Annotated in this window: 117 protein-coding genes, 3 pseudogenes, 1 riboswitch and 1 other annotated feature (2 of these 122 cut by a window edge); of the genes and pseudogenes, 90 read left to right on the forward strand and 30 right to left on the reverse strand. The window is 29.5% G+C overall.

Annotated features, from left to right (window positions below; translation table 11 throughout):
* The 5 genes from murA to VLK81_RS03630 all read left to right on the forward strand — a co-directional run.
* A protein-coding gene (gene murA, locus VLK81_RS03610; RefSeq protein ID WP_378143064.1) for a UDP-N-acetylglucosamine 1-carboxyvinyltransferase crosses the window boundary here: on the forward strand, positions 1–426 show its final stretch. The gene continues 846 nt to the left of window position 1, outside the view; only the last 426 of its 1272 coding nucleotides appear in the window; its start codon lies beyond the left edge, outside the window; it ends in the stop codon at positions 424–426.
* Positions 423–2633, forward strand: coding sequence for an SF1B family DNA helicase RecD2 (recD2, locus tag VLK81_RS03615; protein WP_324619278.1), 2211 nt, complete (start codon positions 423–425; stop codon positions 2631–2633). The genes murA and recD2 overlap by 4 nt, the downstream gene beginning before the upstream one ends.
* Positions 2626–3288, forward strand: coding sequence for a ComF family protein (locus VLK81_RS03620; RefSeq protein ID WP_324619280.1), 663 nt, complete (start codon positions 2626–2628; stop codon positions 3286–3288). The genes recD2 and VLK81_RS03620 overlap by 8 nt, the downstream gene beginning before the upstream one ends.
* Positions 3289–3366: 78 nt before the next feature.
* Positions 3367–3915 (forward strand): helix-turn-helix domain-containing protein, encoded by a 549-nt coding sequence (locus VLK81_RS03625; RefSeq protein WP_324619282.1) that lies wholly within the window; start codon positions 3367–3369, stop codon positions 3913–3915.
* Positions 3903–4748 carry an IS3 family transposase gene (locus VLK81_RS03630; protein ID WP_324620447.1) on the forward strand — a complete coding sequence of 282 codons (846 nt, stop codon included), beginning with the start codon at positions 3903–3905 and terminating at the stop codon, positions 4746–4748. The genes VLK81_RS03625 and VLK81_RS03630 overlap by 13 nt, the downstream gene beginning before the upstream one ends.
* A gap of 47 nt (positions 4749–4795) precedes the next feature.
* On the opposite strand, the gene VLK81_RS03635 is transcribed toward VLK81_RS03630, so the two are convergent.
* Positions 4796–5698 (reverse strand): YihY/virulence factor BrkB family protein, encoded by a 903-nt coding sequence (locus VLK81_RS03635; RefSeq protein ID WP_324619283.1) that lies wholly within the window; start codon positions 5696–5698, stop codon positions 4796–4798.
* Between the two features lie 173 nt (positions 5699–5871).
* On the opposite strand from VLK81_RS03635, the gene arcC reads away from it, so the two are divergent.
* Complete coding sequence (arcC, locus tag VLK81_RS03640; RefSeq protein ID WP_324619284.1) at positions 5872–6804, forward strand: carbamate kinase; 933 nt, start codon at positions 5872–5874, stop codon at positions 6802–6804.
* A 33-nt stretch (positions 6805–6837) separates the two neighbouring features.
* The gene (locus VLK81_RS03645) at positions 6838–8136 is read left to right on the forward strand and encodes an NCS2 family permease (RefSeq protein ID WP_324619286.1); all 1299 of its coding nucleotides are present in this window, start codon (positions 6838–6840) and stop codon (positions 8134–8136) included.
* 115 nt (positions 8137–8251) lie between these two features.
* On the opposite strand, the gene VLK81_RS03650 is transcribed toward VLK81_RS03645, so the two are convergent.
* Positions 8252–9673 (reverse strand): IS3 family transposase, encoded by a 1422-nt coding sequence (locus VLK81_RS03650; RefSeq protein WP_324618672.1) that lies wholly within the window; start codon positions 9671–9673, stop codon positions 8252–8254.
* Between the two features lie 700 nt (positions 9674–10373).
* On the opposite strand from VLK81_RS03650, the gene hpf reads away from it, so the two are divergent.
* The 10 genes from hpf to VLK81_RS03700 all read left to right on the forward strand — a co-directional run bounded on the left by hpf (position 10374) and on the right by VLK81_RS03700 (position 20764).
* Positions 10374–10916: a ribosome hibernation-promoting factor, HPF/YfiA family gene (gene hpf / locus VLK81_RS03655; protein WP_324619288.1), complete on the forward strand. Its 543-nt coding sequence runs from the start codon at positions 10374–10376 to the stop codon at positions 10914–10916.
* Positions 10917–10976: 60 nt separating this feature from the next.
* Positions 10977–11771, forward strand: coding sequence for a hypothetical protein (locus tag VLK81_RS03660; protein ID WP_324619290.1), 795 nt, complete (start codon positions 10977–10979; stop codon positions 11769–11771).
* Between the two features lie 120 nt (positions 11772–11891).
* The gene (gene secA, locus VLK81_RS03665; RefSeq protein ID WP_324619292.1) at positions 11892–14633 is read left to right on the forward strand and encodes a preprotein translocase subunit SecA; all 2742 of its coding nucleotides are present in this window, start codon (positions 11892–11894) and stop codon (positions 14631–14633) included.
* A gap of 6 nt (positions 14634–14639) precedes the next feature.
* Positions 14640–15738, forward strand: a protein-coding gene (gene prfB, locus VLK81_RS03670; RefSeq protein WP_324619294.1) for a peptide chain release factor 2 whose coding sequence is annotated in 2 segments (ribosomal slippage) — positions 14640–14714 and positions 14716–15738 — 1098 coding nt in all. Because the reading frame shifts where the segments join, the coding sequence is not laid out codon by codon here.
* 64 nt (positions 15739–15802) lie between these two features.
* Positions 15803–16027 carry a Tex-like N-terminal domain-containing protein gene (locus tag VLK81_RS03675; RefSeq protein ID WP_324619295.1) on the forward strand — a complete coding sequence of 75 codons (225 nt, stop codon included), beginning with the start codon at positions 15803–15805 and terminating at the stop codon, positions 16025–16027.
* On the forward strand, positions 16002–17879 hold the full coding sequence (locus VLK81_RS03680; protein ID WP_324619297.1) for a helix-hairpin-helix domain-containing protein: 1878 nt from the start codon (positions 16002–16004) through the stop codon (positions 17877–17879). Before VLK81_RS03675 ends, VLK81_RS03680 begins: the two co-directional genes overlap by 26 nt.
* Positions 17880–17927: 48 nt before the next feature.
* Positions 17928–18371: a PTS sugar transporter subunit IIA gene (locus tag VLK81_RS03685; protein ID WP_324620448.1), complete on the forward strand. Its 444-nt coding sequence runs from the start codon at positions 17928–17930 to the stop codon at positions 18369–18371.
* 3 nt (positions 18372–18374) lie between these two features.
* Complete coding sequence (locus VLK81_RS03690; RefSeq protein ID WP_324619299.1) at positions 18375–18608, forward strand: hypothetical protein; 234 nt, start codon at positions 18375–18377, stop codon at positions 18606–18608.
* 26 nt (positions 18609–18634) lie between these two features.
* Positions 18635–19537, forward strand: coding sequence for a DUF3048 domain-containing protein (locus VLK81_RS03695; RefSeq protein ID WP_324620450.1), 903 nt, complete (start codon positions 18635–18637; stop codon positions 19535–19537).
* Between the two features lie 195 nt (positions 19538–19732).
* Positions 19733–19873: riboswitch (adenosylcobalamin (AdoCbl) riboswitch) on the forward strand.
* A gap of 48 nt (positions 19874–19921) precedes the next feature.
* The gene (locus VLK81_RS03700; protein ID WP_324619301.1) at positions 19922–20764 is read left to right on the forward strand and encodes a YitT family protein; all 843 of its coding nucleotides are present in this window, start codon (positions 19922–19924) and stop codon (positions 20762–20764) included.
* Between the two features lie 109 nt (positions 20765–20873).
* On the opposite strand, the gene VLK81_RS03705 is transcribed toward VLK81_RS03700, so the two are convergent.
* The gene (locus VLK81_RS03705; RefSeq protein ID WP_324619303.1) at positions 20874–21206 is read right to left on the reverse strand and encodes a cupin domain-containing protein; all 333 of its coding nucleotides are present in this window, start codon (positions 21204–21206) and stop codon (positions 20874–20876) included.
* Between the two features lie 233 nt (positions 21207–21439).
* Here VLK81_RS03705 and VLK81_RS03710 point away from each other — a divergent pair, with 233 nt between their 5' ends.
* From VLK81_RS03710 to VLK81_RS03805, 20 genes are all read left to right on the forward strand, one after another.
* On the forward strand, positions 21440–22666 hold the full coding sequence (locus VLK81_RS03710) for a glycosyltransferase family 4 protein (protein WP_324619305.1): 1227 nt from the start codon (positions 21440–21442) through the stop codon (positions 22664–22666).
* A 219-nt stretch (positions 22667–22885) separates the two neighbouring features.
* Positions 22886–23905: a cell wall-binding repeat-containing protein gene (locus tag VLK81_RS03715; protein WP_324619307.1), complete on the forward strand. Its 1020-nt coding sequence runs from the start codon at positions 22886–22888 to the stop codon at positions 23903–23905.
* Between the two features lie 84 nt (positions 23906–23989).
* A complete protein-coding gene (locus VLK81_RS03720) occupies positions 23990–24475 on the forward strand; it encodes an LURP-one-related/scramblase family protein (RefSeq protein ID WP_324619309.1) in 486 nt (161 codons plus the stop codon).
* 580 nt (positions 24476–25055) lie between these two features.
* Positions 25056–26468 (forward strand): alanine/glycine:cation symporter family protein, encoded by a 1413-nt coding sequence (locus VLK81_RS03725; RefSeq protein ID WP_324619311.1) that lies wholly within the window; start codon positions 25056–25058, stop codon positions 26466–26468.
* Positions 26469–26688: 220 nt separating this feature from the next.
* Positions 26689–26928 carry a glutaredoxin family protein gene (locus tag VLK81_RS03730; protein ID WP_324619313.1) on the forward strand — a complete coding sequence of 80 codons (240 nt, stop codon included), beginning with the start codon at positions 26689–26691 and terminating at the stop codon, positions 26926–26928.
* Between the two features lies 1 nt (position 26929).
* The gene (locus tag VLK81_RS03735; protein ID WP_324619315.1) at positions 26930–27241 is read left to right on the forward strand and encodes an iron-sulfur cluster biosynthesis family protein; all 312 of its coding nucleotides are present in this window, start codon (positions 26930–26932) and stop codon (positions 27239–27241) included.
* An 18-nt stretch (positions 27242–27259) separates the two neighbouring features.
* Entirely contained in the window at positions 27260–27454 is a 195-nt protein-coding gene (locus VLK81_RS03740; protein ID WP_324619317.1) for a DUF1858 domain-containing protein, read from the forward strand.
* 360 nt (positions 27455–27814) lie between these two features.
* Positions 27815–28402: a DUF4417 domain-containing protein gene (locus VLK81_RS03745; protein WP_324619319.1), complete on the forward strand. Its 588-nt coding sequence runs from the start codon at positions 27815–27817 to the stop codon at positions 28400–28402.
* A complete protein-coding gene (locus tag VLK81_RS03750) occupies positions 28402–28803 on the forward strand; it encodes a hypothetical protein (protein ID WP_324619321.1) in 402 nt (133 codons plus the stop codon). The genes VLK81_RS03745 and VLK81_RS03750 overlap by 1 nt, the downstream gene beginning before the upstream one ends.
* Positions 28804–28811: 8 nt before the next feature.
* Positions 28812–29144 carry an RNA helicase gene (locus tag VLK81_RS03755; protein ID WP_324619323.1) on the forward strand — a complete coding sequence of 111 codons (333 nt, stop codon included), beginning with the start codon at positions 28812–28814 and terminating at the stop codon, positions 29142–29144.
* Between the two features lie 69 nt (positions 29145–29213).
* The gene (locus tag VLK81_RS03760; protein WP_324620451.1) at positions 29214–29330 is read left to right on the forward strand and encodes a hypothetical protein; all 117 of its coding nucleotides are present in this window, start codon (positions 29214–29216) and stop codon (positions 29328–29330) included.
* Positions 29331–29786: 456 nt separating this feature from the next.
* The gene (gene metG / locus VLK81_RS03765) at positions 29787–31760 is read left to right on the forward strand and encodes a methionine--tRNA ligase (protein WP_324620453.1); all 1974 of its coding nucleotides are present in this window, start codon (positions 29787–29789) and stop codon (positions 31758–31760) included.
* Entirely contained in the window at positions 31760–32527 is a 768-nt protein-coding gene (locus VLK81_RS03770) for a TatD family hydrolase (RefSeq protein ID WP_324619325.1), read from the forward strand. Before metG ends, VLK81_RS03770 begins: the two co-directional genes overlap by 1 nt.
* Positions 32524–33066 carry a ribonuclease M5 gene (gene rnmV / locus VLK81_RS03775; RefSeq protein ID WP_324619327.1) on the forward strand — a complete coding sequence of 181 codons (543 nt, stop codon included), beginning with the start codon at positions 32524–32526 and terminating at the stop codon, positions 33064–33066. The genes VLK81_RS03770 and rnmV overlap by 4 nt, the downstream gene beginning before the upstream one ends.
* The gene (gene rsmA, locus VLK81_RS03780) at positions 33059–33904 is read left to right on the forward strand and encodes a 16S rRNA (adenine(1518)-N(6)/adenine(1519)-N(6))-dimethyltransferase RsmA (RefSeq protein WP_324619329.1); all 846 of its coding nucleotides are present in this window, start codon (positions 33059–33061) and stop codon (positions 33902–33904) included. The genes rnmV and rsmA overlap by 8 nt, the downstream gene beginning before the upstream one ends.
* Before the next feature lie 75 nt (positions 33905–33979).
* Complete coding sequence (gene rsgA, locus VLK81_RS03785) at positions 33980–34687, forward strand: GTPase RsgA (protein WP_324619331.1); 708 nt, start codon at positions 33980–33982, stop codon at positions 34685–34687.
* Positions 34684–34830, forward strand: coding sequence for a hypothetical protein (locus VLK81_RS03790; protein WP_324619333.1), 147 nt, complete (start codon positions 34684–34686; stop codon positions 34828–34830). Before rsgA ends, VLK81_RS03790 begins: the two co-directional genes overlap by 4 nt.
* A gap of 22 nt (positions 34831–34852) precedes the next feature.
* A complete protein-coding gene (gene nagB, locus VLK81_RS03795; protein ID WP_324619335.1) occupies positions 34853–35566 on the forward strand; it encodes a glucosamine-6-phosphate deaminase in 714 nt (237 codons plus the stop codon).
* A gap of 130 nt (positions 35567–35696) precedes the next feature.
* Positions 35697–37076, forward strand: coding sequence for an aminopeptidase (locus tag VLK81_RS03800; RefSeq protein WP_324619337.1), 1380 nt, complete (start codon positions 35697–35699; stop codon positions 37074–37076).
* Between the two features lie 48 nt (positions 37077–37124).
* Complete coding sequence (locus tag VLK81_RS03805; protein ID WP_324619339.1) at positions 37125–38249, forward strand: glycosyltransferase family 4 protein; 1125 nt, start codon at positions 37125–37127, stop codon at positions 38247–38249.
* Positions 38250–38439: 190 nt separating this feature from the next.
* On the opposite strand, the gene ppk1 is transcribed toward VLK81_RS03805, so the two are convergent.
* The 3 genes from ppk1 to VLK81_RS03820 are packed head-to-tail and all read right to left on the reverse strand — an operon-like array spanning position 38440 to position 41473.
* Positions 38440–39675 carry a polyphosphate kinase 1 gene (gene ppk1, locus VLK81_RS03810; RefSeq protein ID WP_324619341.1) on the reverse strand — a complete coding sequence of 412 codons (1236 nt, stop codon included), beginning with the start codon at positions 39673–39675 and terminating at the stop codon, positions 38440–38442.
* On the reverse strand, positions 39620–40576 hold the full coding sequence (locus tag VLK81_RS03815; protein ID WP_324619343.1) for a polyphosphate kinase: 957 nt from the start codon (positions 40574–40576) through the stop codon (positions 39620–39622). Before VLK81_RS03815 ends, ppk1 begins: the two co-directional genes overlap by 56 nt.
* A 9-nt stretch (positions 40577–40585) precedes the next feature.
* Positions 40586–41473: a Ppx/GppA phosphatase family protein gene (locus VLK81_RS03820; protein ID WP_324619345.1), complete on the reverse strand. Its 888-nt coding sequence runs from the start codon at positions 41471–41473 to the stop codon at positions 40586–40588.
* 229 nt (positions 41474–41702) lie between these two features.
* On the opposite strand from VLK81_RS03820, the gene VLK81_RS03825 reads away from it, so the two are divergent.
* Together VLK81_RS03825 and VLK81_RS03830 are read left to right on the forward strand one after the other, a co-directional pair.
* Positions 41703–42203 (forward strand): MogA/MoaB family molybdenum cofactor biosynthesis protein, encoded by a 501-nt coding sequence (locus VLK81_RS03825; protein ID WP_324619347.1) that lies wholly within the window; start codon positions 41703–41705, stop codon positions 42201–42203.
* Positions 42203–43276: a D-alanyl-D-alanine carboxypeptidase family protein gene (locus VLK81_RS03830; RefSeq protein ID WP_324619349.1), complete on the forward strand. Its 1074-nt coding sequence runs from the start codon at positions 42203–42205 to the stop codon at positions 43274–43276. The genes VLK81_RS03825 and VLK81_RS03830 overlap by 1 nt, the downstream gene beginning before the upstream one ends.
* Here VLK81_RS03830 and VLK81_RS03835 read toward each other — a convergent pair.
* From VLK81_RS03835 to VLK81_RS03845, 3 genes are all read right to left on the reverse strand, one after another.
* The gene (locus VLK81_RS03835) at positions 43265–43402 is read right to left on the reverse strand and encodes a hypothetical protein (RefSeq protein WP_324619351.1); all 138 of its coding nucleotides are present in this window, start codon (positions 43400–43402) and stop codon (positions 43265–43267) included. The two genes, VLK81_RS03830 and VLK81_RS03835, sit on opposite strands and share 12 nt — an antisense overlap.
* Positions 43402–44112, reverse strand: coding sequence for a hypothetical protein (locus tag VLK81_RS03840; protein ID WP_324619353.1), 711 nt, complete (start codon positions 44110–44112; stop codon positions 43402–43404). Before VLK81_RS03840 ends, VLK81_RS03835 begins: the two co-directional genes overlap by 1 nt.
* Before the next feature lie 89 nt (positions 44113–44201).
* Entirely contained in the window at positions 44202–44444 is a 243-nt protein-coding gene (locus VLK81_RS03845; RefSeq protein ID WP_324619354.1) for a hypothetical protein, read from the reverse strand.
* Positions 44445–44934: 490 nt separating this feature from the next.
* On the opposite strand from VLK81_RS03845, the gene VLK81_RS03850 reads away from it, so the two are divergent.
* A complete protein-coding gene (locus VLK81_RS03850; RefSeq protein ID WP_324619356.1) occupies positions 44935–46062 on the forward strand; it encodes a cell wall-binding repeat-containing protein in 1128 nt (375 codons plus the stop codon).
* A gap of 139 nt (positions 46063–46201) precedes the next feature.
* Positions 46202–47443, forward strand: a complete 1242-nt coding sequence (locus tag VLK81_RS03855; RefSeq protein WP_324619357.1) for a uracil-xanthine permease family protein — start codon at positions 46202–46204, stop codon at positions 47441–47443.
* Positions 47444–47503: 60 nt separating this feature from the next.
* On the opposite strand, the gene brnQ is transcribed toward VLK81_RS03855, so the two are convergent.
* The gene (gene brnQ, locus VLK81_RS03860) at positions 47504–48847 is read right to left on the reverse strand and encodes a branched-chain amino acid transport system II carrier protein (protein WP_324619359.1); all 1344 of its coding nucleotides are present in this window, start codon (positions 48845–48847) and stop codon (positions 47504–47506) included.
* A 173-nt stretch (positions 48848–49020) separates the two neighbouring features.
* Between brnQ and VLK81_RS03865 the strand changes: the two genes are divergently transcribed.
* The 3 genes from VLK81_RS03865 to VLK81_RS03875 are packed head-to-tail and all read left to right on the forward strand — an operon-like array spanning position 49021 to position 53577.
* Positions 49021–50940, forward strand: a complete 1920-nt coding sequence (locus tag VLK81_RS03865; protein ID WP_324619360.1) for a putative glycoside hydrolase — start codon at positions 49021–49023, stop codon at positions 50938–50940.
* A 57-nt stretch (positions 50941–50997) separates the two neighbouring features.
* On the forward strand, positions 50998–52095 hold the full coding sequence (locus tag VLK81_RS03870) for a glycosyltransferase (RefSeq protein ID WP_324619362.1): 1098 nt from the start codon (positions 50998–51000) through the stop codon (positions 52093–52095).
* Positions 52096–52155: 60 nt separating this feature from the next.
* Positions 52156–53577, forward strand: coding sequence for an IS3 family transposase (locus tag VLK81_RS03875; RefSeq protein WP_324618579.1), 1422 nt, complete (start codon positions 52156–52158; stop codon positions 53575–53577).
* Between the two features lie 117 nt (positions 53578–53694).
* On the opposite strand, the gene VLK81_RS03880 is transcribed toward VLK81_RS03875, so the two are convergent.
* Genes VLK81_RS03880 through VLK81_RS03905 form a run of 6 tightly spaced genes read right to left on the reverse strand, consistent with a single transcriptional unit; the run spans position 53695 to position 56802 of the window.
* Positions 53695–54000, reverse strand: coding sequence for a cysteine-rich small domain-containing protein (locus VLK81_RS03880; RefSeq protein ID WP_324619363.1), 306 nt, complete (start codon positions 53998–54000; stop codon positions 53695–53697).
* A complete protein-coding gene (locus tag VLK81_RS03885; RefSeq protein WP_324620454.1) occupies positions 53990–54529 on the reverse strand; it encodes an aminotransferase class I/II-fold pyridoxal phosphate-dependent enzyme in 540 nt (179 codons plus the stop codon). Before VLK81_RS03885 ends, VLK81_RS03880 begins: the two co-directional genes overlap by 11 nt.
* Before the next feature lie 10 nt (positions 54530–54539).
* Positions 54540–55022 (reverse strand): aminotransferase class I/II-fold pyridoxal phosphate-dependent enzyme, encoded by a 483-nt coding sequence (locus tag VLK81_RS03890; RefSeq protein WP_324619365.1) that lies wholly within the window; start codon positions 55020–55022, stop codon positions 54540–54542.
* Positions 55022–55957, reverse strand: a complete 936-nt coding sequence (gene cbiB, locus VLK81_RS03895) for an adenosylcobinamide-phosphate synthase CbiB (protein WP_324619366.1) — start codon at positions 55955–55957, stop codon at positions 55022–55024. The genes VLK81_RS03890 and cbiB overlap by 1 nt, the downstream gene beginning before the upstream one ends.
* 1 nt (position 55958) lies before the next feature.
* Complete coding sequence (locus VLK81_RS03900) at positions 55959–56258, reverse strand: nucleotide-binding protein (RefSeq protein ID WP_324619367.1); 300 nt, start codon at positions 56256–56258, stop codon at positions 55959–55961.
* On the reverse strand, positions 56233–56802 hold the full coding sequence (locus VLK81_RS03905) for an AAA family ATPase (protein ID WP_324619368.1): 570 nt from the start codon (positions 56800–56802) through the stop codon (positions 56233–56235). Before VLK81_RS03905 ends, VLK81_RS03900 begins: the two co-directional genes overlap by 26 nt.
* Before the next feature lie 150 nt (positions 56803–56952).
* On the opposite strand from VLK81_RS03905, the gene VLK81_RS03910 reads away from it, so the two are divergent.
* A complete protein-coding gene (locus tag VLK81_RS03910) occupies positions 56953–58173 on the forward strand; it encodes a glycosyltransferase family 4 protein (protein WP_324619370.1) in 1221 nt (406 codons plus the stop codon).
* Positions 58174–58213: 40 nt separating this feature from the next.
* Here the strand turns inward: VLK81_RS03910 and VLK81_RS03915 are convergent, their stop codons facing one another.
* Complete coding sequence (locus VLK81_RS03915) at positions 58214–59596, reverse strand: O-antigen polymerase (protein ID WP_324619372.1); 1383 nt, start codon at positions 59594–59596, stop codon at positions 58214–58216.
* A gap of 86 nt (positions 59597–59682) precedes the next feature.
* On the opposite strand from VLK81_RS03915, the gene VLK81_RS03920 reads away from it, so the two are divergent.
* The 8 genes from VLK81_RS03920 to folP are packed head-to-tail and all read left to right on the forward strand — an operon-like array spanning position 59683 to position 69116.
* Positions 59683–61419 (forward strand): ABC transporter substrate-binding protein, encoded by a 1737-nt coding sequence (locus VLK81_RS03920; protein WP_324619373.1) that lies wholly within the window; start codon positions 59683–59685, stop codon positions 61417–61419.
* Positions 61420–61429: 10 nt separating this feature from the next.
* The gene (wecB, locus tag VLK81_RS03925; protein ID WP_324619374.1) at positions 61430–62515 is read left to right on the forward strand and encodes a non-hydrolyzing UDP-N-acetylglucosamine 2-epimerase; all 1086 of its coding nucleotides are present in this window, start codon (positions 61430–61432) and stop codon (positions 62513–62515) included.
* Complete coding sequence (locus VLK81_RS03930; RefSeq protein WP_324619375.1) at positions 62487–63566, forward strand: glycosyltransferase family protein; 1080 nt, start codon at positions 62487–62489, stop codon at positions 63564–63566. The genes wecB and VLK81_RS03930 overlap by 29 nt, the downstream gene beginning before the upstream one ends.
* A 1-nt stretch (position 63567) precedes the next feature.
* Positions 63568–63831, forward strand: a complete 264-nt coding sequence (locus VLK81_RS03935) for a hypothetical protein (RefSeq protein ID WP_324619376.1) — start codon at positions 63568–63570, stop codon at positions 63829–63831.
* A gap of 34 nt (positions 63832–63865) precedes the next feature.
* On the forward strand, positions 63866–64702 hold the full coding sequence (locus tag VLK81_RS03940; protein ID WP_324619377.1) for a glycosyltransferase: 837 nt from the start codon (positions 63866–63868) through the stop codon (positions 64700–64702).
* Positions 64695–65789, forward strand: coding sequence for a metallophosphoesterase family protein (locus tag VLK81_RS03945; RefSeq protein WP_324619378.1), 1095 nt, complete (start codon positions 64695–64697; stop codon positions 65787–65789). Before VLK81_RS03940 ends, VLK81_RS03945 begins: the two co-directional genes overlap by 8 nt.
* Entirely contained in the window at positions 65786–68167 is a 2382-nt protein-coding gene (locus tag VLK81_RS03950; protein ID WP_324619380.1) for an AAA family ATPase, read from the forward strand. Before VLK81_RS03945 ends, VLK81_RS03950 begins: the two co-directional genes overlap by 4 nt.
* Entirely contained in the window at positions 68154–69116 is a 963-nt protein-coding gene (gene folP, locus VLK81_RS03955; protein WP_324619381.1) for a dihydropteroate synthase, read from the forward strand. Before VLK81_RS03950 ends, folP begins: the two co-directional genes overlap by 14 nt.
* 22 nt (positions 69117–69138) lie before the next feature.
* Here the strand turns inward: folP and VLK81_RS03960 are convergent, their stop codons facing one another.
* The 11 genes and pseudogenes from VLK81_RS03960 to VLK81_RS04010 all read right to left on the reverse strand — a co-directional run bounded on the left by VLK81_RS03960 (position 69139) and on the right by VLK81_RS04010 (position 77888).
* Entirely contained in the window at positions 69139–70059 is a 921-nt protein-coding gene (locus VLK81_RS03960; RefSeq protein ID WP_324619382.1) for a hypothetical protein, read from the reverse strand.
* 66 nt (positions 70060–70125) lie between these two features.
* Entirely contained in the window at positions 70126–70674 is a 549-nt protein-coding gene (locus tag VLK81_RS03965; protein WP_324619383.1) for a hypothetical protein, read from the reverse strand.
* 280 nt (positions 70675–70954) lie between these two features.
* The gene (gene citF, locus VLK81_RS03970) at positions 70955–72457 is read right to left on the reverse strand and encodes a citrate lyase subunit alpha (protein ID WP_324619385.1); all 1503 of its coding nucleotides are present in this window, start codon (positions 72455–72457) and stop codon (positions 70955–70957) included.
* Positions 72450–73319: an HpcH/HpaI aldolase/citrate lyase family protein gene (locus VLK81_RS03975; protein ID WP_324619386.1), complete on the reverse strand. Its 870-nt coding sequence runs from the start codon at positions 73317–73319 to the stop codon at positions 72450–72452. The genes citF and VLK81_RS03975 overlap by 8 nt, the downstream gene beginning before the upstream one ends.
* Positions 73312–73572, reverse strand: a complete 261-nt coding sequence (gene citD, locus VLK81_RS03980; protein ID WP_324619388.1) for a citrate lyase acyl carrier protein — start codon at positions 73570–73572, stop codon at positions 73312–73314. The genes VLK81_RS03975 and citD overlap by 8 nt, the downstream gene beginning before the upstream one ends.
* Positions 73569–74330, reverse strand: coding sequence for a triphosphoribosyl-dephospho-CoA synthase (locus VLK81_RS03985; RefSeq protein WP_324620455.1), 762 nt, complete (start codon positions 74328–74330; stop codon positions 73569–73571). The genes citD and VLK81_RS03985 overlap by 4 nt, the downstream gene beginning before the upstream one ends.
* Positions 74331–74393: 63 nt before the next feature.
* Positions 74394–74492: pseudogene (locus VLK81_RS03990) on the reverse strand (citrate lyase holo-[acyl-carrier protein] synthase); the annotation flags it as partial.
* A gap of 40 nt (positions 74493–74532) precedes the next feature.
* Positions 74533–74790 (reverse strand): hypothetical protein, encoded by a 258-nt coding sequence (locus VLK81_RS03995; RefSeq protein WP_324619389.1) that lies wholly within the window; start codon positions 74788–74790, stop codon positions 74533–74535.
* Positions 74771–75757: a hypothetical protein gene (locus VLK81_RS04000; protein WP_324619391.1), complete on the reverse strand. Its 987-nt coding sequence runs from the start codon at positions 75755–75757 to the stop codon at positions 74771–74773. Before VLK81_RS04000 ends, VLK81_RS03995 begins: the two co-directional genes overlap by 20 nt.
* A gap of 76 nt (positions 75758–75833) precedes the next feature.
* Positions 75834–76073 (reverse strand): glutaredoxin family protein, encoded by a 240-nt coding sequence (locus tag VLK81_RS04005; RefSeq protein WP_324619393.1) that lies wholly within the window; start codon positions 76071–76073, stop codon positions 75834–75836.
* A gap of 279 nt (positions 76074–76352) precedes the next feature.
* Positions 76353–77888 (reverse strand): Mur ligase family protein, encoded by a 1536-nt coding sequence (locus tag VLK81_RS04010; RefSeq protein ID WP_324619395.1) that lies wholly within the window; start codon positions 77886–77888, stop codon positions 76353–76355.
* A 169-nt stretch (positions 77889–78057) separates the two neighbouring features.
* Here VLK81_RS04010 and VLK81_RS04015 point away from each other — a divergent pair, with 169 nt between their 5' ends.
* The 7 genes from VLK81_RS04015 to VLK81_RS04045 all read left to right on the forward strand — a co-directional run bounded on the left by VLK81_RS04015 (position 78058) and on the right by VLK81_RS04045 (position 86671).
* Positions 78058–79272: a BaiN/RdsA family NAD(P)/FAD-dependent oxidoreductase gene (locus VLK81_RS04015; RefSeq protein WP_324619396.1), complete on the forward strand. Its 1215-nt coding sequence runs from the start codon at positions 78058–78060 to the stop codon at positions 79270–79272.
* Between the two features lie 5 nt (positions 79273–79277).
* Complete coding sequence (locus tag VLK81_RS04020) at positions 79278–80570, forward strand: NAD(P)H-dependent oxidoreductase (RefSeq protein ID WP_324619397.1); 1293 nt, start codon at positions 79278–79280, stop codon at positions 80568–80570.
* Between the two features lie 34 nt (positions 80571–80604).
* Positions 80605–80809 (forward strand) — a binding site (T-box leader).
* Positions 80810–80851: 42 nt separating this feature from the next.
* Positions 80852–83947, forward strand: coding sequence for an isoleucine--tRNA ligase (gene ileS, locus VLK81_RS04025; RefSeq protein WP_324619398.1), 3096 nt, complete (start codon positions 80852–80854; stop codon positions 83945–83947).
* Between the two features lie 82 nt (positions 83948–84029).
* Positions 84030–84962: an HD domain-containing protein gene (locus VLK81_RS04030; RefSeq protein WP_324619400.1), complete on the forward strand. Its 933-nt coding sequence runs from the start codon at positions 84030–84032 to the stop codon at positions 84960–84962.
* A 19-nt stretch (positions 84963–84981) separates the two neighbouring features.
* Positions 84982–85521 (forward strand): GNAT family N-acetyltransferase, encoded by a 540-nt coding sequence (locus tag VLK81_RS04035; protein WP_324619402.1) that lies wholly within the window; start codon positions 84982–84984, stop codon positions 85519–85521.
* Positions 85503–86240, forward strand: coding sequence for an NAD-dependent protein deacylase (locus VLK81_RS04040; protein ID WP_324619403.1), 738 nt, complete (start codon positions 85503–85505; stop codon positions 86238–86240). The genes VLK81_RS04035 and VLK81_RS04040 overlap by 19 nt, the downstream gene beginning before the upstream one ends.
* Positions 86240–86671, forward strand: a complete 432-nt coding sequence (locus VLK81_RS04045; protein ID WP_324619405.1) for a zinc ribbon domain-containing protein — start codon at positions 86240–86242, stop codon at positions 86669–86671. The genes VLK81_RS04040 and VLK81_RS04045 overlap by 1 nt, the downstream gene beginning before the upstream one ends.
* Positions 86672–86916: 245 nt before the next feature.
* Here VLK81_RS04045 and VLK81_RS04050 read toward each other — a convergent pair whose 3' ends face one another.
* Positions 86917–87927: a M42 family metallopeptidase gene (locus VLK81_RS04050; RefSeq protein WP_324619407.1), complete on the reverse strand. Its 1011-nt coding sequence runs from the start codon at positions 87925–87927 to the stop codon at positions 86917–86919.
* Between the two features lie 114 nt (positions 87928–88041).
* Between VLK81_RS04050 and VLK81_RS04055 the strand changes: the two genes are divergently transcribed.
* The 9 genes from VLK81_RS04055 (at position 88042) to VLK81_RS04095 (ending at position 94406) form a co-directional block, all read left to right on the forward strand.
* Positions 88042–88458 carry an NUDIX hydrolase gene (locus tag VLK81_RS04055; protein ID WP_324619409.1) on the forward strand — a complete coding sequence of 139 codons (417 nt, stop codon included), beginning with the start codon at positions 88042–88044 and terminating at the stop codon, positions 88456–88458.
* The gene (whiA, locus tag VLK81_RS04060) at positions 88455–89387 is read left to right on the forward strand and encodes a DNA-binding protein WhiA (RefSeq protein ID WP_324619411.1); all 933 of its coding nucleotides are present in this window, start codon (positions 88455–88457) and stop codon (positions 89385–89387) included. Before VLK81_RS04055 ends, whiA begins: the two co-directional genes overlap by 4 nt.
* A gap of 26 nt (positions 89388–89413) precedes the next feature.
* Positions 89414–89683 carry a hypothetical protein gene (locus VLK81_RS04065; RefSeq protein WP_324619413.1) on the forward strand — a complete coding sequence of 90 codons (270 nt, stop codon included), beginning with the start codon at positions 89414–89416 and terminating at the stop codon, positions 89681–89683.
* Complete coding sequence (locus VLK81_RS04070; RefSeq protein WP_324619415.1) at positions 89643–90836, forward strand: aminoglycoside phosphotransferase family protein; 1194 nt, start codon at positions 89643–89645, stop codon at positions 90834–90836. Before VLK81_RS04065 ends, VLK81_RS04070 begins: the two co-directional genes overlap by 41 nt.
* A 4-nt stretch (positions 90837–90840) precedes the next feature.
* Positions 90841–91542 carry a TVP38/TMEM64 family protein gene (locus VLK81_RS04075; RefSeq protein WP_324619416.1) on the forward strand — a complete coding sequence of 234 codons (702 nt, stop codon included), beginning with the start codon at positions 90841–90843 and terminating at the stop codon, positions 91540–91542.
* Positions 91511–92182 (forward strand): TVP38/TMEM64 family protein, encoded by a 672-nt coding sequence (locus tag VLK81_RS04080; protein WP_324619417.1) that lies wholly within the window; start codon positions 91511–91513, stop codon positions 92180–92182. The genes VLK81_RS04075 and VLK81_RS04080 overlap by 32 nt, the downstream gene beginning before the upstream one ends.
* Before the next feature lie 221 nt (positions 92183–92403).
* On the forward strand, positions 92404–92823 hold the full coding sequence (locus tag VLK81_RS04085) for a C-GCAxxG-C-C family protein (protein ID WP_324619418.1): 420 nt from the start codon (positions 92404–92406) through the stop codon (positions 92821–92823).
* Complete coding sequence (locus VLK81_RS04090) at positions 92814–93629, forward strand: nucleoside hydrolase (RefSeq protein WP_324619420.1); 816 nt, start codon at positions 92814–92816, stop codon at positions 93627–93629. The genes VLK81_RS04085 and VLK81_RS04090 overlap by 10 nt, the downstream gene beginning before the upstream one ends.
* 57 nt (positions 93630–93686) lie before the next feature.
* Complete coding sequence (locus tag VLK81_RS04095; protein WP_324619422.1) at positions 93687–94406, forward strand: rhodanese-like domain-containing protein; 720 nt, start codon at positions 93687–93689, stop codon at positions 94404–94406.
* A gap of 69 nt (positions 94407–94475) precedes the next feature.
* Here VLK81_RS04095 and VLK81_RS04100 read toward each other — a convergent pair whose 3' ends face one another.
* Positions 94476–94871, reverse strand: coding sequence for a GrdX family protein (locus tag VLK81_RS04100; RefSeq protein WP_324619423.1), 396 nt, complete (start codon positions 94869–94871; stop codon positions 94476–94478).
* A 105-nt stretch (positions 94872–94976) separates the two neighbouring features.
* Between VLK81_RS04100 and VLK81_RS04105 the strand changes: the two genes are divergently transcribed.
* The 21 genes and pseudogenes from VLK81_RS04105 to VLK81_RS04205 form a co-directional block, all read left to right on the forward strand.
* Complete coding sequence (locus tag VLK81_RS04105) at positions 94977–98399, forward strand: DNA polymerase III subunit alpha (RefSeq protein ID WP_324619424.1); 3423 nt, start codon at positions 94977–94979, stop codon at positions 98397–98399.
* A gap of 12 nt (positions 98400–98411) precedes the next feature.
* The gene (gene pfkA / locus VLK81_RS04110; protein ID WP_324619425.1) at positions 98412–99371 is read left to right on the forward strand and encodes a 6-phosphofructokinase; all 960 of its coding nucleotides are present in this window, start codon (positions 98412–98414) and stop codon (positions 99369–99371) included.
* A gap of 13 nt (positions 99372–99384) precedes the next feature.
* Positions 99385–101151 (forward strand): pyruvate kinase, encoded by a 1767-nt coding sequence (gene pyk / locus VLK81_RS04115; protein ID WP_324619427.1) that lies wholly within the window; start codon positions 99385–99387, stop codon positions 101149–101151.
* Between the two features lie 71 nt (positions 101152–101222).
* Positions 101223–102446 (forward strand): arginine deiminase, encoded by a 1224-nt coding sequence (locus tag VLK81_RS04120; protein ID WP_324619429.1) that lies wholly within the window; start codon positions 101223–101225, stop codon positions 102444–102446.
* Between the two features lie 54 nt (positions 102447–102500).
* Positions 102501–104060, forward strand: coding sequence for a 23S rRNA (uracil(1939)-C(5))-methyltransferase RlmD (gene rlmD, locus VLK81_RS04125; RefSeq protein WP_324619431.1), 1560 nt, complete (start codon positions 102501–102503; stop codon positions 104058–104060).
* 209 nt (positions 104061–104269) lie between these two features.
* Positions 104270–104524, forward strand: a complete 255-nt coding sequence (locus tag VLK81_RS09835) for a hypothetical protein (RefSeq protein WP_456151808.1) — start codon at positions 104270–104272, stop codon at positions 104522–104524.
* A gap of 117 nt (positions 104525–104641) precedes the next feature.
* Positions 104642–105172 carry a GNAT family N-acetyltransferase gene (locus tag VLK81_RS04135; protein ID WP_324619432.1) on the forward strand — a complete coding sequence of 177 codons (531 nt, stop codon included), beginning with the start codon at positions 104642–104644 and terminating at the stop codon, positions 105170–105172.
* Between the two features lie 130 nt (positions 105173–105302).
* A complete protein-coding gene (locus VLK81_RS04140; protein ID WP_456151807.1) occupies positions 105303–105401 on the forward strand; it encodes a helix-turn-helix domain-containing protein in 99 nt (32 codons plus the stop codon).
* Positions 105402–105764: 363 nt separating this feature from the next.
* Entirely contained in the window at positions 105765–106292 is a 528-nt protein-coding gene (locus VLK81_RS04145; RefSeq protein ID WP_324619434.1) for an RNA polymerase sigma factor, read from the forward strand.
* Positions 106289–107077 carry a hypothetical protein gene (locus VLK81_RS04150; protein ID WP_324619435.1) on the forward strand — a complete coding sequence of 263 codons (789 nt, stop codon included), beginning with the start codon at positions 106289–106291 and terminating at the stop codon, positions 107075–107077. The genes VLK81_RS04145 and VLK81_RS04150 overlap by 4 nt, the downstream gene beginning before the upstream one ends.
* The gene (locus VLK81_RS04155; RefSeq protein ID WP_324619436.1) at positions 107058–107945 is read left to right on the forward strand and encodes an ABC transporter ATP-binding protein; all 888 of its coding nucleotides are present in this window, start codon (positions 107058–107060) and stop codon (positions 107943–107945) included. The genes VLK81_RS04150 and VLK81_RS04155 overlap by 20 nt, the downstream gene beginning before the upstream one ends.
* A complete protein-coding gene (locus tag VLK81_RS04160; RefSeq protein WP_324619437.1) occupies positions 107938–109131 on the forward strand; it encodes an ABC transporter in 1194 nt (397 codons plus the stop codon). The genes VLK81_RS04155 and VLK81_RS04160 overlap by 8 nt, the downstream gene beginning before the upstream one ends.
* Positions 109132–109285: 154 nt before the next feature.
* Positions 109286–109567, forward strand: coding sequence for a hypothetical protein (locus tag VLK81_RS04165; RefSeq protein WP_324619438.1), 282 nt, complete (start codon positions 109286–109288; stop codon positions 109565–109567).
* Positions 109543–110070, forward strand: coding sequence for a hypothetical protein (locus VLK81_RS04170; protein WP_324619439.1), 528 nt, complete (start codon positions 109543–109545; stop codon positions 110068–110070). The genes VLK81_RS04165 and VLK81_RS04170 overlap by 25 nt, the downstream gene beginning before the upstream one ends.
* A gap of 924 nt (positions 110071–110994) precedes the next feature.
* Positions 110995–111186 (forward strand): helix-turn-helix transcriptional regulator, encoded by a 192-nt coding sequence (locus tag VLK81_RS04175; RefSeq protein ID WP_324619440.1) that lies wholly within the window; start codon positions 110995–110997, stop codon positions 111184–111186.
* 154 nt (positions 111187–111340) lie between these two features.
* Complete coding sequence (locus VLK81_RS04180; protein ID WP_324619442.1) at positions 111341–111631, forward strand: DUF3847 domain-containing protein; 291 nt, start codon at positions 111341–111343, stop codon at positions 111629–111631.
* Between the two features lie 334 nt (positions 111632–111965).
* The gene (mobQ, locus tag VLK81_RS04185; protein WP_324619443.1) at positions 111966–113600 is read left to right on the forward strand and encodes a MobQ family relaxase; all 1635 of its coding nucleotides are present in this window, start codon (positions 111966–111968) and stop codon (positions 113598–113600) included.
* A gap of 72 nt (positions 113601–113672) precedes the next feature.
* The gene (locus VLK81_RS04190; protein ID WP_216549142.1) at positions 113673–113846 is read left to right on the forward strand and encodes a hypothetical protein; all 174 of its coding nucleotides are present in this window, start codon (positions 113673–113675) and stop codon (positions 113844–113846) included.
* A 183-nt stretch (positions 113847–114029) separates the two neighbouring features.
* A pseudogene (locus tag VLK81_RS09770) lies at positions 114030–114158 on the forward strand (PcfB family protein); the annotation flags it as partial.
* A gap of 204 nt (positions 114159–114362) precedes the next feature.
* Entirely contained in the window at positions 114363–115211 is an 849-nt protein-coding gene (locus VLK81_RS04200; protein WP_324619445.1) for an AraC family transcriptional regulator, read from the forward strand.
* 72 nt (positions 115212–115283) lie between these two features.
* Positions 115284–115343, forward strand: a pseudogene (locus VLK81_RS04205) (nucleotidyl transferase AbiEii/AbiGii toxin family protein); its annotated part runs 45 nt beyond the window's last position; the annotation flags it as partial.

Consider the following 115343-nt stretch of genomic DNA (forward strand, 5'->3'; position numbering starts at 1 on the left):
TCTTTAAGAATTAGGGGCCCTAAAAAGCTTTTATCAACTAGAATAAAAACTCTACCTTATCCGGGATTTCCAACAGATGTTCAAGCTCAATTCATGGCGCTTATGACAATTTGTGATGGACAGTCTAAGGTTGAAGAAACTGTTTTTGAAAATAGATTTATGCATGTTCAAGAGCTTCAAAAAATGGGAGCTTTAATAGTTACTGAGGGTAAGGAGGCTAGAATTGCTGGAGTACCAAAATTAACTGGGGCAGAGGTTAGGGCTACAGACCTAAGAGCTGGTGCTGCACTAGTTACAGCAGGACTTGTGGCTGAAGGTGAAACTAGAGTTTCTGATATTTTCCATATAGATAGAGGCTATCACGATTTTGTTGGTAAGCTTAAAAATTTAGGAGCGGATATCGAGAGAAAAGAAGTAGATGAATGATAGAAATTTATGGGAGAATAAAAAGTATTATTTTTCATAACGAAGAAAATGGATATACTGTTGCAAAATTTGAATCCGATGATGAAGAAATTACTGTTGTCGGATCTTTTTTTGCTGCAGAAAATGGATTTTACAAATTGACTGGAGACTTTACATATCACGATAAATTTGGTGAACAATTCCATTTTGTAGAAATTGAAAAAGATGTTCCTAAGGATGAGTTTGGAATTATTGCCTATCTATCTAGCGGAACTTTTCCATATATTGGCAAAAAAACTGCTGAAAAAATTGTGGAAAAATTTGGAGTAAATACTTTAGAACTATTAGAAGAAAACCCATATATTTTAAATGGAATAAAGGGCTTAGGGAAAAAAAGAGTAAGTAAAATTGCTTCTGTCATTATAGATAACAGGTCAAAAAGAAAAACTTTATATGCACTTACATCACTTGGACTTTCTATGGAACTTTCAAATCAAATTTATAAGGAATTTTTAGAAAAGTCCTACGATATAGTTAAATCAAATCCCTACTCACTTATTGGAGTAATAAAAGGAGTTGGTTTTTCTAAGGCTGATGAAATTGCTCTAAGGCTTGGGGAAGAAAAAGATAGTAGGAGAAGGATTAAAGAGGCCATTAAATATATTCTTTCTAGTTCTGCTTCAAGATCGCAAGATACATTTATTTTTGAAAATGAATTAAAAGAAAGTTTATTGTCTCTTACATCGGCTAGCGAGGATAAGCTCTCAGATACTTTACTAGATATGCAGCTTAATGGGGAAGTTATTAGCGAAGAAATTGATGGAAAGAGAGTTTATTTTGATAGGCATCTTTATAAGGCAGAAGATATTTCTGCTAGTAAGTTACTTCAAATTTATTATGATAAGAAGGCAGTTTTAAATATAGATTATGATGAAAAAGAATTAGAATTTTTAGACTCAATTCAAAAAGAAGCTGTTCTTGAAGTTTTTAAAAATAAGATTACTGTTATAACTGGTGGACCAGGAACTGGAAAAACTACTATTTTGAAACATATTTCGCAAATTGCTGTAAAAAACAATTTAATAGTTGAACTTTGTGCTCCAACTGGAAAAGCTAGCAAGAGATTAAGTGAAGCAACTGGGCTAAAAGCACAGACAATTCATAGACTTTTAAAATATGGGGTAGATGAAGATGGAAATCTATCTTTTCAAATGAATAGAGAAAATCCATTAATTGCAGACCTTGTTATTGTGGATGAAGCCTCTATGCTTGATATAATACTATTTCAAAAATTGTTGGAATCTTTTAATTATGACATAGATGAAAATGGCAGACCTATTATTAGGACAAGACTTATTCTAGTTGGGGATATTAGTCAGCTTCCAAGTGTAGGGCCTGGCAATGTTTTAAAAGATATTATAAAAACAAAAATAGCAAAAGTAATTAGGCTCAAAAATATATATAGACAGAAAAAAAATTCTAATATAGCTATAAATGCACATAAGATTAATGAAGGGCTTTATCCAAGTCTAAATGAAAAAGGAAAAGATTTCTTTTTTATTGATACCTATAGTGAAGATGAGACTTTAACAGTTATCTTAGATTTAGTTCAAAATAGGCTGAGAAATTTTTATAAAATTGATCCAATTAGGGACATTCAAATATTAACTTTTTCTAAAAGGGGAATGCTTGGTTCTAAAGCTTTAAATGAGTCCTTAAAAATAGCCTTAAATCCAAGTAAAGAATATATCGAATATAAAGATTATACTTTTTCTATTGGCGATAAGTTAATGCAAATTGTAAATGATTATAATATCAAAGATGAAGATGGGGAGCTTGGAGTTTTTAATGGGGATAGTGGAAGAGTTTGTGAAATAGATAAAGAGAATGAAACGCTTAAGGTAAAGTTCGATGACGGGAGAATAGTTAAGTATGACAAAAAGAATTTAGCTAATCTTTCTTATAGCTATGCTATTACTGTTCATAAGTCCCAAGGATCTGAGTTCGACTACTGCATTATTCCATGTGAAAATACTTCAGTTCTTTTGCTTAATAGAAACTTAATTTATACAGCTATAACAAGGGCTAAAAAATTTGTTTGCTTGGTTGGTAAAAGAGAAATTTTAAAAAGGATGATTGATAATAATCACGAGGAGAGAAGAAACTCATCACTAGCTTATAGAATTAAGAAAAAGTACAAGATGACAAAGGGGACTTTATATGATTAACAAATATTTTTTTATAGGCGATGATGAATGTCAAATATGTAAAATAAATAAAAGACTTAGGGGTAAGAAAATTTGTAACTCTTGTCTTAAATCTTTACAGATTTATAATTATTATGGAAAATATGAGGATCTTGAAGAGGTATTAGTTGCATGCTATTATAATGATTTTATCAAGGCAGTAGTTGCAAGATACAAGTTTCAAAAAGAAACTTATCTTTATAATATTTTTTCTGATTTAATGTATGATTGCCTTATTCAAAATATTGATCCCTCTTTATTTACCTATATAATTCCAATTCCTTGCTCAAAGAAAACATTAAGAGAAAGAGGATTTAATTGTGCAGGACTACTAGCTGAAGCTTTAGCTGCTAAACTTAATATTCCCTATCTAAACCCACTAATCAAGGACCATACTTTAGAGCAAAATAAAATTGAATTAAGGGAAAGAACCAAAAATTTAAAAGGTAAGATTAGGCTTAATAAAAGTTTTTCAGAGGATCTTAGGGGAAAAAGAGTACTTTTAGTTGATGATATAATAACTACTGGATCAACTTTAAAAGAGGCTGAAAAAGTATTAAATGAAAATAGTGCAAGTGCTATAAAGATACTTTTGGCATCACCTTCTTACCACACAATTACAAATTCTGAAGTATAAAAGAAGACTATAAAAAAGGCTAAGTCACCTATGATATGTACCCTCTTTACTGGACAAACCAGTAAGGAGGGTATTTTTATGCGATATAGTTATGAATTTAAAAAAGAATGCGTAGAACTATACAGACAAGGAAAGTGGATGGAAACACCAGAAGGCGTTACACAAGAAACATTCAGATATAAGATTTGGTATTGGAGTAAGCTTGTAGATTTTCATGGCGAAGAAATTCTTAACCACAAAGAACAGAATAAAAAGTGGACTGCAGAAGAAAAATTTAAGTATGTATCAAAAGTGTTAGCTGGAAATTCATGTAAGTCTGTAGCTATAGAGGCTGGCATTCCAGATGGTCAACTTCATAATTGGATATATAAATATAAAAGATTTGGGTATAATTCTCTTGAAATTAAGAAGAGAGGACGTCCATCTAAAATGAAAGAAAATAATGAAAACACTAATATAGAGCCAAAGCCACTTAACGAATCAGAAAGAGAAGAACTTATTCGTTTAAGAGAAGAAAATGAATATTTAAGAACAGTTCAAGCAGTCGAAAAAAAATTAGACGCCTTGAGAAGGGAAAAGTATGCTGCATATCTCAAGGCGAAAAAGCAGCAGTCATCAGAGAACTAAGAGATGAAGGATACAAACTAAAATATCTTTTAAAAGCTATGAACATGCCTAAATCAACATATTACTTTGAGTTAAGTAAAGTTGACCAAATTGATCTCAGAAACAAGGAAATCAAAGAACAAATAAAAGAAATATTTACTTCAAACAAAGGTAGATACGGAGTAAGAAGAGTGCATCAAGCACTTTTAAGTAAAGGATATATAGTAAACCATAAAAGAGTTCAAAGGCTTATGCACAATATGCATCTTCTAGGCAAGAGACCAAAAGAAAAGTATCATTCATATATGGGAAGCGTTGGTAAAGTAGCAAGTAACATCATAAATAGAGACTTCACAGCAACAAAGCCATTTGCTAAGTGGAATACAGATGTATCCCAGTTTAACTTCGCGTGGGGCAAATGCTATCTATCACCAATATTAGATATGTACACAAACGAAATCATCTCATACGACTTATCATTGCATCCAACACTAGAACAAGTATCAAGAATGCTTAATAGAGCATTTGAAAAGTTTCCATGTGTAAAAGGCTTAATCATGCACTCAGATCAAGGCTGGCAATATCAAAACAGCTACTACATCAAAGAATTAGAAAAGCATCAAATAACTCAGTCAATGTCAAGAAAAGGAAACTGCTACGATAACTGTATCATGGAAACATTCTTTGGAAGACTTAAAACAGAGATGTATTATGGATGTGAGAGAGAATTTAAAACATTTGATGATTTTTCAAAAGCAATTGACGAATATATATACTACTACAACAACGAAAGAATTCAGAAGAAAACAAAATGGATGCCACCTACTTTGTATAGGTTAGCATCCACCATGTAAACTAAATATTAATGTGTCCAGTTTTTGGGGTACATATCACCTAAGACCTAGCCTTTTTTATTTGATTTAATATTTTTATATATAGTCTTATTTATATCTTTTGAATCCTTGTAATTTTGAAGTGATGAAGCAAAAACAGCTCCAACTATCAAAATAGCACTAGATAAATATAGCCATGTTAATAGAACTATTACTCCTCCGATTGAACCATAGGTTTTATCATAAGAAGCAAAATTTGCTACATAAAATCCAAAGCCATTTGTTACAAGAATCCAAAGAAGAGTTGTAGCAATTGAACCTATAAGCACATATAATAATGAGACCTTGTGCCTGTCAGCCTTGTTCTGAGAAAAATAATAAAGTAGGAAAAAGGTTATTATCATAAATATAATTGGAACAATAAATATTATTATTTTATACATTAAACGTATAAATTTATTATCTCCAACAAATTTAAGTAGTAAATCTAAAATTAAATTGTTAAATACACCACTTGCTAAAACCAAGATAATAAGTGCTACAAGCCCAATAGTAAAAGCAATTCCAAGAAGCCTTTTTTTAAAGAAAGATCTTGATGGCTCATGTCCAAAAGCTTCATTTACTTTATTTATTAGCTGAACAATTCCATTTGAACCGGACCAAAGTGCAATAATAATTGAAATAGACAAAAGTGCAGATGAAGATGAATTTATCAAACTTACTAGGACGGAGGTAATTGTCTGTCCGATTTCTTCAGGAACTTTTTCAAAAAAATTAATTATATCAACCTCTTTGCCCTTAAAAAAGAAGGAAACAATATTTAAAAGGACAATAAAAAAAGGGAAAATACTAAAAATCAAGAAATAAGCAAGCATGGCAGCAGCTGTTTTTATTTCAATCATTTTTAAATTTTTTAAAAAGATTTTATTAAAAGATAAAAATTTTCCAAAGCTATTTTTTTTATCAATCAAAAATATCACCTCCCTATCCTGTATAATATAACTGATTTTTTAATGAATGTAAAATCATCTATATTTTATACTCATTTTACCATAAATATGATATAATAAGAGTTCTTAAAGCTATACTTTTTATTAATTATGCAAATATTTTATTAGAAATTTGTAATTTAATGGAGGATTTTATGAGTAAAAAATATGTAATTGCATTGGGTGGAAATGCACTTGGAAATTCCCCAAAGGAACAAGAAAAAAATTTAGTTGTTACCTCAAAAGCTATTGTTGATCTAGTAGAAGAAGGAGTTGAGGTAACCATATGCCATGGAAATGGTCCTCAGGTTGGTATGATTAAAAAAGCCATGGATGAAACATTCAATGAAAATGGAGAAATTTTTATGCCTTTTGCAGAATGTGGAGCTATGAGTCAGGGTTATATAGGTTTTCAAATGCAAAATGCAATTAAAAATGAATTACTAAAGAGAAATATAAGGAAGAATGTAGTTTCAGTAATTACTGAAGTTGAAGTAGATAGAAATGATCCTGCTTTTAAGGACCCTACAAAACCTATAGGTTCTTTTATGACAGAAGAAGAGGCTAAAAAATTAGAAGAAGCTGGTATTTTTGTTATGGAAGATGCTGGAAGGGGCTATAGACAAGTTGTCCCTTCACCAAAGCCAAAAAGAATCCTCGAAAAAGAATCTATCGAAAATTTAATTGAAAATGGTAATATAGTTATTTCTTGCGGAGGAGGAGGTATTCCAGTTATTTTAGAAAATGGGGAATACAAGGGAGTAGATGCAGTTATAGATAAGGATCTTTCCTCATCACTTTTAGCAAGAGAGATAAATGCAGATGTGCTTGTTATATTAACAGCTATTGACAATGTTAAAATTAATTTTGGTAAAGAAAATGAAGAATCTTTAGGAGAAATCTCAACTGAAGAAATCAAAAAATACTTGAAAAACGATGAATTTAAAAAAGGATCTATGCTTCCAAAAGTGGAGGCTGCTATAGAATTTGCTGACTCTAAAGAAGGAAGACTTACTATTATTACCTCCTTAGAAAAGGCAAATGAAATTGTATCGGCTAAAGCTGGTACAAGAATTAGTAAAATGTAGGTCAATATATTATTTAAAGGAGGGTTTATTGATTTGAGTTTTTTAGAAAAAACATTCAAATTAGGTGAGAACAAAAGCTCTGTTAAACAAGAGATGATGGCTGGACTTACTACATTTATGACTATGTCTTATATTCTTATAGTAAATCCTAATATTTTATCAGAAGCTGGAATGGATAAGGGAGCTGTATTTACTGCTACTATCCTAGCTTCATTTGTTGCTTGCTTAGCTATGGGCTTAATCGCAAACTATCCATTTGCACTATCTGCAGGCATGGGACTAAATGCATTTTTTACCTATACTGTAGTTTTAAAAATGGGTCACACTTGGCAATTTGCTTTAACAGCTGTTTTTTTAGAAGGTATAATATTTATACTTATGAGCTTATTTAAAATAAGAGAAAAAATATTTGATGCTATACCATACACTCTAAAAAAAGCCGTATCAGTTGGTATTGGATTATTTATATCACTGATTGGATTTTCAAGTGCTGGAATTATTGTAAATGATCAGGGAACTATTCTTTCACTGGGAAATATAAAGAGCAATCAATCTATTGTTTTCTTTTTTGGAATTATATTAATTGCTTTTCTTCTTATTAAGAAAGTTAAAGGAGCCATTTTATTTGGAATTTTAGGATCAACTGTGCTTGCACTTATCCTAGGAGTTACTAGTTTTCCAACTGGAATTGTTTCAACTCCACCAAGCATGGCAGAAACATTTTTTAAATTTGATTTTACTAATGTATTTTCGCTTGACATGCTTATTGTTTTATTTACATTTTTATTTGTTGATATTTTTGATACGCTTGGTACCCTTATAGGAGTTTCAACTAAAGCTGGGATGTTAAATGAAAAGGGAGAACTTCCAAGAAGTGGAAGAGCCTTACTTGCAGATGCGATTGGTACTACAGTTGGAGCAACCTTTGGTACATCTACTATAACTACATTTGTAGAATCAGCTTCAGGAGTTGCTGATGGTGGTAGAACTGGTCTTACAGCAATAACTACAGGATTTTTATTTTTAGTTTCATTAATTTTTTATCCTATATTTTCTATAATACCTGCTGCAGCAACTGGACCAGCCTTAGTTATCGTTGGACTATTTATGATGAGTCCTATATTAGATATTGATTTTTCAGATTATACAGAATCAATACCTGCATTTTTAACTATTGTAATGATGCCTTTTGCCTATTCTATTGCAGAAGGAATTGTGTTTGGAATGATTTCTTTTGTTATTGTTAAGCTAATTGGCAAAAAATCAAAAGAAATATCACCACTTATGTATATACTAGCAATATTATTTTTAGTAAAAATTATTTTATCTTAATTTTTACCCCAAGATTTTAAGGTGACCCCAAAAAGTTGGACTTTATACCAGAGACATTTAGAAATATTTGTCTCTGGTTTTTTTGTCCTCATATTTCCCCTAGGGGAAATCGCAGCTAAGCTGCATTCAATTTCCTATATTCAACTGGACTTAAATATCCAAGTTTTTCTTTTATTCTATCTTCATTGTAATATTTTATATATTCTTCTATTGTCTTTTTTAGTTCGTTAAATGATTTAAACGTTCTACCATAGTAAATTTCTTGTTTTAATATCCCGAAGAAATTCTCCATAGGAGAATTATCTAAGCAATTTCCTTTTCTTGACATACTCTGTAAAATTCCATTAGATTCTAATTTTTCAGTATATTGTTTTAATTGATATGCCCATCCTTGATCTGAATGGAATATTCTTTTAAACTTGCAATCTGAAGTCTTTGAAATTGCTTCTTCAAGTGATGTTATTATTGCATCTAATGTAGGTGAAGTTGTTATTGAATAGCTAATGATTTCTCCATTAAACATATCCAAGAAAGGATTTAAGTAAAGTTTTTTTACTTGCATATTCCCATACTTATCTGTTTCATAGTATTTGAATTCACTTGTATCTGTTGTGATTTTTTGATGTACTACAGATGTTTTAAATCTTCTTTTTATCCTATTTGGTGCTACTTTACCTACTGTTCCCTTGTATGAGTAATATTTTCTTGATTTACGTGCAAAGTTTGTTACCTGAAGTTTCAGCTTCTGTACCAACCTTTGAACTTTTTTCTTGTTTATTAAAATTCCAAGTCTTCTAAGCATCGCATGTATTCTTCTGTATCCATAGTTTGGATTATCTTTTCTCATTTTCTTGATTTGATTCTCAAAGGCTTCATCTTTATTTTTTCTATCAAATCTTTTTTGCCAATACATGTATGTTGATTTTGGAAAATTAAATTGTTTAAGTAAATCTTTTAGTGGATATTTTTCTCTTAATGAGTGAATTATTCTAGCCATTCTCTCATTTTCTGATCTTCCTCGTCCTCTAATTCCATCTTTTTTTTTTAGAAAATCTATTTCCATTTGTGCCCAGTAAAGCTTATCTTTAAGTTCAGCAATTTCGTCTATCCCTTCCTTAGAATATTCTTTCTTTACTTGTTCTTTTTCTTTTTCATTATTTTTATCTTTAGTCATACTTGAAGGTCTTCCTCTCTTTTTAGGTCTAAGTCCATCAAGTCCTTGATTTCTAAAATCAATTACCCATCTAGCAATGATCGCTGGATTATTAATCTTAAATTGATTAGAAAGTTCTTGATAGGACATTTCTCCTGTTAAGTACAAGTTTACTATATTCTTCTTAAATTCGAAAGAGTAACTATTATTTTTTCTAGAAATTTTTAAGCCTTCATATCCTTGTGTTTTGTATGAATTTACCCATCTTCTGACTACTGAATGATCACTGAGTCCATATTTATCAGTTAAATATTTATATCCTCCTTCTTTATTTAAGTATTCTTGTACTATTTTCATCTTAAATTCTGTACTATATTTTGTCATGAAAAAACTGACCTCCTCAAAGTTGGTTTTTTTAGGTCCAACTTTTTGGGGTCAGTTCATTTTTCTTGGGGTTTTTTTATGCATAAAATTATGGTAAGCATTGTATAAAAAAATAGTATATAAAATATAAACTTTTTTATTTTATTTTATAAGTTGTTTTTTATAAAAATCTTTTTGTCAACAACTATATATAGTGGATTATAAATTTTATATAACTAAAAAATGAATAAATGATTAATCGTCTTTTATTTGAATTTGATTTATGTATAAAAAACAATTTATTAATCCACATAGTAATAAACTTATCAACAAGCTTTTTCTACTTTTCTTTTATTAATTTCTTGTTTTCCACAAACTTATCCACTTTATCCACAATTTTAAAATTGTTTTTTCAACAATATTCTAATTTTTTTATTCATTATATTTATTCAGAATCTAAAAATAAACTTAATTTATTTTTTATATAAATTTCATATTTAATAACATATTATAAAAATATTTAGTTTAATAATTAATATTAAGCTCTTAAATCTTTTCTAAGACTAGATTATATCCACTATCAATAATAGGTGATATTTCAACTAGTATTTTACATATTTTAAATAATTTTATATAATAAAGCTTTATTAAAAGAAATTTGGGTATATATAAAATAAGAAAATAATTTTCTTATTTTCAAATAGACTGTAGGAGGAATACTATGAATATTAATTATCATGGAAAAAATATAACCGTTACTGAAGATTTAAAGAATCTAGCTGAAAAGAAATTATCAAAACTAGATAAGTATTTCACAGAAGATATTTCTGCAAAGGTAATCTTTGAAGTTAATAAAAAAAATCAAAAGATTGTGGAAGTTACTGTTTTTCTTCCAAAAGATATTATTAGATCTGAGGTAAATGAGGAGTCATTTGAAGATGCTATTGATAGGGCAATTGAAATTCTTTCAAGACAGGTTAGAAAATATAAGACAAAATTAAAAAATAGATACGTTTCAAATGATTCAATTAGGTTTGAAAACTTTGAAGAGGCTAATGAAGAGCATGAATCTAAGGAAGAAACTGGAAAGATAGTAAAAGAAAAATCATTCCAATTTAAACCAATGACTAGTGAAGAAGCTATACTTCAAATGGAGCTTTTAGGACATAATTTCTTTGTATTTTCAAACCCAGACACAGGAGATGCTGAAATAGTATATAAAAGACAAGACGGAAATTATGGTTTAATTGAAAGAGAAAGATAAATAAGATATAATAATATAGGAGGACTTAAGTTCTCCTATATTTTTTTAGGAAGGTATTTTATGAAAAAATTATTAACATTTATTATTTTAAGTATTTTTTTATTGGGAGCATGTGAAAAAGAAAAAACTGCTGATAAGTTTGAAGCTTATAGAGATGCATTTGAAAAAGTCTGTGAGGACTTCTCCTTTGATAAGAGCATATTAAAAGAACAAATTGAAGAAAAGTCAGGGATTTTAAGTTTAAATAAAGGAAAAAATTCAATACTTATTTCTGCTGATAAGGAGCTTGTTTTTTTTCAAAAAGAAGAAATATTTGAAAAACCTAAAGAGAAAGTAGCTATTTATGGTAAAAAAGAAGATTTAAATTTTGATCTTGGTGACTTAAAAGATAAGGGATATGTTGAAAAAGAAAAAGATGTTTTAGATAGGTCAAAGTTTCTTTTTATTGATGAAAATTCTGAAAAAGATCCAGATTTTTATAATTTTGTCATTGGCGAGAATTCAGAAATTATTAATGATTTTTTAACCACTACAATTATTTCAAATAAAAAGGGAGAAATTGTATTATTTTCAAGATATGATCAAGGAACTAGAGAAAACTCCAAAAATATAAAATTTGGTGATTTTTCTGATGAAAAGATTAAGGAAGCTGTTTTTAGTGCTGGAATCAGTAGGGATGAAGATTATATAATAAATAAGATAATTACTGATAGAAGACAAGTAGTTAAAACTACTAAGGATGAAAAATTAGTTGACGGACCTAACTTTATTGCAGTTATTAGGGCAGATTCTAAAAATAAAACTATATTTTTAGATGGGAAAACCCTTAGAATAATTGAAAAAAGAGCACACTAAATTACTTAAAAGCAAATTCTTTGGATTTGCTTTTTTTCTAATAATTTTCAAAAAATTTGTAAAAAAAGCGTATAAATGATAAAATAATAGTGAATAATGTTTTATTAAGGAGAGTATGGATTGGGAATATTTAGTAAAATTTTTGGAACTAAGGACCAAAAAGAAATAAAAAAGATTGAGCCAATTGTCGACAAGATAATGGCTTTGGATGAAGAATATTCGGCTTTAACCGACGAACAATTAAAAAACAAGACAGATGAATTTAAAAATAGATTAAAAAATGGTGAAAGCTTAGATGATATTTTGCCTGAAGCTTTTGCAACTGTTAGAGAAGCATCATATAGGGTTTTGGGCCTAAAGCAATATAGAGTTCAGCTTATTGGTGGAATTATTCTTCACCAAGGAAGAATTGCGGAAATGAGAACAGGTGAAGGTAAGACTTTAGTTGCAACTCTTCCAGCATATCTTAATGCACTTGAAGGTAAGGGTGTTCACGTTGTAACTGTTAATGACTATCTTGCTTCTCGTGATAGGGACTGGATGGGCAAGGTTTATAATTTTCTAGGCTTAAGCGTTGGATGTATAGTTTATGGTCTAACAAATAGCGAAAGAAGGGAAAATTATAACGCTGATATTACTTATGGAACAAATAATCAATTTGGATTTGATTATTTAAGAGACAACATGGTAGTTTACAAAAGAGATATGGTTCAAAGAGAATTAAACTTTGCAATAGTAGATGAAGTTGACTCTATTTTAATTGATGAAGCTAGAACTCCGCTTATTATATCTGGTGAAGGAGATAAGTCTACAGACCTTTATTCAAAGGCAAATTCTTTTACTAAGATGTTAACTACAAGAAAACTTGACCCAAGTGAAGATAAGGTTGATCCTTTTGAAAGAGAAATTAAAGTTGAAACAGTAGATGTAATAATTGATGAAAAGAGAAAAACAGCTTCCTTAACTGAAAATGGTACTGTAAAGGCTGAAAAGTTTTTTGATCTAGAAAACTTATCTGATCCCGAAAATATGGAAATTGCTCACCATATTAATCAAGCATTAAAAGCAAATTTTGCTATGGCGCTTGATATTGATTATGTTGTAAAAGACGGAGAAGTTTTAATTGTAGATGAATTTACTGGTCGTATTATGCAAGGAAGAAGATATTCTGATGGGCTTCACCAAGCTATAGAAGCTAAAGAAGGGGTAGATGTAAGAAGTGAGCAAAGAACTCTAGCTACTATTACTTTCCAAAATTATTTTAGAATGTACAATAAACTTTCTGGTATGACTGGTACAGCTAAAACTGAAGAAGATGAGTTTTCTGAAATTTATAAAATGGACGTTGTTGAAATACCAACAAACAAACCAATTTTAAGACAGGATCTTGATGATGTTGTCTATGTAAATGAAGAAGCTAAATTTAAGGCTATTGTAGAGGAGATTGAAAGAGTTCACAAAACTGGACAACCTATTCTAGTAGGTACAATCTCTATTGAAAAATCTGAGCTTATATCTCAAATGTTAAAAAGAAAAGGGATAAAACATGAAGTATTAAATGCCAAACAGCATCAAAGAGAAGCAGAAATTGTTGCTCAGGCTGGAAGATATGGATCTGTAACTATTGCAACCAATATGGCTGGCCGTGGTACCGATATTGTTCTTGGTGGAAATAGTGACTCAAAAGCTAAACTTGAGATGAAAAAACAGGGCTATATAGATGAAGTTTTAGAAAAAGTTGATTCATTTGAAGAAACTGACGATAAAGACATTTTAGCTGCTAGAGAAGTTTATAATAAATTAAGAGATAAATTAAAGGAAGAAACTGACGAAAATGCTGAAAAAGTTAAAAATGTAGGCGGCTTATATATACTTGGAACTGAAAGACATGAGTCTAGACGTATTGACAACCAATTAAGAGGCCGTTCTGGTAGACAGGGAGACCCAGGTGTATCTAAATTCTATATTTCTCTTGAAGACGATCTTATGAGATTGTTTGGTGGAGAAAGGGTTCAAAGAATTATGGAAACTAGATCTATTGACCCAGATGAAGCAATTGAAGCAAAGATTTTAACTGGTGCAATTGAAAGAGCTCAAAAGAAGGTTGAAGCAAATAACTTCGCTACTCGTAAACACGTTCTTGAATATGATGATGTTATGAATCTTCAAAGAAATGTTATTTACAAGGAGAGAAGAGCTGTATTAGACGGCGAAAATATGAAAGAAAATATTATTGGTATGATAAAGGAACTTATTTTTGCTGCCGTTGATTCTTTCTGTAATTCTGAAAATCCAGAAGAATGGGAAATGTCTGGTCTATTTAATTATTTAAATTCAATTTATCTTGAAAAAGGACAAATTGTTATAGATAATATTTCTTCTTTCAATAAAGAAAAATTAAAATCTTACCTACTAAGTAAGACCAATGAATTATATGACAAAAAAGAAGAAGAAATTGGCGAAGAAATGATGAGAGAGATTGAAAGAATTGTCATTTTACAGTCAGTTGATAGTGAATGGATGGATCATATTGACCAAATGGATCAACTAAGACAGGGAATTGGACTTAGAAGCTATGGCCAAGAAAATCCTGTTAGGGCTTACGAAAAAGAAGGCTTTGATATGTTTGAAGAAATGAACCATACAATTATTGAAAAAACTATCAAACTTTTATTCAGTGTACAAAAGCCTGAAAAAATGGAAAGAAAGAAACAATTTAGAGAAACTTCCGCTTCAGCAGGGGGAGCAGCTCCAGATGGAGAATCAAGAACTATAGTTAAGGGCAAAAAAATAGGAAGAAATGACCCTTGTCCATGTGGAAGTGGAAAGAAATATAAAAAATGTTGTGGTAAGGATTTATAAGAAGGCATGAGTGATATACAGGAACTTAAAAATCGAATTGCAAATTTTTCTACTAGCTTAAATGAGCTTGGAGATTCTCTTTGACAGAGTTAAGTTAAAAGAGGAACTTCAAAATCTAGAAGCAAAAACTCTAGAAAAAGATTTTTATAAGGATAAAAATAAAAGCGAAGAAATATTTGATAGGATTAAATTTATTAACCAAAAGCTAGAAAGCTATGAAAGCCTTGTATATGATTTGGGAGAGCTTGAAGCTTATGAAGATTTGATTGATTTTGATCCCTCAAATGAAAGTGTCCTTAGAGAAGCGGGAAAATATTTAAATAAGGCAGAAGCTAGAATAGATAATTTTAAGATTTCTACACTTCTTCAAGGAGAATTTGATAAGTTAAATGCCTATATGTCTATTCATTCAGGTGCTGGTGGTCTTGAAGCGCAAGATTGGGCAGACATGTTAAAGAGAATGTATTTAAGGTGGTTACAAAAGTCTGACTTTAAATGTGAGATTTTGGAAGAAAATAGAGATTCGGCTGGCGGAATCAAGTCTTGTTATCTTAAAATTATAGGAAAAAATGCCTATGGGTATTTAAAAAGCGAAAAGGGAGTTCATAGGCTTGTAAGAATTTCTCCCTTTGATACTTCAAATAGAAGACATACTTCTTTTGCATCGGTGGATGTTTTCCCTGAAATAAAGGGAAAAGAAGTTTCTATTAATAAGGATGATTTAAAGATAGACACTTATAGGTCTTCAGGTAAGGGTGGTCAAGGAGTTAATACAACTGACTCTGCTGTAAGAATTACCCACCTACCAACTGGAATTGTAGTTTCTTGCCAAAATGAAAGGTCGCAGCTTTTTAACAAGGAAACTGCTCTAAGTATGCTTTATGGGAAATTAAAACTTATAAAAGAAGAAGAAAACAAGGAAAAAATTGAAGATATTACAGGGTCCTATACGGATATAGGTTTTGGTCAGCAGATTAGATCATATATCTTTCAGCCCTACCAATTAGTTAAAGATCATAGGACTAACTTTGAGGTTGGAGATGTTGAATCTGTAATGGATGGAGATATTGAAAAATTTATTATTGAATATTTAAAACAAAATTAATGGAAGAGTTTTGCTCTTCCTTACATATTTTTTAGGGGAATTATGGAAATTATTGAAAAATTAGTTGAAGAATTTAAAATTAAAAAAAAAGCATGCAGAAAACATAGTCAAACTTTTAGATGAGGGATCCACTGTTCCTTTTATTGCTAGATATAGGAAAGAAATGACTGGAGCAATGACAGATGAGAACCTTAGACTTTTTAAAGAGCGTTTAGACTATCTTAGAGGATTTTATGCTAGAAAAGAATCTATATTGAAGCTTATTGGAAGAAAAAGGAGCTTTAACTGATGAACTTATTCAAAGTATCTTTCTTGCTGAAAGCAAGGAAGAACTTGAAGATATCTACAAACCCTTTAAGGAAAATAGAAAAACAAGAAAGAGTGCTGCAATTGATCTTGGATTTGAAAATGCTAGAAATCTTGTATATGAAAATAAATCACAAGAAGAAATTATAGAAGAATGTCTAAAAACTGCTAGTGAAAATGATCTTACTTTGGAAGAAGGCTTAAATTTTGTAACAGATATAATAAGGGGAGATATTTCAGAGGACTTTTCTATAAAAAAATATATTAGAGATAGGGCTATGTACACTGGTTTAGTTGTGTCTGAAAAAAATAAGGATACTGAAAATTTCACCTATGAATCTTATTATGATTTTAAGTCAAAAATAAGATCTATAAAAGCTCATCAAGTTTTAGCACTAAAAAGAGGGGAAAAGGAAGAAGCGTTAAAAGTCGATCTAAAGCTTGAAGATGATGCAAACCTTGATTATATTAGGGGAAAATATATAGTAGATAAAAATGATTTTAATAGAGAAATAATTGAAAAGGCTTTAATTGACTCTTATAAAACTCTAATATTACCAAGTATAAAAAATGAAATTTGGTCTATTTTAAAAGAGGAAGCAGATAAAAAATCTATCCTAATCTTTAAAGAAAATTTAAAACCTTATCTTATGCAAAGGCCTTTAAAGAAAAGAGCTGTAATAGGGCTTGACCCTGGATTTAGAACGGGATGTAAGGTGGCAGTTATTTCATGTTACGGAGATTATTTAGATTCAGCTGTTATTCACGTTACAGAGCCAAAAAAAGACACTAATAAGGCTATGGAGATAATAAATAATTTTGTAGAAAAATATGATGCTAAAGTAATTGCTCTAGGAAATGGAACTGCTTCTAGAGAAACCGAAGAATTTATTAATAACTTTATTGACTTAAGGAAAGCCATAGGACATAATGATATTTCTTATGCGATAGTAAGTGAAAGTGGAGCATCTATTTATTCTGCATCTAAAATAGGGATAGAAGAATTTCCAGATTTAGATGTGACTATTAGAGGGGCGATTTCAATTGCTAGAAGGCTTTTAGATCCACTTTCTGAACTTGTAAAGATAGAACCTAAACACATAGGCGTTGGTCAGTACCAGCATGATGTATCAGAAAAGATGTTAGATGAGGCCTTGGAGGGAGTTGTAGAAGCCTGCGTAAATGAAGTTGGAGTTGATATAAATTCTGCATCATACTCCCTACTTTCCCATGTTTCAGGAATTTCAAAAAGTATTGCTGAAAATATTGAAGAATATAGAAAAGAAGTTGGATCTATAAAGAGCAAAAATGAGCTAAAAAAAGTTAAGGGAATTGGACCAAAAACCTTCGAACAAGCAGCAGGATTTATTAGGATAAGAAATGCTGAGGATCTACTTGATAATACGGGTATACATCCTGAATCCTATGATATTGCTAGACTTGTATTAAAAGAAGATCTTGAAAAAGAAGACTGGAAAGACTTTGCAGAAAAAAATAATGCCGGCTATGATACTCTTTTAGATATTGTAAAAGAATTAAGAAAACCTGGACTTGACCCAAGAGATGAACTAGAAGAAGTAGTCTTAAAAAAGGGTATAGTTTCTATTGATGATCTTGAAAAAGGTATGGCTTTAAAGGGAACTATTAGAAATGTGCTTGATTTTGGAGCATTTATAGATATAGGAGTTGGAGTAGATGGCCTTTGTCATATTAGTGAAATGAGTGACAAATTTATAAATCATCCACTAGATTTAGTTAAGGTATCACAAGTAGTAGATGTTAAAATTTTAGATGTAGATAAAGAAAAAAATAGAATATCTTTAACCATGAGATAAAAAAGGAGGATATTATTATGGGTTTATTTTCTAAAAAGAAAAAAAAATATTTTCTCACCTGCAGAGGGAGAAATTATAGCTTTGGACCAAGTTGAAGATGAACTTTTTTCAAAGAAGATGCTTGGAGATGGATTTGCAGTTATTCCTTCAGATGGTAATTTTTATGCCCCATGCTCTGGAACAATTACACTTTTTCACAAAGCTAACCACGCTTTTGGAATAACTACAGAGGATGGCCTAGAGGTGTTAGTTCATGTAGGTTTAGACACTGTTGAACTTGGAGGGGAAGGATTTACCCCAATTTTATCAGAAGGTCAAAAAGTTCAAGCAGGAGACCTTATATTAAAAACAAATCTTAAATTACTTGAAGATAGGGGACTTAAAACAGTTACCCCTGTAACCATAGTTAATTTTCAGGATTATTCAATATCAGATATAAATTACAAGGCAGATTTTAAAACACCAGTATTACAATATGAAAAAATAGGCTAAAAAATGAATAAAAAATGGATACTTGCTTTAATTTTACTTTTTTCTATACCACTAATTGTTAGCTGCTCAAATAAGAATGCAAAGACAATAAGTCAGCTTAAGGAAGAAGAAAAATTAAAAGAGGAAGCAAAGCTAAAAGAAGAAGAAAAAAGAAGAAAGAAGAAAGAGAAAAAAGAGAAGAAGAGAGAAAGAAAGAAGAGGCCAGAAAAAAGGAAGAGGAAGAAAGAAAAAAATTAGCTGAAGAAGAAGCATATAAAAAGCTAATAAAAAATCCATTAACTGGACTACCTTTAGATAATCAAACCTATAAGGGAAGAATTATTTCTGTGATGATAGATAATCATCCAGATGCTAGATTTCAAGCTGGACTATCTGATGCTGGAATAATTTACGAAATGGAAGCAGAGGCAAACATTCCTAGAATAATTGCACTCTTTTATAATAGCAAGACTAGATTAATTGGCCCTATAAGATCTCTCAGACCATATTTTTTTGATTACATTAAAGAACATGACGGACTTTTAGTTAGGTATGGCGGCTCACCTAATGCTGACAATATAGTTTATAGTGAAGGCTATGAAGAAATAGATGGGATGACAACATCAAGTGAATATATTTGGAGAAGTAGTGAAACTGGGACAGTTGCACCACACAATGCTTTTACCAATCCAGATGCAATAGAAAAGGCAATAAAGACTTATGGCTATAAGGAAGAACTCGATAAAAATCCTGTATTTAAATTTTCTTTAAGAGAAAAGAAGAACGAAAAAGTTCAAGGTAAGACCTGTAATAAGATTACATTCAGCTACACATCTGGATTAAACACAAGTTATACTTATAGTGATTATGAAAAAGAATATAAAAAAATGTCTGATGGAAAAGATCATATAGATTTTCTAACTCAAAAGCCTCTTTCATTTAAAAATATTCTAGTTCAGAAGGTATATATGGGATTTGAATCTGATGGAGTCCATAGAACGATGGATAATGTAGGAGAAGGGGAAGGATACTATCTTACAAATGGGAAAATATATAATATAAGATGGAAAAAAGAAGATAAAAACTCCCCAACTAAATATTTTTTACAGGATGAAGAATTAGAACTTAACCCTGGAAAAACCGCCGTTCAAATTAACGATATAAGTAAAAATATAGAAATCGAATAAAAAATAGGAGTAATATATAAACATATATTACTCCTTTTTAAAATATAAAATAAAGCTTAAATTTAACTATTAAAAAAATATACTTAATATTTTTTGTGGGATAGGATAAAGTTATTTCTAATAAACTAAAAGTATTTTTTATATAGAAATTTTCATTGCAACTACAAAACACTTATGATATAATCTTTCTTAACAAAGTACTGGTTTTTTGGATAATAATGGAAGTTGAGTGCAAATCTCACGCGGTCCCGCCACTGTGAATATCAATTTTTGATTAAGCCAGATCTTTTTCCAGTATTTTAAGTTAAGTTCTACGGTAGATAGACTTTTCTTAGTTGATTTTTTGCAACTAAAAGTCTAAAGATTCTTAAGAAGGAGAGATCTATGAAAGATTTAAGTAAAAGACTTTTAGCAGTAATAATTGGGGAGCTGCTTTGCGCTTTAGCAATTACATTTTTTTTCATACCCCATAAGTTGTTAAGTGGTGGAATTGGCGGCATTGGAATAATGCTTCAATATCTACTTGATGTATCAAGTGGTATCTTTATATTTTTATTAAATATTCCACTTTTCATTGTTGGTTTTAAAAGACTATCAAAAAAGTTTATGATATTTACATTTATATCTGCTTTTCTACTTTCTTTTTATTTAACTATATTAAAAAGTTTAAACCTACCTTTTAAAATAGATGATATTATTTTATCGGCAATATTTGGAGGAGTCTTAAATGGAATAGGCATGGGGATTTTATTTAGATATGGAGCCAGCCAGGGAGGACTTGATATACTAGCCCTAATATTTAAAAGAGATTATAATTTAAATATTTCCGAAGGATTAATGCTAATGAATGGAATTATTATCTCTGTTGCTTCTTTTTTATTCGGCTTAGAAAGAGGGCTTTATACTGTTATTTCAATGTATGTAGCTTATCAAGTTGTAGATAAGGTTATAAATGGTTTTGACGAAAAGAAACAATTTATTATTATTTCAGACAAGGCTGAAGAAGTTGCAAATAAGATAATGGTTGATCCTCATAGGGGAGTTACCCTACTAGAAGCTAAGGGAGCCTATTCAAAAAAACAAAAGCAAGTTATCTACTGTGTTGCTTACAATAGACAAGTTGTAAGAATCAAGCAAGTTGTAGCAGAAATTGATCCAAATGCCTTTATTTCAATATCTAACATGGTTGAAGTTTCAGGTAAAGGCTTTATTAAAAGAGAAGTATAAATTTTTAAATAGAGAAAAATCAAACCCAGGAAGATTCCTGGGTTTTCTTTACTCTAAAACTATTACTTTTTAGTTTACAACTTAGTTTTTTTAAATAATTTTAAAACAATTAAAACACTACCGTTAAAATCATTTTAAAATCTTCTTCAGCATATAGTGAGTGAGGATGATTTGCGGGCATTATTATTGAATCATCTTTTGAAAGTAAATACTCTTTATTATCGATAGTAACTTTCGCCTTTCCTTCTAAAACACTTACTAGAGCATCGCCATTTGACTCATGGGTAGATATTTCCTCGCCTTTAGAAAATGAAAAAATAGTTATTGAAACGGCATCATTTTGAGCAAGAGTTTTACTTGCAATTTGTCCTTTTTCATTTGAGATTTCCTTTGAAAGATTAATTATTTCTGATTTTACTATGTTTTTTATTTTGTCTGACATATTATCCTCCGTTTTTATATCTTAATAATTTGTCTTTACAAATCAATTATAATATAATCAGATTAGAAAATCTATAAAATAATTAAAAAAATAAAGATAAATTTATATAAATTTAATATATTTAAAATAATGAAGAAAAGATAAATTATTTTTATAAAAAGCTTTATATATATTATTAAGAATTTTAAATTTGACTTTATTAAATTTAATTAAATATAAAAAATGGAGGAAAAATGAAGATATTAAATATTTTATCCCAGTTACCCATGAAGACTGGGTCAGGTGTATATTATTCAAACCTCTTAAGAGGACTATATGATAGGGGCTACGAGATTGGAGCAGTTTATGGAATTGAAAAGCCATTTGAAAGTCCTTTTTCTGATTTAAATATAAAAGAGTATAAAGTCCATTATGACACAGATGAAATACCTTTTTATATTCCTGGAATGAGTGACAAGATGCCATACAAATCAACAGTTTTTTCAACTATGTCAGATGAAGAGTTTCAAATATATATGAAAAACTTGGAGAAAATACTAATTAAAGCTAGGGATGAATTTAAGCCAGATATTGTAATTACCCACCATATGTTTATTATTTCAAGTCTAGCTAGAAAAGTATTTAAAGATAAAAAAATAATTTGCATATCCCATGGAACAGATCTTAGGCAAGTTAAGAAAAATCCATGGATAAAAGAGAAATATTTAAATGACTTAGATAAAATGGATTATTATCTAACCCTTTCAAAGCTAGACACAGAAATGCTTATAGAAGAGTTTAAAGTAGAAAAAAACAAAACACTAGTTACAGGTGGGGCCTATGATGAGACGATATTCTTTGAAGAAAAAACTGATGTAGGGAAATTTTCATCAAATGAAACTATTAATTTAGTTTATGCTGGCAAAATATCAAGGGCTAAAGGAGTTTACGAACTTTGTAAAGCTTATAAAAATCTATCATCATCATACAATATTTCTCTCGATTTGATTGGTAGTGCTGAAAATTCTGAAAAAGAAGAACTAATCCATCTATCTGGTGGAAAAAATTTTAAAATCTACAATACAAAAGATCAAAAGGCTATGGCTGAAATCCTTAGAAAAAAAGATATTTTTATTCTTCCATCATACTACGAGGGCTTAGGCCTAATGGCAGTTGAAGCACTGGCCTCTAATTTAAGGGTTGTAGTTACAAATGTTTTAGGCTTAATTGAGCTTTTAGGAGAAGAAATAAATTCTTCAAATATAATAGAATATGTAGATCTTCCTAGACTTTTTGATGTAGATAAACCCTACGAAGAAGATATACCTGGTTTTGTAAAAAGACTTGAAGAGAAAATTGCAATACAAATTGAAAGAAAAGCTAAAAATGTCGAAGTAGATGAAAATATAAAAAATTTAATTAAAAAATTATCTTGGCAAGGCCTAACAGATAGAATAATAAAAGAAGTTATCGAAAATTAAATTTCTGGGTAAATATATAAGGAAGTGTATCTGTCGCTTCCTTATTTAAATTTTATAAAAAAATTATAGAAAAATAGATTAAATTTTGGTCTTACTTTAGACTAGGCTCTTATTCTAATGGCTATTTCAAAAATTATAAAATTCTTATTGGGAAATTAACAAAATTAAATCATTAGTAAATTTAATAATACTAATCTAGAAAAAAATGGGAGGTTTATTATGAAAAAAAATTTTAAAAAAATAAGCTTAATACTTGCCGCTTTAGTTCTAATTTGTCAAATTAGCTTTGCAAGCACAAAGATAAATACAAATAGAATAAGTGGAGAGGATAGATACGAAACAAACTTACTTATAAATACCTTGTACTTAAAATTATTATCAAGGCCAGGAAAGACTTTTGATAGCTTTGTTATGGTTTCAGGAGAAAATTATCCAGATGCTCTTGCCGCCGCAGTTTACGCTACAAAAAAACAGTCAGCCCTACTTCTAACACCTAAAGATAAAGTTCTAGATTCAACAAGCAAATTTATTAAAGATAATGCTTTTACAGATGGAATCTTTGTAGGTGGCAGTGAAACACTTTCAAAAGATTTATATCTTAAGGTAAATTCATTTGTTCCAAATTTGAGAAGAATTTTCGGAAAAGACAGAAACGATACTTCAGCTTTACTAAGTACAGAATCTAAGCTTAAGTTTATTACAAATGGATCTTTTTTTGCAGATGCACTAGCTGTTGGACCACTCGTAATATATGAAGATGGTGACCTTTTATTAACTGGTCAAACTACTAGTTTAGATGGGATAGCTGTTGGCGGAGAAAATTCATTAAAGGGCAGTTTCAAAGATAGGATAAGTGGAGAAGATAGATATAAAACTTCAATAGAAATAGCAAAGAGAATGCCGCCTTCTAACACATTTATTTTATGTAGCGGGGAAAATTATCCAGATGCGCTAAGTAGCGGCATCCTAGCTGGAATAAAATCAATTCCAATACTACTAACTGAACCAAATAAATTAAATAAGGATGTAAAAGATTTTATATATGAAAAAGGTTATATAAACTGCATAATAGTTGGCGGAAAAAATTCTATATCTAAGGCTGTTGAAGATGAAATTAAAAATATGAATATAGAAAATCCAAGTATAATTGGCGATTTAAATCCAATTAACCCAAATCCAATTAATCCAAATCCTATAGTGACACCAGGTGAGCCTTTTCCACCAAAATCTGATAGATAAAATTACTCAAAGCTTATAATTTTACGCTTGTAAATTTTTAATCTAACTTTTAAAGCAAAGGCTATTAAAACTTGAGGAGAGACAATGAGAAGATTATATTTTAAACAGAAGATAATTAAGATGACCGATCATTTTTTGATTTACGATGAATATGAAAAACCAATTTATCAGGTAGATCAGGAATTAAAACTTATCGGACACAGCGTAAATGTTTTAAATCTTGAAAATGAAAATACTTTTAAAATTGAAAGGCAGCTACTTAAAATAATGCCAAGATATACAGTTACTTTTTCTGATGGAAAAGAGTTTATTATAAAGCAGAATTTTAAACTATTTAAAATAAATGTTAGCTTAATATCTTCTGATTTTGATCTTGAAATTAAAGGAGATTTTATGTCCCTCAATTTTAATATAAACTCTGGAAGGAATCTTGTAGGAGTGATTACGAAAAAATTCTTAAGTTTTGGAGATAGTTTTAGTATAGAAGTGCTAGATTCGAAATATCAAGATGCCTTAGTAGCCATTTCAATAGTTTTAGATAGGATAATAGACGATTTACAAAGAAGTTAATCATAAAAATAAAGCTAATATATAGTTAGTATCTACTAAATATATATTAGCTATTTTATTGTCATGAATCTAATAGTTTACCTAAAAAATATTTTAATTATTTAGTTTTTGTATAAATGATTCTAAATAAATATAAATAGTATATCTTTTAGAAATTAAACTAAGAAAATACAAATAAAAATATTTCAAAAATGTCTTATGTTTTCTTCTTTAATATTTAATCAAATAGTTGTTTAATAAAAAATGTTTTTGAAATCAAAAAATAGATTCAAATAAACGACTATAAATTATACTATAATATTTTATTTATAAAAACGTTTTCAACGAAAATTGAAATAAGAAGGCTATATAATAGTTTTATAAAAAAAGAAATAAACAATTTTAAAAAAGTAGTGAATATTTGACAATCACTTATGTATAATACTTTTAAAAATGATTTACTAAAAAGTTAATATATTAGATTTAAATTGAAAAAAAAGTTTAAAATTTTAATAGAAAAACGCTTGCATTTTATTTTTATATATGTTATATTTTACTTGAGGTGGACAACACTTTAATATATTAAAAACGGAGGCGTATTATGGATTTATTACAAATTTTCAAAAGTATTAATAAGGTCCTTTGGGGACCACCTCTAATGATTTTACTAGGAGGATTTGGGGTTGTATCTTCAATTTATTTAGGATTCCCTCAATTTTCCAAATTTGGAATAGGTTGGAAACATTCTTTTGGTAAAATATTCTCTAAGAAAAAAGAACCTGGAGAAGAAGAGGGAGATGGATCATTATCATCATTCCAATCACTTGCAACTGCAATTGCAGCCCAAGTAGGTACTGGTAACATCGCAGGGGTAGCTACAGCTATTCTATCAGGTGGACCTGGTGCTATCCTATGGATGTGGATCATGGCAATATTAGGTATGTCAACTATTTCTGTTGAAGCATCTCTTGCTCAAAAATATAGAATTAGAAGAGATGGAGAACTTGTAGGGGGACCTGCTTACTACCTAAGTGCTGGTCTTAAAGAACATGGCAAGGAAGGTCTTGGTAAATTCTTAGCAGGATTCTTCGCAATTACTATCATTATAGCTCTTGGCTTTGTTGGTAACATGGTTCAATCTAACTCAATGGCTAGCGTTATGGGATCTGCATTTGGCATTCCTCAAATAGCTATTGGTATTGTTATAGCTATAGCTGCAGCTCTTATCTTTATAGGTGGAGTTGAAAGAATCGGTAAATTTGCTGAGCTTGTTGTTCCATTTATGGCACTTCTTTATGTAATCGGTTCAATAGCAGTTTTAGTTAAATTCAACGACCAAATTTTACCAGTGTTAAAGGCAATCTTTACATCATCATTCTCAACTGAAGCAGTTCTTGGTGGAGCTGTGGGTTTTGGTTTAAAAGAAGCTATAAGATATGGTATTGCAAGAGGATTATTCTCTAATGAAGCTGGTATGGGTTCTACACCTAATGCCCATGCAGTAGCAAATGTAAATCACCCTTACGAACAAGGTACAGTAGCTATGGTTGGTGTACTAATCGATACTATCGTAGTTTGTACAGCAACAGCTATGATCATTTTAGTTTCTGGTGCTCAAAACGCTGGACTAAAGGGAGCAGAAGTTACTCAATATGCATTTGAAACTGCTTTTCCAGGAATAGGTGGTAAGTTCCTAGCAATTGCACTTCTATTCTTCGCATTTACAACAGTTGTTGGATGGTACTATTTTGGTGAAGCAAATACAAAATATCTTTTCAAATCAAAGACTGCAATTAGAGTATATCAAGTAATAGTTCTTATATTCATCGTAGTAGGTTCTACTAGAGAAGTTGATATAGTTTGGGAAATGGCTGACTTATTCAACGGTATCATGGTTATTCCTAACATAATCGGTCTATTCTTCTTATTAAAAGAAGCAAAACTTCTTCTAACAGATTTCGACGACCAATTAAAATCTGGTAAACCTTTATACTATGATTACAAGGCAAGATAATAATTTTTAAATTAACTCCTTTCTACTTTTTTAGTAGAAGGGAGTTTTTTTAGTTAAAACAATTATTATTTAACTGAAATTAATTACATATATAAATCAAAAATTGAAATTTGCGGAAAAAAATTTTATTTTTCAAAAAAATTATTTTTTCTTTATATTTTTTTATTATCTGGGTATAAATAATATTGAGATTAATAATATAATTGAAAGGATGATATATATGGCAGATGAAAAAAAGGTTGTAGTTTATTCTTCATCAACTTGTCCTTGGTGTACTACTACTAAGGATTATTTAAAGGAACACAATATAGATTTTGTAGAAAAAAACATAACAACAGATACCGATGCAAGAAATGAACTTATTGCTATGGGCCACATGGGAGTACCTGTTATTGTAATTGACGGGGAAGAAATTGTTGGATTTGACCAAGCAAGGATTGATGATTGTTTAGGTTTATAGAATGAATATTGAGTTAACTAAAAAGGCTAGGGAAATCTTTCAAAAGGAAGCGAAAGAAAAAGAAAAATTTGTCCTAATAAATATGGTGAAGTATGATTGTAATGGACCAGTACTTTCAGTTTCACTAAAGAGAGATTCAAAAGGATATGATATAATAGAACATGAGGGAATAAATTTCCTCATAGATAATGAAGAGAAAAAGATGTTTTCAGGCGTAGCTATTGACTACGAATCAGATGGTCTAAATGAAGGATTTATAGTTAGACCACTAGATAATTTAATGGGAATGTGCTTCGTCAAAGAAGACAAATAATTTATTGGAGGTATATATATGACAATTTCTAAAGATATGTTAATTGGAGATCTTATAAAAGAACATCCAGATACAGTTGATGTACTATTTCAAGCAGGAATGGGCTGTGTAGGTTGCCCTGCTTCTCAAGCAGAAAGCATAGAAGAAGCTGCAGTAGTTCATGGACTTAACTTAGACGATTTACTAGCTAAATTAAACGAAGCTGTAAAATAACTTAAAAAGTATAAGTTTAAAAATATAATTTTCAAAAAAATCGGCATAGAGGAAGTAGTTCTCTGCCGATTTTTTATTATACATATAAAAACTCTATTGGAAGGAATAGATAAAAATACGAGAAATAAAAAAGTATGAGGAGGAAGGATGGTAAGAATGAATAGAAAAGAAAAAAACACACTTAATAGATTGTTGGCGCAATCTAAAGCATGTTTTTTAAACTGGATATTGTTTAATTATTCCAAGTTAATTATATCAAATCCAGTTTTAATAATCAATAGCTTTAAACTGGAGGTAAATGTTGGGTAATTATAATATGCAAATAGTGGATTTAATCCTAAGTTAATAAAAAATGTAAGTTTGGTTGGTAAATATGATATGCCTTTAATTAAAAAGGAGGAAATAGAGGGAATTAAAAAATTTATACCTTTTGAAAAAAGGAATTTGCATAATGGGAAGAATGCAGGAATTCATTTTTATATTTATGATGGGGCATTCAAACAAATAATAAACAATCCTGAAAAATATAGAGATGAATTGAAAAAGTTTAATGCTGTTATAAGTCCTGATTTTTCAATTTGCTATGATATGCCTATTACTAGACAAATATATAGCACTTATATGAATAGAGTTATGGGTGCATACTATCAAAATAATGGTATAAAAGTAATACCAAATGTAAGATGGGGCGACTCAAGAAGCTATGAATTTTGTTTTGAGGGATTAGAAAAAGAAGGAACTTATGCAATCGGCTCATATGGTCAGATAAAAAGAAATTCAAATAGATACTATTTTGAAAAAGGAATAGAATTTTTTAAAAGACTAAATCCAAAAAAAGTATATGTTTATGGTGCAATGCCGGAATCAATATTTGGTAATTATAGGAATGAAGCTAATCTAATTCCCATTGAACCCTATACTTCAAAAATCCATAGAGGTGCAATTTAATGGGAGCAGGCAATAGTGGCTTATATAATAACACTAAAGGATCATTAAAGCCTGATCATCTTATGGAAGAATTAAGAAATAGTGGAGTTAAATTTACTGAAGAAGACGTTGTAATGATTGCCAAACAAAAAAATGGCGAGCTTTTATGGCTTGAAAGAGGAAATAAAGTAGCAGGATTAATACACATTGAAGAAGGTCATTCTGAAAATTTAAAATCTGCATTTGGAGTGAATAAAAACTCCATACCTTCATTTATAAAGAATGTTATAGAACAAGGAAGGATAATTTCTACTGTAAAAAAAGGTAAAAAAATGACCAGAATATATGATTTTGGTGGTAAACATTATGTACTATGTGCACTTGGAACAAATGGATTTATTGTTTCAGTTTATCCAAGATAGGAGGCTATATGAAAAAATTAAAACTCATGCTAGATTTTGGAGAAGGTCCAATATGGACTGAATATTTTGATGAAGAGAAAGGAAGATTATTAACAGGAATTGAAAAAGTAGACAATGATAAAGAATTATGGGATATAAATGAAACTATTCAAGAATTGTTTACATCTTACTACCACTTTGATTATAATGATCAGGCTTGCTTTTTCGATGAAGAACAAGAGAAAAAAGATAAATACAAAATGCTTGCTCTACTTGGGAAACTTATAAAAAAACTTGACGAATTAAATGACGGATCATTTGAAATTGATGACAGAGAAACTGAGAGAGTTAAAAACTTATAATGAAAGAATTAGAGGTTGTAAGATTGAAAGAGGATTACAAAGAAAAAAAGTAAAGGAACAAAGGGAACGATTGATTTACTTTATGATGATAAAAATTGTGAAGTTGAGTTTTTTGATAAAGATGGAGATACTATAGATGTAGTCATGATTCCTTTAAAAAAATTAGAAATAATAGAGTCATTCTAATATAATTTAAACTTTTATAAATAGAGCTTGTGAGACATAATCCTTACAAGCTCTATTTTTACATCCCTTTGGTATATATGAATTCAAAACTCCCATCCTCATTTACTATCATCTTATCCAGCATTAAATTCAAAAGGATAGGATCAAATTGGTCTAGTGGATTAAGATTATCTAATTTCTCAATAAAGAAGTCATACTTGAGTTTTCTGGATTCTCTATCTTGAATTTGAATACATAAGTTCTCGTAATTTTCTTTTTCAGGATTAAAATTATCTTACTTCAAAAAGAAAAGTAAATTGTATTATTCTTTATTTAAAGTTTATGTAGGCTATCAATCAATATTTTGCTCATAGTCTTTTTTATTGAAAACTATTATCTATCTTTTAAAATTTCATTTTCTTTTACATTAAGCTATTTTTATTATATAATTTAGGGTAGAGTATTTTTATTAAAATTATTGAAGGAGATAAAATGTCTAAAAAATATTATATAACTACACCGATTTATTATCCAAGCAACAACTTACATCTTGGACATACTTATACAACTATTGCGGCTGATGTTTTAAAGAGAATTAAAAAGCTTGAAGGCTATGATGTTTTCTTTACTACAGGTACTGACGAACATGGTCAAAAGATCGAAGAAGCTGCAAAAAAATATGGGTCTGAACCCTTAGCTTATGTTACAAATATTGTAAATTCTGCTAAGGACCTTTGGAAAAAGTTAGACATTGACTATGATGCTTTTAGAAGGACAACTGATAAGGAGCACACTGAAGCAGTTTCTAAAATTTTCCAAAAACTTTATGATAATGGAGATATCTATAAAAGCACTTACAAGGGAAATTATTGTGTTTCTTGTGAAGCTTATTTTACTGATGCTCAGCTTAATGATGGAAGGTGTCCAGATTGCGGAAAGGAAGTTTCTTACAAGGAAGAAGAGTCATATTTTTTCAGACTTTCTAAGTATAGGGAAAGAATTCTTAAACTTTATGAGGATAATCCAAATTTTGTTAGACCTGAGTCAAGTAGAAAGGAAATGATTAATAATTTCCTAAAGGAAAATCTTGATGATCTTTCTGTTTCTCGTACTAGTTTCGACTGGGGGATTAAGGTTCCTTTCGATGATAAGCACGTTATTTATGTATGGATTGACGCTCTTTCTTCATATTTAACTGCCCTAGGATATGGTAGTGAAAATGATGAGAATTTTAAAAAGTTTTGGCCAGCAGATGTTCATCTTGTTGGAAAGGAAATTGTAAGATTTCATACTATTATCTGGCCAGCTATTTTGATGGCTTTAGATTTACCGCTTCCTAAGCAAGTTTTTGCTCATGGCTGGATTCTTTTTGACAATGACAAGATGAGTAAGTCTAAGGGAAATGTTGTTTATCCTGAACCTCTAATCGATAGATATGGGGTTGATGCTATAAAATATTATGTTTTAAGGGAATTTGTTTTTGGCCAAGATGGAAATTTCACTAAGGAAAAGTTTATTCAAAGGTTAAATTCTGACCTTGCCAATGACCTTGGAAATCTTGTTTCAAGAACTATACAAATGGTTATTAAGTATAGGGACGGAGTTATTAAAAAGACTATTGGAGAGGGAGAATTTGAAAAAGATCTTTATAATATAGCACAGTCCACTTTGGAAAGGGTTAAGAATGCCGCTGATGACTTTAGTTTTTCTACTGCACTTGAAGAGCTTTGGAAATTAATTAGAAGAACTAACAAATATATAGATGAAACTATGCCTTGGCAGCTTGCAAAAAATGAAGAAGATAGTAAAAAGCTTGATATTGTTCTTTATTCTCTTGTTGAATCTTTAAGATTTATTTCTTCTATTCTAGAACCTTTTATGCCTGAAGTTTCCCTAAAAATTCAAGATCAGCTTGGAATTTCTTCAAGCGGCTGGGAAAAGCTTGATAAGTTTGGTTATTATGATGAGTATAATGTTAAAAAGGGAGATATTTTATTTCCTAGATTAGACATGGATGAAGAATTAGAATATTTGGATAGGGCAAATAAAGAACTTCTTGTAAAGAGAGAAAAGGAAAAATTATCTCTAGGCTCTAAGAAAAGCGGCGAAGAAGATGAGGACCAAAAGGACTTAGTTGATATTTCTGAATTTGAAAAATTAGATATAAGGGTAATGAAGGTTATAGACTGCAAAAGGCATCCTGATGCTGATAAACTTTTAGTGTTTACTTTAAGTGATGGCAAGGAAGAAAGAACTATCGTATCTGGAATAAAAAAATATTATGAACCAGAGGATTTAATTGGCAAAAAGGTTACTGCTATTTTGAATTTAAAACCAATAAAGTTAAGAGGAATTGAGTCAAGGGGTATGATTTTATCTGCTAGCTCTAATGGAGATTTATCCTTAGTTACAACTATGGAAGATATTTTAGAAGGGGCAAGGGTAAAATAATGCTTGAATTTGCCGATTCTCATGCTCATATTTATGATAAGGCTTTTGATGAGGATAGGGACGAAGTTATCAAAGATTTTGGAAAAAATGGAGTTAAGTTTGTTGTAGTTCCAGGTTCAGATCTTGAGTCATCTAGGCTTGCAGTAAATTTATCTCAAAAATATGATAGGGTTTATGCAGCCGCTGGATCTCACCCAGATGATATAGAGAATTTCAGAGAGGAAGATTTAGGAGAGTTTGAAAAAATTCTTCTTCTTCCAAAAACTGTTGCTGTTGGTGAGATTGGACTCGATTATTATTGGGACGCTAGTGGAAGTGAAATTCAAAAAAGAAATTTAAGATTACAAATGGATCTGGCTGAGAGGTTAAATATGCCAGTTATTATTCACACAAGAGAGGCAGTTCAAGACACTTTTTCTATTTTAAAAGAATACAAGGGTAGGGTTAGAGGTGTTATTCACTCCTATACAGGTTCAGTAGAAATGGCTAGAGAATTTATAAAGCTTGATTATTATATATCTATTTCTGGGCCAGTTACTTTTAAAAATGCTAGAAATGTTGTAAATATGGTTAGAGAACTTGATCTAAATAGGATAATGGTTGAAACTGATTCTCCATATATGTCTCCTCATCCTTTTAGAGGAAAAAGAAATGAGCCAAAGAGAACTCTATGCACTATCGAAAAAATTGCGGAAATAAAGGGAGTTCTTGCTGAAAAAGTCTGTGAAATAAGTTTAAAAAACACCAAGGAATTATTTAATATATGATAAAAGAGGTAATTGTAGTAGAGGGTAAGGACGATATTGCAAGGATAAAGGAGTTTGTTTCTTGTGATGTTATTGCTTGTAATGGCTCTCATATATCGCCAAAATTTTTAAAAAAAATTAAGATGCTTGAAAAGTCTAGAGGAATTATTATTCTTACCGATCCTGACTGGACTGGAAAAAAGATTAGACATATTCTTACAAATGCTATTCCAAGTGCTAAGCAGGCCTATGTTAAAAGGGATCTTGCTACAAAAAATGGAGATATCGGGGTTGAGAATGCCTCTAAGGAAGAAATAATTAGAGCTTTAAATGAAGCAAAAGCTCATAATTCAGCCCAAAATAATACTTTTACTAAGATGGATATTTATGATTATGGCTTAAGTGGTAGGTCTAACTCTAAACTTTTAAGAAAGCAGCTTTGTAATTATTTGGGAGTTGACTATATGAATTCTAAGTCCCTACTTAGCTTTTTAAATAGTCTTGAAATTAGTAAAAATGATTTAGAAAAAGTTTTAAGAGAGTGTGAAAAAAATGAATGAAAGACTTTATTCTCCAAAGAAAATAAAAGAAGTTATAAATGAAGAAAATTTCAATTTTTCAAAAGCTCTTGGACAAAATTTTCTAATAGATGGCAACTTTGTTAGAAAAATCGCCGACCTAGCTGATATAGGAAAGGACGATACTGTAATTGAAATTGGACTTGGAATAGGAACCTTAACTGAGGAGCTATTACTTAGGGCCAAAAAAGTTATTGGTATAGAGCTTGATAAAAGGCTCATTCCAATTTTAGAAAAAACTCTAGAAGGTTTTGATAATTTTGAACTAATTTCTGGTGATGCTTTAAAGATAGATTTTTCAGAGTTTTTTAAAAGTGGCGAAAATATAAAACTTGTTTCAAACCTTCCTTACAATGTTGGAACCCCAATATTAACTAGGATACTGGGAAATAGGTATCCATTTGAATCCTTAACAATTATGCTTCAAAAGGAAGTTGTAGATAGAATTACTGCTAAATTTTCAGATAAAAATTATTCTTCTTTAACTATTCTTTGTAATTACTTTGCAAGGGTTCAAGATGGATTTATTATACCTAAAACTGTTTTTATGCCCATGCCTAAAATAGACTCTAAGGTTATAAGGCTTGATCTTAAAAATGAAGAAAAAAAGCCTTATGAAGATATTTTATTTGAACTTGTTAGGGCGGGATTCAATAAGAGAAGAAAGACTATACTTAATTCTCTGCAAACTAAATCTTATAATAAGGAAATTATAGAAAAAGCTTTAGATAATCTAGATATTCCTAAAAATTTAAGGGCAGAAAATTTAAGTTTGCAGCAATATGAGAGTATTAGCAAATTCATATATGAAAATATTTAAAATCAAATACTTATATTGAAATATGGATACCTATGTGTTAAACTGTTGGTATAAAAATTGGGTTGGGTGATTAGCATGAAAGAGGTAAGTAAAATATATAGGGTGGTTTCTACAAGTAGTGAGAGATATGTCATTTCAAATATTTTAACTACTATGGAAACTACTACTTCCTCTAAGTTTGAATCGGTTTATCAAAAATACTCTGGCAGACCACTTGCTGGAGATTTTGTTATGCTTGATGAAAATAATAAAATTAGTATTATCCTTAAAAGAAAGACAGAGTTTTGTGCAGAATCAATTGATAAAAGAGGAAGAAGGATAGACCTGCTTGCATCAAATGTAGACCAAGTTTTTGTGGTTATATCTGTAAATAGAAGTTTTGAACTTAGTAAACTTAGTAGACTTGTTAAGATATGTAGGTTAAACAAATTAAATCATGCAATCTTGGTTACAAAAATTGATACAGTTTTATACCCAAATGAATATATAGATTATCTTAAATCGCATTTTACCGATGTAAATATTATTGCTACTAGCTTGGAGACTGGGGAAGGTTTAGACAAAATAGCTGGTCTTATAAAAAATAGGACAACTATATTTATAGGTCCTCAAGATGGAGGTAAAAGCTCTATTATTCAATATCTTGTAAATGGTAGCAAAAATTTTGAAAAAAAGAATAAAAAACTCCCTGCAGAATTATACTTTTTAGATTATGGTGCGGCAATTATAGACACTGAAAGTATAAGAACTTTAGGGGATGTAACAGGGGAGGTTTATGAATGAAAGAAAAAGATAAGTTAGAGAAAAATCTCAAAGATGATTCTAAATTATGTTGCGATTTAGAAAAAGAATTAAAAAGAAAAGAATCTTCTATTGAAATAGATAAAAGAGAATTTGATAATTTTATAGAAAAATCTGATAAGTAAAATTATCAAAATAGGAGGAAAAATGGAAATTATAAAATGTTTAGACTATGATGATTTATCTAAAATAGCAGCTTGTATTTTCATAGATAAAATTAAAAATATTGAAAAGCCAATTTTAGGGCTTGCAACTGGTTCAACTCCTCTAGGTCTTTATAAAAATTTAGTTAAGGCTTATAAAGATAAAGTGATTTCATTTAAAAATGCTATAACCTGCAATTTAGATGAATATTTAGGCTTAGATGAAGATGACGAGATGTCCTATCATTATTATATGAAAGAAAATTTAATAGATAAGGTTGATATTTTAAAAGATAATTTTCATATTCCTGATTCTCACTTAGAAAATCCAAAAATTTATGATGAAATTCTAGATAAAATAGGTAGAAGAAGTATTCAGCTTTTAGGTGTTGGGGAGAATGGTCATATTGCATTTAATGAACCAAATAGCTTTCTATCTTCAAGAACTAGTATAGTTAAACTTACTGAAAATACAATTGAGGTTAATTCAAGATTTTTTGAAAATGAAACTTTTGTACCTAGAAAAGCTATTACAATGGGAATAAAAGACATTTTAAATGCTGATGAAATCATTCTTCTAGCAAATGGAAAAAAAAAGGAAAATGTTATTAGGGATTTTATAAAGACAGAAAATATAGATCCTAATTTTCCGATAAGTTTTCTAAAACTTCATGATAATTTAAAAATTTTGATTTCTGATATGGATATTGAATTATAACAAGGCTCTCAGTTAATAACTGGGAGTTTTTTATTTTGCTTTCTTGAATAGTCTTTTAATATCTTATATAATAATTGTGAGGTAGGTTAGAAAGAATTCTAATTTATTATTTTATATTATGGAGGTTAATATGGATTATAAAAACGTTTGGCAAGAAGTAGACAAAAATGAATATGATGAAATTTTTGCATATTCAAAAAAATATATGAACTTTTTAGACAAGGGAAAGACAGAAAGACTTTGCACTAAAGAAATTATTAGAATTGCTAAAGAAAAAGGATTTGTTGAATTAAAATCAGCTTTAGAAAATGGACCTTTAAAGAAAGGCGATAAGGTTTATTTAAATAATAAAAACAAGTCAGCTGTTTTACTTGTTATGGGTAAAAACTTATTAGACGGTATGAAAATAGTTGGTTCTCACATTGACTCACCAAGACTTGACTTAAAAGCTAATCCTCTTTATGAAGAAGATAATTTAGCTCTATTAAAAACTCATTATTATGGTGGGGTTAAAAAATACCAATGGACAGCTATTCCACTTGCTATTCATGGTATAGTTTTCAATAAGGAAGGCAAGGAAATTAATGTTTCAATTGGCGATGATGAAGATGATCCAGTTTTATATATAACTGATCTTTTAATTCACTTATCAAAAGACCAAATGGCAAAAAAATTAGCTGAAGGTATTTCTGGAGAACAATTAAATGTCCTTATTGGTCACGATTCTTTCAAGGGAAAAGATTCTGAATCTGATAATAAAGTTAAAGATAATATTCTTAAGATGATTAAAGATAAGTATAATTTTGAAGAAGATGACTTTAAGGTTGCTGAACTTGAAGTTGTTCCAGCTGGAAAGGCTAAAGATGTCGGACTAGATAGATCTATGATAGCGGCTCATGGTCATGATGATAGAGTATGCTCATTTGCATCATTAGAAGCTATTTTAAATGCAGGAGAAAATGACACTACTCTTTGCTCTTTATTTGCAGATAAGGAAGAAATAGGATCTGTTGGAAATGCTGGTATGGATTCTTATTATTTAGAAAATATGATAGCATCTATATTTGCTGCTAGCGGCGACAACGCAATGTACAAGGCTAGAGTTTGCCTAAGTAACTCAAAAGTTCTTTCAGCTGATGTTACTGTTGCTTGTGATCCTAGTTTTCCTGAAGTTTTAGAAAAGAAAAATGCTTGTAGATTTGGCGGAGGAGTTGGCCTTGCTAAATATACTGGATCAAGAGGAAAAGGCGGATCAAATGATGCCAATGCTGAGTTTTTACACGAAGTAAGAAATATTTTCAACAAGGCAGATGTAGTATGGCAAACTGGCGAGCTTGGAAAAATTGATCAAGGAGGAGGCGGAACTATAGCATTTATCCTTGCAAGATACGGGGCTGAAGTTGTTGACTGTGGAACTGCAATGCTTTCTATGCATGCTCCAATTGAGCTTGTAAGTAAGGCTGATGCTTATATGACTTACAAAGCCTACAAGGCTTTTTTAGAAGCTTAAAAGAATTTACTATTAGCCCTGCTTTTTAGTGGGGCTAAAGGTTATTTTATGGAAAAAAAATTAAATGTATTGCAGGTCTGCTCATATTATACTGACTCAAAATTATATGAAAATCTTTTTTCTGCACTTAGTAGAGAGGGCGTAAATAGTAAAGTATTTTATTTTTCATCCAAATCTATGGATACATCAAAAATTGATGGAAATGAAAAATTTATTATTTCTAAATCTTATAACAACTTAGAAAGATTTTTGTATTTTTTAAAACATAAAAGGGTGTATGATGACCTTAAAAAAAATAATTTAGATTTTGAATTATCTCATGCACATTCTTTATTTTCTAATGGTTATATTGCTTACAAGCTAAAAAAAGATTATTCAATCCCATATATTGTAACTTCAAGAAGGAGCGATCTTTTTATATTTACAAAATATAAGCCCTATTTGATTCCACTTGCTGCTAAAATTTTAAATGAGGCTGAAAAGTGCATCTACCTATCTGAATCTGCTGTTGATAAGGCAGAAGAAGTTTTTGGAAGGAGAGTTTTAAATTTAAGGGATAAGAAAGTAGTTCTACCTAATGGTATAGAAAATGTTTTTTTAGAAAATATTTTTTATAGGGAAAAGTCAAAAGATTTAAATGAATCCACAATACTTATTATGGCTGGAAAGCTAGATGATAAGAATAAAAATTTAAAAACTCTTATAGAGGTTCTCTCAATTTTAAGAGATAAAGATAAGTCTTTTAAACTTCTTTTGGTTGGAAGACTAGAAGATCCACTTTTAAAAGAAATGGTAGATAAAAATCCAAATATTATTTACAAGGAAAATACTAGAGACTACAAAAAAATGATTTCTTATTATAGAATGGCTGATATTTATGTTATGCCTTCTTTTACAGAAACATTTGGACTTGTTTATGCGGAAGCACTAAGTCAAGGTTTGCCTGTTATTTATACTAAAAACCAGGGATTTGACAAACAGTTCCCAGATGGACATGTAGGTTTTGCAATTGATCCAAACTCAGCTTATGATATTTGTGAAAAGATTTTAAAGGTTAAAGGTTCATATTATGAAATTTCTAAAAGAGCAAGCGTGGGAGCTCAAAGATATAATTGGGATAGGATTGCAGGGGAATATGAAAAAATATATAAAGAGATTATTCTAAGAAAGTAACTTAATAAAAATATTTTATTATTCTAAATTTAACAAAAGCTGCAAGTTTTTACTTGCAGCTAGATTTTTTTATGGATATTATTTTTTATTTGGGAAGAATAATAGCTTTAGTCTTTCAAGGAAGGATAAATTTTTAATTTGTATAACTTTTTCTTCTTTTTTATCTAATGACTTTATTATAATTTGCTCCTTATCTATAGCTTTTTTTTCCCTTTTCACTTGATGAAAGATTTGCTTTTGAGAGTGTTTCTTTTTCAGCTTTTCTACTTTCTATCCTATTTTTTTCAAGAGTAGCTTCTCTAATAAATATTTCCTGACAAGAATCTTTATTTGGATTTAGGTGGGTATAGCTTGAGTCAGAATTTAATATTGCAATTCTATTATTTTTATCCATTATGGTGTCTAAAATTTTTATAACTTTCTTTTTTAATTTTTCATCTAAGACTGGAACGCAAATTTCAACTCTTCTTACTAAATTTCTAGTCATAAGATCTGAAGAACCAATATAGACTTTTGCTCTTTCATTTGGTCCGAAAATATATATTCTTGGATGTTCAAGGTACCTTCCTATAACAGATGTTACCTCTATATTATCGGTCTTGCCTTTTACTCCAGGTATTAAACAGCATATACCTCTTACGCTTAGCTTAACCTTAACTCCTGCCCTTGAGGCTCTAGCTAGTGCATCAATTACGTCTCTTTCTGTAATAGAGTTACACTTTAACCTTATAAGAGCTTCTTCACCATTGTTCTTTCTTGTAATTTCTTCATCAATTAGATTTATTAAGGTGTTTTTAATTCCATTTGGAGCGACTAAAAGTTTATCATAATCTCCGCTAAGGTTTGATATCATCATATTTGTAAAAAACTTTTGAGAATCTAAACCAAAATCTTTGTCGGCTGTCATAAGTGAAAGATCGGTGTACATTTTTGCTGTTTTTTCATTATAGTTGCCAGTACCAAATTGTGAAATATATTCAATTTTACCTTCGTGGTGCCTTGTAATAAGGGTGATTTTGGAGTGAACTTTGAAATCTTCAAATCCATATATTATAGTGCAGCCCGCCTCTTCAAGTCTTTCAGACCAATCTATATTATTAGATTCGTCAAATCTTGCCCTAAGTTCCATAAGAGCAACTACTTCTTTTCCATTTTCTGCAGCATTTGCTAGGTACTCAGCAACTTTTGAAATAGATGCAAGTCTATAGATAGTTATTTTTATTGAAATAACTTCAGGATCATTTGAAGCTTCTTTTAAAAGCTGTAAATATGGATCCATACTTTCAAATGGGAAGAATAAAAGTTTATCTTCTTCTTTTATTTGATCTATGATTGACCTATCAGGGTCTATATTTTCTGGATATATGGGGTTAAAAGGATGGTAAGATAACTCCTCTTTTTTTTTCTTGGCTAAGTTTATCTGCAAGAGAAAAGACATAGGACATTTTAAGTGGTGTAGATGTAAAATAGATGGCGGACTTTTCTAGATTTAAATGATTTACTATAAAGTCTAAAGTATCCTCAGAAAGATTTCCATTTATTTCAAGTCTAACAGGCTCCAGTCTTCCTCTTTTTTTAACGGCTTTTTTCATTAATTTTCTAAAATCATCATCAGCTTCATCAAAATCTTCTGTAAAAGTTATATCTGCATTTCGAGTTACGCAGATTACAGCCTTATCTAAAATTTTGTAGTTATAAACTTTTTCAAGATTATTTATTATTATTTCCTCAGTTAAAATATATCTGAGTGGTTCTTTAGATAGGAAAAATATGTCTTTTGTTATTGGTGATGACTGAATAAGGCCAATAAAGTCTTCTCCATTCTTTGCGCTTAGTTTACTAACTATTACAGGGATATTGTTTTGTAAATGTGGAAAAGGGTGGTGAGAATTTAAAACAATTGGGGTAATTACAGGTAGAATATTTCGCTCAAAATAAGAATCTACAATTTTTCTTTCTTCTTTTGTAAGTTCTTCATATTTTAAGTTAAAAATACCTTCCTGTCTTAAACTTTTTTCTACCTCATTAAAAGCCTTATCCTTCATTTTTATTAAAGGATGGGTAGCTTCATAAATCTTTTCTAGCTGCTCGCTTGGAGTCATATTTGTTTTGTTATCATAGGTTATTTCCTTGATACTTTCTTGGTCCTTTAATGATCCAACCCTAACCATAAAAAACTCATCTAAGTTACTTACAAAAATAGAAATAAACTTAAGTTTTTCAAGAAGGGGAGCGTCATCATCAAAGGCTTTTTTTAAGACTCTTTGATTGAAACTTAACCAAGATAATTCTCTATTTTGCGTGTAGGATAAATCTTTATTTGTCATTTTTTCCTCCTATAAATATTTTGCCAGATAACCTTCTCTAGCTCCATAATTAGAAACTAAAATTGACTTTGCTTTAACTTTTTTATTGATATAGTTTAAAATGCAGAGTCCAGGAATTATCGTGTGAATTCTTTCTGGACATTTTTTAAGTATTGCATCCCTTGATAATTTGTAGTCTTTAAGTAAAAAATTAGTTAAATCACCAAGTTCTTCCTTTGTAATTACAATATTGGATCTAGGAAAACTATTAGTGTGATTATTCAGCTTAGAAAGAGACCTTATTGATCCTCCAATTCCTATAATATCTAAGTTTTTACTATATGATAAAAGACTTTTATCTGGAAATACTTTTTTACATTCATTTGTTATTGCCTGATATTCTTTTTCGCTTGGAAGTATATCTGATACATTATTTTTAAATGCCTTTAAAGATCCAATAGGGAAAGACGTTGATTTTATTATCTTATTTTTTCTAAATTCAACAATTTCAGTTGATGATCCCCCAATATCTATAAGTAGCCCTTCTTGGAGATCTACGTCATATCTTGCACCAATATAGCCAAGCCTACCCTCTTCCTCTCCAGAGATAATTTCAATATCTATTCCAGAAAGTTTTTCAATCATTGCTTTAGCTTCATAGGAGTTATCGATATTTCTGAGAGATGCAGTTGCAAAAACAAGGGTTTGTTTAATATCAAGGTTATCTATAATTTTTTTAAAAGAATATAAAACACTTACAGCTTTTTGAATACCAGCCATAGTTAGTCTTCCATTTTCTACATAGTTAGCTAGTCCTGCATAGGACTTGTTGGTAAGTATTTTAGTAAAATTTTTTTCGAATACCTTATATATATTAAGTCTAATAGTGTTTGAACCTATATCTATAACTGCGTGCATTTTTCCCTCCATTCTCATTTTATCAAATATATTTTAAATCTATGTTAAAAATATATTAAGCCTAGGATAAATAATTTTTTACAAGTTATTAATAAGCTAGAGTAAAGCCTTATATATATATATTATAATTGATATTTGAATTTTTGTTAAAAAATTTGACTAAATATAAAATAAAATGTAATATTAGTATAGATTTTCTAATATTTTAATATAAGGAAGGGGAATAAAAGTGACTAAAGATCCTAATTATAAATATACTGCAGCTATTTTAAGAGTTTCTATGGAACCGATTTCAGATATGAGAGAGGGTGCAATCTCAACTATTATTGAAAAAGCACTAGGAGATAAATATTTAGTTGTTGCAAAAGATATTGTAAACTCTGAAACTTACATTATAAAACAGAAACTAATTGAATACTGTGACTATAAGAAAGTAAATTTTGTAATAACTACTGGGGGGATTGGGGCTAAATTAGAAGAAACAACTCCTGAAGCTACAGAAGAAATTATTGAAAGGCATTTTCCTGGAGTAACAGAGTATATAAGAGATCAAAATATCAAAAATTCTAAGATATATATTCTATCAAGAGGTGTGTGCGGAACAAGAGGTCATACCTTTATATTAAATCTTCCTTATGACGAAGAGCTTGCAAGGGACAACTTAAAACTAGTTCTTGATGTTATTGAATCTGCTTTAGATGATATAATGGAGGGAGAAGGGACTAGGTAATGTCAAGAAGAAGAAAAAGGAAGATTGGTAAGGGAAAGAGAAATAGAATTATTCTTTTAATCTTTTTAACTTTTCTTTTCACCTCACTAACAATAAAATCGGGACTGGTTCCAAAATTATTTGCAAAGCCCTTGCAAAATGAAAACAAAAATAATACTTCAGATGATAAATCTACATCAACTAATAGTGAAAAGATAGAAAAAGAAGAAAGAGAAAATAAATTTAAGGAATTAATTGAGAAATCAGCTTTAAGCATAAACAAAAAGCAGATAGAAATAGATAGAGACCTATTAAATAGCAAGGCAGTTTTTATTATGGATCCAGAAACTGGTGAGGAAATCTACTCCTTAGAAAAAGACACAGTGCATTTTCCAGCATCACTTACAAAGATTGCGAATGCTATTGTTGCAATAGAAAATGAGCCATCAAGTGAAAACTTATATGTAATGGGCGAAGAATTAGTAGATAGAATGATTATGGATGATGCTTCTATGGCTGGGTTTTTTGCTGGAGAGACGCTTTGTTTCAATGATCTATTATATGGAACCATGCTTCCAAGCGGGGGAGAAGCTGCTGTTGCCTTATCTGAAATGGCTTCTGGAAGTGAGGCAAATCATGTAAATAGAATGAACGAACTTGTAGAAAAACTAAATTTGAAGCAAACTCACTTTGCTAATACTTCTGGTTTACATGATATAGCAAATTATACTACTGCCAAAGAAATGGCTGAAATTTTTAGATATTCATTAAAAAATCCAGAATTTAGAGAGCTAATTACTGCTAGTAGTTATACAACTAGCAATACAGAAGAGCATCCTGAAGGTATTTATCTTTGTTATTCCTTATTAAATTATCAGTATGAAAATTCAATTGAAAATGCAGAATTTTTGGGTGGCAAAACTGGTTTTACAGAAGAGGCTAATTTTTGCTTGGCATCACTTGCAAAAGTTTTAGATAAGGAATATATAATAGTTACACTAGATGCAAAAGACAATGAATATACTGGACATCCACACTTTGATGACCAGCACTATATTTTAAATAAATTAAAAGAAGCAAGTCTATCTGACTAGCTTCTTCTTTTTTTGAAAAATGTCATTTCCCTTAATTCTTCTTTTTGTAATTCTAGTTGATAGCTTAACAATTCTAGCTATGCTTGGGGCATTTTTTAAAAGTTTTATTTTTCTAAAAAGACTCATTAAACCACCTCACTACATATTATACCCTTTTGAACTTTTCTATATATATCTTCAAGTTCACTTAATGAGTATTTATCATCAGAAGAAATTGAGTAGTAAAAATTTTTCTCCTTAGTAGAATATTTTATATCATAATAATATATTATTAAATTTTTAATAACATCGGTATATTTTTTTTGATCAATTAAGTCCTTATACAGAGAGACTTTTTTAGAAGATATATATCTATTTAAACTTTCAATAGCTTCTTTAAGTTCATCATCATTATCTTTAACATAGTCATCAAAAATTCTTTTAATCCTAGAGTCTAAAGAAGAAACAACTTCTATTTTCGTAGACGATAAAAGCTTATCGTAGAGAGCATTTGGAAGGTAAAGACTACCAATCTTCCTAGATTCACCTTCTGTAAAAATAATACTACCTGATTTTAAAAGAGATTCGTATAAAAGAGATTCAAACATTTTTTGAGATGGCTGAGGCTTTTCTAAAACTCCTCCTAAGAGTGATCCCTTATGATTTGCTAGATTTTCTAAATTTAAAATGCTATATCCTTTTTCTTCAAGCTTTTTTAAAAGTTCGGTTTTTCCAGTTCCAGTATAACCATATAGACTTATAAAACTTTTTGAATTAATCAAATCATTTAGATTATTATTAATAAAATTTCTATATGATTTATAGCCGCCTTTAATTTGATATATTGGAAATCCCAAGCTAGAAAAAAAGACCAACGATAGATTTTGATCTAAACCCACCTCTAGAACAAAAAATATAAATTTTTCTACCTTCATTTTTATATTTTTCAAAAAAGTTCAAAAAAACTAACTAACTTATCCTTTGCATAAGTTATACCAAGAAGTTTTGCCTTTTCCTTTGAACCTTTCATATACTCTGTTCCAATAATTTTTCTCTCATTTTCAGTAAAAATTGGAAGATTGATAGATGAGGGTATGGTCATTTCAGTATGTTCTTCTCTTGTCCTAACATCTATATAAATCCTATTTTTTTCCTTTAAACTTTCTTCATAAGTAACTATATTTCGCATCTATAACACCTTTTCTTCATATAAATTATAACCCTAAACGAAAAAATAATAAAGATGCAAATAAAAGTAAAGTCCCCTAAAAAACTTTATATTAAATAATAATTCTTTTAACAATAATTGACGAAAATAAAAAAATTATTATAATTATATAATGTAAAATATATATAATTTACTTATACTACTTACAGTAATGTTTTCTTATAAGTAATTTTTTAAGATACTAAAAGCATATAAATAAGAATGATTTATATGTTTTAAGTATAAATTTTATTCTGGGAGGAGAAAGTGAATGTGTTAAATTACAGAAAAAAATTAATGCTTATTTTTTGTAAGACACTTTACATGTTTTAAGTTTAGATAAAGACTGAAAAGATTCATAAAAAATGAAGATACTAGACTTGTTATAGATAGTATTTATAATAGCTGGTGGAAAGATAGATTATCAAATATAAGAAATGTAATAGATTAAGAAATTTGGAGGAAAATTAAAATGAAATTATCACTTAAAAATATGAGTATTGTATTAGCACTTTTAATATCTATAAATCAAGGTGTATTAGCATCTAATGTATTAGATAATGAAAAACCAAATGTAACTGAAACTTATATTAATGAAAGCAATTTGGTAGAAGAAAAAGATGCCAATTTAGATTCTAGCGATAGTAAATCAGTTGAAGAAGATAAAAATGAGAATAAAAAATATATTGTATCAAGAGTTGAAGGTAGGGACCGCTATGAAACAGCTATTAATGCTTCAAATATGCTAATGAATGCTGAAATCGCTGTAATAGCAAGTGGTGAAAATTTTGCTGATGCTCTTTTTGGTGGGCCACTAGCATCTCAGGTTAATGGTCCTATGCTTCTTACTAGCAAAGATAGTCTTCCAAATGGGCTTTTAGAAAAATTAAAAGAATTAAAAGTAAAAACAATTTATCTTTTAGGGGGAGAAAATTCTATTTCGAAAGATATTGAGGATGTTTTGACTAAAAATGGTTATGGTACTATAAGACTTAGCGGAGATGATAGATTTGATACAGCTTCTAAAATCAACTACACAGCCGGCCTTTTAAGAGGTAGCCGTGTTTTAGGAGACACTACTTGCCTTTTTGCAAATCCTTTTAAATTTGCAGATGCTCTTACAGCTGCACCATTAGGATATTTAATGGAACATAGTGGTATTGCATCTAGATTTTTTCCTTATGATGCAAATTCAAATAATGTGAGAGATATGGATATTGTAGTAGGGGGACAGGATTCTATTCCAAAAGGGGAAGAAAAAGAAAGAATTGAAGGAAAAGATAGATTTGAAACTGCTATTAAAATAGCTGAAAGATATAAAGAAATATTGGAGAATAAAAAAGAAATAAAATTATCTAGACTTATTCTAGTAAATGCTTTAAATTATCCAGATGCTCTAGCTGCTGCTCCAATAGCAACTAGCGAAAATGCAGTTATTTTACTAACTAATCCTAATAAATTAAATGAAGATGTTAAGAAATTTATTTTAAATAACGATATAGAAGTTGTCACTATTTTAGGTGGAGAAAGTTCTATATCTAAAGAAGTTGAAGAAGAAGTTAAGTCAATTAAACCTCTTAGCTTTGAAGCTACTAAATAAAATTTTATTTTTCCCTAGCTATTAAATTTATAGCTGGGGAAATTTTTATAAATAATTCTAAATAAATTTATAGGAATTCTTGCATTTAAAAAAATCTAAGAGTATAATAGAAAAGATAAAAAATTTTAAGGAGGACGGAATGAAAGAGAACACGAATGCTAATACATCTATTTCGAAAATGATTATTCTTGGACTTCAGCATTTAATTGCAATGTTTGGAGCAACTGTTTTAGTTCCTATACTTACAGGACTTCCTATTACTGTTGCCCTACTATCAGCTGGTATTGGAACTTTAATTTTTCACTTTGTAACCGATAAAAAGGTTCCAGTATTTTTAGGTTCTTCATTTGCTTTTATTCCTGTTATCTTACAGGTTAAAGAAATGTACAATGGAGATCTTGCTTATGCAACTGGTGGTATATTTTTTGCTGGATTAATTTATGTGGCATTTTCATTTATTATTAAAAAAATCGGTGTAGAAAAAATTGATAAGTTTTTACCTGCTAGGGTAATAGGGCCTATGATTATAGTCGTTGGACTAAATTTAATTCCTACAGCACTCAATATGGCTATGGGAAATATTTATATAGCCTTATTTACCCTTTTAGTTTGTCTATTTATAACTAAATTTACAAAAGGTTTTATAAGACAGCTTTCAATTCTAATAGCTGTATCAAGCGGATATATTGTTTCGCTTTTAACTAATAATGTAGATACTAGTTTAATCACAGAGGCAAAATTATTTACTTTACCACCAGTTTTCTTACCTAAGTTTGACCTTGGAGCAATTCTTACTATCTGTCCAATTGTCATAGCTGTTTTTATGGAACACCTAGGAGATATAAAAACAAATGGACAAGTTGTTGGAAAGGACTTTATAAAAGATCCAGGTTTAAATAGAACTTTACTTGGAGATGGACTTGCAACTTCTGTAGCAAGTTTACTCGGAGGACCAGCTAATACTACTTATGGTGAAAATACTGCTGTTTTAGCTATAACCAAAAATTTTGATACAAGGATTTTAAGACTTGCTGCTGTCTTTGCAATTATACTTTCTTTCTTTGGTAAGCTAGGAGGAGTTATGCAGTCTATACCCACATTTGTAATGGGCGGAATTTCTCTTATATTATTTTCAATGATAGCTCTTGTTGGAGTTAAAACAATAAAGACAAATAAGGTTAAATTTAATTTTCAAAATATTTTAATAATGGCTAGTATACTTTTTCTTGGATTTTTTGGATCCTATATTGAAAAAAAATTCGGAATTGTTTTGGGAATTACAATAAACGAAGCTGTTGCGATAAAAGGACTTTCATTTGCAGCTCTAGTTGGAATTATTTTAAATGCTATTGTAACTAAAATTGAAGAAAAAGAAAAATAAATTAGATTAAATGTTTAGAAAGAAAAAAGGAGTTAGACTATAAAAGTCTAACTCCTTTTTTTATACAGTTTCAAAACTTTCAGTTTTTTTAGATTTATAGATGAATAAGCCAATTATTCCAAGAAGTATTGCAGGAATTAGCCAGCCAAATCCAGTTGAAGCAAGGGGGAATTTCTTTAAAAATTCATTTGATACTGCTGATATTTCAACAAACATTGCTCCAAGTCTTTCTCCTAAAATCTTAGTAACTGGTTTTTTTATAGTTTCTAAGGCTTCTATAATTCCCCAAAGAAGAGTAAATGATAAACTTCCTACATAAAAGCCCTTATTTAAATATTTATCAAAAAAGCTAATTATTATTAAATTTAAGGTCATCGGATAAAAAATAGTTAGTAGTGGAACAGCTATTGCAACTATTGTTTCAACGCCTAATACTGACATGATACAGGAAAATGCAACGCAAATAATAACTAGAGTTTTATAGGAAACTTTTCCTTCAAAAGTTTCTGAGAAAAATTCTCCGAATGTAGCAGTTAGTCCAATAGATGTTGTAAGGCAGGCAAGCATAACAGCAAGTCCTAAAACTATAGATCCTAAATTTCCAAGCAAATTTTTTGCAATAAGATTTAAAAGCTCAACTCTTGAAACATCTGGGCTAGCAATTGTACCAGCAGTTGAACCTATATATACAAATCCGCCATAAACTATAGCAAGACCAACTAATGCAACTAGTCCAACGCCCTTACAAGTTTTATAAAGTTCTTTTTTATCAGTTATTCCATGGCTTTTTAAACCATTTACAACAACTACAGCCATAACAACGGACCCTAAGGCATCCATAGTTTGGTATCCGCCTACGAATCCATTTTTAATATTTTCTGTAAGACCTGTATTTATTGCAGGACCAATAGGTGAAACAATAGATTTAACTAGCATAGTAAGTAAAATAACTAAAAGTAGAGGCGTAAGAATATTTCCAATTTTATCTATTACTCCACTAGGTGATAAAACAAAATAAAGTGTTATGGAAAAAAATATAATGCTAGTTATAAAAGGGTTGATATTTCCAAAAATTGGTACAACGCTCATTTCATGGGTTGTAGCTGCAGTTCTAGGTATAGCTAAAAGTGGCCCAATTGAAAGAGTTATTAGAGCACCATATATGTTTGGAAAGTGTTTACCTAAAGGTTTACATAGGTTTTGAATAGTTCCTCCAGCTTTTGCAGAAGCTAGTGTTCCTAGAATAGGAAAACATACTCCAGTTACCATAAAACCAAGCATGGCATAAAACCATTTATCTCCATTTTGAAAACCAATTGTTGGTGGGAAAATTAGGTTTCCTGCGCCAAAAAACATTGCAAATAATGCAAAGCCAGCAGTAAAAATTAATTTTTTATTCTTCAAGTTATCTCCTCCAAATTTATGATATCCATATTATATCAAAAAAAAGATTACTTTACAATGGTAAATAAATATTTAAAAGAAAATTATTTTCAAAAAAATAAAAATTTGAGGAAATTAATACTTTATAGTATAATTAACTCATTAAAATATATATTACAAGTGAGGAAATGATTTTGAAAGATAACTATAGAAAACAAAAAAGGAAGAGAAAAGCACTAAAAGTTAATATAATAGCCAGTCTTATACTTATTATTTTCATTAGTTTAGTCGTGGCGATAGGAAATCTAGTATTTAACAAATCTGATTTTGAAGCAGATAAAGATAACAAAACAAAGATAGCTGATAATAAAAATAATAAAGAAAATAAAGATCTTAATGAAGAAGGGAAAAAAGATCCTGAGGAAAAACCTGAGCTTTCAGAAAAGGATAGGGAAAAATTAGAAGCTGAAAGAAAAGAAAAATACAAAGAATTTTATGTTCCTCTGCCAAAAGAAAATTTGAAGAGAGAGGATAAAAAGGTTAAAGGTCTTTATGTAACTCAAACCACTGCCTCTTATAATTTTAGTGAAGATAATATAAAGCTTTATGAGTCATACATAAAAGCTTTAAATGAAGGTGGAGATACTTCTTCTATAGATGTATCTCAAGTGAATAATCTTGAAAAAATTCTTGCGATTTGTAACGAAACTGAAATAAATGCACTTGTAATTGATATTAAATCGGATGATGGATATATAACTTGGAGTAGTGATGTAGAGGTAGTTAATAATTTGGAAACTGCTATTCCTGCAAGGGATGATAATTTCAAAGCACTTTTAGAATATATGAAAGCTCATGATATTTATCCTATAGCTAGGATTGTAGCTTTTAAAGACTATAAACTTCCTGAACTTTTACCAGAGCATGCTATGCAGCTTAATGAAGGAGGAGTCTATAGGGATGATCAGGGAATGGGCTGGGTAAACCAATATGATCCATATATCTGGTCCTATGTTTTAGCTGTTTCAAAGGAAGCTGCTCTTAGAGGATTTAAGGAAATTCACTTTGATTATGTAAGATTTCCAGACAATGCCGCCCACTACAATGAAATTGTAAACTTCAAGGGTAGGGATGGCAAAAGAAAAGATGATAATATAAAAGACTTTTTAGACTACGCAAAAGGCGAGCTAGAACCTTATGGAGTTAATGTTGGAGCGGCAGTTTTTGGTATTATTACTAGAAGCTGGCAAGATTATCCTGAAGACATAGGTCAAACTTGGATAAAGATTTCATCAAAAGCAGACTTAATTTCTCCAATGATTTATCCTTCTCATTATTCAACTGGTTGGTATGGTTATGACTATCCAGATGCAAACCCTTATGGCGTATTTTACCACGCTCTAAGAGAGGCTCTTTTAAAAAATTCTGCACTTAAATCTAGCGCAAAAATTAGACCTTGGATCCAAGGTTTTACTGCTCCATGGGTAGATGGATATATAGAATATACGCCTGAAGTTATAGCTGAGCAGGTTAAGGCAGGTGTTGAGCTTGGAATTGATGAGTATTTGGTATGGAATGCTGTAAATGAATATGATCCAAAAACTTTTATTGAAACTACAAAATTTAGTCAAAATAAGCTTCTCGATCCAAATAATTTGCCAGAGTATACTCAAACCAATATTGATAGTGAGAGAAATAATGAAAAACCAAGCGTTTTAGATAAAATTGGAAATAGCCCTTATCAAGTTATTTCAGATTATTTTTTCAATATCAATGGAGGCTACTTAGACAAAGTTTTCCTTTATACAGCTAAAAATAGGAGAGAGGAAACTTATGAAGAGTTTGAAAAAAACTTTTTAGCAAAAGGAATTGTTTTAAAGGACTGGAGAGTTTTAGGAGTAGAAAAAGTTGATGGTGGATATAATTTTAAAGTTTCTCTTTCTGACTCAGAGGGCGAAGGTTCAGTTTTCAAAGAATCTACTATAAAAGTTATTTTGGAAGATTCAATATTTAAAGTAGATAGTAATAGTTTAGAAATTGGTAGTAGTAGTAACTCTTCAGAAACTGATGCTACTAGCTCTGAAAATAGTGCTAGTGAAAGTACTAGCAATTAATAATTACAATGGAGGTTTAGATTTTCTAAGCCTCTTTTTTAAAAAAGGAGAATATTTATGAATATTTTGTATTTGGCAGATGCACATTCATCTCATACGAAAAAGTTTGTAGATTATTTTTTAGGTAAAGGACACGAGGTCTCAGTTTTTTCGCTCTCGTCAGGAGAAATTGATGGGGCAAGAGTTCAAAGTTTAAATATAAAAAACGAGAGCGGTTTATCATCTTTTAAAAAGTTCTTTTTATATTATTCTAAAATTGGTAAACTAAAAAAATTTATTAATGAAGTTAAACCTGATATAGTTCACGCTCATTACGCTTCTAGTTATGGGATGCTCGCAAGGCTTTCTGGCAAAAAATATATTCTTTCTGTTTGGGGTTCTGATGTGTATGATTTTCCAAATGAAAATATATTAAAAAAGCACCTTATAAAGAAAAATTTAAATAAGGCAAGTGTTATTCTCTCAACCTCAAAAGATATGAAATTAGAAGCTAAAAAGTTTACAGATAAAGAAATTATAGTAACGCCTTTTGGAGTAGATATTAATGAATATAGACCTATGGAAGTTGAGAGAATTTCAGATTTTACTGTAGGAACCATAAAAGCCTTTTATAAAAAATATGGATTTGATTACTTAATAGAGGGATATAAAGGATTTCTAGAAGAAACAGGAGCGGATTCTAAGCTAATTCTTGCTGGAAAAGGACCAGATTTCGATGAAATTGTAAAAAAAGTTTTGGATTTAGGAATAAAGGATAAAGTTATTTTCCCTGGTTTTATTAATAAGGAAGAAGTTATAAAAACATTTAACCAAATGGATGTAGCCGTTTTTCCTTCAGTATTAGATTCTGAAAGCTTTGGAGTTGCTGCTGTTGAGGCTGGAGCTTGTGGGGTATGTCAAATAGTTTCAAATGTGGGCGGATTACCTGAAGCTACAAATCCTGGAGTATCTTCAATTTTAGTTCCTAAAGAAAATTCAAATGCTATTAGAGAAGCTCTCGTGAAACTTTATAAGGATAGATCTCTTTTAGAGAAAATGTCTACTGAAGCTAGAAAATATGTAGAAGATAATTATAATATTGAAGATAATTTTGCTGTGATAGAAAAAATATATAATAATTTTAATAAATTTCAAAATAAAAAAGAGCTGGATTAAAATGAACTGACCCCAAAAAGTTGGACCTGAAAAACCAACTTTGAGGAGGTCATTTTTTTCATGGCAAAATATAGTACAGAATTTAAGATAAAAGTAGTTAATGCATATCTAAATAACGAAGGAGGATATGGAACTTTAGCTAAGAAATATGATATAAATGGTGCATCAATAGTTGAAAGATGGGTAAATTCATACAAAACACAAGGATATGAAGGCTTAAAAATTTCTAGAAAAAATAATAGTTACTCTTTCGAATTTAAGAAGAATATAGTAAACTTGTACTTAACAGGAGAAATGTCCTATCAAGAACTTTCTAATCAATTTAAGATTAATAATCCAGCGATCATTGCTAGATGGGTAATTGATTTTAGAAATCAAGGACTTGATGGACTTAGACCTAAAAAGAGAGGAAGACCTTCAAGTATGACTAAAGATAAAAATAATGAAAAAGAAAAAGAACAAGTAAAGAAAGAATATTCTAAGGAAGAGATAGACGAAATTGCTGAACTTAAAGATAAGCTTTACTGGGCACAAATGGAAATAGATTTTCTAAAAAAAAAAGATGGAATTAGAGGACGAGGAAGATCAGAAAATGAGAGAATGGCTAGAATAATTCACTCATTAAGAGAAAAATATCCACTAAAAGATTTACTTAAACAATTTAATTTTCCAAAATCAACATACATGTATTGGCAAAAAAGATTTGATAGAAAAAATAAAGATGAAGCCTTTGAGAATCAAATCAAGAAAATAAGAAAAGATAATCCAAACTATGGATACAGAAGAATACATGCGATGCTTAGAAGACTTGGAATTTTAATAAACAAGAAAAAAGTTCAAAGGTTGGTACAGAAGCTGAAACTTCAGGTAACAAACTTTGCACGTAAATCAAGAAAATATTACTCATACAAGGGAACAGTAGGTAAAGTAGCACCAAATAGGATAAAAAGAAGATTTAAAACATCTGTAGTACATCAAAAAATCACAACAGATACAAGTGAATTCAAATACTATGAAACAGATAAGTATGGGAATATGCAAGTAAAAAAACTTTACTTAAATCCTTTCTTGGATATGTTTAATGGAGAAATCATTAGCTATTCAATAACAACTTCACCATCATTAGAGGCAATAATAACGCCTCTTGAAGAAGCAATTTCAAAGACTTCAGATTGCAAGTTTAAAAGAATTTTCCATTCAGATCAAGGATGGGCATATCAATTAAAACAATATACTGAAAAATTAGAATCTAATGGAATTTTACAGAGTATGTCAAGAAAAGGAAATTGCTTAGATAATTCTCCTATGGAGAATTTCTTCGGGATATTAAAACAAGAAATTTACTATGGTAGAACGTTTAAATCATTTAACGAACTAAAAAAGACAATAGAAGAATATATAAAATATTACAATGAAGATAGAATAAAAGAAAAACTTGGATATTTAAGTCCAGTTGAATATAGGAAATTAAATGCAGCTTAGCTGCGATTTCCCCTAGGGGAAATATGAGGACAAAAAAACCAGAGACAAATATTTCTAAATGTCTCTGGTATAAAGTCCAACTTTTTGGGGTCACCTTAAAAACTCCAGCTCTTACTTTTATTTATCTTCCTTACTTTTTCTATCTTTTTCTTCCATTTCTCTAATATTTCTTTCAACTGCTTTTGTGAAAACTTCTTCTCTAAGGAGATTATTTATGTGGTCATATCCACCCTTTGAGTGAGGAATAAGACATTTTGAGCAGTCCTTAATTCCACTGTGATAAGTATAATTTCCCTTACAATCATCTAATAAGTAAAGGGGACAATAGCAGAACATACAGTTAAAATCATCTTCATTTTTAACTTCATGGCATGGAAAATACTGGCAGTCCTTGTTGCAATAAAATCTATAGCTATTTTTCATTAATATACTCCTTTATATTTTCAAAAAATAAATTATTATTATCTACATCTTTAATATTAATTCTTACATAAGTTTTGTCAAGTCCTCTAAAACCATCTGCCTGTCTTATAAGAAAATTTCTTTTAAGTAAAAAATTAAATAAATTTTCTGAATTTTCTTGAAGCTTTATTAGAAAGTAGTTTGAGGCGGTTGGAAAGACTTTAATTTCTTTTATTGTCTTTAAATTTCTTTCAAATATTTCCCTGCTTTTATAAAGTTCATCTATGCTTTTTTTTATATAATTTTTATCCTTAAAAATATAGCTTGTTGCAAGATCTGCAAAAGTATTTAATCCCCAAGGAAGCATGGAACTCTCTATTTTTTGAATTATTTCTTTTTTTGCTGCCCCATAACCTAGTCTAATTCCTGGCAAGGCGAAAAATTTAGTTGCAGCTCTTAAAACTATAAGCTCATATTCATCTATAAAATCAACTGAAGAATAATTAAACTTTCCATATTCATAAAAAGCTTCATCTAAAATTAAGCTTATACCTAATTTTTTAGTCTTTTTCGAGTATTTCTATAAATTCTTCTCTTGAAAAAGAAAAACCAGTTGGATTATTTGGATTTGCAAGTATAAGTGCTGAATTTTCTAACTTATCTAATCCATCTAATAGAGACGGTCTAAATTTTAAATCTTCTGAATAGATGTTTATTATGTTTTTTCCATGAATTTTAGCTAGTCTTTCATATTCTAAAAAAGATGGATTAAAGATAATAATAGTTTTAAAAAGATTTATTGCCATATCTTGAATTTCAACAGATCCATTTCCTAAGATTACATTTTCTTCACTTGTATTTAGGTATTTTGCTACTTCTTTTTTAGCACGTCTATATTTTATGTCTGGGTATTTTTCCACTAAACTGAAATTTTCAAAGAGATATTCCTTTAAACCTTTTGGTGGTCCAAGAAAGTTTATGTTTGAGGAATAATCTATAATTTCTTTTTCATTTTTATATTTATAAATTTCTGCTCCGTGCATTACATAATACCCTTATAAAAAATTAAATATATAGCATATATAATCAAAAATAGAATTTGTGACTTGTACATTATCTTTATAGTATCATCTATATCTTTAGCTCTTATTGGTCTTTTAGCATCTCCAATATAAGGCTTTTGAACATAAATATTATCATAATATAGGCCGCCTCCAAGTTTAATTCCCAATATACCTGCTACAGTTGCCTCTGGCCAAGCTGAATTTGGAGAGCTAGATTTGTTGTGGTCTCTTAAAGTAATAAAAAATGAGTTTTTTATTCCATATTTTGGGATTGATGATATCATCATTAAAAAGGATGTTAGTCTGGCAGGTATAAGATTTGCTAAATCATCAATTTTAGCTGGGAAAAATCCCAAATCTTTATATTTTTCATTCTTATAGGCAACCATAGAATCCATGGTATTTATCATTTTATAGGCAAAGGCAAATTCTAATCCAAAAATAAGGTAAAACATTGGAGCTATGACCCCGTCAGAGGTATTTTCTGCAACCGTTTCAACAACTGCTCGAATAATTCCCTCTTGGCTTAGTCTTTCAGTGTTTCTTCCTACGATAAATTTAAGCCTATTTCTACCTCTCTCTAAAGAAATTTTCATATTTTTCTTAACTTCTCTAGCTTCATCTGCTAAACTTTTTGCAGCTATTGTGGTATATCCAAGGTGAATAGTAACTACTAGTTTAAGGTATTTATTAAAATCTAGTAGTTTTAAGAAATATCTAATTAGGAAAAAAGTTCCTAAAATATTTATTAAAGCCATTAAAAAACCAGCAAACTTTAATCCCTTTGGACTTTTAAATATTTTTCTTATTAACTTTTCTTCTTTATTTATTATAAAGCCCATAAGTCGAACAGGATGGGGAAGACTTTCAGGGTCACCTAAAATCCAGTCGATTAGGCAGGAAAAAATTAGCATATTATTTTTCTTCCTTTATCATTTTATATATTAGATCCATATCCATATTTTCCTCAATGATTTTTGAAAAGTTTTCTATTTCTTTATCAGCTTCTTCAATCGTAAAACCTTTATTTGCCTCTTTCATTTTATCTATTAGGGAATCTTCATCTGCAATATTAATTTCAGAGTAAGGCACAACACCTACAACAGGAACTCCAGTAAGATCTTCAATCATTTTTAATCCGCTTTTAAGTAGATTTTTGTCTCCTCTAAATTTATTTATAATAAAGCCTTTAACTCTTTTTTTTTGCACTTTCACCTAAAAGCATATAGGTTCCATAAAGATGTGCAAATGATCCGCCCCTATCTATATCTGTTACTATTAAAACATTACTATTTGCAATTTCAGCCATGCCTGAATTTACAAAATCATTTTGGTTAAGATTTATTTCTGCTGGAGAACCTGCACCTTCAATAAGGATTAGGTCATGAGAATTTGAAATTTCTTTATATAAGTCTATAATCTTTTTTTTATAAAATTCTTTTTGCTTAAAATAATCTACCGCCTTATATTTTCTATCTTCCTTTCCTAGATAGTATACAAATGACGCATCATTTGCTTTTGGAACTAGAAGTATTGGATTCATATAGACGCTTGGCTTTATCCTAGCTGCGATTGCTTGTATATATTGAGCTGTAGCCATTTTATCACCATTATCTAATAAGACAAATTTAGAACTCATATTTTGAGATTTAAAAGGGAAAACATCAATACCCTTATTTGAAAATATTCTAGCAAGACCAGTACATAATAAAGACTTGCCACTTGAAGAAGTTGTTCCCTGTATCATTAAACTTTTCATAAATTAACTCCTAAATCAATGTTAATAAATACATTTTACCATAATTTAAGTGATATTTGTAGGCAAAACTGATATATTTGAAAAAAGTGAATCTCTAGTATATAATTATATAGAATTTTAAGAAAAGCTATATTTTCTTAGGGGGATATTATGAAAACTGTTTGGATAATTAATCACTATGCAGAGCCGCCTGAAGTTGGTAAGTACTTAAGGCATTTTAATTTTGCTAGAAAACTTAAAGAAAAATATAAGGTAAAGATTTTTACTGCTTCCACTGTACATAATACAGATGTAAATATTATTGAAGATGGAAAAAGTTATGTTGAAAAGACAATAGATGGCGTAGACTTTGTTTTTATAAAAACTTCTAGGTATTTTGGCAATTCTTATGCCAGGATAAAAAATATGTTTGACTATTATTTTGGGGTACAAAAAGTTACTAAAAAATTTGGAAGTTGTGATATTGTGTATTCTTCTTCTCCTCATTCACTAACATGGCTTGCAGCTAGAAAGATAGCTAAAAGATATGGGGCTAAATTTATTGTTGAAACTAGAGATCTTTGGCCGCTAACTTTTATTGAAATGGGCAGGATGACTAGGGGATCAATACCAGCAAGAATTTTATTTAAGATAGAAAAAAGCATATATAAATCTGCAGATAGATTAATATTTACAATACCTGGGGGCTACAAGTATGTTGAAGACCTTGGGCTTGATTCGAGTAAATGCTCCTATATTAATAATTTTATAGATTTAGATGAATTTGATTATAATGCAAAAAATAAAGTCTATGAGGGAAAAGAGTACAATGAAGATAAATGCTTTAAGGTTGTCTTTACAGGCGCATTAGGAAAGGCTAATAATCTAATGGAACTACTTAGGGCTGCAAAATATCTAAAGTCTATGGGAGAAAATGATATTAAGATTTATCTTTTCGGCTATGGGGCAGAAGAGGAAAATTTAAGAGCTTTTAAAGAAGAAAATTCCTTAGACAATGTTCACTTTATGGGAAAAGTAAAAAAAGAAGTTGTTCCAAATATATTAGTTAAATCTGATTTAAATATAATTACTTTAAACCATATTCCAGGATTATTTAAATATGGTCTATCTCCAAATAAAATATTTGAATACTTTGCTGCAAAGAAACCTATACTTATAAATGTAAAGTCTGGATTTGATCTTGTTGAAAAGTATCAGGCTGGAAAGAGCGTTGATGGGAAGAGTGAAAAGCAGTTAGCAGAAGCCATATTAGAATTTAAAAATATGAATCCTTCAGATTATGAAAAATATGCTAATAATGCAAGAAAAGCTGCCCATGACTTTGAACTAGATAAATTAACTGAAAAATTAATAGATGTTTTTGAAAATTAGAAAAGCTGTTTGGCTCAGTCCAAACAGCTTATTTTTATAATTATTTAAATTGTTTTTTATTGAAAAATTTTATTTTTGAACCAATTTTTATGAATAGGGTCATAGCTAAGCTCACAATTATTATAATTGTCCATATACTAGAAAATACATAATCAAAATATCCTCCATACAAGGTCATTAAAAAGTTCATTGTAAAATATGTGAACATGGCTATAGTAATTGGAGTTTTCTTTATTCTGTTAAATATTATATTAAGTAGTGCAAAAAGAATTGGTACATGAATGCTAGATATAAGTAGTCCAACTGGACCGTAATTTGCATAGGCTTCTCCAAGGAATAGACCATTATAAACACCAGATGTTCCCGCTCTAGCTCCTAAGAAATTTACTTCCTGCATTACAATTTTTCCACTTCTAATTATTTCAGAATCACCAAAAATAATTTTATGGATAGGGTTAGGAATACTTTTTCCATTAAGCAAACCAGCTCTATGAGTAAATATTTCAATGTGTAAAAAATAACCAGAAGGTGTTGTAAAAAGAATTCTATTGATTGGACCGTCTAAACTAAATATTTGATCAAAACTTAGACCTACAATAAATCTATACATTAAAATAATAGCAATTACAGCAAACACAAATAAGCCAGCGACAAGAATTACGGGGATTTTATCTCCATAATAAATTCCAAGAAGAATTAAAGATACCCAGTAGATTATTATTGGAGCTTTTTGTAAGTTGTAAAATGAAATTAAGTTAGATGCCAAAAACATTATAATAAATAGTGCAAGCCATTTTTTCTTCTTAGTTTTTCTAAAATATATATATGTGATAAAAGAGATAAATGGAGTAAGGGCTACGGCAAAAATATTTTTTATATATTGATTTCCAGGAAACTCATTTCCAGCCATTATTCTAAGCCTAGCAAGAGTCTCAGAATCTGTTCCCTTTATTAAGTTTAAAATTGGAGAATTGTTAATACCAATTTTTAAGAAGGTATATAAAACGGCAAGTAAACATATAAGACTTGCTATAACTAAGGCGATAAATTCTATATTTGAGTTTTTATGAATAAGTGTATCTTTTTTTAAATATTCCTCATGTTCAATTGGGTCATATCTAAAAATTTTAAAAATAATAAGGCTAACAATAGGAAAAGCTAAAAATAATAAAATAGTTGAAAAATATGCCACTACAACTGATGTAGGATGTCTTACAAAAGCCATGGCTTGATGACTATATCCAAGCATGAGAAAAGTAGTTCCTATTACTGAAAGAATTAATAGAAAATAAAATGCTCCAGAAATTGGACCTATCTTTAGTGGGTTAAGTGTCCTCGCTGCTTTTACATAAAAATAGGTCGATAAAAATACTATTACTATTCCTGTTATAAGATATAAGTTATTAATTAAATTAAAATTCATCTTGTTTCCCTTCCTAGATTCTACTTGATATTAACATTTATATATTATATCATATAATAGATATAAATTGATATAAAGGAGTCCTTATGAAAAAACATATAAAGCTTGTTTTTCTAATGTTTTTTATACTTATTTTTGCATCTTGTTCTAAGCTAAATAATGTAGCGGAAATTTCTGAAAAAGATAAGATTCTAAATGCCGAAGAAGCTAAAAAAAGAGAATTTGCTAGGAAGGCTTTTACCTATAGAAAAGATAAAAACTTAGATACTTTAACTTTTGGCCTTCTTGGAGAAGATGGAAATTATAATCCATTTTATTTTCAAACTGAATCTGATGAAAAGGTAGTTTCTTTTTTATTTAGAAAACTTTTTTACATTGAAATGGATGGACTTGATAGGAAAATTATTCCAGTCTTAGCTGAAAAAGTTGAAATTTCAGATGATTTAAGAACATATTCTATAAAATTAAATAAAAATGCTAAGTGGCAAGATGGTAAACCTATCAAGGCTAGAGATTTGAGCTACACGCTAGAGACTATTCTAAACTCAGATAAAGCCAACTTATGCATGGATTTTAAAAAATATGGTAAGTTTGATTTTGAAATAGTTGATGACTATAATTTTATAATAAATTTAAAAGAGCCGTCCTATTCTTTTTTATTTGATTTAGAAAAAATTTACATGGTTCCTAAACATATTTTTAAATTAGAAAAAGATAAAAAATATAATTTCGATAATATAAATGAGCTTGTTGGATCATCGCCATACAAGGTAAAAAAAGCTTATTTACATGAAAAATATCATACAAAAACTATTGAACTATCCTATATTGGACAGGAAAAAACTGATATAAAAACTATTATTTTAAGATATTCTTTGAATAAGCTTACAAATAGATTCGACTTAGAAGACTATAATATGAATTTTGGTATCGTTGACCAAAATGGAGGTAGGCATTTTATAGCAAATGAGATTTATAATGTAAAAATCTTTAGGGAAGGTTACGATGCTTATTTTCTATTCAAGTTAAAGAGTAAAAATAATCAGGATCCAGTTTTTAGAAAAGGGGTTGGAGAATATATTTATAGCGTTTTAGTTCCAAACCACTATGGTTTAACAGATTTTGTAAAAAAATCAGATAGCGTTTTTTCTCCTACGACTATGTATTATAGGCCAACAATCCAGTTTAACAAAACAATTTTTGATAAGGAGATAGAATATATTAGAAAAAAAATAGTTACTCAAAATTATAATCCCGTATCATTTGCTTTTTATGCCTTAAAGGGAAGTAGAGAAGAGGGAATAGCAATCTCACTTGAGGAAGCATTTAGGTCTAGTAATATTGAATTTAATCTTAAACCATTATTTTTAGATGAACATATAGAAGCCATAAAAAACAAAGATGCAGATGATTTTGATTTTACTATTTTTGAGAACAAGACTACTAAAAGTCCCTATGACTTTGTAAAGTTTTATAGAGAGGATTTGTTGGCTTTAAGCGGCGAGGGAAATGAAGAAGTAGTTTCAATGTTTGAAGAGGCAGATAGAGAAACAGATCCTATAAAAAGAGATAATCTATTCTCAAAACTTCAAGAAAAATTAATTGACCTTTGCTATATTTATCCTTATGTAAATGTCGGTAGTCAGATGATAGTTGATGAGAGATTGGATATAAGTGAAGCTATACCTAAATTTGATAGTTATGTTTTGCTTCCAGAAAAAATAAAAGTTATAGAAAAGGATTATAATCTTGATGACTATAATTTCACTGAAAAAGACCTTTTAAAAGATAAACACGACTCTAAAAATATTAAACGAAAGTAGAGATAATATAATGAAGATAGTTACTGTTATTGGTGCAAGACCTCAATTTATAAAGGAAGCGGTTTTTCAAAAAGAACTAAGGAAAAATAATATTGAAGAAGTATTAGTCCATACTGGTCAGCATTATGATAAGTCTATGTCTGAAGATATTTTTAAAAATCTAAATATTGAAAGTCCTAGATATTTTTTAAATATACATTCTAGTAGTGGGAATGAGTCAACAGCCAATATGATGATAGAACTTGAAAAAGTTTTTGAGAAAGAAAATCCAGATTATATTGCATGTTTTGGCGACACAAACTCCACACTTGCTGCAGCGCTTGTAGCTTCAAAGATGAAAATGAAACTTATTCATATAGAAGCTGGATTAAGGCAGCTTCCAAAAGATATGCCAGAAGAGATTAATAGGCAAATTACAGATAGACTTTCTACATTCTTATTTACTCCAAGTATGTTAGGGGTAGAAAATTTAAAAAAAGAAAATATTACATCTGGTGTCTACTTTACTGGAGATATAATGTATGACCTATTTTTAGATAGAAAGAAAGACTTTACTGATGGATATTATAAGTCTTTAGATTTAGAAAAGAATTCTTATGCTATTCTTACAATGCATAGGGATTTTAATGTCGACAATAAAGAAAAATTAGAAAACATCTTAAAATCTTTAAGCAAAATATCAGAAGAAATAGAAATCGTCTTTCCTATCCACCCCAGAACTAAGGCAAGAGTTGAGGAATTTTCCCTAGAAAAATATTTAAAAAATATTAATCTTATTGAGCCAATTAACTATCTTGATTTAATGAGTTTAACAAAAGACTGTAAATTTGCTATAACTGATAGCGGAGGCTACCAAAAAGAAACATATTTTTCTGGTAAAAGAGCTATTGTTCTAATGCCTGATACAAGCTGGAAAGAGCTTGTCAATGAAAATATAAATATATTAAGTAGCCCGACAGATCTTTATGAAAATTATAAAAAATTAGATTTATCTTGCGATTTCAAAGAAAATATATATGGAGATGGCAAGTCTTCTGAAAAGATGGTAAAGGAAATAATTAAAGATTATGAAAATAATTTTTCATCTTCCAAATAAATTAGATCCAAATAGAGTTTCAGCTTCTCATTTAAGACCAAGAAAGATGATTGAGGCTTTTAAAGAACTTGGTTACGAGACATATATAGTATATGGATATGGTAGGGAGAGAAAAAAATCTATAAATAAAATAAAAAGCCTAATAGAAGCTGGAGAAAAATTTGACTTTTGCTATAGTGAATCTTCTACTATGCCAACCCTTCTCACAGAAAAAAATCATCTACCTAGTCATCCATTTTTAGATTTTTCTTTTTTTAAATATTTGAAAAAAAATAATATTAAAATAGGTTTATTTTATAGGGACATCCATTGGATGTTTGATTTCTATGGTAAGGGACTAAATCCAATAAAAAAGAAGCTGGCTATTTTAATGTATAAATATGACCTGAAAAAATATAGCGAACTTCTTAATATCATCTATCTTCCAAGTCTTGAGATGGAAAGATTCATTCCAAAAAGTCTTCAGGATAGAATCAAAGAGCTTGGACCAGGTTCTGATAATAGAAACTTAAAAGAAAATGAGTATGGGAAAAATATAATATACGTTGGCGGCTTTGGAGAATTTTATAATATAAAAAATTCACTTTTAGCAATAAATCAAGTAAAAAATTTTAAACTAACTATTTCAACTCGAAAAGCTGAATGGGAAAATGAAAAAGAAAAATTTTCTAACCTTGACTTTGATAATATTAGGGTAAAATTTTTAGAAGGAGAGGGGCTTAAGGAAGAATATCTAAAGTCTAACTTTGGCCTACTTATGCTAAATCCTCATCCTTATTTAGATTTTGCGGTTCCATATAAGTTATACGAGTATGCTTCATATAATCTACCAATTATAGCAAGTAGGGGAACTTTATCAGGAACAATTGTTGAGGAAAATAATATTGGTTTTACTATAGAGAATAAAATAGAAGATATTAAAGAATTTTTATTGTCTTTAGATTCTAGAAAAGAGGAAATAAAAATTATTAAAGATAATTTAAAGAAATTTACTGATAATAACAGCTGGAAATCAAGAGCTTTACAAGTTGCAAAAGACTTAGGAGATTAGAATGAAAATATTTTTTCTTTCAAGAGGGTATCCAACAGATGAATATAAGTTAAATGGAATTTTCGAAATGGATCAGGCCCTTGAACTAAAAAGACAGGGCCATGATGTAGTCTTTCTTTCGCTTGATATGAGAAGTATAAGAAGGAAGAGAAAATTTGGATTTAAAATATTTGAAGTAGAGGGAATGAAAGTTTACTCCTACAATATTCCAATTGGGGCAGTTCCAAAGAGAATTTATAACTTTTTTTTTAATTCGCTATGCTAAGAGATTATTTAAGAAAGCAAGTAAAGACTATGGGATGCCCGATGCACTATTAACTATGTTTACGGAACAAGGCTATGCTGCAAGTAAAATAAGGCAGGAATTTAATGTACCCGCTATTTTAATTGAGCCAAATTCAATTATCAATAAGAAGGAAATTGACGATTATTTTTATAATTTGGCATATAAAACTTACCACAATCTTGATAGGGTCATTGCTGTTAGCCCAGCTTTTAGAGATCATTTAAATGAAAAATTTAATATAAAATCTATATATAATCCTGTCCTTCCTTCACTAGAACTTTTTTTCTACAAAGAAAGAGAAAATTCTGAAATATTTAAAATTGTATCTACTGGGAGAATTAGTAAACTTAAGGGATTTAGAGAGCTTATTTTAGCTTTTAGTGAGGCTTTTAAGGATAAAAAAGCTAGTCTAGAGATTTTTGGCGGAGGACCAGATGAAGCTTATTTAAAAGACCTAATTGCTAAAGAGAATATGGGGGATAAAATTTTTCTTAGGGGAATGCAAAATAGGGAAACTATTGCAAAAGCTTATGAGTCCAGCGACTTATTTGTTTTATTATCTCACTCTGAAACTTTTGGCCTAGTTTACTTGGAAGCTTTAGCTTCAGGCCTACCTATAATTGCTACAAGATGCAGCGGACCAGAACACTTAGTAACAGACGAAAATGGAATTTTAGTAGATTTGTTTGACCATGATAAGACTGTTGAAGCTTTAAATTATATGTATGAAAATTATAAAAAGTATGATAAGAGAAAAATATCAGAGGATACGAAAAATAATTTTTCCAAGAAAAAGATAACTGATGACCTTGTAGAGATTATGAAAGAGGCGGTGAAAGATTATGCTTAAGATTGCACATACTGCAGACAATCATATAGGGATGAAATTTAATAAGTATGGTCCATTAAAAAAGGACTTAGTTGAAGCTAGATTTAAAAGTTTAAAAAAACTTGTAGATAAGGCAAATGATAGATGCTGTGACCTACTTGTTATTAGCGGGGACCTTTTTGATTCTATAAATATAGCTAGACCTGATATTGAAAAAACAGTTGGAATCTTAAAAGAGTTTTCAGGAGAATATGTTTTAATAATTCCTGGTAACCACGACTTTTATTCTGGCAATGAGGACCTTTGGAAAATTTTTTCTAGTTTGTCTCCACTAAATTTTATTCTTTTAAATAATAATTTACCTTTTACTTATAAAAAGGATGAAATAACTTATATTTTTTATCCTTTTTATTGTGATTCAAAACATTCAAAAGAAAATAAACTTTCTACCTACAATGATAAAGATTACGATAATAATTTTTATAAAATTGGAATTGCACATGGCGCAGTTGAAGGGTTGTCACTTGATATGGAAGGAAGATATTTTTACATGTCCAATTTTGAACTGGAAAATTCAAAAATGGATCTTTGGTTAATTGGGCACACTCATACCACCTACCCAAAAGAAAATTCTCTTGGCTTCTCTAGGGTCTTAAACCCAGGAACGCACGAGCCAGATGGGATGAATTATAGGGAAGCAGGTGGGTTTTTTTATATAGAAATTGATGATAAGGTAAATTTTGAATTTATAGAAAGCTCTACTTTTAGATTTTATGACTTTAACTATAGACTAGGAGAAGTAAATACAATTATTAAGTTAAAAGATGAATTACTTTCTAAAAGCAATAAAAATAATCTTGTTAGGATCAATTTGACTGGAACGATTAGCCTAGAAGATTATGAAATAAAAGATGAAATATTTAGAGAATTAAAGGATGCTTTTTTTTACCTTGATATTAGAACTGATAGGCTAAAAGTAAAGCTTGGAGCTGATAAAATAAAAGAAAAATACATTGAAGGTTCTTTTCCATATAATTTGCTTATGAATATTGAAGATGACAAGGCTGTTCAGCTTGCTCATGAAATTTTAGAGGAGGCAAAAAAATGAAAATAAATTCTTTTACTACAAATAATTTTGCCGGCTTGAAAAATTTCAAGAGAGACTTTTCAAGAGGATTAAATCTTATTTATGCTCCAAATGAAAGTGGAAAGTCCACACTAATTGATGCCATCTTTATGACGCTTTTTAAAAATGAAAATATATCAAGAAATTTAAAAAAAGATATTAATTTTGAAAAGACTTATATAAATCTACAAATCTCTGACACTATAGATGCCAGGCTAGATTTTTCAATAGGAGAAAGTAATTTTATACTTGAAAAATCTTGGGGTGAAAAACATTCTACAAAGTTAATATTAGATGGAATGACTATAAATGACTCCAAGCAAATAGATAAGATTTTAAGAGAAAAGTTAGTTTTTGGAGAATCTTTTTACAGGTCAATTATTTTTAATTCACAAAAAGAAAAAAATGAAGCTTTTAAATTCTTTTATGAAAATCAGGAAGTAAGGGACGATGTGTTGGGATTTTTTAACCAGGCTCTTATGGAGCTTGGTGGAGTTTCCATTAATAGATTTGAAAATATTTTAAATGAAAAAATAAAGACTTATGAGGGTAATTGGGACATTAATAGAAATGGACCAAAAAATAATAGAGGAATTGAAAATCCTTATACTAGAGGCAATGGTATAGTAATAAATCTATTTTATGAAAAAGAACAAGCTATTAAAAGATTTAAAGATAGCAAGATGGTTGAGGATGAGTTAGATAGGGTAAGTAAAATTCTTACAGATTTAAAGGAAAAAGTTAGTAGATTAACTCTAAGTATAGATAGTTACAACAATATTCTTCCAGATATTTTAAAAAGACAAAATTTAGATATAGAGATTAAAAATTCAAATTTAGAACTTAAAAAATTAAAAGATATAAAAAACGAGTGGGAAAAGCTAGAAAAATCTATAACAGATATAGATGGTAATTTAGATAAAGATAATAAGGAATATAAAAAACTTTTAGAAGAGTTAGAAAAGTTAAAGCTAGTTGAGAAAAAGGAAAATATAAGTAAGTTACTTGAAGAAATATCTTTAATTGATAGTGAAATTGATAGGGAAAGTAAAAAGATAGCCTCAATAAAAGTAACGAAGGAAGACCTTGAAAGACTAAAATTTATAGAAAGTGAGATAGAAAAGTTAAGTTTAAGGATTAATTCTACAAAATTCAAGTTAAATATTTTAAAGGATTCTAAGGATCTAAAGTTAAAAGATATAGAAGATAAAGAAATAATAAAAAAGCAAAGCATTTTAACCAGTGGATATTTAAAAATAATTACGAAAGATGCTGATCTAGAGATAGTTGCAGAAAATATTGATCCAAAACAAATAAAAGAAGATCTATGCAAATTTAAAACTCTAAGAAAAGAGTGCTTAGAAAAATTTGCTGCAGAAAATCTTAGCCATTTAGAAAAAATATTATCAAATAAAAAAGAAATTTCCGATAATATTAATAATCTTAAATTCAAGAGAGAAACTTTTCTTCAAGGTAGAGACAAAAAGGAATTAGAAGAAAGTTTAATTAAGCTTAAAGATTTAAAGTCGAGCTTTAAAGAGGATGATTTACGTGCAAAAACAAATATTTTAGAAGAAAATATTAAAAGAGCTAAAATAGACTTAGGAATTAAAAAAAATAGGATAGAAAATCTAATTAGTATTTATTCTGATAAGGATAATTTATTTGACCTTATTGTAAATGAGTCAGCAAAGGTAAAAACTTTTGAAAAAGAATTAGCTAGTTTAAAAAAGCTTCCAAGCGATTTCAAATCTACTGGCGAATTTATTGAAAGATTAGATATACTAAGCAAGGAAAAAGATGCCTCTATAAAAGAGAAAAACCAATTTGAGATAGATTATAACAATCTAAGTAGAAGATTATCTGGTGAATCTAGCGAAGAAATCCAAAAGGATATCAAAGAAAAAGAAGATGATTTTAGGTCAAGTCTAGAAATTTTGGATAAGCTATATTTAATTAAAAATAAATTTTATCAAACACTAGATGAGATGAGAGAAGATCCACTTAGTAAGCATAGAGAAGTATTTAAATCATACCTTAATGAAATTGATGAAAATTTGAAAATTTCTTCTGATGGAGAGAGGATAATTACAAAAGGCTACGAATTAGATTATGATTTACTTTCTAAGGGAACAAAAGATTCTGTAAGTTTAGCCTTTAGGCTGAGCTTAATAAAGACAATGTTAGAAGATGAAGCCTTAATTTTTCTAGATGATTCAATAAATGATCTAGATGATAGTAGGAGACTTGAAGCTATAAAATTATTTAAAAAATTTGCAAACAATAGCCAGCTTATTTTTTTCACAGCATCCAGTGAGATAAAAGGACTTTTTGAGGAGGAATTTAATGATGAAATTTAGTTTTAATGAAAAAGAAGTAAACTTTGGAGAAAAGACTAAAATCTGTGGAATACTCAATGTAACTAAAGATTCTTTTTCTGACGGAGGAAAATTTTACAGATTTGAAGATGCTTTAAACCACGCAAAAGAATTAATAGATTCTGGAGTATATATGATTGATATTGGCGGAGAGTCCACAAGACCAGGATCAACTTACGTTGAGATTAAAGACGAGATAGAAAAAACTGCACCAATAATAAGAGAGATAAAAAAAAGATGGGATATACCTATTTCAATTGATACATGGAAAAGTGAAGTAGCTAAGGAAGCTATAAAAGAAGGTGCTGATGTTATCAATGATATAACTGGTCTTTTAGGGGATGAAAAAATGCCAGAGGTTTTAAAAGAGTCTAGGGCAGGATTAATCTTGATGTTTAACCCTGTTATTGCAAGACCATCACACGAGTCCGCTAAAATATTTCCAAAATTTGGTAAAAATCCATTTACAAAAGAAGAGTTAGAAAAATTTACAAAGATGGATATAATTGAGCTTGAAAAAACCTATTTTAAATATGCTTTAAATAGACTTGAAAAATTTAATATTCAAAAAGAAAGAGTGGTTTTAGATCCTGGAATTGGGTTTGGCTTAACCAAAAAAGAAAACTTGCTCCTAATAAAAAACATAGATATAATTCATAAAATGGGATATCTTTCTTATTTGGGAGTTTCTAGAAAGAGATTTGTTCAAAATATATTAGGGGAAAATAATATAGAAAATAATGTTGAGACTGAAGAAGGATATAAAAATAGAGATATAGCTACCAGCGTTTTATCCACAATAGGACAAATGAGTAGTGTTTCTTTTATAAGAGTTCATAGCGTTTTAGAATCAAAAATTGCAGTTGAAGTTTCAAATGCTGTTAGAATGGCAGAAAAAGAAGAAGATATAAACTTTGGGGCATATAGATAGAATAAAACAAGATACCAGAGATTTAAATTTCTGGTATCTTGTTTTTAAAATTATTAGAAAAAAATAAATTGAGATCAATTTTTTCTAAAGCTTCTTTCATGCAAAAAATTGTATTTTCTTTATTATATAATGATATATAGTCAATTAAGCTGAGACTATTTGGATTCAAATAAAATATTGAACCATCGTCTAAAATTATTTCGTATGCTAGATAATATTTTTCTTGAAAAATTTTTTCAATTTTGAATTTCTTTTCTTCAATATATGGATGGTTAATTTCCATAACTTTTAATTGTATATCTTTTATACTTTTATCTATATTCGGAAATTCTTTATTCAAAAATTCTTTAAAATACTTAATAGCATCCTCTTTACTTGTTTTTACATTACTTTCATCTATGTCTAATTTATCATTTTTTAAAATAAAAAGAGGATTTTTAGAAACTTTATCTATAGTTACAAATATCTTATTAAAAGGATTATAGATTGAGTCATCACTAGTTTTAGAAAATTCCAAGTCTATAAAATGATCCAGATTTTTTTCAACCTTAGTTAGCTTATATTCTTCTTTAATTAGGCCAGAATCTTTTAGCTTTTCTACTGTCTTAGTATAGCTATTAATATCAAAATCTATTTTTTGATCCTTAAGCGTAAAATCATTTGGATTGAAACTATCTAGTGCATCGAAAACTAAAACTTCACCATCTTTATCTAATATTATGGATAAATCATTTGATTTATATATTTTTGCATCATCATTTAAATCATATAATTTTTTAAGTGAGTCATCTTTTTTGACTTCCTTTAATTTTTCTATAGTATTAAAATTATTTTTTAAGCCATTTTCTATTTTATTTACTATTTGCCTATTATCTGCTTTTGCGTTTATAAATATTAGAGAAATAACAAAAAATATAGAAAAGTATTTAATTAATTTTTTCATAATACTGACCTCCTATATTATATTGGTATTTTTATAGAATGACTATCGAACTAAGCTTACTTGTCTTTACTCAATCTTTTCAAGTACTTTTTTTGTAAATTCTTTAATTTCATCTAGGGTATCTTTATCATCTTTTGGAATCTTTCTGAATTTTAACTCTATATTTTCATCCTCATTTTTAAATTCATAATTCATATATAAATCATTATATATACTAAAGTAATCACTGTCATTTATAAGTTTAATACCATCATAATTAAGTTTAATATCTTTAGTGAAAACGTAAAGGTCAAATAGGGATTCGACGTTTGCTTCCTCAAGTGGATATTTATTTTCAAGATATTCCTCTAAGCTATAAAATTCATTAACCAATTGGATGTCTTCTATTTTTTTCTTTCCCTCTTTAAAACTTAATACATCTTGTGGGATTTCTATATTCAATTCTTCATCTTCTTCTTTTACTTTAGTGCTTTTTTGAATACTTTTATTAGTAGAATCTGATGAATTTGTATCTACATGATCAGAATTATCAAATTCATTATCTATATTGTTACATGAAGTGAGCGTAATAACCATTAGTAGCGATAGTAAAAGTATTCTAATATTAATATTCATTTTAACCTCCTTTCTTAATATCAAGTAGCAATTCATCTAAATAATAGACATATATTATTTGGCTATTATTTAATTTATACCCAATTTTTCAAAGTTAAAACTGAAATCAATTTGATAAAAGACTTTGTATAAGAAATGTGTTTAAATAGAATTTATATTAGATAAGTAATTGTAAAATGAGGTATATATATTAACTCACTGTTTGTTTTTATTAATCTAATTCTAAAATAAAACTTCCCTAGCCTTATAAAATGTAAGACTAGGGAAGTAGAAATATTTTTTAAATTTTATATATCAAATCTAGGCTGGTGCCATCTCTATATTCTGAAACTGCAACGACCTTATCAGATTTTTCAAATTTTCTAGCTTTACCAGTATAGGAATCTTGGATTTCCTTTAGTTCTTCAATTGTTAGAATATTTAAGTTAGTTTTCTCTTTTAAATTTTCTATAAGTTCTTTGTGTTTTGGATTTACAGCAACTCCTCTATCCGTAACAAGAATATCTATTGTATCTCCTGGAGTTGATACAGTAAGAACCTCATCTTTTATACAACCAATTCTAGCATTTACAAGTTTAGAAACAATTATTGAAAGTTTTGCTCCAGCTGCTGTATCTGCATGTCCACCTGAACCTCCAAGGATAACTCCATCTGATCCTGTAGTTACATTGACATTGTAATTTAAATCTATTTCTGAAGCTCCAAGAATTACTATATCAAGTTTTGAAGCAATATTCTCTTTGTTATTGATATTTGCATAGGTATTTGCTGACATTTTTCTGTGGTTAGGATTTTTCTTAATAGATTCAACAGCTTTTAGATCAAAGCATTGAACGTCCCAAAGTTCTTCAAAAAGTCCTTCTTCAAGCATATCTACTATATATCCAGTTATTCCACCAGAAGCAAATGAGCCTTTTATATTTTTTTCTATCATTAATTTTTTTACTTCATCTGCAACTGCCAGTGAGATTCCGCCGGCACCTGTTTGGAAAGAAAAGCCATCCTTAAAAAGTCCACTATTTTCTATAAGAACTTTGGTATCTCTAGCGATTTTTAAGCCGACTGGATCTTTTGTAATCATTGTTGTTCCTGAAACAATTCCTTTTGAATCTCCAATTGATTCAACTTCAACAACCTCGTCAACAGTGTATCCTTCTATATCTATTTTTTCTAGTTTTTTTACTCTATTATCAGTTATGGCTATAACATTTTTTGCCATGTAGGCATCTGCAACTGCATATCCTAAAGATCCACAAGCACTTTTTCCTTCTGAACCAGAAATATTTCCCATATCATCAACTGAAGGTGCAGCTATAAAAGCATAATCAATAACTATTTCACCTTCCATAATTGCTCTAGGTCTTCCGCCGTGAGTTGATACAGTGCAAATTTCTTTGCATTTTCCTTCTGAAATAGCTTTAGCTACAGGACCTGAATAGTAGGAAGCGTAGATTTTTGTTACTATTTCTTTTTCCATTAATTCAACTAAAATATCGTGGCATGGGAAGATAGAAGTAGCAGCAATTTTTAGATTTTTAACTCCTTTTTTGGCAATTCTTTTCATTACCTCAGTTAAAATATAATCGCCATTTCTTAAATGGTGGTGAAAGCTTAAAGTCATACCATCTTTTAATTCGATTGAATCTATAATCTCATCTAGACTCTTTCCAAAATTTGGTTTTCTCGATTTATCTTTACTGCACTCATATTCCATAAATTTTTGGTTTTTAAAAGCACCTTCATAAGGTCTTTCTAAAACTTCTCTTTTTAGACTATTAAGCATTTAAAAGCCCCCATTTCTTAGCGTTATTAATTGTATTTTCCGCTCTTTTGATAACTGGTAGGTCAACCATTTTTCCCTTATATGAGAACACACCCAGACCTTCTTTTTTAGCTTCATCAGCTTTTTGCAAGATAGCACTTGCTTCTTCAATTTCTTCTTCAGTAGGGGATAGAACCTTATGAACATATTCAACTTGCCTTGGGTTTATAAGAAGTCTTCCAGAAAGTCCAATACTTTTTGCAAAAGTTGTGTCTTTGATAAGTCCATCAAAGTCTTCTACATCTGTGTAAGGAGTATCTATAGAGTCAACTTCAAAAGCTTTAGCACAAGTTGCAAGGGTAAATCTTGCAAATTCAATTTCCTTATTGGATTTAGTTCTTTCTACTCCCATATTACTTGAATAATCCTCAGCTCCCAATATTAATCCAACAAAAAGTTTTGAGGCTTTGCAAATATTAACTATATCCATAATTCCCATTGCAGTTTCAATAAGTAGCATTGTTTTGATTTCTTTTTCAATTGAAGCTTCTTTTCTTATCTCTTCAATTCTATTTTCTAAACAAGTAACAGATTCAACAGAAGCTTTTGGGATTACAATTATATCAGGCTGAGCCTTTACAATTTCATTTAGGTCGTCTTCCCAATAAGGAGAGTCCATGGGATTAACTCTAACTGCTATTTCTTGTCCCTTAAATTCAAAAGTATTTAAGGCATTTCTAACTAATATTCTAGCAGAATCTTTTTCATCTAAGCTGACAGCATCTTCTAGGTCAAAAACAGCTGTATCAGCACCTAAAACATCGCTTGAAAAAAGCATTCCTGGATTATTTCCAGGCATAAAAAGAAGTGTTCTTCTACTCATTTGATCTTTTCACCGCCGTTTCTATTCTAGCTCTTATAGTAAAATCTAAAGCACCCTTGTCTTCAATAATAACTTTTCCCTTTTGAACCTTAAGTTCTTTTAGCATACCTTCAGCAACTTCTCTTATAATATGACCAAATTCTTTCATAACAGAGCTTTGGATTTCAATTTTTAAATCATTATCTGGAAAAACTCTGACAAGACAGTCATTAGATTGAAGAGAACCGCTAGCCGCTTCTTTTTCAATATTCACAGTAAAACCTCCTTAAAATTTTTATAGTTAAATCTCAATAGTTTGTAAAATATAAATATGCTGACAAGGTCGCAACTTCCACCAGCAGATATATTATTTTTTAGACAAAAATTTTCTAAATAATCTAGCGTAATTTCTCCTAATAGATAGCTTGATATTTTTTTCTTAAAGCTTAAGTAAAACTCATATCCTCGTCTATTAATAATATTCGTATCTTCAGAGTAATTACAAAGCAAAAGAAAAGCCTTATCTAAATTATTTTCTTCCAAATCGAGATTGTATGGGAAATCGTAGGCTTTTAAAGCCTCACCTCTGGCTCCAAGAACCTTATTTTTATTATACCTCATATAGCTTTTATTACAAGGATTATAAAAGTCCTTGTCAAAAGAAAATCTAGCTAAATACTTTATTCTATCTCTTGATTCTTCCAAAGAATTTTCTTGAAGAATAGAAGCTAAAATTAAAAGAAAGTGGAATATCATACCCTTGTGAGTATTTGCTCCATTTGTTATATTTAGCATTTTATTTTCCATTTCAATACCTAATTTTTTAAGAGAATTAAAATCATTATAATTTATTTCTTTTATTCTAAGAAACTCCTTACTTAAAAAATCAAGGGAAGAAAAGAAAGTAAATATATCCATATCACTATGTGAACCGCAAGTAGTAGGGTTAACGGTTCCTAAAGATATATTTCTCATAAGTTCATTTAAAAGGCAAAATTCAATTAATCTGATTCTTTCATCTTTTGTAAAAATATATTTTTGGACTTTATTTTTAAAAGCCTTATCAAATTCTTCCTTACTATGTTTTAAAGATCTAGAGCAGTATTTTGCTGGAGAATCACATATAATACACTTTCTCATCCCAAGCCCAAGCTCAGACCTAGATATTTCTCTAAGATCTTTACTTATAATATCTAGGTCTGAAAGCCTACCAAGTGGATGATTTTCTTCTAAGTCAACTAAAGTTTTTTTTAAGGTCTAGGAGATGCGTCTTATCATCTATTTCAAATATAAAAATTAATCCCTCACTATCAAACTCTATAATTGGTCTTTTAAAATTATCTTTTAATTCATTATAGAAGATATATGATACATAATTTGAATAGAGATTTCTTTTTTCTTCTCCCATTACATTTGCCTTTATTGAAAGAATATTCTTGCCAATTTTTTTGTATAAGTTATATCTTTTTTCTCTAAGGTCTAAAATGTTCATTTCTATACTCTCGCAATATATCTATCGTAATATCCGAAAGATAATCTTTCATTTCATCAAATTTTGCATTTTTATAAAGAAGTCTAACCGTTGAAGCTGATATAAGTCCTCTATTATTTTCAAGTCTTGGAATTATTTCAACCTTAATTTTTTCCCCTAAAATACTTTTTAGAGTTTCATTATATATTTTAGTTGAAGGATCTATTGGTTCCTCTCCCAAATACCTAGCGTTAATTCCAATTGAATCAACAAAGTAATCTCTAAAAATTTTACTATCGATTATAGCATGATCCTTATTTATAAGATTTTTTTCTTTTAGAAAATAGGATGGGAAAGTAGAGCTTGAAATAATAAAATCTCCTGAATCTACAAGATATACATTTTTATATTTTTTTAAATTTGCAAGCGCAATTTTTTTCCTTAAAGCAAATGGGAAGTAAGACTCATCATTTTCTACTAAAAAAACTATAAGCCTATCTGAATTTTCAAGAGCTTTTTTAACTAAATATTCGTGTCCATTTGTAAAAGGATTTGCATTCATAACAATTGAACTATAGGGAGGATTATTAAAATCAGCCATGTTTTTAATTTGACTTTCAACTTCTACTTCAGTTCTAACAAGTAGAGTAGACTTTTCTGCACTAGCTAGTTTAATAAAATTAAAAGACTTAAACATATCCTCATAAGCTTTTTTTGTAAATACAAAAATATTTTTATAATTTAATTTTTGCATATCTTTTATAAGAATACTTAAAAGCTTATCAAAAAGGTTAAGATAAGAATAGTTACTGTCTGCTGTAAAAAGTTTTAAAGTATTTTTATAATAACCAGCACTAGCTATTATTTTTTCATCTTCATAGGCTAGGTAAAGCTTATCAAAAGAGTCTAAGTCAAGATTATAACTTTTAAAATAACTTTCAAGTTTATTTAAATTTTTATCATTTTTTATAAATTTTTCTATATACATATATCATACCTCTAATAGATATTATAACAGAACAAATAAAAAAAGATGGTAAAATACCATCTTTAAAATATCTTATTTATTTAACTAGATTTTCTTTTAAATAATCTATAATATCACTAGATTCATACATTGCCTTACCTTCAATTAATAGGCAAGGAACTTGATTTTTACCGCCCTTTTCAATAAGCTCATTCTTTATCGACTCATTTTCATCTATATTTCTCATTTCAATATCAATTCCATTTTTGCCCATGAATCTTTGAACTTTTTTGCAGTAAGGGCAAGTTGGCTTGTAATATAAGATTAAATTTTCCATTAAAAAATCACTCCTTAATTATTGAATTAATCACTCACTTATATTTGTACCCTATTTTAAAAAATTCAAACAAATATAAAATATTACAGAATTGTTAGACGATTGTAATAATATTGTAACTAATTTTATAGTGATTTTGGGTATAATAATAATAGATCAAATGAATGGAAAGCATTTGTTCATCCTCCCAAATTGTACAAGGCGCCATTCTTTAGATAAGCTACCAGTAAAAAGGTAGCTTTTTTATTTGAAATAATTATTTATTTATGAAATAAGAGGTTAGTCCCAACCGCAAATCCTATTTTTAATAGGTTCAAGAATACTTTCATCTTTTGAGCCATCTCTTTTGTATATTTCTTCTAATAAAAATCTTGCTCCGTGGTCAATTCCCTGACAACCTGCTAGGAGAATAAGGTCACCTTCACCAGCAATTTTTAAAACATCATCAAGAGCATCTCTTAAATTTTCTCTAAGATCATATTCCATACCAGCTTCTTCCATCTTTCTTTCAAAAATTTCAAGTTCAGCATCTGATACATAGTCATGTTTCTTAGTAGTATCTCTTGAAAGACTGGCAATTATTTTATCAAAATGAATTTTATCCTTCCATTTAATAATAGTATTTACATTTTCTTCATTGACAGTTACCCCTCTATTTCCTCGAATTGCATAGACCATATATAAATTTTTATATTTCATCATTTCTAATGAAGCAAGGGTCATATTAATATTTCCTATATTTGCAAAATGGTCATCAAGGACCATAAATTCTCTATTGTAGACAAGTTGAAATCTTCTCTCAATTCCCATATAAGACTCAATACCTTTTATAATAGTATCAAGATCTATATTTAAACAAAGAGCCATTGAGATAGCTGAAAGGGCATTAACTATTGAGTGGTAGCCGAAAACTGAAAGCTTAACTTGTTTTACTATATCTTTATATACTTTATCTTCAAATTTTAAATTCTTAATGTTTAAATTAAATTTTGCAAAACCGCTAGAAAGATCAATATCACTTGCATATATATCAGCAGCTGGATCATAAATGTCAGAGTAAGTTACAAGAATACCTTTTGTTTCATTAACTAGTGTTTTTACATATTTATCATTAATATTTAATATAACATAAGTATCTTTATCAGCATTTGTAATGAGCTTTTTCTTTTCAGAAAAATATTTTTCAAAAGATCCATGCTGATCAATATGTTCTCTAGTAATGTTATTCATACATACAACTTTAAATTTAGTTCCATAAGTCCTAAACATTTCCTGTGCTATTGAAGATACTTCCATGATAACGGTATTTAAACCAGCTTCTTTCATCTCTTCAAATAAAGCTTGAAGTTCAAGCGACTCAGGAGTAGTTAACTTTGATGCAATTTCTTTTCCCTTTATTTTATATTTTATAGTTCCAATTAGTCCAGTTTCTTTTTTTAAATCAAGAATAGACTTTAGCATCATAGAAGTAGAAGTTTTTCCATTTGAAGCTGTTATCCCAATTATTTCCATGTCTTTAGATGGATGTTTAAAAAAATTACCACTTATTATTGCAAGTGCTTTTCTATTATTTTCTGTTTTATAAGTTGGAAGATTTTTATTTATATCCTTAGTAACTAGTAGGGCTACTGCTCCATTATTAATTGCAGAATCAATAAAGTCATGTCCATCAAGATCTAAACCTTCTATAGCTACAAATAAGTATCCTTCTTTTACTTTTCTAGAATCATAGGCAATACCTTTTATATCAAGTTCCAAATTTTCATTTTTCCTGTCAATTATTTCAAGTCCATCAAATAAGTCTTTTATTAACATTTTTCATCTCCATAATTTTATTTTCTTTTATCTATTATATCAATATTTCAAATATATTAAAATGGTTTGCCACTATTCAAAAAATATATATTGCAAATCAATAAAAAAAGCTTTTATTTTGATTAATTTTATGGTAGAATTAATAAAGAATAGATAATTAGGAGAGAGTATGAAGGAAGTAGTAGTAATTGGAGCTGGACCAAGTGGATTAATTTTGAGTAATAGCTTGGCTGGAGAAAAATTTAAAGTTAGTATAATAGATCAAAATAGCAAGATTGGGAAAAAGTTACTTACAACTGGATCAGGAACTTGTAATTTTACTAATTTAAATATGAGTCCTGAAAGATATCATGGAGAAAATAATAGATTTATTTATTCGACTCTTGCAGAGTATAGTCCAGATGATCTTATTAATTTTTTTGGGGAAAATGGAATATTGACGATTAGAAAAGAAGATGGTAGATGCTATCCAAGAACTTTAGAGTCTAGAACTTTTACAAATTTCTTTGAAGCAGAAATCAAAAGAAAAAATATAAATCTATATTTGGAGGAAAAAGTTTTAGATATAAAATACCATGATTCATTTGAAGTAGTTACAGATAAAAGAACATTTTTACCAGATATTTTAATTATAGCAAGTGGTGGAAAAACTTATAAGAATTTAGGTAGCGATGGATCAATGTTTGCCATTATAGATAAACTTGGTCATAGGCTAACAAAATTTTCTCCAGCAATTTGTAGAATTAGTCTTTTTGGAGATTTTTTCAAAAAAGTTAAGGGAACTAGATTTTTCTCTAATTTATCTCTTTTTGAAAATGATAAAAAGCTTAAGTCTTATTATGACGAAATACTTTTTACAGATTATGGAATTTCTGGACCAGCTGTCCTTCAGCTTTCTTCTTATGCACTAGATATTTTAAATTCAAATAAAGATGCCTATTTTTCTATAGACTTTTTAAGTGAATTTAGCTTTGAGGAATGCTTAAATTTATTTTCTTATGAATTTTATAAAGAAGTAAAATTTACACTAAGGACTAATTTGGCATCTAAAATAAAAATAAGTTTAGTAGATGCTTTATTTGATGAGGATTTTCTAAAAAGATATACCAATACTTTTTCAATCGAAGAGATTAAAAGTATTATTGATAGACTTAAAAATTTTAAATTAAAAATAAAAGGATATAAGGATTTTGATAAGGCTCAGGTTACAAGAGGTGGGGTTGATACAAGAGAAATTAATCCAAAAACTTATGAGTCAAAAATTATTAAAAATTTATATTTTGTTGGTGAAGTTTTAGATATTGACGGAGACTGTGGAGGATTTAATCTACACTTTGCATTTTCTAGTGGACTAAAGGCAGCAAAAGCTATTTTAGGAGAGTGAAAATAATGTTTAGAATGAAAAGAAAGTTAGAAGAATTAAATAAAAGCGGGAAAAAGATAAGAGTAGAACTTGTAGGAATTGGGAAAATGGGCAGGGGTCTTATTAATCAAATGGCTACAATTTCTGGAATGAGACCTTCAATTTGTGTAGATGAAAAACCTCAAAAGGCTATAGATGCTCTTATAGCAGCTGGAGTAAGTAGTGAAAATATTATATTTACAAATTCAAAATCCAAGGCTTTAGAAGCTTTAGAAAAAGATAAATTTATTGTAAGTGAAGATTATTCTATTGGACTTGAACTTGAAAAAATTGACGCTTTTGTTGATGCTACAGGTAATCCTCCCTTTGGTGCAAAACTAGCATTTGATGCAATTAATAATAAAAAACATATTATTATGCTCAATGTAGAAACTGATGCTGTAGTTGGACCAATACTTTACAAAATGGCTAGAGAAAATGGAGTAATATATACTGGAACAAAGGGAGACGAGCCTGGAGCAATTTTAGAACTAGCAGACTTTGCAGTTGGTTCTGGATTTGAACTTCTTGTAGCAGGAAAGGGGAAGAATAATCCACTAAATAATTATATAACCGAGGATGAGGTATATGAAGAAGCTGTGTCAAAAGGACTTTATCCAAAAATGTTAACCTCTTTTATCGACGGAACTAACACTATGATTGAACTTACTGCGGTTTCTAACGCTTTAGGATTTACTCCTGATATAATTGGCTGTCATGGAATAAAAACAGATCCAAAAAATATTTCTAAACAGTTTAGTCTCAAAACTGAGGGCGGAGTTTTAGAAAATTATAAGATTGTTGATTTTGCATTTGGAATGGCTCCGGGAGTTTTTGTAATAGTTACTTCTGAAAAAAAAGAAGTGAAGGATTTAATGAAATATTTAAATATGGGTGAGGGACCAAATTATCTTCTTTATAGACCATATCATTTAACTAGCCTTGAAACCCCTATTACAATTTATGATGCAGTTGTTGAAAATGAGGCTACAATTGTACCAGAAAAAGGACAAATTAGCGATGTAATTACCGTTGCTAAAAAAAATCTTCTTGGAGGAGATCTTCTTGATGGAATGGGCTCCAAAGATGTTTTTGGTAAAATAATTTCTCATAAAGATCAAGAATTAAAAAATCTTCTTCCAATTTGTCTAATAAATAAAAATACAAAATTGAAAAAATCTATAAAAAAAGATTCACTTATAACATTAGATGATGTTATTTTAGATGAAAGTGAGATTATTTTTAAGCTTCGCAAGGAGCAAGAAAGACTTGGCTTATAGTTTGACATTTTATAATAATTCTTATAGAATATGAGTACAAGCAATAATGAGGAAGAGTAGGTAATTTAAATCTACACAGAGAAAAGGATTAGCTGAGAACCTTTTAGATTTACTTTACTGAAGATCACCCTTTAGCTCCATGTGAAAGCATGTGCGCAATTAAACTGCGTTATGTTTATTAAGTGGTAGGGCTTATGCCCTGCAAGAGGTGTGGTACCGCGATTTTTTTCGTCCCTTGTTATAGGGACTTTTTTTATATTTAAAATTAAAGAGGAGAAAATATGAAATTTAAAGAATTATCTAAAAAAACTGTTAGAGATAGGGAGATAGAAATCTCTAAGTATTGGAAGGACATTGATTTACTTCATCTTTCTGTTGAAGAAAGGGACAAGGCAAATAATTACGTCTTTTTTGATGGACCACCAACTGCAAATGGTAAGCCAGGAATACATCATGTTATATCTAGAACTTTAAAAGATGCTACTTGTAGATACAAGACTATGAAGGGCTTCAGGGTTAAGAGAAAAGCGGGATGGGATACTCATGGCCTACCTGTAGAAATTGAAGTTGAAAAAAAACTTGGCCTTCATAATAAAAAAGAAATTGAAGAATATGGAGTGGAAGCATTCAACAAGGAATGTAAAGACTCAGTATTTACTTATGAAAAAAAATGGAGAGAAATGTCAGATAGAATGGCTTTTCTTGCCGATATGGACAATCCTTATATAACTCTTCAAAATGATTATATAGAAAGTGTTTGGAATTTACTTGATGGAATGTTTAAAAAGGGCTTAGTGTATGAGGGAGCAAAAATCCTTCCTTACTGCCCAAGATGCGGAACTGGACTTGCATCCCATGAAGTTGCTCAAGGTTATCAGCTAGATAAAATAACTTCTGTTTATGTAAAGTTCAAGATTAAAGATAAAAATGAATATTTTCTAGCTTGGACTACAACTCCTTGGACTCTTCCAAGTAACATTGCTCTTTCAGTTGGACCAGAAATTGAATATTCTAGGGTAATTTTCAAAGATGAAATTTTAATATTAGCAAAAGAAAAAGTTTCAGAACTTTTAGGAGAAGAAGCAGAAATTTTAGAAAGTTTCAAAGGTAGTGAACTTGAATATGTGGAATATGAACAGTTAATTCCTTATATAGAAGTTAAAGATAAAGCTTTTTATGTTACATTAGCTGATTATGTTACTATTTCAGATGGTACAGGAATTGTTCACTCAGCTGCTGCATTTGGAGAAGATGACTATAAGGTTGCTAGAAAATATAATCTACCTATAATAAATCCAGTTGATGAAGAGGGTAAATTCACAGAAACTCCTTGGAAGGGTAAGTTTGTTATGGACTGCGACCCTTCTATTATTGACTATCTAAAGGAAAATAATAAATTATTTAGAAAACAAAAAATTGAACACAATTATCCACATTGCTGGAGATGTAAAACTCCATTAATTTATTATTCAAAACCTTCCTGGTATATTGAAGTAACTAAGTATAAAGATAAATTAATTGAAGAAAATAATAAGGTTAATTGGTATCCAGATTTTGTAGGTAAAAAGAGATTTGGAAATTGGCTTGAAAATCTTAATGACTGGGCGATTACACGTTCTAGGTATTGGGGAACTCCATTCCCAGTTTGGAAGTGTGAAGAGTGTAATCACACTGAATCAGTTGGTTCAATAAAAGAGCTTAGGGAAAGAGCTATAGAAGATGTAGCTGAAGATATAGAACTACATAGACCTTATGTAGATGATATACATTTTACCTGCAAAGAGTGCGGCGGCAGAATGACAAGAGAAAAAGATGTTATTGACGTTTGGTTTGACTCTGGGGCTATGCCTTTTGCTCAAAGACACTGGCCATTTGGAGATGAAAAAGAATTTGAAGAAAGCTATCCAGCAGATTTTATAAATGAAGGTATAGATCAAACTAGAGGATGGTTTTATTCTTTACTTGCTATTTCTGTTTTAACAAAGGGTATAGCTCCATATAAAAATGTACTTGTTAATGACTTAATTCTAGACAAGGAAGGGAAAAAGATGTCTAAGTCTAGAGGTAACACTCTTAATCCTATAGAGCTTTTTGATGAATATGGGGCAGATGCAGTAAGATATTACTCAGTTTATGTATCTCCTCCTTGGGTTCCAACTAAGTTTGATGTGGATGGTTTAAGAGAAGCTGAATCTAAGTTCTTTAGATCACTTAGAAATACCTACAATTTTTTCCAAATGTATGCTGAAACTGATGGCTTAGAATTAAATGATATTTTGGAAAAAGAAAATGAACTTGAAGAAATTGATTACTGGATACTTTCTAGATATAATTCAGTCTTAAAAACTTATTTTATAGATATGGATAAATTTGAATATACTAAAGTTATTAGAGACTTAACAGAGTTTTTAATAGAAGATATTTCAAATTGGTATATAAGAAGAAATAGAAGAAGATTTTGGCAAAAAGATTTAAATAAAAATAAACTTGCAGTTTACAACACAACTTATAAAGTTCTTTTAGGACTAGTAAAAATGATGGCACCATTTACTCCATTTATCAGTGAAGAGATTTTCCACAATTTAACTGGAGAAAAATCAGTTCATTTAGAGCTTTTTGATGAAGTGAATGAAAGTTTAATTAATAAGAATCTTGAAGAAAAAATGAATATAGTAAGAAGCCTAGTTGCTCTTGGAAGAAGCTCTAGAGAAAAAGTTGGCATAAAAGTTCGTCAGCCTCTACTAGAGATCATAGTTGATGGTAAGTACAAAGAAAAAATTGGAGATTTAACTGACCTTATTAAAGATGAGCTAAATGTAAAAGATGTTATCTTTGAAGAAAATATATCTGAATTTATGAATATTGAACTTAAGCCAAACTTTAAAGAAGTTGGAAAAATTCTTGGGAAAAATATAAAGAAGTTACAAGACCTAATAAATAATAGCGATTCAAAAGATCTTCTAGAAAAAACAAGAAAAGGTGAAGCTGTTTTAGATCTTGGAGAAGAAAAAATTAATCTTACTGAAGATTTCTTAGATGTTCGTGTTTCTGCTAAAGAAGGTTATGATGTAAGTATGGAAAATAATATTTTCCTAATTCTTGAAACTAAATTAACTAAGGAACTTATCGATGAAGGTTTTGCTAGAGAATTTATATCTAAAGTTCAAAACATTCGTAAGTCTAGTGGATTTGAAGTTATAGATAGGATAGAAATTGAATATTCATCTTCTGAAAAAGTGAAATCAGCTATTGATAGCTTTATTGAAACTATAAAAGATGAAGTCTTAGCAGATAAGATTGAATTTTCTGAAAATAGCTTTGACAGAGAAGAAGATTTGAATGGTGAAAAAATCACTATAGATGTTACTAGAAAATAAATATTTAAAGAGAGCTTAATTTAAGCATAAGCTCTCTTTAATATTCAGTAATTTAATAATATTAAAAGATAATGGAGGATTTATGACTAATAACAATCTTACTACATTTGTTGGAATAGTTTCAGATCTTGTAGAAAAAACAACATCAAATAGTGAGTCTTATATTAATTTTAGTTTAAATGATAAAGTGACCAAGATAGATACAAAAGCTTGGCAAACTACAATGGAAGAAATGAATGAAAAAAATATTGAAAATGGGTCATTTGTAATCATTGAGGGAAAAATAAATAGATTTAAAGACAAAGATCAAATTATTATCAATAGAAGTAATGAGGGCCTAAGAATTAGATTAATAAATGAAAATGATCCGATTAATATTGATCAATTTATTAAAACTGCTCCATTAAAAGATGATATTATGAGAAGTTATTTTAGAGAAAAAATTTCTGAAATTGAGGACGCTGAATATAAATCATTTATGGAGCAAATATATTTTGATTATGAGAATAAAATATTAAGCTATCCTGGGTCAATTACTGTTCATCACGATTACAAGATGGGATTAGCCTACCACATGTATAGGATGCTTAAAAGTGCTCATGCATTAGCTGATGTTTACAAAGATATAAATAGAGATTTACTTACTATTGGAGTTTTACTTCATGATATTGGAAAAGTAAAATGTTACGATGTAACTATAGATGGAGTAAGTAAAGGTTACACTTTAGAAAATGACTTAATTGGTCATATTGCAATTGGAATAATTATTTTAGAAAAATATGAGCTTAAAGAAGACAAGAAGGATCTAATAAGACACCTAATTTTATCTCACCATGGGAAAATAGAATATGGTGCTGTGGTTCCTCCTATGTTTAAAGAGGCTCTAATACTTCATATGGTAGATAATTTAGATGCTAGAATGACAATTATGGAAGATGAACTTGAAAAAATTGAAGAGGGACAAGTTTCTGATAGGATATTTTTCTTAGATAGGGCAAAAGTTTATAAATTTTAAAATTGATAAAGGTGATAGAGTGGATAAAAGAGTTGAAATTAGGCAAATTACCGAGAAGGATGCAGATAACCTATACAATTTAATAGAAAAAAACAAGGCTTTTTTATCTACCTGGATGGATTTTTTTGAAAAAGTTGACAAAAATTCAGTTGTATATTCAATAGAAAAATGGAAAAAAAGTATGATACTAGGGGAAAGTTTTGAATTTGGAATTTTTCTAAACAATGATATAATTGGAATGGTAAGTCTCATAATAGAGAAGGATGGTAATCTTGCAGATCTTGGTTACTGGCTTGGAGAAGAGTATACAAAAAATGGCTATGCAACTGAAGCGGTAAGCTATGTGCTTGAATTTGCCTTTACTTTTTTAAGCCTAAATAAAGTTCAAATCAAAGTGCACGAAGATAATTTTAAATCTCAAAATATTCCAAAAAGACTTGGCTTTAGATACGATGCAATCCTAAGAGAACATCAAAGGCTACATGGTAGGTATGTAAACTTATTTTTATTTTCAATGCTTAAAAGAGAGTGGAATGAACTATGGAAAAAAACAAATTAATCGATAAAAATATTTTAAAAAAACTAATTGAAGAATCTGACAATATTGTATTTTTTGGTGGAGCAGGAGTTTCAACTGCATCAAATATACCTGATTTTAGAAGCCCTACTGGCCTTTATAATGAAAAAAGTGAATTTAATTATCCACCAGAATATCTTTTATCCCATAGCTTTTTTGTAGAAAATCCAAGGGCATTTACAAAATATTACAAAACAAAATTAATCTATAAGGATGCTAAACCAAATGCTTGTCACTTTTCTCTTACAAAGCTTGAGAAAATGGGAAAATTAAAAGCTATTATCACTCAAAATATTGACTCGCTTCATCAAAAAGCGGGATCAAAAAATGTTATTGAAATTCATGGGAATCTAAGAGATTATTACTGTATATCTTGCGGTAAAACTTACTCTGAAGATGAAATTTTAAAGACTGATGATTTGAATATTTGTGAATGTGGTGGAATTATAAGACCAGATATTGTACTTTATGAAGAAGGTCTTGATATGGATAAATTTTCTAAGGCTATTAACTATATAAGTAATTGTGATCTGTTTATAGTTGGAGGTACAAGCCTTGCAGTTTATCCTGCAGCTGGGCTTTTAAGATATTATAATGGAAACAAGCTAGTAATTCTCAATATGGAAAAAACACCTATGGATGAATTGGCTGATTTTATCTATTATGGAGATATTAGTAAGATAATGGAGGATATTATTTAATGAATGGATTAAAAAACTCATTTAAAAATTTTATGAAAGGAAGATATGGTGGAGATGAGCTTGGAGAAGCACTGAAAAATTCATCAGCTGTTTTCTTAGTAATTTCAATCATACTTTCTTTTTTATTAAAGGAAAGCAAAATTCCATACATCCCATTTTTCTTTGCAATAGTGTTTTTTGTAAGCTTTTTATTTAGATATTTTTCTAAAAATAAAATAAAAAGAGGTTCAGAAAATTACTTGTTTATGGCAGGAGTAAATAAAAAAGGATTTAAATTCGATGGATTTAAGAAAAAACAAAAAAAAGATACTAAAAACTTTGTTTATTTTAAGTGTCCATATTGCAGTCATGACCTTAGAGTTCCAAAGGGAAAAGGAAAATTAAAAGTTAGATGTCCAAAGTGTAAAAATACTTTTGAAAAGAGAACTTAAAATATTTTTTCTAGATTGGAAAAGATAATAAAGTTTTATAGATAATAGGCTTGAGAAAAGAAAACTCTAGCCTATTTTTATTTATCCATTTTTATTACAAATTATACTTAATATAATTTAAAATCTTTGAATTAAATAAATAAATGACTTAACTATTATTTTCTATATTTAATAAAAAATACTACCAAAAAAGAGCTGAACAGACTTTATTTTCTGATTCAGCTCTTAAAATTTATTTTATATTTTTATCTTTCAACAAAAGCTTTCATTAGCTTAATTGTGTTTTCAATTCCTCTTTTATGAGTTCTTTCTAGAGTATGTGAGTGGCTAACGCCAGGACCAATTAGACCTGCTCTTATATCAAAACCAGCTCTAAGAGCCGCAGATGCGTCAGAGCCATAAAAAGGATATATATCAATTGCATACTCAACATCATTTTCTCTTGCTAATTTTTCAAGTTCTTTTCTAAGAACTAAGTCGTAAGGACCTGATGAGTCAAGGGCACAAATTGTAACAATTTCTTCTTTTGAAGATTGGCCAGTATCTGGAGCTGACATATCAACAGAAATTAAGTCTTTTGTTCCTTCTGGTAAAACTGTTGCTCCGTGTCCAACTTCCTCATAGTTTGAAATTAAAAAATGAACAGTTCTCTTTGGAGTTTTGTCTTTTAAATATTCTGCTAGTCCAAAAATAGAAGCAACGCCAGCTTTGTCATCAAGATGTCTAGATTTAATAAATCCAGCTTCTGTAAATACAGTTCTAGTGTTTAGAGAAATAAAATCTCCGATTTGAATTCCTAGTTTTTCTACCTCCTCTTTACTAGAAACTTCTTCATCTAATACTATGGACATAGTATCGTAAGTTCTTTCACCGCTCTCTACATTTTTAGGATGAACATGAACTGAAGAATCATTTAATCTAACAGTTCCATCATAAACTTTTTTATCAGAGTGGATTTTTACATATTCATTTTCAACAGTATTTATTGGATAACCACCAATTTTGTGAAAAATAATTCTTCCATCTTCTCTAATATTTTTAACCATTAGTCCTAGAGTATCAACATGACCTGTAAAAGTAATTACATCTTCTTTGTCCTTACCTTCTATAGTAGCTATTAGTGATCTTTTGTGTGTTCTTCTTGTTTTTATTCCAAGCTTTTTAAATTCTTCTTCACAAAAATCAAGGGCATCATCTGCCATACCAGTTGGTGAAGGTATATTTAATAATTTTTCTAATATATCTAAGCTATACATATAATCCTCCTTTAAATTTTATCAACTTAATTTTACTATTAATTTTAAGATAAATCAATTTTGTATAAAAGCTATACTTATTGTATAATAGTTATAGTTATTTTGGAGGACGATATGAAAGAGACTAGTAGTGGAGGAGTAGTAGTAAGAAACGGAAAAGTTTTGATATTAAAAAAGTTCCGCGGTGACTGGGTTCTTCCTAAAGGTAGATTAGAGGAAGGGGAGAATATTCGGCAAGCTGCTTTAAGAGAAGTGCTTGAAGAAACTGGAGTTAGTGGAACTATTAAAGAATATATTGGATATTTAAAATATAATTATAAACATTCAAATGGTGAGATAGTTAATAAAACAGTCCACTATTTTTTAATGTATGATTTAGATAACACTATTCCTGTTCCGCAAAGAGAAGAGGGATTTTTCCTTTGTTATTATATGGACTTTAGGTCGGCAATAAAAAAACTTAGGTATGGAGCAGAAAAAAACATGGTAAAAAAAGCCTATCAGCTTATTCAGAGGAATAATAAAAAATGACTTATTCAAAAAATGTTAAAGATGAAATTTCAAAGTTAAATATAGATGATAAGCTTTCAATAGCTGAACTGCAAGCTTTTACTAGAACTAATCTTGTAGTATCTGTTTCACTAAATGGCAAGATTTCACTTACATTTACAACTGAAAATAGCTCAACTGCAAGAAGGATATTTTCAATAATTAAAAAAGTTTATCTTTATGAAGCAAAGATACTTGTTAGTAGATCAGAATTAAAAAAGAATAGAACTTATAAGATACTTGTAAAAGATGAAGAAATTTCTATATATATTTTAGAAGACTCTAATATTGACCATTCGGTATTTAGGGATTTAAGTTTTAAAGATCCTGATAAGGGAATACATTATAGTGATTTAGAAAACATGAAAGCTTTTTTAAGGGGAGCTTTTTTAGGAGCTGGAACTATTGTTGATCCTAAAAAATCATACCATGCAGAAATTATTTTTGCATCAAAAAAAGCTGCTGAAATTTCCATAGGTTTTTTAAAAAAACTTGGAGTAAATTCGAGCCTAACAATAAGAAAGGAAAATTTTATAGTCTATATTAAAGAAGCAGATGATGTTTCGGATTTTCTATCTATTATAGGAGCAAACAAGGCTGTAGTTGAGTTTGAGAATGTTAGAGTCTTAAAAGAAGTAAGAAATAATGTAAATAGGATTGTAAATTGTGAAACTGCAAATATATCAAAAATTATAAATGCTTCCAGCAAACAACTGGAAGCGATTGAAAAAATAGAGTCGAAACTAAGTAGGGAGGAAATCCCTGAAGGCCTTTATGAACTTATGCAGCTTAGGAAAAAATATAGGGATGATTCTTTAAAATCTCTTGGAGAAAAACTTGAAAAGCCAGTTGCTAAAAGTACAGTTAACCACAGAATGAAAAAAATAATTGAACTTGCTGATAGCTTGTAAGAAATAAGAAAAGGAGCTAATATAGTATGCTTATATTTTTGCTAAGGAGCTTTTTACTTGAAGATTTTAAACTTTTATCCCCACTTTTAGAAAGAGAGGATAGAAAAGATTTAACTAGAAAACTCACTTTAGAAAATCTAAACTTAATTAATAGCTTTGAGCATATAAATATTTCTTTTGATAACGATAAGAATTTTGAATTTTTTCCAGAAGAAAAAATTGAGCTATCTAGAGATAAGCTTATGGAATTTTCTCATGGTAAGGACTTTAAATCATATACTTGTTTTTTTTTCTGACATAGGAGATTTAAGTGAAGAAGCTATTAGAAACTCACAGGACCTAGCTAGTTGCTTTGACATAGTTATTACTAAAACTGAAAATAATTTTATTGGAATTTTATCTTCTAAAGACCTAAGATTAATAAATGAAGTTTTAAGCTTAGAAAAAAAGTATGATACTGATAAAATAATTTCTATGTTAAAAGAAAAAAATCTTAGAGTAAAAGTCTTAGAAAAGGGCTTTGGAGTAAGGGATTTTAAATCTCTAGTTGAACTTGAATATAGGAAAAAATTAAATGATCTTGGATTTGGAGAATATAATATTAACTTTTTAAGAGATAATATTGTTTATAGAGTTAATATATCTTCTCAGATGGGCTTGGGGAAAAATCAAATTAAATATGAATATGATGCTTTAAAAGAACTTGAAGACTCAGGTGCTACTCCAAAAGTATTTTCCTTTAAGAAAGAGGGTAAGTTTTTAAAATATGGGTCTTTAACAATGGAGTATGTAGAAGGTAGGCCGCTAGACTATGATAGGGATATGAAAGTTGCAGCTAGGCTTTTATCTTCTATTCACAATGTAAAAATTGAAAATAGCAAACTTATTTATGCTGAAAAACCTTTTTTAGATATGTATAAAGAATTTATAAATATGTTTGATTATTATAGAAAATGGGAAAACAAAGATAAAAACACTGAACAGACTATTCTAGAAATGTTAGATATTGCAAAAAAATCAGGATTAGATGAAAAAATAGAAAATCCCTGCATAATAAATACAGAGCTTAATAATAGAAATTTTATTATTGGAGATAGGCCAACAGTTATTGACTGGGAGAAACCAATAATTGGTGAATGTGAGCAGGACCTTGCTCACTTTACTGTTCCAACTACAACAAATTGGAAGACTGATAAAATATTATCTGAAAAAGAAATAGAAGATTTTTTGTATGAATATGAAAAATTCAGACATGTAGATAGAAAAAAATATAGAAAATATCTAATGTTTAACTCATTAAGAGGTATCACTTGGTGTGCTATGGCAAATGTAGAGTACTCAAAAGTTAGAAGCTTGTCAAATAATGATACCTATGATAAAATAAAGTTGTTTTTAAGTAACGATTACTTAAAAATGTTAAAAGAAAAATTTTATAAAATTATGGGGTGAGAAAGTGACAAAGGAAAACAAAAAAAGATTAATTCTATTGGGAATTGTTGTAGTTTTTATTGCTATTTACTTATTAGTTCCACAAGTCAACTCTTCTATTAATTCGGCAATGGCCGCTTTTGGAAAGGGATTTGATGGAGTATTTGCTTATATTAAGAATTTTGCGGATGAAAATATGGCTCTAGCTATTACAATTTCATTTTTATTAATGATAATGGCATCCATTTTATCGCCAATTCCACAATTTTTTGTTACTCTATCAAATGCTGCAATTTATGGATTTGCAGTAGGTGTAATTGTTTCTTGGACTTCTGCAATGTTAGGAGCTGCAATTTGTTTTTATATTGGAAGAATATTAGGTAGAGATATTGTTGAAAAGCTTGCTACAAAAGAAGGAGTAAAAAATATAGAGGAATTCTTTATGAAGCACGGTTCAAAGGCAATATTTGTAGGAAGACTACTTCCTTTTATACCTTTTGATGCAGTTTCATATGTTGCTGGATTAACTCCTATTACTTTTGGAAAATTTTTTCTAGCTACAGGAATAGGACAAACACCGGCTACTATTGCTTATAGTTATTTTGCAAAAGACTTATCTAATGCAAGAACTTTAATGTGGGGCTTAATTGGTCTATTTGGTCTAGCGTTTTTAAGTTATTTACTAAGGGTATGGTATGGAAAAAGACAAAAGAAAAAAAATATTTAAGATAATTTTAATTGTTATAATTTCAATAATATCCATATTTTTAATTAGAACAATAAATGTTAATAATTTAAGAAATTTTGTTGAGAGTAGCGGAGAAGCGGCAGATCTTGTCTATGTTCTTTCATGGGTAATTCTTCCTATATTTTTATTTCCAGTTCCTATTATAGCCTTTGTTGGAGGAGCTTTATTTGGACTTTTTAAAGGAACAATTTTAACCCTAATTGGTGCTAGTATCAATGCTTCGATAATGTTATATATTTCAAGATATTTAGCAAAAGACCTTATAAATGAATATATATTTAGCAAAATTAAGAATGAAAAACTTAAAAAAAATTTAAAAACTGACAATCAAAAGGCACTTTTTACAATATTTATTATTTTAAGATTTACTCCGCTTGTAAGTTTCAACGCAGAAAATTACCTAGCTGGACTAACTAATATAAAACTTTCAACTCATATTATTGAAACCTTGATTGGAGTACTTCCTGGTACAATTATCTTTTTAAATGTTGGGGACAAGATAATTGGAAACTCAATACCTGCAATAGTTATAGCAATTGTTCTTTTAATTATTTTAGCAATTGTTCCAACTTTTGTTGGAAAAAAATATTTTAAGGAAGAAATTGATAAGGATAAATAAGAAAAGTTTGATTTATAGTTGATGAACGTTGAAATATAGAGCTTGCTTTTTAAGAGTGCTAATAATCAAGTAAAAGAATATTTTTCAAAGAGAATTTTTCAAATAGGGAGATTAAATTAAAAATCTCTCTATTTTTTTAAAATATTTTATTGCCTTATTAAATTTAGCTATTTTTTAGAATATATTATTTCATAGTAACTTTTAAAAAAAGAGGAGGATATATGGAAATAGAAAAAGTAAATAAACTTATGGAAGAAGGATTATCTTGTGGCCAAGTGGTTTTAAGATATTTTGAAGATAAAATTAATTTAGATAGAAAAGTTTTAGAAAAATTATCAGCTGGATTTGAAGCTGGAGGATTTAATGGAGGAAAGTGTGGAGCTTTACTTGGAGCCTACACAGTTTTAGGATTATTAAAATATAATTTTGATGATGAATCTAAGGTAGAAATGATTAAGTGTATTTATTCTCTAAATGAAAATTTCAAAAAAGAATTCAAAACTGATATTTGTGAACAAATGCTAGGGAAAAATCCATCAACTGAAATAGGTTTAAAAGAAGCTATGAGTGAGGGAAAAATTCAAAGCACTTGTCCTAGAGCCATTACTCTTGCTATTGAGGAGGTTGAAAAATGCCTTTAATAGTTGATTTTGATAATACAATTAGCATTAGAGGCTGTGACGTAGATGATGCTTTTGCACTTTTTTATTTAATAGGATCGAAAAGCAAAATAGATCTAGTTACAACAACTCATGGCAATTCAAATGAAGATGATGTTTACAAGGCTAGCTTAAAAATGTTTAAGGATCTAGATATAAAAATTCCTCTTTATAAGGGTGGCTTACACGAAGACAAAGGAGCTTTGGCAATTAAAGATTTTGTAAATAATAATAAAGGAACAACTATAATATCTTTAGGGGCAACTACAAATACAGCGAAAGCTTTAGATTTTGGAATGAAGGCTGAAAACATTGAAAAGATAATTTTTATGGGTGGAATTTTTGAACAGCTTCAATTTAAAAATAGGATAATGGATGAGTTAAATTTATCGGTTGACTATAGGTCCACTATAAAAGTTCTAAAGGCGGTAAAAAATAATTATATAATTACTGGAAATGCTTGCCTTCCTCACAAGTACACAATAAATAAGGATACAATATTTAAATCTACCTACCTTAACTATATTAAATCCCATCTTTTAAGCTGGCTTGATGATTTTGAAGAGGCTTATGATGAAAGAGAGACAGTGGTTTGGGATGCTATCACAACTGTTTTCTTGCTTCATGAAGAATTTTTTAACGTAGAAAAAAAATCTATTGCTCTTGGAGAAAATTTAAAAAATGGGTATCTTAAAAATGGTAAGGATAAAGAAATTTTCTTTCCTTGGGTTAAGGATGGAATAAAAATAATGGATCATATTATTGATGTTATTGAAGGAAGTAATTAGACTTCATTTTTGTAAATTTATAATATCCTTACTATATTTTAGGAAGGTTTGATAGATATGGATATAGCTCAATTTATTATTTTGGGAATTTTTGTAGTTTTAGCCCTTGTTTATGCATATTACTATTTAAATTTTGGCAGGTTTAAAAAAACTAGAATATCTGGAAATGAACTTGAAAAGTTAAGTTTTAAAGATGCTTTAGTTGTTGATGTAAGGACAAAAAAAGAATACGCTGCTGGACATGCTAAAAATGCGGTAAATATTCCATATTCAGCAATGGATAGTGGAATTCGTGCACTTGATCCATATAAGGATAAAAAGATTATTTTTTATTGCACACTTGATGTAATGAGTAGGAAAGCTTTTAATCACTACAAAAGCCTAGGCTTTAAAAATATTTGGGTTGCCGATGGATTTAGACAATATAGCTATGATAAAGTTACTTTCCCAATAGTTCTAATGAATGATTTTAAGGGTAGACTTTTGGAAAATGGAACCGAACCTTTAAATATGGATGAGGACAAGGAAATGAAAACTGAATATAATATTTCAGATAGAAGTTTTATTGATTTTATGGATATGAATACCAAGTATGGACTTTTTGGAAAGGATTCAAAAGAAGCCATAAATCTTGCCCAAAACTTAGATAAGGCTGGCTACAATATTTTCCTATTAATTGAAGATTTTAAAAGAGAAAATTTTGTAAAAGCTTTTGATAAGGAAGATTTTGAAAATTTAAATTCAAGTAAACTTGAAGAAGATTTTTGCCCAGACTGAATGTAGAAAATTGGCATGGTATGCTAAATATGAAAGCCCCCTTTAGATTAAATCTAAAGAGGGCAATTTTTATAGTAACTTTTCTTTTGCATCGGATACTAAAGATAGGTCTATATCTTTAAAATCTTTATGAATTCTACCAATCCACTGAGGTGTAAGTCTAGAATTTTGAAATTTATCATAAACCATAATTGCATCTTCCATAATTAAAAGAGAACTTGTATCAAGTTTATTTTCTCCATCTTTTACTTTTTCTAAAATTACAGACTTGTAAGGAGTTTCATTTGGTTTTATGCTTCCTGAAAGTGGGTGAGTTGTAAGTTTGTAGCCTTCATGAATCAAACTTCTACATTTTAATAGAACATCCTTGTAGCTATACTCTTCCTTATAGTCGATTTCAAATTTATCTCCAAGCTTTTCTACAACTTTGTCATTATTTGTAATTATTAAAAATTCTTTTATCATATAATCCCTCCTAAGCTTAAACTAAGTTTACCATTAAAATTTATTTAAGTAAATACAGGGCCAATTTTACTTTTATTATGATAAAATATAAGTGGAGGGATTTTTATGAATTTTGTACATCTTCATGTTCATACTGAATATAGTTTGCTAGATGGATTTTCAAGAATAGAAAAAATAGCAGATGTTTTAAAGAAAAATAATATGAATGCTATTGCTATAACTGATCATGGGTCTATGTTTGGTACTATTAAATTTTATAAAGAGGCAAAAAAGCAAGGCTTCAAGCCTATTATTGGATGCGAGATATATGTTAATGGAGAAGATAATAAATATTATCACCTTGTTCTTCTTGCAGAAAATAATGAAGGATATAAAAATTTAATGAAAATTTCTTCAGAAGGTTACATAAATGGTTTTTATTATAAACCTAGAGTTGAAAAAGAGTTTTTAAAAAGCCACTCCCATGGAATAATTGCTCTTTCAGCTTGTATGCAGGGAGAAGTTCAAAAGGCTATAATAAATAAATCTTATGAAGAGGCTAGAGATACAGCAATTTCTTATGAAAAAATATTTGGTAAAGGCAATTTCTTTTTAGAGCTTCAAGATCATGGAATAAGAGAGCAAAAAATAATTAATATGGTTAGTAGAAGAATTTCAGAGGAAACGGGAATTCCTATGGTTGCAACCAATGATTGCCATTATTTAGAAAAAGAAGATGCTGATTATCATGATGTTCTCCTTTGTATTCAAACGGGTAAAACTTACATGGAAAAAGATAGAATGAAATTTCCATCAGAAGAATTTTACATTAAATCTTATGATGAAATGAAGGAGCTTTTTAAAAATTATGAGGGAGCTTTAGAAAATACTGTTAAGATTGCTGATAGATGCAATGTAGAAATTGACTTTTCTTCTAATCATTATCCTTTTTTTGAAATACCTAAAGCTTATACTAAAGATGAATATCTTAAAGAATTAGCTTTTAATGGTTTAGATAAACTTGGAATAAATAAAAGTGATTATATAGATAGGTTAAATAAAGAACTTGATGTTGTAATTTCAATGGGCTATCAAGACTATTTTCTAATTGTTTGGGATTTTATTAAATTCTCTAAAGAAAATAAAATTCCTGTTGGACCAGGAAGAGGTTCTGCTGCTGGTTCACTTTTAGCATACGTTTTAGGTATTACTGGAATTGATCCATTAAAATATAATCTTCTTTTTGAAAGATTTTTAAATCCTGAGAGAGTTTCAATGCCAGATATTGATATTGACTTTTGCTATGAAAGAAGAGAGGAAGTTATAGATTATGTAAATAGAAAATACCATAAGGATCACGTGGCTCAAATTGCAACTTTTGGTACTATGGCATCAAGACTAGCTATAAGAGATGTTGGAAGGGTTTTTGATATGCCCTACAATTTTGTTGACAAGATAGCCAAAATGATCCCTATGCAAATTAATATTTCTATTAAAGAAGCTTTAGAAATAAATAAAGATCTTGAAAAACTTTATAGGGAAAATCCTGATGTAGAAAAATTAATTAATTATTCTATGGCACTTGAGAAGATGCCAAGACATGTTTCAACTCATGCAGCTGGCGTTGTTATATCTGAAGGTGTTACTACAGACTATGTTCCTTTGTCAAGGAGCAAGGACGTTCTTACCACCCAATATACTATGACTGAACTTGAAGAGCTTGGCCTACTAAAAATGGATTTTTTGGGACTTAGAACTCTTACTGTTATTGATGACACTATAAAACTTGTAAAAAAACTTAAAAATATAGATATTGATATTGAAAATATAGATTTAAAAGATAAAAAAGTTCTTGAGATGTTTACCTATGCAAAAACTTTAGGCATTTTCCAGTTTGAATCTACTGGGATGAGAGCTTTTTTAACAGAACTAATGCCTGATAGATTTGAAGATTTAATTGCTGCAAACTCACTTTTTAGACCTGGGCCAATGCAGCAAATTCCTACTTATATTAAAAATAGGCACAATCCAACTTTGGTACAATATATTCATCCGATGCTAGAAGATGTTCTTAAGGAAACTTATGGATGTATAGTATATCAAGAACAGGTTATGCAAATTGTACAGAAATTAGCTGGTTATACTCTTGGTGGAGCTGATCTTTTAAGAAGAGCTATGAGTAAGAAAAAAATGGCAGTAATGGAAGAAGAAAGAAAAATTTTCATTCATGGCAAAACTGATAAAGATGGTAATATTTTAATTGATGGAGCTGTTAGAAGAGGTGTAGACGAAGCTTCAGCAAATAAAATATATGATCTTATGATTGACTTTGCTAACTATGCTTTTAATAAGAGCCACTCAACAGCCTACGCTCTTTTAGCTATGCAAACTGCCTATTTAAAAACTTATTATAAAGAAGAATTTATGGCAAGCCTAATGAGTTCAGTTATAGGTAATAAAACTCAAATAGCTTTATATATAGGGGAGTGTAAAAGACTAGGAATAAATATCTTGCCAGTAGATGTAAATTATAGTTATAAAAATTTTTCTATAGATGATAAAAGTATAAGATTTGGAATGCTTGCTGTAAAAAATGTTGGTAGAAACTTAGCTGAATCTATCATCAAAGAAAGAAAAAAATCAGGAAGGTTTACTAGCTTTGAAGATTTCATTAAAAGAATAATAAATGAGGATAAATCTTCTTTAAATAAAAGGGCAATTGAAGCACTAATTAAAGTTGGAGCCTTTGAATCTATGGGTATCAATAGAAAAAGTTTAGTTCATTCATTTGAAAATATAATAGATAATATTTCAAAAGAAATGAGTAGGAATATAGATGGACAACTAAATTTATTTGGAGATGAAAATGTTTTTGAGGAAAAAAGTTCCTATAGTTTTGAAACTATATTAGAAGAATATTCAAAAAAAGAAATATACAAGATGGAAAAAGAACTAACAGGCTTATATATTTCTGGATCTCCTTTAGAAGATTATACTGACTATATTAATGAGTATAGAACTATTTCTAGTGAAGACTTTACTAGCGATTCTGGAGAGGATTTGGATAGCTTAGACAATACTTATGGGGTAGTTGTTGGTATAATAGATAAGAGGCAGGATAAAAGAACTAAAAATGGTGAACTTATGACTTTTATAAATTTAGATGATGGACTTGGAGAAATTGAATTAATAGTCTTTCCTAAAGATTTTATAAAGTATAGAAATATACTTCTAGAAGATGAGGTTATAATGGTTAAGGGGAATATAAATGTTAAGGAAAATGAAAATCCTAAAATCATAGCTCAGTATATAGAAAAAGCTAAGGAAAATGAAAAGACTCTTTATATTCAATTAGAAGATAGTGGAGATATTTTTGATAGAGTTAAGGAAATATTTAAAAGACATCCAGGTAAATCTAAATCTGTCATTTATTTTAAAGATATTAAAAAATATATTCAAAGCAAGAAAAATTTGTACGTAAGTATAGATGATGATTTTCAAAAAGAATTAAGTAACTTAATTGGAGAAAAAAACATATATATTAAATAAGAAAGGGAAAGTATGAAAACAATAGGGGTTTTGACTAGCGGCGGCGATGCACCTGGCATGAATGCATGCATAAGGTCAATTGTAAGAAGTTCAATCTATTCAGGTTTAAAGGTTAAGGGAATAAAATTTGGATACGATGGTTTAATTAATAGAAAAATTATAGATATGGATGTTTCTTCAGTTGCCGATATTATTCACAGGGGAGGAACTATTTTAGGATCTGCTAGAAGTAAGGAATTTGAAACAGAAGAAGGACAGTATAAGGCCATAAAAATTTTAGAAGAAGAAGGAATCGAAGGCCTAGTTTTACTTGGAGGAGATGGGACTTTTAGGGGAGCTCATGAAATTTCCAAAAAGGGAATAAAAGTTATTGGAATTCCTTGCACAATTGATAATGATATGGGATATACAGATCTAACAATTGGATTTTCAACTGCTGTTGGGACTGTTGTAGAAGCAATAGGTAGACTAAGGGATACCTCTTCTTCACATGGAAGGGGAAATGTTTTAGAAGTTATGGGTAGAAACTGTGGAGATCTTGCTCTTTATTCTGGAATTGCTGGTGGAGCAGAAAGCATTGTCGTTCCAGAGATTGATATGAACTTAGAAGAAATTATTGAAAAAGTAAACCAAGGAAAGAAAAGAGGCAAACTACACCATATAGTTATAGTTGCAGAAGGCGTTGGTGATAGTTTTAAAATTGCAAAAAAAATAGAAAACTCTACTGGAGTAGAAACAAAGGTTACTGTTCTAGGACATATTCAAAGAGGCGGAACTCCTAGTCCTGAAGATAGAATACTAGCTTCAGAGTTTGGATCTTCTGCAGTTGATTTATTAATTGAAAATAAAACCGATATAGCGATAGGGAAAAAGAATGGTAAAGTTATTTTTAGAACTATAGAAGAAGCGGTTGAAACAAAAAAAGAATTTAACACATATCTCTATGAGATGAGTAAAAAACTTTCAATTTAGGAGATGACAAGGTATGCAAAATTATGAAAAGAAAACTAAGATAGTTTGTACAATTGGTCCAAGCTCAGATTCAACTGAAATGCTTGAGAAACTTATGAAAGCAGGAATGAATGTATGTAGATTAAATTTCTCTCATGGTTCGCATGAAGAACATAAAGTTAGAATAGATAGAATTAAGGAAGTTAGAGAAAGATTAAATTTACCTGTAGCTATTATGCTAGATACAAAAGGACCAGAAATTAGATTAAGAGATTTTGAAAATGGCGAAATTGACCTTAAATATGGTGATAGATTTACTTTAACTACCAGGGAAATTATTGGAAATAAAAATGAAGTTTCAGTTTCATACAAAGACCTTGCTAAAGATGTAAAAGCTGGCGACAGGATTTTAGTTGATGATGGTCTTTGTGAACTTAGGGTAATTGAAGTCATAAATGGAGAAGATATTGTTTGTGAGGCTAGAAATTATGCTACCTTAAAAAATAAAAAAGGTGTAAATGTTCCGGATGCAAATATTAATCTTCCAGCACTTACTGAAAGAGATATAGAAGATATTAAATTTGGTATAGATAATGAGATTGACTTTATAGCTGCATCATTTATTAGAAAACCTGAAGATGTTTTTGAAATTCGTAAAATATTAGAAGCAAGCACTTGTCCAAATATTGGGATTATTTCCAAGATAGAATCTCAAGAAGGTGTAGACAATATCAAAGAAATTGTAAGAGCATCTGATGGGATAATGGTTGCCAGAGGAGATCTAGGCGTTGAAATTGAAACTGAAATTATGCCACTTGTACAAAAAGAAATAATTAGGCTTGTAAATTCTCTTCAAAAACCAGTTATTACAGCAACTCAGATGTTAGATTCAATGATAAGAAACCCAAGACCAACCAGAGCAGAGGTAACAGATGTTGCAAATGCAATACTTGATGGATCAGATGCAATTATGTTATCAGGAGAAACAGCGGCTGGAAAATATCCGCTTGAAGCAGTTGAAACTATGACTAGGATAGCAATAAAGACAGAAAATTCTGAAGAATTTTTAGAAGCAATGGCAAAGAAAATTCAAACAAAAAATGCTAGTACAAGTGATTCAATTGCTAAGGCTTCAGTAAATATTTCCAACTCTGTAAATGCTTCTTCAATACTAACTGCAACTTCAACTGGCGAAACATCTAGACTAATTTCAAAATACAGACCCAATAGACCAATTATAGCTGCAACATATTCAAAAGAGGTAACAAGGGCACTTTCATTAGTTTGGGGAGTTTATCCAGTCTTAACAGATGTTTCAGAACATACTGATGAAGTTATAGAAAATTCAATAATAGCCTCTCTTGATGAAAAATTAATTAAAGAAGGAGATCTTATCGTTATTACAGCTGGAATTCCAGTAGGAGTTAAGGGAACTACAAACCTAATTAAAGTTCATACTGTTGGAGACATAATAGGTGGTGGAACAGGAATTGGCTTTGGCTCAGTAACCGGCAGGGTTTTAAAAATTGAAAAAATAGAAGATTTAAATAGATTTGAAAAAGGAATGATAATAGCATCAAGATATACTGACAAAGATTTTGTAGAAAAAATAAAAGAAGCAAAGGCAGTTTTAACTATAGAAGGAGGACTAACATCCCATGCAGCTATTGTTTCACTAAACTACAAAGTTCCATGTATAGTTGGTATAGAAAATTTACTTGAAGATGTTGTAGATGGCGAAATAGTAACAGTTGATGCTGAAAAAGGAATCCTATATAGAGGGGAAGCAAGAGTATTATAAATATAAAAAAAGCTTGTTATTTTTGGAATTCTATATTATCATAATATAAGACAAGCAAAAAGGAGGAAGTCATGGATAAGATAAATGTTTTTTCAGAGATTGGAAAATTAAATTCCATTATCTTACACAGACCTGGCGAGGAGCTTACAAATATAGTACCATCCTTAATGGATGAATTATTATTTGATGAAGTTCCTTATCTAAAAAATGCACAAATTGAGCATGATAGATTTGCCGATATTTTAAGAGATAATGGCGTTGAAGTTCATTATATTGAAAAACTTGCAAAAGAGTCTATAGTTTCAGACGAAATTAGACAAGAACTCATTGAAACATTTATAGATGAAGCTTCAATAAGAGGACTTGAAGAAATTAAATTAGTTAGAGAATATCTAGAGAGCATTAAAGACAACCAAAAACTAATTGATAAGATGATTGCAGGTATTAGAAAAGAAGAAATTGGTCTTAAATCAAATAGTATTCTTTCAAGAAAAGATAGTGTTAGAGAATTTTACTCAACTCTACCTATGCCAAACCTTTACTTCACAAGAGATACATTTGCCCTAGTTGGTAGTGGGGTTTGTATGAATACAATGTGGTCAAATGTTAGGCAAAGAGAATCAATTTTTGGTGATATGATCTTTAAAAACCATCCAGCCTTTAAAGACAATAAACCTAAGTATTACTACAACAAAAATAGCAACTACACTTTAGAAGGTGGGGATGTAATTGTACTTTCAAATAAAATAGTTGCAGTTGGTATATCTCAAAGAACTGAAGGAAAAGCAATAGTAGAATTTGCAAAAAATCTACTTTCTTCTGATGATGGATTTGAAAAAGTTTTATGCTTAGCACTTCCAATTTCAAGATCAACTATGCACTTAGACACAGTTTTTACCATGATAGACAAAGATTTATTTACAGTGTACCCAGGAATTAGAGGTTCATTAGAAATACTTGAACTTACACTTCAAGATGGAGAAATAAAAATAAAAGAGCTTGGAAAAGATATAGAAAGAGTACTTTCAGAAAATCTTGGAACAGATGGTGTAACATTTATAGAAAATGGACCAAGAGGTATGATAGATGCTGAAATTGAACAATGGTCTGACGGTTACAACACACTAGCAATAGGTCCAAGAGAAGTAGTTGTATATGAAAGAAATGATGCAATAAATGAACTTTTATATAAAAACAATGTCAAACTTCATAAACTAGTTGAGGGCGAACTTTCAAGAGGAAGAGGAGGCCCAAGATGTATGTCAATGCCTCTTAATAGAGATAATTATTTTTAATAAACATAGCCCTTTTTGCAAAAGCAGAAAGGGCGTTTTACATAGGAGATTAAAATGAAAATTACGGGAAAAATAGTAGACATAACAGACGAGGGAAAAGCAGTTGTAAAAAATGATGGAAAAGTAATTTTTACAGATGAAGGCTTAATAGATGACATTGTAGAGCTAGAAATAAAAAAAGAAAAGAAATCTTATTTAATAGGTGAAACCATATCCATACTTCAAAAATCAAAGGATAGAATAGAACCTTTATGCCCATATTATAAAGAATGCTCTGGATGCAGATACCAAGAATTATCTTATGAAAAAGAATTAGAAATCAAAAAAAGATCAGTAGAAGAGAAAATAAAAAGATTAGCAGAAATTGATTTAGATATAGAAATTAATGGGGGAAAAGAAGAAGGATATAGGAATAAAATTAGCCTCAAATCAGATAATAACTATAATTTAGGTTACTATAAAAGAAAAACTAACGATTTAGTTAAAATCGAATCCTGCAAAATAGCAAATGAACTTATCAATAAAACACTAAAACACATTTTAGAAAATAAAAACAGCATAGAAAAGGACGCATTATTAAAAGAATTAGTAATCCGTAAAGGATTAGATGACGAAATAATGATAATAATTGAAACAAATTATGCCGGAAGAAATTCTTTCTATAAATTATCTGAAAAACTTCAAAAATATAATTATATAAAATCAATTTATATAAAATATAAAAATAAAAAGACAATGCCACGAGATTATACATTTAAGAAAATATTTGGAGAAGATAAAATAAAATATAAATATGGGGAATATGAGTTCTATTTTTCTCCTGATTCATTTCTTCAAGTTAATGATTTAGTTGCGCCTAGTCTTTACAAAAAGGCAAAAGAACTTATAGATGGGAAAAAGCCAAAAGTGTTAATAGATCTATTTTCTGGAATAGGAACAACAACAATAAATTTTTCAAAAGGACTAGTTAAAGCAGTAGGAATAGAGATAAATGAATATGCAGTAGAAGATGCCATCAAAAACTCTAAAATAAATAATTTAGATAACGTATTTTTCTATAAATTAGATGCAAATAAAGAATTTGACCAAATAAAAAGACTTAAACCAGATTTAATAACAGTAGATCCACCAAGATTTGGACTTTCAAAAGATTTAATAGAGCAAATAGTAGTATCTAAAATTCCTAGTATTCTATACATCTCTTGTAACCCATCAAGCCTTGCTAGAGACTTAAAAATATTTAAAGATAGCGGATATAAAATAGAAAACATAGAATTATACGATATGTTTCCAAGGACAGTGCACGTGGAGACGGTAGCACTTTTGTCCAAACTTGATGTCGATAAGTATATAAATATTGAAATTGAGATGGATGAGCTTGATTTGACAAGTGCTGAAAGTAAGGCAACATATGCCCAAATCAAAGAATATGTTTGGAATAAATTTGAATTAAAAGTTTCGACATTATATATTGCACAGATAAAAAGGAAATGTGGAATAGAATTACGAGAACATTACAACAAGTCTAAAAAGGAGAAACAAATTATTCCACAGTGTACACCTGAAAAAGAAGAAGCCATTATGGATGCTTTGAGACACTTCAAAATGATTTAATAGAAAAGAATGACTGTATATGACTTTCTGCTTTTATTACATTCCTACTTGGTATAGGAAGAGCTATTATTCCTTTCTTGCAAGGTATCAATTAGAAAATAGGCACAATATAAAGATTGATAGGATCATTTTTATATTTAAAGAAGCGTTGAAATGATTGATAAAATCAATAAAAAATTTTGGGATAAATTTGCTAAGCTATATGCTCCTTGCATGAAAAAAACAAAGGAGTATATGATAGAGTTTGCGAATACATTCGTCCTCATTTGAATAAAGATATGGAGGTGCTTGAACTTGTTTGTGGAGTAAGATCTTTCTTATCTTATAAATTCGATATTACAAAGCATAAGAATTACAAGTTGCTGGAAGATTATGATGAGAGAAATGGTTTTGATATTGAAAAGTATATTACACGAAAGGGTAAAACTAAGATAAATGGTAATACAGTGATAACAAGATTGTAATATTTACTGTAAGAGTCTACACGGGCGAGGGATTATTTAATAATAGTAGACTATTTGATATAATAGAATTAGATAAATTAGAATTTATCGGGATAAAAGAGAGGACTGCAAGGCCATATGAAGCATGAAGAAATAAGAGGAAAAAAAATTATACTGCGCAGGCAAAGAGAAGAAGACGCTCCGTTTTTCGCCTATTGGTTTAATCAGCCGCAGGTTATGTTTCAATGCGGATTTGAGAAGACAACCGATGAAGAAGAGGAGAAAAGAACTATTAACGTCAGCCACAAATCGGAAGACTCGGTTTGGTTTACGATTACTGATCTTGACGGTAATATTATTGGCGAGACCGGTTTGCTCCGTATGTTTCCCGCGTGGCACCAAACCGATCTGACGATTATTATTCCAGACCCTGCAATGCAGCATAAAGGATATGGTTCGGAAGCAATCCGCATCATGCTGGACATGGCATTTCATGAGTATGAGATGCATCGTGTCTCGATCGGCGTGGTAGGGTTGAATACAGATGCACTGGAATTCTACAAGAAAATCGGTTTCAAGCAGGAAGGTATTTTAGAAGAGGCATATTATTATAACGATGAGTACAGCGATTTTATAATGATGCGAATCCTTAGCCAAGAATGGAAATAAGCGACAAATTCCAGTTTGTCGAGCTAAATAAAACTAAATACTAAAGATACAAGACGATAGAAATTAAAAACTCTATCGCCTTTTTTTATACTCAAAATTAGGAGGTTAAAATGGCTAGGATAAACCAATTATATTTAAAAATTTAGGAAGAATATGTAAGGCTCTATCTTGCACTCCTAATGATATTATTAGTTTTGAAGATAATTTTAGTGACAGGAATAGAAAATGAGTTTAAGGACAGAAGATCAAGTAGAAAAATTATCTAATGATGAAATAACATAATTGTCGCTTGGTTACTTGGGTACAATCATGGCTCTCAATAGGGTATATATTATATAATTGTATTAGGAGTAATAGAATTAATGAAAACACTTAATCACTATTTTAGTGAAATATGTACTTCTTAATTCTTTTTTATTTGAGAAATTAAGATAATGAGGCAAAAATGAGGAATTATGAGATGATAACAGCACTTTATGAGAAATAGTAAAATAAAGTAAAAATTTTTCAAGATATAAAAAACTATCTTTTTTTGTATTACAATCGTTATATATTATATAAGGCTATTTTAGAGGTAGGAGAATTGTTAGATATGAGCGTAGATTTTTTTCTTATCTGTCGCATTAGAAATGGTGATGATAAGGCTGCAGAAATAATAATTCGAAAATATTATATGAAAATCTTTGACTACTGCAAGTATCATTCCGAGAATATACATACAGCCGAAGATTTAACACAAGAGGTATTTTTGATTTTTTTAAAGAAAATTGATCAATATAAACATAGGGGTAAACTTTTAAATTATTTATATACGATTGCTCGCAATAAATGTATTGATGAGAGAAAAAAAGAAAGTAATAAAGATATTTCAATTGAATGTATTGCCTATGAGGTATCATCAAGTTCTATTGAATCGGAAAGAACAATAGAATCTTTATATGTTAGGCAAACGGTTGAAAAATTACCATCAGATATTAGAGAGGTTATAATCATGTATTATTTTCTTGATATGAAACAGCGAGAAATTGCTGATATATGCGGTATTTCATTAGAACTTGTAAAATACAGATTGAAGAAAGGTAAAGAAATGATAAAAAAGTATATAGGAGGTGAAATATGAAACAGATGAATTTTTCTGAAGATAGACTAGAAAAATTTCTCAAAAATGTGAATAAACAAAATAAGCAGAAACCGTCTAAGGAAGCAATAGATAGTTTAGTTCTCAAAGCTAGAGAATTGATCAATAGCAAAGATAACGAAAGTAGAATTGGATTTATTGAATTTATTATTATACAAGTCCGAATCATGAAAAAAGAGTGGTGGCTTGCACAAACATTTTTGCTTTTTATTGCAGCAAAATGGTTATCTATTTCGGATGGTGAAGCTTATGTACAAAGAGGGTTAAGCATAATAGCCTCATTGTTTGTTATACTCGTAATTCCTGAGTTATGGAGGAATATTGAGAATAAATCTATAGAGATTGAGGAAACTTCAATTTTCAATTTACAAAAAATATATGCAGCTAAACTTATAGCTTTTGGTTTTATTGACACTACTATTTTGACACTGTTTTGTATTTATGCTGTGCAGATGCAAGAAATCATGTTTGAAGATATTTTAAAGCAATTTATATTTCCAATTATGATTGCTTCAATGATTTGTATGAAGGCATTTTCTGGAAGAAAATATTTTAACCAACTTATAACAATGATTATATGTATTGCTGTAAATATGGTTTGGATGATGATTGTATTAAACGAGTATATCTATTTAAAAATAACTCCTTTTGTTTGGGTGGTGATGTTTAGTACAAGTATTTTATTAACAATTTATTATATTAAGAAAGCCTTACACAACAACATTAGTCACTTGGAGGTGAAAATCAATGAATTTGGTTTTGAATAAAGTAAAAAAAAGTTTTGGAAATATGAAGGCTGTTGACAATGTTTCGATTGAAATGGAAGAAGGTCTATATGGATTACTTGGTTCAAATGGTGCAGGCAAGACTACACTTATGAGAATACTATGTACCGTTTTGAAGCCTACAGAAGGTTCTATATGTTATGATGGTATGGATATATTTAAGATGGATGCTCAATATAGGGATATTATAGGATATCTTCCACAAGAATTTGGATTTTATCCTAATCTTAGCGTAAAAAAGTATCTTTCCTATATTGCTTCGTTAAAAGGATTAAAAAATAAAGCGGCAGAAAGACGTATTGATATTTTACTAGAAACAACGGGAATGAAGGAACATTCGCTTAAAAAAATGAAAGAACTATCCGGAGGAATGAAGAGGCGTGTAGGTATTGCTCAAGCATTATTAAATGATCCTAAAATACTTATACTTGATGAACCTACGGCTGGACTTGATCCAATTGAGAGAATAAAATGTAGAAATTTATTAGGTGAACTTGCAAAAGGTAAGATCGTACTTTTATCTACACATATTGTTTCCGATATAGAAGCTATTGCCAAAAAAGTATTTGTCATGAAGGAAGGGAAAATTATAAAAGAAGGTACAGTTGAAGAATTGTGTTCAAACATTCCTTGTAAGGTTTGGCTGTATTGTTTAAATACTGATGAAGCAGAAGAATTTATCAGTAGATTTAAAAGTTCTATCAGTGCAATAAATAATAATGGGAAATATACTGAACTAAGAATTTTATCAGAAAATAAGCCTAATGAAAATGCTAGGCGTGTTGATGCCACACTTGAAGATTTGTTTTTCTATTACTTTGGGATAGAAGGTGGAAATAAATATGATTAGACATGAAATTAATATAGTATTTAGTAATCGTATAAATAGGCTTGTATTACTATTTTTATTGGTCATAGCAGTCGTTTTAAGCATATTTGCTGTTTGGAGTGTAAGCTATGTTGACAAGGATGGAAATACACATAATGGATTATTTGCTGCAAGGCAATTAACTGAAGCTAAAGCTGAATATGCAGGGAAGTTAAACTCTGATATTTTTGAAGATATAGTAAATACAGATAAGCAAATTAAATGTGAATATGGAAACAAAATCCCAGAAAACATATATGCTAATAATATGCAAAAATATATGGATATAAAAGATTTTATGGTTAGCACTATATCTTATGGAGGCGATATAGACTATACAAGATTTGATACATTAGATTCAGATATGGCAAGAAATATGTATGCTATAAGAGATGATAACATTGTTCACTTAATCGACGAATATGGAACTACAGAGGAGAAAATAGAGTTTTTGAAGAAACAATATTCAAAGCTTGTTACTCCATTTGATTACGCACCTGCAGATTCATGGATTACTATGGGGCTATATGCAACAACATATGCAATAATATTGATTATATCTATATCATTTATTACATCTGGAATATTTTCTGAAGATTTCAAACTGAAAGCAGAGTCTGTATTCTTTAGTACAAAATTAGGTAGAAGCAGGGGGACTAAGACTAAGATAGTAACAGGATTGTTTATGGCTACAATTATTTATTGGGGAGCAATGCTTATTCTTTCAATTATATCCTTTGCATTTATGGGTGTAAGTGGAGCTAATTCACCAATTCAAATTGAATATAGTTATTGCATGTACAACTATACATTTTTAGAAAGATATTTTGTTATTATGCTTGCGGGTTATGTAGGGAGTTTGCTTTCAAGCGTGTTGACAATGCTTGTATCAGCTAAAACACATTCACCACTTATAAGCTTATGCGTTCCTATGATATTATTTGTGGTCTCTCCATTTATTGGTAGAGTATTACCGTTTGATGGCTTTTTCAACATAACACCGGATCAGTTAATAAATGTATATAACTGTATTAAGATACCTTTATTGTATCAATTTTTAGGGAATGTAGTTATGCAGATACCTATGATAATAGTGATGTATTCGATTATTGTAATAATAACGATTCCATTTATTTATTCAACATTTAGCAAATGTTGTCAAAACTAAGTTTCTAAATAATCAGCTAAAAAGTGGTATGTAGCTTGTTGCAGTGCCAATTAGGGATCCTATATGCATATATTGAGCATAGTAGCAAGCGAATATTGTAAATATAACTGATTATTGGGAATATAAATTAACTCAACAAAGGAGGAAAAAAACAATGAAGATTATTAATGATTCAACAGGAACACCTGTACTTAGAAGAGCAGGATGTGTATGCGACAGTGGTTGGAAAAGTACAATAGGATTGAAAAGACACTCAGTTGGGTTAATTGGATATGAAGATTGGGTTGGTTCACCTGATGGAAACAATGGTAGAATACTGATATTATTAGAGCCTAATGGCGGTGTTCATAAGAGTGTAAGGTTAAATTCTTATGGTAATTTCACTTATAAATTAGGTGGAGGAGACAATGCATGGCAATATACAAGAAGGTTTTAGCTATATTGCTTTGTGCTTTTATGATTCCGGTTATGTTTTTACTAGCAAGCTGTGGTAAAGAGTCAGTATCAGAAAAGAAAGGAGATATAGAATTTCCTGTCGATGATAAGGGATATCCACAAAACAATGTGGTAATGATAAACAACAAAGCTTATCCTATAGATCTTGTAGGAGAATCACATATGGGTTCTGAAATAGAAGTTAAAATGGATCAAGATAGCGATATTGTTGAGATTGTTCTTCCTCAACGTCTTCCTATTAATTATTGGAGCCTTGATGAAAAAGAAAATTTGAATTTAGTTTCTTACAGTATGATTGATTTTCCTATTAAAAACGAAAATATGCTTGAAGGCCCATCTCCAGCTGTACAAAAATTTGTGCTTAATGTTGCAAGAGAAGAAACTTCAGAAATTTTACTAAAGTGGGCAAATGTAGATGAAGTGGATAAGTTATTTAAGGATAAAAAAGAGGACTATCTATTGAAAATTGTAGTATCTTATTAGGAGAATTTTTGTCACAAAGGCGACTAGAAAATAACAATTCTGGTTGCCTTTTTGCTACTTATTTTAGGAAACTATAAAGAAATAGAAATACCCAAAATAAATTGAACACAATATTCTAGGGATACTTTTTCAAAGTTATGAAAAAGTAATTTCAAAATAATTGTGTTATTAGAACTATAGTAGTTGTAGAAATAAATGAAAATTACAATCTAGAGATAGCGTAAAAATTAATTAAGTGATAGCTTAATAACTTAAGTAAATTAGAAGTTTATATGTAGAATCTTATAAATAAAGATTAATTAAAATAAAACGATATAATACTAGTAAAATTCTGAAAGAAAGTACAAGGTTAAGAAATGATAGTTTGAATACTTTAGAAAAAGTAGCTGAAGCCGTTGAACTAAGTATAGAACAAGGCGAATATAAAGCTACTAGCTTTTTAAACTAATTATTAGAGATAGCAGAAAATGTTATCTCTTTTTTATTACAAGAAAGGATAAAAGTGAATCTGCCTATGATGATAAATGACTTCTAGTTATATGAACTTAATATCATTATTTGATGTCAAAAGTATTTGACATAAGGAGGTCAATATGAATCTTATAAAATTTATTGAATCACATCAAATGTTTGGCATAGGTTTACTATGGTTGTTTCTGGTTACTTAACTAGTATGTACCTTAATTATGATAGTGACATTAATTAAAAAAGGAGATGAAAGAAAGGGATATGTTGTAAGAAAATCTGGATTAACTGCATTAGTGGTAGGGATAATATTCCTAATTTTAAACATAATTTGGAACATTTCTTTGAGCAAAATTCTAGTATAGGATTTGAAGATAATCCGATAATTTATGTCGGTATAATATCAATAGCCTTTAATATTTCCTACCTAATTAACATGAGAAAATATAGGTAAGACAAATGAAAAATCACATTAAAGAATTTAGAACCGATAAAGGATTGTTGCAACAAGAATTAGCAGATATATGCGGAGTCACTAGACAAACTGTTAATGCTATTGAAAATAATAAGTATGATTCAACTCTTGAACTTGCTTTTAAATTAGCAACAGCTCTTGAGATCACTGTAGATAAATTATTCATTTATGAATAAAAATATTGAGTAAAATTTTCTTAAAGTGCCTATGATTTTAGGCACTTTTTGTATATCTGATTTTAGGAGATGGTAATATAATATTTTTAATAATGAAACTTTGAAAGGGATAGCAGAAATGTTATCTCTTTTTTAATACAAGAAAGGGATAAGTATGAAAAATTTAGAGCAAATAAGACAAGAATCAAAGGAAATAAAAGATAAAATAGACGATACAGAAGAAAGATTAAGGCAACTAAAAAATCAAGAACAAAAGATATTAAAACAAGACATAGTAAAAAAAAGAAAAGAAAGAACTCATAGGCTGATAACAAGAGGAGCAATCTTAGAAAGCCTTATAGAAAATGCAGAAGAACTAACAGATGAAGAAATAAAAATCCTACTAGAAGAAGTAACAAATACAAAAGAATTTAAAGAAACACTAAAAATAATGAGAGAAAATTAATGAAATAAAATAATCAAATCTCCCTTAGATTTTCTAAGGGCGCAATTATACACCCTAAAGGGTGCTTGCGTGTCTTTAGAGCCAAACCCTTGCAAGGGAGCAACAACCATTCGCTTTTTAAAAGTCAAGGGTAAATAAACTCGCTAAGGCTCGCCCTTGACTTTTAAAATTTGAAATGAAAGTAACAATTAAGCCGACATACTGAAACAACAAAAATTAATTCAGTAGTCGGCTTTTTTAATTCTATCATTTCAAAACGCTCATTCACAAAGGGGATATAAAAATCTATTAAGCCTCCACCTAAAACAACAAAAAAAGAAAGGAAGTGATAAAAATGGCAGACAGTTTTCATTTTTCAGTAAACATAATATCAAGAGGAAAAGGAAAAAGTGCAGTAGCAAGTGCAGCATATATAAGTGGGGAAAAAATAAAAAATGAATGGGACGGAGTAACCCATGACTATACCAAGAAACAAGGAGTAATTAGCAAAGAAATATATTTACCAGATCACGCACCAAAAGAATATAAAGACAGAAAAACCTTGTGGAACTCGGTAGAACTATTTGAGAAAAACTCTAATGCCCAACTTGCAAGAAACTTTATCATATCATTACCCAAAGAATTAAGCATAGAAGAAAATAAAAAGATGATAGAAGAATATGTTCAAAACAATTTTGTAAAAGAGGGAATGATAGTAGACCTAGCAATTCATGATGAAAGTAGAGAGGGAAATCAAAACATTCATGCTCATATAATGACCATAGTAAGACCAATAAATGAAGATGGAACATGGGGGCAAAAAAGTAAAAAAGAATATATCCTAGATGAAAAAGGAGAAAAGATTTTAAACAAAAATGGAAAACCTAAGACAAGAAAAGTAGAACTAACAACCTGGAACGATAAAGGCAATGTAGAAAAATGGAGAGAAAATTTTTCAGACCTTTGCAACGAATATCTAGCAAAAAATAAAATAGAAAAAAGAGTAGACCATAGGAGTTTTAAAAGACAAGGCATAAAGCAAATACCTACAATACATCTAGGAGCAAGTGCCAGTGCAATGGAAAGAAAAGGAATAAGAACAGAAAAAGGTGATATAAATCGAGAAATAAAAAAACAGAATGAACTATTAAAAAACATAGGCAATGAAATAAAGAAAATAACATCTTGGTTAGCAGGCTTCAAAGATAAGCTAAAAGAATCATATAGGGAATATAAAGACCAAAGTAAAAAGCAAATCGAAAATGAATCAGGACTCTTTAACCTCTATGAATATTTAAGCTTCTATCAAGAGATGCAAGAAAATAATAGAGCTGAATTATCATTTTATGGGAAAAGAAACAAGGCAATCTATGATCTAAAAAGATATGCAAGTGGAATAAATTATCTAAGAGAAAACAAAATAAAAACCATATCAGACCTACAAGGACATATAAATACCCTAAGAAGTAAAAACTCTGAAATATATAAGACCATAAAAGAAAACAGTCAAAAGATAGAAGACCTTAACAAGTGCTTAGCCTATGCAAAGACTGTAAGAAAAACAAAAGCAACCTACCAAGACTATGAAAGCAAGAAAATATTCAAAGAAAGCTTCTACAAGAATAATCAAAAGGAAATAGACCAACATATAAGGGCAAGAAACTTAATTGAAAAAATCAGTGGAAAGAAAAATTTAAGAGAAAAAGAATGGTTGGGAGAAATTAAAAACTTAGAAGATGAAATCAGTAAATTAAATACAGAGTCAGAAAAGATAAGGGAAAGATACAAGGAAATAAATCATATTAAATATGCAGTAGAAGTAGTCAATAAAGAATATGATATTGACCTATCAATAGAAATTGACAAGGCGATTAAGAGAGGAGAAAAAGAAAGTATCATAGAAAAGATAAAAGAGTACAAGCAAGATAGTGATAGTTTTAATAAAAAAAGACAAATGACTAAAGACTATTACAAAAATCAAGAAAGATAAGACCTGGTAAAAATATCTTATCCAAGCTATAATATGACCAAGAAAATAAAGACCGTTCTAGGAGGTAATAAGATGAATAAAAGGCAAGAGCTAATAGATGAACTCATAAAAGCAGATCAAGATGGAACATACAAAACATATAAAAGCACAGAAGAAATAAAATCAATGAACAATGAAGAAATACAGATTATATATTCCAACATGAAAAACTATCTATCAGATAAAAGAACACACATAAACTACTAAAGGTGGAAAAGCAAAATAAGAGCAGAAAAACAATAAAAGGTACAAAGACCTAAGTAAGCTATATAAACATCAAAATAAAGCATTCCACCACCAAGAACAATAAAATAAAAACAAGCAAAGGGAAGTATAGAAAAATTAAAGCCTATACTTCCCTTTTTTTAATTCAAACAAAGGAGATAAACATTGATAAACGAAGAAATAAGCAAAGAAGCAGGTCAAGCAGCACAAACCATAATAACATACACAATAAAGGCAGCAAAAGAATCAATCAATCTTGAAAAAGAAATAAGAAAAAAGATTAATGATACAATATAGTAGACTATATAAAATAGAAGATGAGTTTAGAAAATACGTGGATGTATTATTGTGATTAATATCGAGAGCATAAAGAGCAAGATAAGAGGTCTGGCAGAGAAGAAAAATAGTATAAACATGTGATGCTATAATATTTGTATTAGCATTATCGGGTATAATTTAATAAATCCTTGTACAATTTAAATGAAAGGTGGTGGAAATATGGATATAATGAAATCTTTTAACTTAGCAATAGACTATATTGAAGATAACTTAACTGATGAACTTGATGAAAAAGAAATAACACGGATAACAGGATATTCATTTCCAATGTTTTCAAGAATATTTTCAATCATATCAGGATATTCATTATCTGAATATATAAGGTTAAGAAAGATGACAAATGCTGCAAATGATTTAAAAAACTCAGATAAAAGAATTATAGACATCGCAATAAAATATGGTTATAATTCTCAAGATTCTTTTGCCTTAGCTTTTAAAAATTTTCATAAGCTAACTCCAGGACAAGTAAAAAGAGGACAAAAGTATCAATATTTCCCAAGAATCTACTTTTCAATTTCAGTTCAAGGAGGAAATCAAATGGATATTAAGATTGAGAAAAAGAAAGCGTTTAAAGTAGCTGGTATTAAATCAGATGTAACTAAAAGTTCAAATTTCCCAAAAGTTTGGGATAGACTGCTTGAAAAATTACCAAGAGAAAAATTTGAAGAGTTAGGTAATGGTCAAATCTTTGGCGTAGGATATGACTATATAATGGATGAAGAAGATTCATTTATATACTTAGCTGGTTTTGATTTGACGGATGAGGTAAAAGCTGAGGAATTAGGTTTAGATATACTCAGCATTCCTGAAAAAGAGTATGCTATTGTAAGCTTAGAAGGTCCTATACCAAAGTGTATTCACGAAGGATGGAAGTATATTATTTCATATTTCTTCCCAAAAGAAGGATATAGACATGATGAAAGCCCCGATTTTGAAGTATATGGAGATGGAGATCCTAATTCAGAAGATTATAAAATGGAATTATGGGTTCCTATAGTAAAAGAATAATTTAAATTTGTTTAACGGCATCTATCAAAATGGTAGGTGCTTTTTTGATTGCTATTAGTAAAAATAGGAATAAGTAAAAGTCCTATGAAACTTGAACTAATAACAGGAGATTCAATAACACCAAGGGAAATA

Origin of the sequence: Citroniella saccharovorans (genome assembly GCF_035481615.1) — a bacterium.
Lineage (GTDB): Bacteria > Bacillota > Clostridia > Tissierellales > Peptoniphilaceae > Citroniella > Citroniella saccharovorans.

Bases quoted from the DNA above. Each gene is read 5' to 3' on its own strand.
- recD2 (WP_324619278.1), top strand. From the start codon at position 423: ATGATAGAAATTTATGGGAGAATAAAAAGTATTATTTTTCATAACGAA.
- VLK81_RS03620 (WP_324619280.1), top strand. From the start codon at position 2,626: ATGATTAACAAATATTTTTTTATAGGCGATGATGAATGTCAAATATGT.
- VLK81_RS03625 (WP_324619282.1), top strand. From the start codon at position 3,367: ATGCGATATAGTTATGAATTTAAAAAAGAATGCGTAGAACTATACAGA.
- arcC (WP_324619284.1), top strand. From the start codon at position 5,872: ATGAGTAAAAAATATGTAATTGCATTGGGTGGAAATGCACTTGGAAAT.
- VLK81_RS03650 (WP_324618672.1), bottom strand. From the start codon at position 9,673: ATGACAAAATATAGTACAGAATTTAAGATGAAAATAGTACAAGAATAC.
- hpf (WP_324619288.1), top strand. From the start codon at position 10,374: ATGAATATTAATTATCATGGAAAAAATATAACCGTTACTGAAGATTTA.
- VLK81_RS03660 (WP_324619290.1), top strand. From the start codon at position 10,977: ATGAAAAAATTATTAACATTTATTATTTTAAGTATTTTTTTATTGGGA.
- VLK81_RS03690 (WP_324619299.1), top strand. From the start codon at position 18,375: ATGAATAAAAAATGGATACTTGCTTTAATTTTACTTTTTTCTATACCA.
- VLK81_RS03700 (WP_324619301.1), top strand. From the start codon at position 19,922: ATGAAAGATTTAAGTAAAAGACTTTTAGCAGTAATAATTGGGGAGCTG.
- VLK81_RS03705 (WP_324619303.1), bottom strand. From the start codon at position 21,206: ATGTCAGACAAAATAAAAAACATAGTAAAATCAGAAATAATTAATCTT.
- VLK81_RS03710 (WP_324619305.1), top strand. From the start codon at position 21,440: ATGAAGATATTAAATATTTTATCCCAGTTACCCATGAAGACTGGGTCA.
- VLK81_RS03715 (WP_324619307.1), top strand. From the start codon at position 22,886: ATGAAAAAAAATTTTAAAAAAATAAGCTTAATACTTGCCGCTTTAGTT.
- VLK81_RS03720 (WP_324619309.1), top strand. From the start codon at position 23,990: ATGAGAAGATTATATTTTAAACAGAAGATAATTAAGATGACCGATCAT.
- VLK81_RS03725 (WP_324619311.1), top strand. From the start codon at position 25,056: ATGGATTTATTACAAATTTTCAAAAGTATTAATAAGGTCCTTTGGGGA.
- VLK81_RS03730 (WP_324619313.1), top strand. From the start codon at position 26,689: ATGGCAGATGAAAAAAAGGTTGTAGTTTATTCTTCATCAACTTGTCCT.
- VLK81_RS03735 (WP_324619315.1), top strand. From the start codon at position 26,930: ATGAATATTGAGTTAACTAAAAAGGCTAGGGAAATCTTTCAAAAGGAA.
- VLK81_RS03740 (WP_324619317.1), top strand. From the start codon at position 27,260: ATGACAATTTCTAAAGATATGTTAATTGGAGATCTTATAAAAGAACAT.
- VLK81_RS03750 (WP_324619321.1), top strand. From the start codon at position 28,402: ATGGGAGCAGGCAATAGTGGCTTATATAATAACACTAAAGGATCATTA.
- VLK81_RS03755 (WP_324619323.1), top strand. From the start codon at position 28,812: ATGAAAAAATTAAAACTCATGCTAGATTTTGGAGAAGGTCCAATATGG.
- VLK81_RS03770 (WP_324619325.1), top strand. From the start codon at position 31,760: ATGCTTGAATTTGCCGATTCTCATGCTCATATTTATGATAAGGCTTTT.
- rnmV (WP_324619327.1), top strand. From the start codon at position 32,524: ATGATAAAAGAGGTAATTGTAGTAGAGGGTAAGGACGATATTGCAAGG.
- rsmA (WP_324619329.1), top strand. From the start codon at position 33,059: ATGAATGAAAGACTTTATTCTCCAAAGAAAATAAAAGAAGTTATAAAT.
- rsgA (WP_324619331.1), top strand. From the start codon at position 33,980: ATGAAAGAGGTAAGTAAAATATATAGGGTGGTTTCTACAAGTAGTGAG.
- VLK81_RS03790 (WP_324619333.1), top strand. From the start codon at position 34,684: ATGAAAGAAAAAGATAAGTTAGAGAAAAATCTCAAAGATGATTCTAAA.
- nagB (WP_324619335.1), top strand. From the start codon at position 34,853: ATGGAAATTATAAAATGTTTAGACTATGATGATTTATCTAAAATAGCA.
- VLK81_RS03800 (WP_324619337.1), top strand. From the start codon at position 35,697: ATGGATTATAAAAACGTTTGGCAAGAAGTAGACAAAAATGAATATGAT.
- VLK81_RS03805 (WP_324619339.1), top strand. From the start codon at position 37,125: ATGGAAAAAAAATTAAATGTATTGCAGGTCTGCTCATATTATACTGAC.
- VLK81_RS03815 (WP_324619343.1), bottom strand. From the start codon at position 40,576: ATGACAAATAAAGATTTATCCTACACGCAAAATAGAGAATTATCTTGG.
- VLK81_RS03820 (WP_324619345.1), bottom strand. From the start codon at position 41,473: ATGCACGCAGTTATAGATATAGGTTCAAACACTATTAGACTTAATATA.
- VLK81_RS03830 (WP_324619349.1), top strand. From the start codon at position 42,203: ATGTCAAGAAGAAGAAAAAGGAAGATTGGTAAGGGAAAGAGAAATAGA.
- VLK81_RS03835 (WP_324619351.1), bottom strand. From the start codon at position 43,402: ATGAGTCTTTTTAGAAAAATAAAACTTTTAAAAAATGCCCCAAGCATA.
- VLK81_RS03845 (WP_324619354.1), bottom strand. From the start codon at position 44,444: ATGCGAAATATAGTTACTTATGAAGAAAGTTTAAAGGAAAAAAATAGG.
- VLK81_RS03850 (WP_324619356.1), top strand. From the start codon at position 44,935: ATGAAATTATCACTTAAAAATATGAGTATTGTATTAGCACTTTTAATA.
- VLK81_RS03855 (WP_324619357.1), top strand. From the start codon at position 46,202: ATGAAAGAGAACACGAATGCTAATACATCTATTTCGAAAATGATTATT.
- VLK81_RS03870 (WP_324619362.1), top strand. From the start codon at position 50,998: ATGAATATTTTGTATTTGGCAGATGCACATTCATCTCATACGAAAAAG.
- VLK81_RS03875 (WP_324618579.1), top strand. From the start codon at position 52,156: ATGGCAAAATATAGTACAGAATTTAAGATAAAAGTAGTTAATGCATAT.
- VLK81_RS03880 (WP_324619363.1), bottom strand. From the start codon at position 54,000: ATGAAAAATAGCTATAGATTTTATTGCAACAAGGACTGCCAGTATTTT.
- VLK81_RS03890 (WP_324619365.1), bottom strand. From the start codon at position 55,022: ATGCACGGAGCAGAAATTTATAAATATAAAAATGAAAAAGAAATTATA.
- cbiB (WP_324619366.1), bottom strand. From the start codon at position 55,957: ATGCTAATTTTTTCCTGCCTAATCGACTGGATTTTAGGTGACCCTGAA.
- VLK81_RS03905 (WP_324619368.1), bottom strand. From the start codon at position 56,802: ATGAAAAGTTTAATGATACAGGGAACAACTTCTTCAAGTGGCAAGTCT.
- VLK81_RS03910 (WP_324619370.1), top strand. From the start codon at position 56,953: ATGAAAACTGTTTGGATAATTAATCACTATGCAGAGCCGCCTGAAGTT.
- VLK81_RS03915 (WP_324619372.1), bottom strand. From the start codon at position 59,596: ATGAATTTTAATTTAATTAATAACTTATATCTTATAACAGGAATAGTA.
- VLK81_RS03920 (WP_324619373.1), top strand. From the start codon at position 59,683: ATGAAAAAACATATAAAGCTTGTTTTTCTAATGTTTTTTATACTTATT.
- wecB (WP_324619374.1), top strand. From the start codon at position 61,430: ATGAAGATAGTTACTGTTATTGGTGCAAGACCTCAATTTATAAAGGAA.
- VLK81_RS03930 (WP_324619375.1), top strand. From the start codon at position 62,487: ATGAAAATAATTTTTCATCTTCCAAATAAATTAGATCCAAATAGAGTT.
- VLK81_RS03935 (WP_324619376.1), top strand. From the start codon at position 63,568: ATGAAAATATTTTTTCTTTCAAGAGGGTATCCAACAGATGAATATAAG.
- VLK81_RS03940 (WP_324619377.1), top strand. From the start codon at position 63,866: ATGCCCGATGCACTATTAACTATGTTTACGGAACAAGGCTATGCTGCA.
- VLK81_RS03945 (WP_324619378.1), top strand. From the start codon at position 64,695: ATGCTTAAGATTGCACATACTGCAGACAATCATATAGGGATGAAATTT.
- VLK81_RS03950 (WP_324619380.1), top strand. From the start codon at position 65,786: ATGAAAATAAATTCTTTTACTACAAATAATTTTGCCGGCTTGAAAAAT.
- folP (WP_324619381.1), top strand. From the start codon at position 68,154: ATGATGAAATTTAGTTTTAATGAAAAAGAAGTAAACTTTGGAGAAAAG.
- VLK81_RS03960 (WP_324619382.1), bottom strand. From the start codon at position 70,059: ATGAAAAAATTAATTAAATACTTTTCTATATTTTTTGTTATTTCTCTA.
- VLK81_RS03965 (WP_324619383.1), bottom strand. From the start codon at position 70,674: ATGAATATTAATATTAGAATACTTTTACTATCGCTACTAATGGTTATT.
- citF (WP_324619385.1), bottom strand. From the start codon at position 72,457: ATGCTTAATAGTCTAAAAAGAGAAGTTTTAGAAAGACCTTATGAAGGT.
- VLK81_RS03975 (WP_324619386.1), bottom strand. From the start codon at position 73,319: ATGAGTAGAAGAACACTTCTTTTTATGCCTGGAAATAATCCAGGAATG.
- VLK81_RS03995 (WP_324619389.1), bottom strand. From the start codon at position 74,790: ATGAACATTTTAGACCTTAGAGAAAAAAGATATAACTTATACAAAAAA.
- VLK81_RS04000 (WP_324619391.1), bottom strand. From the start codon at position 75,757: ATGTATATAGAAAAATTTATAAAAAATGATAAAAATTTAAATAAACTT.
- VLK81_RS04005 (WP_324619393.1), bottom strand. From the start codon at position 76,073: ATGGAAAATTTAATCTTATATTACAAGCCAACTTGCCCTTACTGCAAA.
- VLK81_RS04010 (WP_324619395.1), bottom strand. From the start codon at position 77,888: ATGTTAATAAAAGACTTATTTGATGGACTTGAAATAATTGACAGGAAA.
- VLK81_RS04015 (WP_324619396.1), top strand. From the start codon at position 78,058: ATGAAGGAAGTAGTAGTAATTGGAGCTGGACCAAGTGGATTAATTTTG.
- VLK81_RS04020 (WP_324619397.1), top strand. From the start codon at position 79,278: ATGTTTAGAATGAAAAGAAAGTTAGAAGAATTAAATAAAAGCGGGAAA.
- ileS (WP_324619398.1), top strand. From the start codon at position 80,852: ATGAAATTTAAAGAATTATCTAAAAAAACTGTTAGAGATAGGGAGATA.
- VLK81_RS04030 (WP_324619400.1), top strand. From the start codon at position 84,030: ATGACTAATAACAATCTTACTACATTTGTTGGAATAGTTTCAGATCTT.
- VLK81_RS04040 (WP_324619403.1), top strand. From the start codon at position 85,503: ATGGAAAAAAACAAATTAATCGATAAAAATATTTTAAAAAAACTAATT.
- VLK81_RS04045 (WP_324619405.1), top strand. From the start codon at position 86,240: ATGAATGGATTAAAAAACTCATTTAAAAATTTTATGAAAGGAAGATAT.
- VLK81_RS04050 (WP_324619407.1), bottom strand. From the start codon at position 87,927: ATGTATAGCTTAGATATATTAGAAAAATTATTAAATATACCTTCACCA.
- VLK81_RS04055 (WP_324619409.1), top strand. From the start codon at position 88,042: ATGAAAGAGACTAGTAGTGGAGGAGTAGTAGTAAGAAACGGAAAAGTT.
- whiA (WP_324619411.1), top strand. From the start codon at position 88,455: ATGACTTATTCAAAAAATGTTAAAGATGAAATTTCAAAGTTAAATATA.
- VLK81_RS04065 (WP_324619413.1), top strand. From the start codon at position 89,414: ATGCTTATATTTTTGCTAAGGAGCTTTTTACTTGAAGATTTTAAACTT.
- VLK81_RS04070 (WP_324619415.1), top strand. From the start codon at position 89,643: ATGGTAAGGACTTTAAATCATATACTTGTTTTTTTTTCTGACATAGGA.
- VLK81_RS04080 (WP_324619417.1), top strand. From the start codon at position 91,511: ATGGAAAAAGACAAAAGAAAAAAAATATTTAAGATAATTTTAATTGTT.
- VLK81_RS04085 (WP_324619418.1), top strand. From the start codon at position 92,404: ATGGAAATAGAAAAAGTAAATAAACTTATGGAAGAAGGATTATCTTGT.
- VLK81_RS04090 (WP_324619420.1), top strand. From the start codon at position 92,814: ATGCCTTTAATAGTTGATTTTGATAATACAATTAGCATTAGAGGCTGT.
- VLK81_RS04095 (WP_324619422.1), top strand. From the start codon at position 93,687: ATGGATATAGCTCAATTTATTATTTTGGGAATTTTTGTAGTTTTAGCC.
- VLK81_RS04100 (WP_324619423.1), bottom strand. From the start codon at position 94,871: ATGATAAAAGAATTTTTAATAATTACAAATAATGACAAAGTTGTAGAA.
- VLK81_RS04105 (WP_324619424.1), top strand. From the start codon at position 94,977: ATGAATTTTGTACATCTTCATGTTCATACTGAATATAGTTTGCTAGAT.
- pfkA (WP_324619425.1), top strand. From the start codon at position 98,412: ATGAAAACAATAGGGGTTTTGACTAGCGGCGGCGATGCACCTGGCATG.
- pyk (WP_324619427.1), top strand. From the start codon at position 99,385: ATGCAAAATTATGAAAAGAAAACTAAGATAGTTTGTACAATTGGTCCA.
- VLK81_RS04120 (WP_324619429.1), top strand. From the start codon at position 101,223: ATGGATAAGATAAATGTTTTTTCAGAGATTGGAAAATTAAATTCCATT.
- rlmD (WP_324619431.1), top strand. From the start codon at position 102,501: ATGAAAATTACGGGAAAAATAGTAGACATAACAGACGAGGGAAAAGCA.
- VLK81_RS04135 (WP_324619432.1), top strand. From the start codon at position 104,642: ATGAAGCATGAAGAAATAAGAGGAAAAAAAATTATACTGCGCAGGCAA.
- VLK81_RS04145 (WP_324619434.1), top strand. From the start codon at position 105,765: ATGAGCGTAGATTTTTTTCTTATCTGTCGCATTAGAAATGGTGATGAT.
- VLK81_RS04150 (WP_324619435.1), top strand. From the start codon at position 106,289: ATGAAACAGATGAATTTTTCTGAAGATAGACTAGAAAAATTTCTCAAA.
- VLK81_RS04155 (WP_324619436.1), top strand. From the start codon at position 107,058: ATGAATTTGGTTTTGAATAAAGTAAAAAAAAGTTTTGGAAATATGAAG.
- VLK81_RS04160 (WP_324619437.1), top strand. From the start codon at position 107,938: ATGATTAGACATGAAATTAATATAGTATTTAGTAATCGTATAAATAGG.
- VLK81_RS04165 (WP_324619438.1), top strand. From the start codon at position 109,286: ATGAAGATTATTAATGATTCAACAGGAACACCTGTACTTAGAAGAGCA.
- VLK81_RS04170 (WP_324619439.1), top strand. From the start codon at position 109,543: ATGGCAATATACAAGAAGGTTTTAGCTATATTGCTTTGTGCTTTTATG.
- VLK81_RS04175 (WP_324619440.1), top strand. From the start codon at position 110,995: ATGAAAAATCACATTAAAGAATTTAGAACCGATAAAGGATTGTTGCAA.
- VLK81_RS04180 (WP_324619442.1), top strand. From the start codon at position 111,341: ATGAAAAATTTAGAGCAAATAAGACAAGAATCAAAGGAAATAAAAGAT.
- mobQ (WP_324619443.1), top strand. From the start codon at position 111,966: ATGGCAGACAGTTTTCATTTTTCAGTAAACATAATATCAAGAGGAAAA.
- VLK81_RS04190 (WP_216549142.1), top strand. From the start codon at position 113,673: ATGAATAAAAGGCAAGAGCTAATAGATGAACTCATAAAAGCAGATCAA.
- VLK81_RS04200 (WP_324619445.1), top strand. From the start codon at position 114,363: ATGGATATAATGAAATCTTTTAACTTAGCAATAGACTATATTGAAGAT.